The 113,337-nt window shown below is 62.1% G+C and carries 108 protein-coding genes and 4 pseudogenes (2 of these 112 only partly in view); 49 read left to right on the top strand and 63 right to left on the bottom strand.

What is annotated here, in order from left to right; all coding sequences use genetic code 11:
- The 4 genes from N2597_RS25465 to N2597_RS25450 form a co-directional block, all read left to right on the top strand.
- On the top strand, positions 1 to 800 hold the 3' portion of the coding sequence (locus N2597_RS25465) for an ABC transporter substrate-binding protein (RefSeq protein ID WP_183596056.1). Its footprint begins 514 nt before the window's first position; the window shows 800 of its 1,314 coding nt (coding positions 515-1,314); the start codon falls outside the window, past its left edge; the stop codon is at positions 798 to 800.
- A 136-nt stretch (positions 801 to 936) separates the two neighbouring features.
- Complete coding sequence (locus N2597_RS25460) at positions 937 to 1,707, top strand: L-iditol 2-dehydrogenase (protein ID WP_183596054.1); 771 nt, start codon at positions 937 to 939, stop codon at positions 1,705 to 1,707.
- Between the two features lie 31 nt (positions 1,708 to 1,738).
- Positions 1,739 to 2,749, top strand: a complete 1,011-nt coding sequence (locus N2597_RS25455) for a zinc-dependent alcohol dehydrogenase family protein (RefSeq protein WP_183596052.1) — start codon at positions 1,739 to 1,741, stop codon at positions 2,747 to 2,749.
- 105 nt (positions 2,750 to 2,854) lie between these two features.
- A complete protein-coding gene (locus N2597_RS25450; protein ID WP_040143333.1) occupies positions 2,855 to 3,868 on the top strand; it encodes a LacI family DNA-binding transcriptional regulator in 1,014 nt (337 codons plus the stop codon).
- A gap of 9 nt (positions 3,869 to 3,877) precedes the next feature.
- Here N2597_RS25450 and N2597_RS25445 read toward each other — a convergent pair whose 3' ends face one another.
- The 5 genes from N2597_RS25445 to N2597_RS25425 all read right to left on the bottom strand — a co-directional run bounded on the left by N2597_RS25445 (position 3,878) and on the right by N2597_RS25425 (position 9,659).
- Positions 3,878 to 5,767 (bottom strand): bifunctional sugar phosphate isomerase/epimerase/4-hydroxyphenylpyruvate dioxygenase family protein, encoded by a 1,890-nt coding sequence (locus N2597_RS25445; RefSeq protein ID WP_183596050.1) that lies wholly within the window; start codon positions 5,765 to 5,767, stop codon positions 3,878 to 3,880.
- Between the two features lie 23 nt (positions 5,768 to 5,790).
- The gene (locus tag N2597_RS25440; RefSeq protein WP_183596048.1) at positions 5,791 to 6,651 is read right to left on the bottom strand and encodes a shikimate dehydrogenase; all 861 of its coding nucleotides are present in this window, start codon (positions 6,649 to 6,651) and stop codon (positions 5,791 to 5,793) included.
- A 64-nt stretch (positions 6,652 to 6,715) separates the two neighbouring features.
- A complete protein-coding gene (locus N2597_RS25435) occupies positions 6,716 to 7,732 on the bottom strand; it encodes a TRAP transporter substrate-binding protein (RefSeq protein WP_096763928.1) in 1,017 nt (338 codons plus the stop codon).
- Positions 7,733 to 7,803: 71 nt separating this feature from the next.
- Positions 7,804 to 9,084 carry a TRAP transporter large permease subunit gene (locus N2597_RS25430; protein ID WP_183596046.1) on the bottom strand — a complete coding sequence of 427 codons (1,281 nt, stop codon included), beginning with the start codon at positions 9,082 to 9,084 and terminating at the stop codon, positions 7,804 to 7,806.
- An 11-nt stretch (positions 9,085 to 9,095) separates the two neighbouring features.
- Positions 9,096 to 9,659, bottom strand: a complete 564-nt coding sequence (locus tag N2597_RS25425) for a TRAP transporter small permease (RefSeq protein ID WP_183596044.1) — start codon at positions 9,657 to 9,659, stop codon at positions 9,096 to 9,098.
- A 278-nt stretch (positions 9,660 to 9,937) separates the two neighbouring features.
- On the opposite strand from N2597_RS25425, the gene N2597_RS25420 reads away from it, so the two are divergent.
- On the top strand, positions 9,938 to 10,576 hold the full coding sequence (locus N2597_RS25420) for a TetR/AcrR family transcriptional regulator (RefSeq protein ID WP_183596042.1): 639 nt from the start codon (positions 9,938 to 9,940) through the stop codon (positions 10,574 to 10,576).
- 16 nt (positions 10,577 to 10,592) lie between these two features.
- Here N2597_RS25420 and N2597_RS25415 read toward each other — a convergent pair whose 3' ends face one another.
- The 5 genes and pseudogenes from N2597_RS25415 to rapA2 all read right to left on the bottom strand — a co-directional run bounded on the left by N2597_RS25415 (position 10,593) and on the right by rapA2 (position 15,314).
- On the bottom strand, positions 10,593 to 11,615 hold the full coding sequence (locus N2597_RS25415) for a sensor histidine kinase (RefSeq protein WP_183596040.1): 1,023 nt from the start codon (positions 11,613 to 11,615) through the stop codon (positions 10,593 to 10,595).
- A pseudogene (locus N2597_RS25410) lies at positions 11,615 to 12,320 on the bottom strand (response regulator). The gene N2597_RS25415 and the pseudogene N2597_RS25410 overlap by 1 nt, the downstream one beginning before the upstream one ends.
- Positions 12,321 to 12,367: 47 nt before the next feature.
- Positions 12,368 to 13,862 (bottom strand): annotated as a pseudogene (locus tag N2597_RS25405) (DUF4153 domain-containing protein).
- 379 nt (positions 13,863 to 14,241) lie between these two features.
- On the bottom strand, positions 14,242 to 14,430 hold the full coding sequence (locus N2597_RS25400; protein ID WP_010056241.1) for a hypothetical protein: 189 nt from the start codon (positions 14,428 to 14,430) through the stop codon (positions 14,242 to 14,244).
- A gap of 167 nt (positions 14,431 to 14,597) precedes the next feature.
- A complete protein-coding gene (rapA2, locus tag N2597_RS25395; protein ID WP_010056244.1) occupies positions 14,598 to 15,314 on the bottom strand; it encodes a calcium-binding lectin RapA2 in 717 nt (238 codons plus the stop codon).
- Between the two features lie 649 nt (positions 15,315 to 15,963).
- Between rapA2 and rpsU the strand changes: the two are divergent.
- The 4 genes and pseudogenes from rpsU to N2597_RS25375 all read left to right on the top strand — a co-directional run bounded on the left by rpsU (position 15,964) and on the right by N2597_RS25375 (position 17,539).
- A pseudogene (rpsU, locus tag N2597_RS25390) lies at positions 15,964 to 16,198 on the top strand (30S ribosomal protein S21).
- A gap of 22 nt (positions 16,199 to 16,220) precedes the next feature.
- Positions 16,221 to 16,415 (top strand): hypothetical protein, encoded by a 195-nt coding sequence (locus tag N2597_RS25385; protein WP_096763918.1) that lies wholly within the window; start codon positions 16,221 to 16,223, stop codon positions 16,413 to 16,415.
- Between the two features lie 7 nt (positions 16,416 to 16,422).
- Complete coding sequence (locus tag N2597_RS25380; RefSeq protein WP_183596038.1) at positions 16,423 to 16,998, top strand: alpha-ketoglutarate-dependent dioxygenase AlkB; 576 nt, start codon at positions 16,423 to 16,425, stop codon at positions 16,996 to 16,998.
- A gap of 61 nt (positions 16,999 to 17,059) precedes the next feature.
- Entirely contained in the window at positions 17,060 to 17,539 is a 480-nt protein-coding gene (locus tag N2597_RS25375) for a pyridoxamine 5'-phosphate oxidase family protein (protein WP_183596036.1), read from the top strand.
- Between the two features lie 15 nt (positions 17,540 to 17,554).
- On the opposite strand, the gene N2597_RS25370 is transcribed toward N2597_RS25375, so the two are convergent.
- Positions 17,555 to 18,466: a LysR family transcriptional regulator gene (locus N2597_RS25370; protein WP_040143196.1), complete on the bottom strand. Its 912-nt coding sequence runs from the start codon at positions 18,464 to 18,466 to the stop codon at positions 17,555 to 17,557.
- A 97-nt stretch (positions 18,467 to 18,563) separates the two neighbouring features.
- On the opposite strand from N2597_RS25370, the gene N2597_RS25365 reads away from it, so the two are divergent.
- Entirely contained in the window at positions 18,564 to 19,439 is an 876-nt protein-coding gene (locus N2597_RS25365) for an aldo/keto reductase family oxidoreductase (protein ID WP_183596034.1), read from the top strand.
- Positions 19,440 to 19,561: 122 nt separating this feature from the next.
- On the opposite strand, the gene ppk2 is transcribed toward N2597_RS25365, so the two are convergent.
- From ppk2 to N2597_RS25330, 7 genes are all read right to left on the bottom strand, one after another.
- Positions 19,562 to 20,476: a polyphosphate kinase 2 gene (gene ppk2 / locus N2597_RS25360; RefSeq protein ID WP_106796343.1), complete on the bottom strand. Its 915-nt coding sequence runs from the start codon at positions 20,474 to 20,476 to the stop codon at positions 19,562 to 19,564.
- A gap of 108 nt (positions 20,477 to 20,584) precedes the next feature.
- The gene (locus N2597_RS25355) at positions 20,585 to 22,237 is read right to left on the bottom strand and encodes a GMC oxidoreductase (RefSeq protein WP_183596032.1); all 1,653 of its coding nucleotides are present in this window, start codon (positions 22,235 to 22,237) and stop codon (positions 20,585 to 20,587) included.
- A gap of 84 nt (positions 22,238 to 22,321) precedes the next feature.
- A complete protein-coding gene (locus N2597_RS25350) occupies positions 22,322 to 23,404 on the bottom strand; it encodes an ABC transporter ATP-binding protein (protein ID WP_183596030.1) in 1,083 nt (360 codons plus the stop codon).
- Between the two features lie 7 nt (positions 23,405 to 23,411).
- Positions 23,412 to 24,296, bottom strand: coding sequence for a carbohydrate ABC transporter permease (locus tag N2597_RS25345; protein ID WP_106796346.1), 885 nt, complete (start codon positions 24,294 to 24,296; stop codon positions 23,412 to 23,414).
- Positions 24,296 to 25,183: a carbohydrate ABC transporter permease gene (locus N2597_RS25340; protein WP_106796347.1), complete on the bottom strand. Its 888-nt coding sequence runs from the start codon at positions 25,181 to 25,183 to the stop codon at positions 24,296 to 24,298. The genes N2597_RS25345 and N2597_RS25340 overlap by 1 nt, the downstream gene beginning before the upstream one ends.
- A gap of 104 nt (positions 25,184 to 25,287) precedes the next feature.
- Positions 25,288 to 26,520: an ABC transporter substrate-binding protein gene (locus N2597_RS25335; protein ID WP_183596028.1), complete on the bottom strand. Its 1,233-nt coding sequence runs from the start codon at positions 26,518 to 26,520 to the stop codon at positions 25,288 to 25,290.
- Positions 26,521 to 26,578: 58 nt separating this feature from the next.
- Positions 26,579 to 27,532, bottom strand: coding sequence for a sugar phosphate isomerase/epimerase family protein (locus tag N2597_RS25330; protein ID WP_096763908.1), 954 nt, complete (start codon positions 27,530 to 27,532; stop codon positions 26,579 to 26,581).
- A gap of 222 nt (positions 27,533 to 27,754) precedes the next feature.
- Here N2597_RS25330 and N2597_RS25325 point away from each other — a divergent pair, with 222 nt between their 5' ends.
- The 9 genes from N2597_RS25325 (at position 27,755) to N2597_RS25285 (ending at position 35,400) form a co-directional block, all read left to right on the top strand.
- Positions 27,755 to 28,825, top strand: coding sequence for a LacI family DNA-binding transcriptional regulator (locus tag N2597_RS25325; RefSeq protein ID WP_077994378.1), 1,071 nt, complete (start codon positions 27,755 to 27,757; stop codon positions 28,823 to 28,825).
- A gap of 93 nt (positions 28,826 to 28,918) precedes the next feature.
- Positions 28,919 to 29,191, top strand: coding sequence for a CopG family ribbon-helix-helix protein (locus N2597_RS25320; protein WP_183596026.1), 273 nt, complete (start codon positions 28,919 to 28,921; stop codon positions 29,189 to 29,191).
- A gap of 212 nt (positions 29,192 to 29,403) precedes the next feature.
- On the top strand, positions 29,404 to 29,835 hold the full coding sequence (locus N2597_RS25315; RefSeq protein WP_183596024.1) for an acetyl-CoA carboxylase biotin carboxyl carrier protein: 432 nt from the start codon (positions 29,404 to 29,406) through the stop codon (positions 29,833 to 29,835).
- On the top strand, positions 29,835 to 31,229 hold the full coding sequence (accC, locus tag N2597_RS25310) for an acetyl-CoA carboxylase biotin carboxylase subunit (RefSeq protein ID WP_183596022.1): 1,395 nt from the start codon (positions 29,835 to 29,837) through the stop codon (positions 31,227 to 31,229). Before N2597_RS25315 ends, accC begins: the two co-directional genes overlap by 1 nt.
- Entirely contained in the window at positions 31,226 to 31,651 is a 426-nt protein-coding gene (locus tag N2597_RS25305) for an acetyl-CoA carboxylase biotin carboxyl carrier protein (RefSeq protein ID WP_183596020.1), read from the top strand. Before accC ends, N2597_RS25305 begins: the two co-directional genes overlap by 4 nt.
- A complete protein-coding gene (gene pxpB, locus N2597_RS25300) occupies positions 31,648 to 32,355 on the top strand; it encodes a 5-oxoprolinase subunit PxpB (RefSeq protein ID WP_183596018.1) in 708 nt (235 codons plus the stop codon). The genes N2597_RS25305 and pxpB overlap by 4 nt, the downstream gene beginning before the upstream one ends.
- Positions 32,352 to 33,347: a 5-oxoprolinase subunit C family protein gene (locus tag N2597_RS25295; protein WP_096763902.1), complete on the top strand. Its 996-nt coding sequence runs from the start codon at positions 32,352 to 32,354 to the stop codon at positions 33,345 to 33,347. Before pxpB ends, N2597_RS25295 begins: the two co-directional genes overlap by 4 nt.
- A gap of 21 nt (positions 33,348 to 33,368) precedes the next feature.
- The gene (locus tag N2597_RS25290) at positions 33,369 to 34,136 is read left to right on the top strand and encodes a 5-oxoprolinase subunit PxpA (protein WP_106796356.1); all 768 of its coding nucleotides are present in this window, start codon (positions 33,369 to 33,371) and stop codon (positions 34,134 to 34,136) included.
- A 61-nt stretch (positions 34,137 to 34,197) separates the two neighbouring features.
- A complete protein-coding gene (locus N2597_RS25285; RefSeq protein ID WP_183596016.1) occupies positions 34,198 to 35,400 on the top strand; it encodes a pyridoxal phosphate-dependent aminotransferase in 1,203 nt (400 codons plus the stop codon).
- Between the two features lie 13 nt (positions 35,401 to 35,413).
- Here the strand turns inward: N2597_RS25285 and nac are convergent, their stop codons facing one another.
- Positions 35,414 to 36,319: a nitrogen assimilation transcriptional regulator NAC gene (gene nac / locus N2597_RS25280; protein ID WP_040143173.1), complete on the bottom strand. Its 906-nt coding sequence runs from the start codon at positions 36,317 to 36,319 to the stop codon at positions 35,414 to 35,416.
- Between the two features lie 232 nt (positions 36,320 to 36,551).
- Between nac and N2597_RS25275 the strand changes: the two genes are divergently transcribed.
- From N2597_RS25275 to N2597_RS25245, 7 genes are all read left to right on the top strand, one after another.
- The gene (locus tag N2597_RS25275) at positions 36,552 to 37,325 is read left to right on the top strand and encodes an SDR family oxidoreductase (protein ID WP_106796357.1); all 774 of its coding nucleotides are present in this window, start codon (positions 36,552 to 36,554) and stop codon (positions 37,323 to 37,325) included.
- Positions 37,322 to 38,029 (top strand): amino acid ABC transporter permease, encoded by a 708-nt coding sequence (locus N2597_RS25270; protein ID WP_183596013.1) that lies wholly within the window; start codon positions 37,322 to 37,324, stop codon positions 38,027 to 38,029. The genes N2597_RS25275 and N2597_RS25270 overlap by 4 nt, the downstream gene beginning before the upstream one ends.
- Positions 38,026 to 38,784 carry an amino acid ABC transporter permease gene (locus N2597_RS25265; RefSeq protein WP_040113073.1) on the top strand — a complete coding sequence of 253 codons (759 nt, stop codon included), beginning with the start codon at positions 38,026 to 38,028 and terminating at the stop codon, positions 38,782 to 38,784. The genes N2597_RS25270 and N2597_RS25265 overlap by 4 nt, the downstream gene beginning before the upstream one ends.
- A complete protein-coding gene (locus tag N2597_RS25260) occupies positions 38,781 to 39,545 on the top strand; it encodes an amino acid ABC transporter ATP-binding protein (protein WP_040113072.1) in 765 nt (254 codons plus the stop codon). Before N2597_RS25265 ends, N2597_RS25260 begins: the two co-directional genes overlap by 4 nt.
- Before the next feature lie 31 nt (positions 39,546 to 39,576).
- Positions 39,577 to 40,413 carry an ABC transporter substrate-binding protein gene (locus tag N2597_RS25255; protein WP_183596011.1) on the top strand — a complete coding sequence of 279 codons (837 nt, stop codon included), beginning with the start codon at positions 39,577 to 39,579 and terminating at the stop codon, positions 40,411 to 40,413.
- 88 nt (positions 40,414 to 40,501) lie between these two features.
- Positions 40,502 to 41,176: a 4-carboxy-4-hydroxy-2-oxoadipate aldolase/oxaloacetate decarboxylase gene (locus tag N2597_RS25250; RefSeq protein ID WP_040113070.1), complete on the top strand. Its 675-nt coding sequence runs from the start codon at positions 40,502 to 40,504 to the stop codon at positions 41,174 to 41,176.
- Positions 41,177 to 41,266: 90 nt separating this feature from the next.
- The gene (locus N2597_RS25245) at positions 41,267 to 42,451 is read left to right on the top strand and encodes a hypothetical protein (protein ID WP_183596009.1); all 1,185 of its coding nucleotides are present in this window, start codon (positions 41,267 to 41,269) and stop codon (positions 42,449 to 42,451) included.
- Here N2597_RS25245 and N2597_RS25240 read toward each other — a convergent pair.
- From N2597_RS25240 to N2597_RS25205, 8 genes are read right to left on the bottom strand one after another with little or no spacing between them, the layout of a single operon-like run.
- Positions 42,448 to 43,461, bottom strand: coding sequence for a succinylglutamate desuccinylase/aspartoacylase family protein (locus tag N2597_RS25240; RefSeq protein WP_183596007.1), 1,014 nt, complete (start codon positions 43,459 to 43,461; stop codon positions 42,448 to 42,450). The genes N2597_RS25245 and N2597_RS25240 overlap by 4 nt on opposite strands.
- 29 nt (positions 43,462 to 43,490) lie before the next feature.
- Entirely contained in the window at positions 43,491 to 43,835 is a 345-nt protein-coding gene (locus N2597_RS25235; RefSeq protein WP_183596005.1) for a RidA family protein, read from the bottom strand.
- 34 nt (positions 43,836 to 43,869) lie between these two features.
- The gene (locus tag N2597_RS25230; protein ID WP_183596003.1) at positions 43,870 to 45,180 is read right to left on the bottom strand and encodes an alanine racemase; all 1,311 of its coding nucleotides are present in this window, start codon (positions 45,178 to 45,180) and stop codon (positions 43,870 to 43,872) included.
- The gene (locus N2597_RS25225; RefSeq protein WP_183596001.1) at positions 45,173 to 46,105 is read right to left on the bottom strand and encodes an amidohydrolase family protein; all 933 of its coding nucleotides are present in this window, start codon (positions 46,103 to 46,105) and stop codon (positions 45,173 to 45,175) included. The genes N2597_RS25230 and N2597_RS25225 overlap by 8 nt, the downstream gene beginning before the upstream one ends.
- Positions 46,102 to 47,043 (bottom strand): ABC transporter permease, encoded by a 942-nt coding sequence (locus tag N2597_RS25220; RefSeq protein WP_106796366.1) that lies wholly within the window; start codon positions 47,041 to 47,043, stop codon positions 46,102 to 46,104. The genes N2597_RS25225 and N2597_RS25220 overlap by 4 nt, the downstream gene beginning before the upstream one ends.
- Positions 47,040 to 48,002 (bottom strand): ABC transporter permease, encoded by a 963-nt coding sequence (locus tag N2597_RS25215; RefSeq protein ID WP_106796367.1) that lies wholly within the window; start codon positions 48,000 to 48,002, stop codon positions 47,040 to 47,042. Before N2597_RS25215 ends, N2597_RS25220 begins: the two co-directional genes overlap by 4 nt.
- On the bottom strand, positions 47,999 to 49,513 hold the full coding sequence (locus tag N2597_RS25210; RefSeq protein ID WP_106796368.1) for a sugar ABC transporter ATP-binding protein: 1,515 nt from the start codon (positions 49,511 to 49,513) through the stop codon (positions 47,999 to 48,001). The genes N2597_RS25215 and N2597_RS25210 overlap by 4 nt, the downstream gene beginning before the upstream one ends.
- Positions 49,514 to 49,534: 21 nt before the next feature.
- Entirely contained in the window at positions 49,535 to 50,608 is a 1,074-nt protein-coding gene (locus N2597_RS25205) for an ABC transporter substrate-binding protein (protein WP_064685157.1), read from the bottom strand.
- Positions 50,609 to 50,857: 249 nt separating this feature from the next.
- Here N2597_RS25205 and N2597_RS25200 point away from each other — a divergent pair, with 249 nt between their 5' ends.
- The 5 genes from N2597_RS25200 to N2597_RS25180 all read left to right on the top strand — a co-directional run bounded on the left by N2597_RS25200 (position 50,858) and on the right by N2597_RS25180 (position 55,989).
- Entirely contained in the window at positions 50,858 to 51,643 is a 786-nt protein-coding gene (locus N2597_RS25200) for an IclR family transcriptional regulator (RefSeq protein WP_040113061.1), read from the top strand.
- Positions 51,644 to 51,972: 329 nt separating this feature from the next.
- Entirely contained in the window at positions 51,973 to 53,325 is a 1,353-nt protein-coding gene (locus N2597_RS25195; RefSeq protein WP_183595999.1) for an LLM class flavin-dependent oxidoreductase, read from the top strand.
- A gap of 10 nt (positions 53,326 to 53,335) precedes the next feature.
- Positions 53,336 to 54,187 (top strand): ABC transporter permease, encoded by an 852-nt coding sequence (locus N2597_RS25190; RefSeq protein WP_183595996.1) that lies wholly within the window; start codon positions 53,336 to 53,338, stop codon positions 54,185 to 54,187.
- A 38-nt stretch (positions 54,188 to 54,225) separates the two neighbouring features.
- Positions 54,226 to 55,209: an ABC transporter substrate-binding protein gene (locus tag N2597_RS25185; protein WP_097664961.1), complete on the top strand. Its 984-nt coding sequence runs from the start codon at positions 54,226 to 54,228 to the stop codon at positions 55,207 to 55,209.
- 9 nt (positions 55,210 to 55,218) lie between these two features.
- The gene (locus tag N2597_RS25180; protein ID WP_086156760.1) at positions 55,219 to 55,989 is read left to right on the top strand and encodes an ABC transporter ATP-binding protein; all 771 of its coding nucleotides are present in this window, start codon (positions 55,219 to 55,221) and stop codon (positions 55,987 to 55,989) included.
- Between the two features lie 25 nt (positions 55,990 to 56,014).
- Here the strand turns inward: N2597_RS25180 and N2597_RS25175 are convergent, their stop codons facing one another.
- The 3 genes and pseudogenes from N2597_RS25175 to N2597_RS25165 all read right to left on the bottom strand — a co-directional run bounded on the left by N2597_RS25175 (position 56,015) and on the right by N2597_RS25165 (position 58,586).
- Positions 56,015 to 56,437: a type II toxin-antitoxin system VapC family toxin gene (locus tag N2597_RS25175; RefSeq protein WP_106796371.1), complete on the bottom strand. Its 423-nt coding sequence runs from the start codon at positions 56,435 to 56,437 to the stop codon at positions 56,015 to 56,017.
- Positions 56,434 to 56,700, bottom strand: a complete 267-nt coding sequence (locus tag N2597_RS25170) for a type II toxin-antitoxin system Phd/YefM family antitoxin (RefSeq protein ID WP_106796372.1) — start codon at positions 56,698 to 56,700, stop codon at positions 56,434 to 56,436. Before N2597_RS25170 ends, N2597_RS25175 begins: the two co-directional genes overlap by 4 nt.
- Before the next feature lie 75 nt (positions 56,701 to 56,775).
- Positions 56,776 to 58,586, bottom strand: a pseudogene (locus tag N2597_RS25165) (chloride channel protein).
- A 206-nt stretch (positions 58,587 to 58,792) separates the two neighbouring features.
- Between N2597_RS25165 and N2597_RS25160 the strand changes: the two are divergent.
- Positions 58,793 to 59,221: a MarR family winged helix-turn-helix transcriptional regulator gene (locus tag N2597_RS25160; protein WP_086156758.1), complete on the top strand. Its 429-nt coding sequence runs from the start codon at positions 58,793 to 58,795 to the stop codon at positions 59,219 to 59,221.
- Here N2597_RS25160 and N2597_RS25155 read toward each other — a convergent pair.
- From N2597_RS25155 to N2597_RS25120, 8 genes are all read right to left on the bottom strand, one after another.
- Positions 59,203 to 60,036 (bottom strand): ABC transporter ATP-binding protein, encoded by an 834-nt coding sequence (locus tag N2597_RS25155; protein WP_183595994.1) that lies wholly within the window; start codon positions 60,034 to 60,036, stop codon positions 59,203 to 59,205. The genes N2597_RS25160 and N2597_RS25155 overlap by 19 nt on opposite strands.
- Positions 60,033 to 61,085, bottom strand: a complete 1,053-nt coding sequence (locus tag N2597_RS25150) for a FecCD family ABC transporter permease (protein ID WP_096763875.1) — start codon at positions 61,083 to 61,085, stop codon at positions 60,033 to 60,035. Before N2597_RS25150 ends, N2597_RS25155 begins: the two co-directional genes overlap by 4 nt.
- A gap of 69 nt (positions 61,086 to 61,154) precedes the next feature.
- Positions 61,155 to 62,273: an ABC transporter substrate-binding protein gene (locus N2597_RS25145; RefSeq protein WP_183595992.1), complete on the bottom strand. Its 1,119-nt coding sequence runs from the start codon at positions 62,271 to 62,273 to the stop codon at positions 61,155 to 61,157.
- 183 nt (positions 62,274 to 62,456) lie between these two features.
- Positions 62,457 to 63,365, bottom strand: a complete 909-nt coding sequence (locus N2597_RS25140; protein ID WP_096763873.1) for a homocysteine S-methyltransferase family protein — start codon at positions 63,363 to 63,365, stop codon at positions 62,457 to 62,459.
- Positions 63,366 to 63,441: 76 nt separating this feature from the next.
- Positions 63,442 to 64,131 (bottom strand): ABC transporter permease, encoded by a 690-nt coding sequence (locus N2597_RS25135; protein ID WP_183595990.1) that lies wholly within the window; start codon positions 64,129 to 64,131, stop codon positions 63,442 to 63,444.
- A gap of 13 nt (positions 64,132 to 64,144) precedes the next feature.
- Entirely contained in the window at positions 64,145 to 64,870 is a 726-nt protein-coding gene (locus tag N2597_RS25130; protein WP_096763871.1) for an ABC transporter permease, read from the bottom strand.
- Positions 64,871 to 64,882: 12 nt separating this feature from the next.
- A complete protein-coding gene (locus N2597_RS25125; protein WP_040143114.1) occupies positions 64,883 to 65,656 on the bottom strand; it encodes a transporter substrate-binding domain-containing protein in 774 nt (257 codons plus the stop codon).
- Positions 65,657 to 65,704: 48 nt separating this feature from the next.
- Positions 65,705 to 66,484, bottom strand: a complete 780-nt coding sequence (locus N2597_RS25120) for an ABC transporter ATP-binding protein (RefSeq protein ID WP_096763869.1) — start codon at positions 66,482 to 66,484, stop codon at positions 65,705 to 65,707.
- Positions 66,485 to 66,617: 133 nt separating this feature from the next.
- Between N2597_RS25120 and N2597_RS25115 the strand changes: the two genes are divergently transcribed.
- The 5 genes from N2597_RS25115 to mctP all read left to right on the top strand — a co-directional run bounded on the left by N2597_RS25115 (position 66,618) and on the right by mctP (position 71,156).
- On the top strand, positions 66,618 to 67,106 hold the full coding sequence (locus N2597_RS25115; RefSeq protein WP_479725377.1) for an Lrp/AsnC family transcriptional regulator: 489 nt from the start codon (positions 66,618 to 66,620) through the stop codon (positions 67,104 to 67,106).
- A gap of 85 nt (positions 67,107 to 67,191) precedes the next feature.
- Complete coding sequence (mctS, locus tag N2597_RS25110) at positions 67,192 to 68,577, top strand: two-component system sensor histidine kinase MctS (protein WP_183595988.1); 1,386 nt, start codon at positions 67,192 to 67,194, stop codon at positions 68,575 to 68,577.
- Positions 68,574 to 69,245, top strand: coding sequence for a two-component system response regulator MctR (gene mctR, locus N2597_RS25105; RefSeq protein ID WP_183595986.1), 672 nt, complete (start codon positions 68,574 to 68,576; stop codon positions 69,243 to 69,245). Before mctS ends, mctR begins: the two co-directional genes overlap by 4 nt.
- A 248-nt stretch (positions 69,246 to 69,493) precedes the next feature.
- Positions 69,494 to 69,691: a DUF3311 domain-containing protein gene (locus N2597_RS25100; protein WP_007539443.1), complete on the top strand. Its 198-nt coding sequence runs from the start codon at positions 69,494 to 69,496 to the stop codon at positions 69,689 to 69,691.
- Positions 69,681 to 71,156, top strand: coding sequence for a monocarboxylate uptake permease MctP (mctP, locus tag N2597_RS25095; RefSeq protein ID WP_040113042.1), 1,476 nt, complete (start codon positions 69,681 to 69,683; stop codon positions 71,154 to 71,156). Before N2597_RS25100 ends, mctP begins: the two co-directional genes overlap by 11 nt.
- A 77-nt stretch (positions 71,157 to 71,233) precedes the next feature.
- Here the strand turns inward: mctP and N2597_RS25090 are convergent, their stop codons facing one another.
- Entirely contained in the window at positions 71,234 to 73,198 is a 1,965-nt protein-coding gene (locus N2597_RS25090) for a HAMP domain-containing methyl-accepting chemotaxis protein (RefSeq protein ID WP_183595984.1), read from the bottom strand.
- A gap of 402 nt (positions 73,199 to 73,600) precedes the next feature.
- Between N2597_RS25090 and N2597_RS25085 the strand changes: the two genes are divergently transcribed.
- The gene (locus tag N2597_RS25085; RefSeq protein WP_179363869.1) at positions 73,601 to 73,756 is read left to right on the top strand and encodes a hypothetical protein; all 156 of its coding nucleotides are present in this window, start codon (positions 73,601 to 73,603) and stop codon (positions 73,754 to 73,756) included.
- Between the two features lie 32 nt (positions 73,757 to 73,788).
- Here N2597_RS25085 and N2597_RS25080 read toward each other — a convergent pair whose 3' ends face one another.
- The 7 genes from N2597_RS25080 to N2597_RS25050 all read right to left on the bottom strand — a co-directional run bounded on the left by N2597_RS25080 (position 73,789) and on the right by N2597_RS25050 (position 80,242).
- Entirely contained in the window at positions 73,789 to 74,127 is a 339-nt protein-coding gene (locus N2597_RS25080) for a hypothetical protein (protein ID WP_009994201.1), read from the bottom strand.
- Positions 74,128 to 74,221: 94 nt separating this feature from the next.
- On the bottom strand, positions 74,222 to 75,319 hold the full coding sequence (locus N2597_RS25075; RefSeq protein WP_096763931.1) for an ABC transporter substrate-binding protein: 1,098 nt from the start codon (positions 75,317 to 75,319) through the stop codon (positions 74,222 to 74,224).
- A 50-nt stretch (positions 75,320 to 75,369) separates the two neighbouring features.
- Positions 75,370 to 76,410: an ABC transporter permease gene (locus tag N2597_RS25070; RefSeq protein WP_096769207.1), complete on the bottom strand. Its 1,041-nt coding sequence runs from the start codon at positions 76,408 to 76,410 to the stop codon at positions 75,370 to 75,372.
- 18 nt (positions 76,411 to 76,428) lie between these two features.
- A complete protein-coding gene (locus N2597_RS25065) occupies positions 76,429 to 77,925 on the bottom strand; it encodes a sugar ABC transporter ATP-binding protein (RefSeq protein WP_183595982.1) in 1,497 nt (498 codons plus the stop codon).
- A 101-nt stretch (positions 77,926 to 78,026) separates the two neighbouring features.
- The gene (locus N2597_RS25060) at positions 78,027 to 78,920 is read right to left on the bottom strand and encodes an NAD(P)-dependent oxidoreductase (RefSeq protein WP_183595980.1); all 894 of its coding nucleotides are present in this window, start codon (positions 78,918 to 78,920) and stop codon (positions 78,027 to 78,029) included.
- Entirely contained in the window at positions 78,910 to 79,464 is a 555-nt protein-coding gene (locus N2597_RS25055) for a gluconokinase (RefSeq protein ID WP_096763864.1), read from the bottom strand. The genes N2597_RS25060 and N2597_RS25055 overlap by 11 nt, the downstream gene beginning before the upstream one ends.
- A 13-nt stretch (positions 79,465 to 79,477) precedes the next feature.
- Positions 79,478 to 80,242, bottom strand: a complete 765-nt coding sequence (locus tag N2597_RS25050; protein WP_096763863.1) for an SDR family oxidoreductase — start codon at positions 80,240 to 80,242, stop codon at positions 79,478 to 79,480.
- Between the two features lie 135 nt (positions 80,243 to 80,377).
- Between N2597_RS25050 and N2597_RS25045 the strand changes: the two genes are divergently transcribed.
- Together N2597_RS25045 and N2597_RS25040 are read left to right on the top strand one after the other, a co-directional pair.
- Complete coding sequence (locus tag N2597_RS25045) at positions 80,378 to 81,319, top strand: 2-hydroxyacid dehydrogenase (RefSeq protein WP_183595978.1); 942 nt, start codon at positions 80,378 to 80,380, stop codon at positions 81,317 to 81,319.
- A gap of 10 nt (positions 81,320 to 81,329) precedes the next feature.
- The gene (locus tag N2597_RS25040; RefSeq protein ID WP_096763861.1) at positions 81,330 to 82,361 is read left to right on the top strand and encodes an L-idonate 5-dehydrogenase; all 1,032 of its coding nucleotides are present in this window, start codon (positions 81,330 to 81,332) and stop codon (positions 82,359 to 82,361) included.
- An 11-nt stretch (positions 82,362 to 82,372) separates the two neighbouring features.
- Here the strand turns inward: N2597_RS25040 and N2597_RS25035 are convergent, their stop codons facing one another.
- On the bottom strand, positions 82,373 to 83,443 hold the full coding sequence (locus N2597_RS25035; protein WP_096763860.1) for a LacI family DNA-binding transcriptional regulator: 1,071 nt from the start codon (positions 83,441 to 83,443) through the stop codon (positions 82,373 to 82,375).
- 177 nt (positions 83,444 to 83,620) lie between these two features.
- Between N2597_RS25035 and N2597_RS25030 the strand changes: the two genes are divergently transcribed.
- The 3 genes from N2597_RS25030 (at position 83,621) to N2597_RS25020 (ending at position 85,789) form a co-directional block, all read left to right on the top strand.
- Positions 83,621 to 84,547 (top strand): SMP-30/gluconolactonase/LRE family protein, encoded by a 927-nt coding sequence (locus tag N2597_RS25030; RefSeq protein WP_096763859.1) that lies wholly within the window; start codon positions 83,621 to 83,623, stop codon positions 84,545 to 84,547.
- A 187-nt stretch (positions 84,548 to 84,734) separates the two neighbouring features.
- The gene (locus N2597_RS25025; RefSeq protein ID WP_040113030.1) at positions 84,735 to 85,196 is read left to right on the top strand and encodes a mobile mystery protein A; all 462 of its coding nucleotides are present in this window, start codon (positions 84,735 to 84,737) and stop codon (positions 85,194 to 85,196) included.
- A complete protein-coding gene (locus N2597_RS25020) occupies positions 85,193 to 85,789 on the top strand; it encodes a mobile mystery protein B (protein ID WP_040143095.1) in 597 nt (198 codons plus the stop codon). Before N2597_RS25025 ends, N2597_RS25020 begins: the two co-directional genes overlap by 4 nt.
- A gap of 101 nt (positions 85,790 to 85,890) precedes the next feature.
- Here the strand turns inward: N2597_RS25020 and N2597_RS25015 are convergent, their stop codons facing one another.
- The gene (locus tag N2597_RS25015; protein WP_040143093.1) at positions 85,891 to 87,978 is read right to left on the bottom strand and encodes a vWA domain-containing protein; all 2,088 of its coding nucleotides are present in this window, start codon (positions 87,976 to 87,978) and stop codon (positions 85,891 to 85,893) included.
- Entirely contained in the window at positions 87,975 to 88,499 is a 525-nt protein-coding gene (locus N2597_RS25010) for an RNA polymerase sigma factor (RefSeq protein WP_009985105.1), read from the bottom strand. The genes N2597_RS25015 and N2597_RS25010 overlap by 4 nt, the downstream gene beginning before the upstream one ends.
- Positions 88,500 to 88,735: 236 nt before the next feature.
- Between N2597_RS25010 and N2597_RS25005 the strand changes: the two genes are divergently transcribed.
- The gene (locus N2597_RS25005) at positions 88,736 to 89,647 is read left to right on the top strand and encodes an alpha/beta hydrolase (protein WP_040143091.1); all 912 of its coding nucleotides are present in this window, start codon (positions 88,736 to 88,738) and stop codon (positions 89,645 to 89,647) included.
- 3 nt (positions 89,648 to 89,650) lie between these two features.
- Here N2597_RS25005 and N2597_RS25000 read toward each other — a convergent pair whose 3' ends face one another.
- The gene (locus N2597_RS25000) at positions 89,651 to 91,654 is read right to left on the bottom strand and encodes a CocE/NonD family hydrolase (RefSeq protein ID WP_183595976.1); all 2,004 of its coding nucleotides are present in this window, start codon (positions 91,652 to 91,654) and stop codon (positions 89,651 to 89,653) included.
- Between the two features lie 21 nt (positions 91,655 to 91,675).
- A complete protein-coding gene (locus N2597_RS24995; protein ID WP_040113025.1) occupies positions 91,676 to 93,256 on the bottom strand; it encodes an ABC transporter substrate-binding protein in 1,581 nt (526 codons plus the stop codon).
- Positions 93,257 to 93,376: 120 nt separating this feature from the next.
- On the opposite strand from N2597_RS24995, the gene N2597_RS24990 reads away from it, so the two are divergent.
- Positions 93,377 to 94,162, top strand: a complete 786-nt coding sequence (locus N2597_RS24990; RefSeq protein ID WP_040113024.1) for a helix-turn-helix domain-containing protein — start codon at positions 93,377 to 93,379, stop codon at positions 94,160 to 94,162.
- 58 nt (positions 94,163 to 94,220) lie between these two features.
- Here N2597_RS24990 and N2597_RS24985 read toward each other — a convergent pair whose 3' ends face one another.
- The 9 genes from N2597_RS24985 to bcoG all read right to left on the bottom strand — a co-directional run bounded on the left by N2597_RS24985 (position 94,221) and on the right by bcoG (position 105,899).
- On the bottom strand, positions 94,221 to 95,852 hold the full coding sequence (locus tag N2597_RS24985; protein WP_040143085.1) for an ABC transporter ATP-binding protein: 1,632 nt from the start codon (positions 95,850 to 95,852) through the stop codon (positions 94,221 to 94,223).
- Complete coding sequence (locus N2597_RS24980; protein WP_040113022.1) at positions 95,845 to 96,672, bottom strand: ABC transporter permease; 828 nt, start codon at positions 96,670 to 96,672, stop codon at positions 95,845 to 95,847. The genes N2597_RS24985 and N2597_RS24980 overlap by 8 nt, the downstream gene beginning before the upstream one ends.
- Positions 96,669 to 97,676 (bottom strand): ABC transporter permease, encoded by a 1,008-nt coding sequence (locus N2597_RS24975; protein WP_040113021.1) that lies wholly within the window; start codon positions 97,674 to 97,676, stop codon positions 96,669 to 96,671. Before N2597_RS24975 ends, N2597_RS24980 begins: the two co-directional genes overlap by 4 nt.
- Before the next feature lie 97 nt (positions 97,677 to 97,773).
- The gene (locus N2597_RS24970) at positions 97,774 to 99,363 is read right to left on the bottom strand and encodes an ABC transporter substrate-binding protein (protein WP_040113020.1); all 1,590 of its coding nucleotides are present in this window, start codon (positions 99,361 to 99,363) and stop codon (positions 97,774 to 97,776) included.
- A 116-nt stretch (positions 99,364 to 99,479) separates the two neighbouring features.
- Positions 99,480 to 100,262 (bottom strand): carnitinyl-CoA dehydratase, encoded by a 783-nt coding sequence (locus tag N2597_RS24965; RefSeq protein ID WP_009993198.1) that lies wholly within the window; start codon positions 100,260 to 100,262, stop codon positions 99,480 to 99,482.
- A 6-nt stretch (positions 100,263 to 100,268) separates the two neighbouring features.
- Entirely contained in the window at positions 100,269 to 102,323 is a 2,055-nt protein-coding gene (locus tag N2597_RS24960) for an acetate--CoA ligase family protein (protein WP_040113019.1), read from the bottom strand.
- A gap of 4 nt (positions 102,324 to 102,327) precedes the next feature.
- Positions 102,328 to 103,488, bottom strand: coding sequence for an acyl-CoA dehydrogenase family protein (locus tag N2597_RS24955; protein ID WP_009993195.1), 1,161 nt, complete (start codon positions 103,486 to 103,488; stop codon positions 102,328 to 102,330).
- A 10-nt stretch (positions 103,489 to 103,498) separates the two neighbouring features.
- Positions 103,499 to 104,989 carry a carnitine 3-dehydrogenase gene (locus N2597_RS24950; RefSeq protein WP_040113018.1) on the bottom strand — a complete coding sequence of 497 codons (1,491 nt, stop codon included), beginning with the start codon at positions 104,987 to 104,989 and terminating at the stop codon, positions 103,499 to 103,501.
- A gap of 7 nt (positions 104,990 to 104,996) precedes the next feature.
- Positions 104,997 to 105,899, bottom strand: a complete 903-nt coding sequence (bcoG, locus tag N2597_RS24945; RefSeq protein ID WP_009993062.1) for a 3-dehydrocarnitine:acetyl-CoA trimethylamine transferase BcoG — start codon at positions 105,897 to 105,899, stop codon at positions 104,997 to 104,999.
- Positions 105,900 to 105,996: 97 nt separating this feature from the next.
- Here bcoG and N2597_RS24940 point away from each other — a divergent pair, with 97 nt between their 5' ends.
- On the top strand, positions 105,997 to 106,995 hold the full coding sequence (locus N2597_RS24940) for a GlxA family transcriptional regulator (protein WP_040113017.1): 999 nt from the start codon (positions 105,997 to 105,999) through the stop codon (positions 106,993 to 106,995).
- On the opposite strand, the gene N2597_RS24935 is transcribed toward N2597_RS24940, so the two are convergent.
- Complete coding sequence (locus tag N2597_RS24935; RefSeq protein ID WP_040113016.1) at positions 106,970 to 107,845, bottom strand: LysR substrate-binding domain-containing protein; 876 nt, start codon at positions 107,843 to 107,845, stop codon at positions 106,970 to 106,972. The genes N2597_RS24940 and N2597_RS24935 overlap by 26 nt on opposite strands.
- A gap of 111 nt (positions 107,846 to 107,956) precedes the next feature.
- Between N2597_RS24935 and N2597_RS24930 the strand changes: the two genes are divergently transcribed.
- A complete protein-coding gene (locus N2597_RS24930) occupies positions 107,957 to 108,862 on the top strand; it encodes a DMT family transporter (protein WP_183595974.1) in 906 nt (301 codons plus the stop codon).
- A 169-nt stretch (positions 108,863 to 109,031) separates the two neighbouring features.
- On the opposite strand, the gene N2597_RS24925 is transcribed toward N2597_RS24930, so the two are convergent.
- A complete protein-coding gene (locus tag N2597_RS24925; RefSeq protein ID WP_040113014.1) occupies positions 109,032 to 109,466 on the bottom strand; it encodes a hypothetical protein in 435 nt (144 codons plus the stop codon).
- Between the two features lie 619 nt (positions 109,467 to 110,085).
- Between N2597_RS24925 and fdhA the strand changes: the two genes are divergently transcribed.
- A complete protein-coding gene (fdhA, locus tag N2597_RS24920) occupies positions 110,086 to 111,276 on the top strand; it encodes a formaldehyde dehydrogenase, glutathione-independent (protein WP_004674667.1) in 1,191 nt (396 codons plus the stop codon).
- A 175-nt stretch (positions 111,277 to 111,451) separates the two neighbouring features.
- Here fdhA and N2597_RS24915 read toward each other — a convergent pair whose 3' ends face one another.
- Positions 111,452 to 112,258, bottom strand: a complete 807-nt coding sequence (locus N2597_RS24915) for an ABC transporter substrate-binding protein (RefSeq protein ID WP_040113013.1) — start codon at positions 112,256 to 112,258, stop codon at positions 111,452 to 111,454.
- A 124-nt stretch (positions 112,259 to 112,382) separates the two neighbouring features.
- Between N2597_RS24915 and N2597_RS24910 the strand changes: the two genes are divergently transcribed.
- A protein-coding gene (locus N2597_RS24910; RefSeq protein ID WP_040143074.1) for a putative bifunctional diguanylate cyclase/phosphodiesterase crosses the window boundary here: on the top strand, positions 112,383 to 113,337 show its 5' portion. It continues 1,412 nt past the right edge of the window; 955 of the gene's 2,367 nt are visible here — the first part of the coding sequence; its start codon is at positions 112,383 to 112,385; its stop codon lies off the right edge, out of view.

Raw genomic sequence — 113,337 nt, 5'->3', positions numbered from 1 at the left:
ACAAATCGAAGGAACAATACGGCCTTTGCCTGCGCGGCAAGCCCGGCTGGGGCGAGAACATGGCGTTTCTCGGAACCATGATCAACGCCTATGGCGGACGCTGGTTCGACATGGACTGGAAGCCGCAAATCAATTCGGAGCCGTGGAAGAAGGCAATTACAGACTACGTCGACCTGATGACCAAATACGGCCCTCCCGGCGTGACCGCCAACGGCTTCAACGAAAACCAGGCGCTATTTTCGACCGGCCACTGCGCAATGTGGATCGATGCCACGTCGGCTGCCGGCCGTGTCTACGATCCGAAGCAGAGCAAGGTCGCCGACAAGATCGCTTTCACGCGCGCGCCTATCGCCGTCACTGCGAATGGATCGAGCTGGTCATGGTCCTGGAACCTGGCGATCCCGGCTACCTCGACCAAGCTCGATGCGGCCAAATCGTTCCTGAGATGGGCGACGTCCAAGGACTACGTCAAGAAGGTTGGTGAGACGGAGGGCTGGGTCGCGGTGCCGCCCGGCACCAGAAAATCGACCTACGCCCTGCCGGAATATCAGAAGGCGGCTCCCTTTGCCGACACCGTGCTGAAGGCGATCCTCTCGGCCGATCCGTCCAAGCCGACCAAGGATCCCGTCCCTTATACCGGTGTGCAGTTCGTCGCCATTCCCGAGTTCCAGGGCATCGGCACACTGGTCGGCCAGCAGATCGCCGCCGCGCTGTCCGGACAGCAATCGGTCGATGCCGCTCTCGACAATGCCCAGAAACAGGTCGAACGCGACATGAAGAAGGCCGGCTACCCGAAGTGAACCTTCCATCCTGGCGGCTTGCCGCGAGTTCCTCCCGGAAAGGTCCCGGCAGCACGACTGCCGGGACCTTCTGGTCAGGCGGGTTAGCCATCACATGGGATTACCGGCGTCTGCGCCGGCTGAACTGGAGAACCACATGAGACTGAAAGACAAGGTGGCCCTCATCACCGGCGGCGCGCGCGGCATCGGCCTCGGCTTTGCCGAGGCCTTCGTCGGGGAAGGCGCCAAGGTTGTCATCGCCGATATCGACATCGAACGGGCAACGAAATCCGCCGCCGCGATCGGCCCTGCGGCCAAGGCGATGAAGCTCGACGTCACGGATCTGCCGGCCATCGACACTCTCGTTGCAGAGATCGACAAGGAGTTCGGCGGCATCGACATCCTCGTCAACAACGCCGCCATTTTCGACATGGCTCCGGTCAACGAAATAACCGAGGCCAGCTACGACAAGGTCTTCTCGATCAACCTGAAGGGGCCGCTCTTCATGATGAAGGCGGTCTCGAACGTCATGATCAAGCGGCGCAGGGGCGGCAAGATTATCAATATGGCCAGCCAGGCCGGGCGGCGCGGCGAGGCGCTTGTGCTTTTATACTGCGCTTCCAAGGCGGCGATCATCTCGGCGACACAGTCGGCAGCACTGGCCCTCGTCAAACACGGCATCAACGTCAATGCCATCGCGCCGGGCGTCGTCGACGGCGAGCATTGGGATGTCGTCGATGCGCATTTTGCCAAATGGGAGGGGCTGAAGCCCGGCGAGAAGAAGGCCGCCGTCGCCAAATCCGTTCCGATCGGCCGCTTCGCCACACCCGATGACATCAAGGGCCTCGCTGTCTTCCTCGCCTCATCGGACAGCGACTATATCCTTGCCCAGACCTACAATGTCGATGGCGGCAACTGGATGAGCTGATCGCCCTTGCGCAAGAAGTCCGGAGTCTGAAATGGAAGCCATCTGCTATACCGAAAAGGGCATCGCGGTCACAAAGGCGCTGCCGCTACCGGAACTGCGGCCCGGCCATGCGCTGGTGCGCGTGCGCGCTGCCGGTCTTTGCCACACCGATATCGACGTCCTCCACGGCCGTTACGGCGAGGGCCGCTTTCCGCTGGTCCCCTGTCATGAATATGCCGGTGTGATCGAGGCCGTGGCCGGCGATGTCTCCAGCCTTGCCGTCGGCGCCCGCGTCGTCGTCGATCCCAATCTTCCCTGTGGGCAGTGCCGGGCCTGCCGCAAGGGATTGACCAACCTCTGCCGCGATCTGAAGGCCTATGGTGTGACGGAGGACGGCGGTTTTGCCGAATACAGCCTGGTCAGAACCGACCACTTGCATCAGATCGGCAATCTCGACTTCAATCTCGCCGCGCTCGCCGAGCCGCTCGCCTGCGTTTTGAACGGCCTTGGCAGCGCCGGCCTGCGGGCCGGTGCGGCGGGAACCGAAACGGCGCTGGTCTTCGGCGCCGGACCGATCGGGCTGCTGCTGGCGCTTTCCCTGAAGGCCGAAGGCGTTTCGTCGGTGACGGTTGCCGATATCAACGAGGGCCGCCTGGCCTTTGCCGAACGGCTGGGACTGGAGACGGCCGTCTCCGGCTCCGAAGCACTCGTCGGCCGCCGCCGCAGCTTTGATTTCGTTGCCGATGCAACCGGCGTTGCCCGCGTCGTCGAAGGCATGATCGACTTCGCCACCGATGGCGGCACGGTTCTCGTCTTCGGCGTCTGCTCCCCCGATCAGCGCATTTCCATTGCGCCGTTCGAAATCTTCCGGCGGCAGATCCGCTTCGCCGGCTCTCATTCGCTGAACCGCAACATTCCCCAGGCGCTCGACCTTCTCAGGAGGGATACTGGCGCCATGGCGCAGCTGGTGTCCCACCGGCTGCCGCTTGGCGAAGTGCTTCCCTTCATCACCAAAAAGTCCGCCGATCCGGCAACGATGAAGGTGCAGTTCTCCATAGACTAGGTTCGGGTGATCGACAGCGCCGCTTTTCGTCCGGCGATGAGTCATCTAGAAACCGTCGGAGACGCCGCGTCAGGAGATCAGATGGTGGGAAAGACGATCAAAACCATGGAGGACTTTTCGGAGTTCGTCGGCCTGTCGCGTCCCACCGTCTCGAAATATTTCAGCGATCCGATGTCGGTGCGCCAGAAGACGCGGGAGACGATCGAGCAGGCGCTGAAGAAATCGGGTTTCCGGCCGAATATCTTCGCCGTCAACCTCAACCGGCGGCGCAGCAACATTCTCGGCGTCATCATCCCCAATTCCACCGATCCTTTCTATATGGCGCTCACCCGCCGCATCGAGATGATCGCCAACGAGACCGGCTTCCTCGCCTTCGTACTATCGTCAGACGGCAAGGCCGAAATGGAGGACCGGGCGATCAAGACGCTGAAATCGATGAATGTCGCCGGGGCGATCATCGCGCCGCTTGGCGTGGAATCTCACCACGCCACGCTCGACGAGCTCGGCCGCAGCGTTCCACTTATCTATGTCGACTCGCCGCTCGACGAGACATCCTCCTTCGTCGGCACCAACAACCGCCAGAGCTTCAACCTGATCGTCGACTATCTTTGCCGGTCGGGCGAACCGCCCTGCTATTTCGGCATGCCGCATGTCAACACCAATGCGCTGACGCGGCAGACGGCCTATCTGGAGGCGATGGAACAGTTCAAGATGGCGCCGAGCATCGTCGAGCTTACAGACAGCAAGAGCTGGGACTTCGAGCGCTTCGGCTTCGAGGAAGCGACCCGCATCCTGACGTCGGGCCAGGGTTTTCCCAAGCGCACCGTGCTCTGCGCCAACGACCGCGTCGCCTTCGGCGTCATCGCCGCCGCATTCCAGCTCGGCCTCAAGGTCGGCCATGGCGCCAATTACGACTTGCGGGTCGCCGGACATGACGATCACCCGCTGTCGCGATACGCCTGCCCGCCGATCACGACGGTGGCGCAGAATTATAACGAGATCGGGCGGCTTGCGATCGAAATGCTGCTCGGCAGGCTCGACGAGGGCGAGGGTCTTGCCACCACGCCGGCGGCCCGCATTCTTCTCAATGCCGAGCTCATGCTGCGGACCTCGGCGTGACGTGGCGCCTCAGGCGCGAGGCAGTCCCGGCGGCCGCAAATGTTTCCGCAGTGCGGCAATCCTGAAGATGGCGTTCGCGGCGCCATAACCGCGGTAACCGCGCCGCTCGACGATCTCGAAGAACAGTCCCTCGCCATAGGTCGGGCTGTAGAGTTGGAAATATTCACCGGCCTCGTCGCGGTCATAGAGGATGTTGTTGGCCTTGAGGCGTTCGGCGAATTCGGCATCGAGGCCGAAGCGGACTTCGAGATCGTCATAATAGTTCGGCGAGATCGAAAGCGAGACGAAGCCGTTGGCGGCAAGGGCGGCGGCGGTCGCGAAGATGTCGTCGGTCCTGAAGGCGAGATGCTGGATGCCGGAGCCGAAGGTCTCGGCGATGAAGCGGCCGGCGAGCGTGTTGCGGTTTTCCGCCCCGTTCATGGTGATGCGCAGCGAGCCTTCTACATTCTCCACCACCTGGCTACGGACGATGCCGGAGGGATCGACGATATCGACCATCGGCGTCTTCTCGGCCTCGACGAGCGAGGTGTAGAAGAGCAGCCAGGTCAGCAGTTCCTCGTACTTCATCGTCTGCGCCATATGGTCGATCGATTGCAGCCCGGCCGGCTGCAGCGCGGCATCGTCGTCGATCGCATCGAATTCGATCTCCCAGATGCGGGCAAGCTCGCTCTGTCGGTCGAGGAAATAGAGGACACCGCCACCAACGCCACGCACCGCCGGCATCTCGATCTCGCCGGCATCGAGCGCTTGCTCGAAGCGTTCGGCCCCGAGTGCGACGGCGCGCTGCAGCGCCGCCTTGGCATCGTCGACCATCAGGCCGGCGGCATAGGCCGAGGTGCCGTGCACGGCATAGGAGGCGCTGGCAAAACCCTTGCGTTCGGTGTTGACGACGAGATTGATCGCGCCCTGGCGAAAGACTGTCACCCGCTTGCTCTTATGCCTGGCCGCCTTGCGGAAGCCGAGGCTTGCAAACAGCGCCTCGAGCGCCGCCGCCTCGTCCTCGTCGGCGGTGAACTCGATGAAGGCGATGCCCTCGACCTTGGCGCGCGGCGGCATCACCGGCACCGGCAGGGCGCTCTCCGGCTGCTGGCGCTTCACCTGATCGCTGAGATAGATCAGCGAGCGGCGGCCATCGACCGCGATCGCATTGGCAGATCCGCCGCGAAACTGGTCGTTGAAGATCTCCAGCGACAGATAGCCGTCATAACCGGTGGCGGCGACCGCCTTCATGAAGTCGAGCACCGGCAGGTCGCCTTCACCGGGCATGTTGCGGAAGTGCCGGCTCCAGTAGAGCAGATCCATGTCGATCAGCGGCGCATCGGCGAGCTGGATGATGAAGATCTTCTCCTTCGGGATCGAGCGGATCGAATTGACGTCGATCTTGCGCGACAGCGTATGAAAGCTGTCGAGGATCAGGCCGATATTCGGATGATCGGCCCGCCGGACGATCTCCCAGGCGTCGCGGTGATCGTTGATGTGGCGGCCCCAGGCAAGTGCCTCGTAGCCGACGCGCAGGCCGCGCCTGGCGGCGCGCTCGCCGAGTTCGTGAAAATCCGCCGCCGCCCGGTCGAGGCCACCGAGTGCGGCCGGCGAGACGTTCGAACAGACCAGCACCAGGTCGGTGCCCATCTCCTGCATGAGGTCGAACTTGCGCTCCGCCCGGTCGAAGGTGCGGCTGCGCAGCGGCTCCGGCATGCCTTCGAAGTCGCGGAACGGCTGAAACAGCGTGATCTCCATGCCGAGATCGCGCACCATGCGGCCGACCTCCTTCGGGCTCTCGTCGAAGATCAGGAAATCATTCTCGAAAATCTCCACCCCGTCGAAACCGGCCTTGGCGATCGCCTCCAGCTTGTCGCTGAGGTCGCCGCTCAGCGAAACGGTCGCTATCGATGTCTTCATCGGCGTGGTCCTTCCGATACGCGTTAGGTCGTCATCGTCTTGAAATGCGTAAGCATACGGCCGGCATCGGGCTCCCTGCCGGTGATCAGCCGAAAGGCGCCAACCGCCTGGAAGACTGCCATGCCGCCGCCGTCGAGCGTCCGGCAGCCGCGCTGCCTCGCCTGCCGCAAAAGTTCGGTCTCAAGGGGGAAGTAGACGATCTCTGCAACCCAGTGCCCTGGTTCGAGGAGTTCGGGCGGAAGCGGCATGCCGGGATATTTGGCCATGCCGGTCGGTGTCGCATGGATCAGGCCGGATGCGCCATTCATCGGTGCTTCCAGATCATTTCCCGCGGCGACCGAGGCGCCGGGAAAGAGCGCGGACATCGTTTCGGCCAGATAGACGGCGCGCTCGTGCTCGCGATCGAAGACGGTCAGCCGCTTAAGGCCGAGCGTCAGGATCGCATAGGCGGTTGCCACGCCGGCCCCGCCTGCGCCAAGCTGTACGGCGGAAGAAAGGTCTGCCTGCGGCATCCCGCGCCGGAAACTCTCGGCAAAGCCCCACCAGTCGGTGTTGTGGCCAAAGCGCCGGCCGTCCTTCAGGACGACGGTGTTGACGGCGCCGAGCGCCCGGGCCTCAGGCGACAAGTCGTCGAGCAGGGGAATGACGAGCTGCTTGCAGGGATGAGTGATATTGAGACCGGCAAGTCCACGCGCTTCGGCATCGCCGATCAAACGCGCAAGATCGGCCGGCGACGCATTCAGCTTGACGAGATCGATCAGCTCATAATCGTAGTTCAGCCCCTGAGCCGCACCTTCCTTCATATGCATGGCAGGCGTCAGCGAGGCCTGGATGCCGGAGCCTATCAGCCCGGCCTTCAACGGTTTCAGGAGTGTCTCGGCCATGCGCCAGTTCCTGTCTTGCTCGTGATGGGGAAGGCCCGCGGGGTCGCCCGCGGGCCCGATCTGCTTACTTGCCGCGAACCGTGTCGAGCTCCTTGAAGAGCTGCGTGACGGTATCGGCGCCGATCTGAGCCGCGAACTTGTCAACCAATGGCTTGACGGCATCGCGCAGCTTCTGCGTTTCTTCGGGGCTGAGTTCGGCGACTTCCATGCCGGTCTTCTTGATTTCGTCGATCGCCTTGGCGTCGAGCTCCCTGGAAACTTTGCGCTGATAGTCGCGGGCTTCGGTCGCAGCCGCCTCGAAGACCGCCTTTTCCTCGTCGTTCAGGCCGTCCCAGAACTTTTTGCTGATGAGCACGATCTGCGGATTGTACTGGTGACGGGTCACCGTCATGTACTTCTGCACTTCGAAGAACTTGGCGTTGATGATGTTGGCAGCCGGATTCTCCTGGCCGTCGACGGTGCCTGTTTCGAGCGCGGTATAGAGTTCCGTATAGGGCAGCGGCACCGCATTGGCGCCCAGGCTATTGAAGAGCTCGATCGGGATCGGTGACTGGATGGTGCGGATCTTCAGACCTTTGATGTCCTCGAGCTTGGTGACCGCATGACGGTTGTTGGTGAGGTTGCGGAAGCCGAGCTCCCAATAGGCGAGGCCGACGAGGCCGGTGTCGGGCAGGAGTTTCATCAGGCTGGTGCCGAACGCGCCGTCCATCACCTTGTCCGCCTCTTCGCCGCTGTTGAAGAGGAAGGGCAGGTCGACGGCGCCGAACTGCTTGACGTTGCTTGCGAGAATGCCGGCGTTGAGCACCGTCATCTCGATGACGCCGCCCTGCAGGGCCGACACCGTCTGAACGTCGCCGCCGAGTACGCCGCCCGGAAACAGCTTGACCTCGATCTTGCCGCCGCTCTTTTCCTTCACCAGCTCGGCGAACTTCTCCATGCCCATGACCTGGGGATGGCCCTTATTGTTGGCGGCAGCGAATTTGAGGCTGTGTTCGCGGATTTCAGCCATTGCTGGGCCGCTTGCCAAGAGGGCAATTGGCAGGGCCAGTCCCAGCGCCAGTTTCGTCAATCTATTCAGCATGTTTTCCTCCCAGGATAGAGCCGGCATCTCCCTCCGGCTGCGTTGAAATTCCATCGCCGTCATCGGCGACATCAGTGTCCGAACCAGGCGACCGGAGCGGTCACCAGCGCAGGGAAAAGGACGAGCAGAAGCAGAACGATCAGCTCGGCGATCATGAAGGGAATGACGCCCTTCATCAGATCCTCCATCGAAAGCTTCGAAACGCCGCAAATGACGTTGAGCACCGTGCCGACCGGCGGCGTGATCAGCCCGATCGAATTGTTGATGATGAACAGCACGCCGAAATAGACCGGGTCGATGCCCGCCTGCTTGATGATCGGCATCAGCACCGGCGTCATCACCAGAATCGTCGGCGTCATGTCCATGGCGGTGCCGACGACGACGATGAGCACCATGATGGCAAGCAGCAGCAGCGTCTGATTGTCCATCAGCGGCTCGACGAGGCTTGCAAGCTCGCCCGGCACATCGGCGACGGTGATCAGCCAGGCCGAGACGGCGGCGCAGGCCACCAGGAACATCACCACCGAGGTGATCTTCGCGGCAGCGACGAAGACCTCGAACAGCCGCGACGGCGGCAGCTCGCGATAGACGACCATCGACACGAACAGAGAATAGACCGCCGCGACGACACCGGCTTCGGTCGGGGTGAACACGCCGAATTTCAGGCCGACGATGATGATGACGGGAAGCATCAGCGCCCAGATACTTTCGACGAAGGCCTTGATCCGCACGGCGCCGCTCTGTTTCGGCGGCAGGGCGAATTGTTCCTTGCGGGCTACGATCAGCCAGGTGATGCAAAGGGCAACCGCGATCAGCAGGCCGGGGACAATGCCGGCCAGGAACAGCTTGGTGATCGAAACTCCGCCTATGACGCCATAGAGGATGAAGCCGATCGATGGCGGGATGATCGGGCCGATGATCGAGGCCGAGGCGAGCAGGCCGCCGGCGCGAGCCGGATCATGGCCCGATTTCAACATCATCGGGAAGAGCAGGGCGCCAAGGGCAGCGGCATCGGCGACGGCCGATCCCGAAAGGCTGGATAATACGCAGGCCGCGAAGATCGCGACGAAGCCGAGGCCGCCTCTGATATGGCCGACCATGGCCATGGCGAGATTGACGATACGGCGCGAAAGGCCGCCGGTATTCATCACCTCGCCGGCGAGAAGGAAGAATGGCACGGCCATCAGCGGGAAGCTGTCGGCGCCGTTCAGCACGTTCTGCGCGACGATCTGCGCATCGAACATGCCGAGATACATCATCAGCGCTACGCCTGTTATGATGAGGGCAAAGGCGATCGGCACGCCGAGCGCCATGGGGCCGAGAAGTGCGCCGAGGAAAATGGTGACGGTCATGAACGGCCTCCTCAGTGCTTCGGCTTCAGCACGGGAAAAGCCGTGTGGGCGGGATCTTCGAGCGCAGCCTCTTCCTCGCTGTCGCGCACGAGCGCCGCCGTCGTCACATCGATGCGGTCGGTGACGATCGCGAAGGCATCCCACAGAAGGATGAGAAAGGCCGGCACACCGAAGGCAAGTCCGGCGCCGTAAAAGACACCCATCGAAATACCGGTTGCCGGCGCCGACACATGAAGATTGATCAGCGTCTGGGTCCAGCTGCCGCTGATCATCAGCCACGTGGCGGCGAGCATCATGCCATAGCCGAGAAGCACGGCGAGTTTGGCGACAGGCTTCGGTAGGCGCGTGATCAGGGAATCGACGCCAAGATGGGCGTGCTCGCGCATCGTGACGACGGCGCCGAGGAAGGTCAGCCATACGAAAAAGATGCGCGAGAGTTCCTCCGAAGAGGTGATGCCCTGGTTGAAGGCATAACGGAGGACGACATTGCCGAAAACCAGCACGACCATAGCTGCCAGCAGGAGCGCGATCGCCACCTTCAGCGCGAAGAAATAGAAATCGATGATACGGATCATTCGCTCCTCCCAAGCGTGGCCTTGGCCTACCGGCCAACCGTCGTCAGACCCGCATGGCGCGTCGTGACCAAGATATCGCCGTCGCGACCAATTCCTCCACTGGTCGCCTCTTCAAAATGTACTAACTAGTTCGTATGTCAAGCGGCATCTATTGAAACATGTCGTCAACGTGAATAAGACTGATGGGCATCGGAAACAGAAAACGCATGCTTAACCGAAGCCGAAGACCGAATTTCGAGTGCTAAAACAAGAGATTAGAAAGTGCGGTAGCGAGGTCCATGGCGGAACGGGGCGAAAACGGCCGGAAGAATGATCCGGAGCAGACGAAGGAAGACATCCTCCTCGTCGCAACTCATGAATTCTCGACCCATGGCCTCGCCGGCGCCCGCGTCGACTCGATTGCCGAGAAGACGCGCACCTCGAAACGAATGATTTATTATTATTTCGGCAGCAAGGAGGGGCTCTATCTTGCCGTCCTGGAGCAGTCCTATCGCAAGATTCGCTCGCTGGAATCCGATCTGCATCTGTCCAACCTCGAGCCGGAAGAGGCGTTGCGGACGCTGATCTCGACGACCTTCGATCATGATGAGGCCAATCCAGATTTCGTTCGCCTGGTCAGCATCGAGAACATCCATCACGCCGCGCATATGCTTCGCTCGGAGGCGATCCGCGATCTCAACGTTTCGGTTATCGAAACCATCGCCGGCATATTGGAGCGCGGCTTCGACCAGGGCATCTTCCGGCGCAAGGCCGACCCGATCGACATCCATATGATGATCAGCGCCTTCTGCTTCTTCCGCGTTTCCAACCGTTATACGTTCGGCACGATCTTCAGGCGCAATCTCTCGGACGGCGATACCATCGAACGCCATCGCGGCATGATTGCCGACGCTGTCGTCAGCTATCTGAAAAGCTGAGGGCAGGAAGTTCACCTCAACTGCGCGGCGATGGCGCGGGCAGCGTGATTTCGAACTCGGCGCCGGCGCCAACCGTCGGCCGAAGGTGGATCGTGCCACCATGGGAACTCAGCATCGCGCGGATGATGCCGAGGCCCATGCCTGTGCCGCCCCGTTCCCGGCGGGTCGAGAAGAACGGTTGAAAGATGCGTTCGCGATTTGCCTCGGAAATACCGCTGCCGTCGTCACGGACGAGAAAGACGACTTTGCGGTCGTCGGCCGATATGACGAATTCCAACAGCGTGGCGCCGTGCTGCAAAGCGTTTTCGGCAAGGTTGGCAAAGACGATGACGGCTGCTTCGTGCGGGAGCGCGATCGATGTTTCCGCATCTCCGACAGCCGAAACATCAAGGGCGGGGAAACGCGCGCGCAGTGAAGTTATGATGCTGGCGACACTGCTTCGGCCCTCGCTCACAGGCGTTTCCGCCTGCGCCAGCTCCCGCAGCCGCTGCAGTAACGCGTCGAGCCGGACCGCGTCCGCGACGATATTGTCGAGAAAATGCAAGCGCTGTGCTTTCGTCATTGGCTTCTCGGCATCGTCATCGCGCAGAAGTTCCGCCGCGCCCCGGATAGCCGTCAGCGGCGATTTCAGCTCGTGGGAGACATGCGCGGCAAAGGAGCGGACATAATCCGTGCGGTCGACGAGTTTCCCGGCAAGATCGAGGAAGCTTTGCGAAAGCACCGCGATTTCCCGCGTTCCATAGCTGTCGAGCGGACGGATTGCCGCCTTGCCGCCGCGAGCGATCTCTTCCGTGCGGGCGATCAGGGCGTCGATAGGCCCGGTGATGGTGCGCGTCAGCACATAGGCAATGGCGAGCGTCAGTATCGCGACAATGGCAAGCGCCCCGATTTCCGCCGGCGCCATGCGATTGGAACTCGCCTCCAAGGCGCGAAACCAGACGACAATCAGGATCGGCAGTGCCATGACGGCGAGCAGCACGGCATAGACGATCAGCGCCAGCCCCGGCCGCCATTTCACCGCTACTTTCAGCGCCGGCATCAGGCCTTCCTCCCGATTTCACCGCTAAGCTTGAAGCCGATGCCGTGAACCGTCGCGATGATCCCGGCGCCGCCGACCGCGGTGAATTTGGCTCTGATGTTGCGGATATGGCTGTCGATCGTCCGGTCGGCGACGTAGGTGCCAGCGCCATAGGTCGCTTCCATCAATTGTTCGCGGCTGAAGACCATACCGGGACGCGACAGCAATGCTTCCAGGATTGCGAATTCCAGCGCCGTCATCCCGCGGGCGCTGTCGCCGAACATGACCGTCCGGCCGTGGCGATCCAGACTGATCTCGCCGGCGACAAGGGCGGCATGACGTCTGTCGGGCGCCGCCCCGTTGCCGCTTCGCTTCAATATCGCCTTGACCCTCGCGATGAGTTCGCGGGGGCTGAAAGGCTTGGTGACGTAGTCGTCGCCACCGATTTCGAGCCCCAAGATTCTGTCGATTTCCTCGTCGCGGGCAGACAGAAACAGGATCGGCAATCCCGATGTCTTGCGGATCTGGCGGCAGACCTCCAGACCATCCATATCCGGCATGCCGATATCCAAGAATGATCAGATCGATATTGCCGCGGCGGAAGGCCGCCATCGCCTCGGTACCGGTGCGAACGGCCGTCGATGTCAGACCAGCGCGCTCGAGAGCAAAACAGATCACATCACGAATGTGCGGTTCATCATCGACGACGAGAATGCGGGGTGCCATTACCGATCCTGTGTTGGTTTGTCGTGCCTGTTGTCGTCGTTCTCGCCCTATCTTGCAATGGTCGCAGAAGACAGGAGATAGCTCTCCAGCCGTGCGGATCGGAAGGTCCAGTTCCGCCAGCCACGACGGCGCATCTGAAAATTCCTGGAGAGATAGTAGCGAAGCGTCACCGCTTCGCTCTTCTTGTCGATCAGGTGGTCCGGCAGCATCTGGATATAGCGATCAAGCGCCGGAATGACGGATGGGCCGAGCGAGGAGAGATAGTCGAGATCGAGCGGCGGGCCTTCCTGGCTGATCTCTTGGCTGTGGGCGACATTGAAGCGGGCGATAAAAGCCGGAAAATCGATGAAGGAACTGATGTAGAGAACCAGAAGGAGGGAGGCGAGGTTCGCGGCGATCAGCCATGCGTTGGAACGGTTGAACAAAATGCGCAGCAGGATCAGGACAAGACCGATGGCGACGATGCCCATCCAGAGACCGGCGGCGACACGCAGCTCCGTCAGCGAATAGACCTCGACGTAAAGCCCGAGCCGCAGCATCGAGGACAGGCAGAGCAGCACATTCTGACCGATCCAGGCATGGACGAGGCCGCGGATCAGCGCACTATGATCGCCGGGGCCGCCGCGCCGCATGGCGATGAGAACGAAACCGGCGGCGAGAAGCGCCGTGGCAATCAGCGGATAGGCGCCGCGATGCGCATATTCGGCGTGGCTCATGTGCTCGGGCAGATCTGCGCCGCCCCAGAGATAGACGAGATCGAGAAGCGTCTGCACGGCAAAAATCGCGTTGAACAAGACGAGCGATCGCAACAACGAAGCATGGCCAAGAAGCGCATTCCTGGCGGGCACGATCATGAACGATCTGCCGGCTTGCGATCTTGCAGCGCGACGCTTCAGGCGCGGCCGCAACATCGCCCAGACCACGATAGCGGTCATGATCCAGAAGCCGATCCGCCAAAGATCGAGGAACTGCAGCAAAACGGCAAAATCGATGCTGCGCAGGGCGATCTCGATCCGGATTGGCCGCAGCAAAGAGGGATATGAAGATCGCTGCGAAAATGAGCGGCATGACCCAGAGGCCGACGCCCTGTCGGACCACAGCAAAAGAAAATCGTTTGGCCGGAGTCGCAAGATATTTCCGGATACTCTCGCCAAGCCGCAAGGGAATAACGACGGCGAAGCGGAAAAACACCAGGGGCAGGCCGGTGAGGCGGCGAGGCATCAGCCTGGCGCTGACGAGAGCAACCGACATCAGTGCGCCCAAACAAAGGACAAGGCCGGTGAACGAGGGCGCTTCCACAAGGGGCGCCGACGCTAGGACCGAAAAACCGAGCAGGGAAGCCACCATCGAAAACTGCGGTCTCCTCCTGGCCGAAAACAGAATGCCGGCGTAGACGGCGAGCGCAAAAAGGAAGAGGTTTATCCCGAGTTCCTGGGCAAAGATCAGAAAATCCGCAAGTGCCACCAGCGCAAGCAGCGCCAAGGTCCGGCCGCTGCCGCGTTTGATCGTCATCAGCTCTGTCAAAATATCGGCTGTATCCATTGCTGCTCCTCTTGCAAATGCCTCGTTGCGATCACGATGACCCTGGTGTCCGAACCCGTCGCGGCAGGGGTGTCTTGAGAGGCTTCCCTCAGCCACCATCCGTCATTGCGGAGGCGATCAGGCAAAGCGGAGGGGGCGGGGCGGGGCGGGCTAACGTTCTTACTCATGGCGGGAAGATGCCGCGCCGGATTGCAGATTTTGTGCAGAAAGCGAGGAGCAATTCAGGAAATCGCCCCAAAGCGCCGCGCGTCTGTTCAGACGCGCAGGCGACACCGCAACATTAGGCAGTCGCCGGCGAAGGCAGGCTCAGATCCTAACTCGGGCATATGTTGGAGCCGTTCTTCTTCCGCAAAGAAGAGCGAGGGAAGAATAAAGGACTTTATCTGAATCGCTGTGCACGTCTGGCATTGTGCAGCAGTTCGCAGGCCGTCGCGAACGGCCCGAAAAGCTTCAGCAGCGACGCTTGTTCCTCGGCATCGATATGGTGACGAGCGCAAAATTCCGTGACGGACCAGACTTTCGTCAGATCGTCCGTTTCGATTTGCCTGGGTTCGATGTGTTCGGTCAACGGCGTGTCCTCCGAACAACAAGACTACGCGCCTGAGGATTTTATAAGAACTAGCTAAAAAGGATTACGAGCAACTATATCCAGAAAGTATCTATCAAGAAAGCAGATGCGAAAACGCCCGCCGATCGCGCGGCGGGCGTCTTGTCTCACTGATCTATTGCTTCGGATCAAACACCGACGCCATCCGGATGAGCGTCCGTGCCGACGATGTTGAGCGTTACCTTGGCAGTGTCCGTATTGCCTTCGCCGTCGGAGATCTTGTAATAGCGGAGAACTTCCGTGTAGGTCACGCCTGCATCCAGATCGGCGTTCAGGTCGTAGGTGAACGTGCCATCCGACTTGACATGGAACGTGCCATACGTGCCGGCAACGTCGGTTACGGCGTCGGCAGCGGCGTCAACCTTGGTGCTCAGGAACTGGCGCAGGAACATCTTGCCGTTGTCGCCGGCAATGTCGTTGTCCAGAACGTTGCCGCCAATGGGCTGGCCTTCGGTGAAGTTGTAGGTGTCATCGACAGCGACCGGCTTGATCTGGGTCACGCCCTGGATGTTCAGGGTGAACAGGCCCATATCGGTGTGACCGGCGCCGTCGGAGATTTTGTAGGAAACCTTTTCTACCAGCGTCTCACCGTTGGCGAAACCGATCTTGGCAGCATCGCTCAGCACATAGGTGTAGCTGCCGTCGGCCTTGACGAAGAACGTGCCGTAGTCGCCCTGGATTTCGGTGATCTGACCGGCCCGCTTGGCGCCGACCGTCTGCTGGTCGAAGGCGCGCAGGAACAGGTTGCCGTTGTCGGAGGAATCGTTGGACAGAAGATTTCCGGAAATTACGTCGGTTTCTGCAAAAGTTGCACTATCATCAGTTGCGTGAATCAGGGAAGCCATTAGTTTCTCCTAAAATTGTTTTTCAGTGGGTCATTTTGACCTTTGCGAGCGGCTTCTTTAACAACTTATTAATCATGCAAGTCAATGGGGTATTTAACGCAAGGTTAACATTCATCCATAACGTGCATGGACACTTAAGAAGCGACCAATACGTTACCTCCTTCAATCAAATTTGAAGCAATTTGGACCAATTTACACCCGGTAAACTTGAAAGAACCTCCCTCGTGACTATGCTGCGGCGGCGCTCTTCTGTCGCTGCTTCTATGCCGGCTGCACACCATTGCAATCCGTGACGCCGGCACCTACCTTGTGGCCGCAGTCGATCTGACCGGACACCCAAGCGGTGCCGACACGTGAATGAACGCAATAGGATCGGCGGCATGCGCCATCCGGGCGGGCCATGGGCAATCCCAGCAGCAAGCTGATTTAGCCGGCAGCCGTCAGAGGATTTCTTTGAACCACGACATGGCGACTGCGGTTGCGGTCGTTGATCGGCCGGCGCAGGGGTCGCGATCCTGTCCCAAACTGCTGGAGCGTGAAGGGATTTCCCTTCTTAGCCGCCATGAATGCAGGCCTGATTGCCTGATAAACGCGGCTGACGGAGGAGCGGCCTGCCATCCAGACAAGGAGCCAGACAAGGAGAATGCGAATGCAGGTACTCGTCAGAGACAACAACATCGATCAAGCCCTGAGGGCGTTGAAAAAGAAAATGCAGCGCGAAGGGCTGTTCCCGCGAAATGAAGGAACGGCGCGCCTATGAGAAGCCGTCCGAACGCCGCGTCAGAGAAAAAGCCCAGGCGATCAGCCGGCAGCGCAAGGCCGCACGCAAGAAGATGCAGCGCGAAGGATTGCTGGCCGGGCGTAAGCAGACGGCAGCGCGTTAATAGCTTTCCGAAAGGATAGACAATGGACGAATTGAATAGTCTTGTCGTTTCAGAAGAACGCCTCGAGGATTGCCGTGATGTGATCGAGCCGGATCTGCAGGACCTGATCCAGCGTGCGCTGACATCGGGCTTTTCACGGGAGGAAATCCTGATAGCCGTCAGTGAACTGGTCGCAGAAGACTTCGCAACGGTCACGGAAACTCCAAGCGTGCATTGAGGAACGAATGGTGACGGGGCAGGAGGATCTCTTTGGACAGGCCGGCGACCGCTTTCCGGAGGGATTCCGATATTCGCCGGATGTCGTTCCCCCGGATCTGCAGCGCTCCGTTCTCGAAGCGGTACCCGCCCTGCCGTTCAAAGCCTTCGACTTCCATGGGTTCGAAGGCAAGCGCAGGACGGTTTCCTTCGGCTGGAAATATGACTTCGACAGTCAGAGCATCAGGAAAATAGAGCCGATACCGTCATTGCTGCTACCCATTCGTGAGATCGCGGCAGGTTTCGCAGGAATAGAGGCGGAGGCGCTCGAGCATGCTCTCGTGACCGAATACGCACCCGGGGCTCCGATCGGCTGGCACAGGGACAAATTGGTGTTCGGCCGTGTCATTGGCATTTCCCTGCTTTCGTCCTGCACCTTCAGGCTGAGACGTCGGAATGGCGACAAATGGCAAAGGCAATCGCTGGTGCTTGATCCCGGCTCAGCCTATCTTCTGGCCGGCGCGTCAAGAAAGCTCTGGGAACATTCCATCCCGCCCGTCGACCGTCTGCGCTATTCGGCTACCTTCCGGGAGTTGGCTCGGTAAGTCGCGGGAACATCGACGTCAGCAGATGGTTACTCCGTCTTTTGCACAGATGGAGATAATAATGGTCGAGCATGACGATGTGACGCGCGTGTGGGAGTTGATCGACAGGATCGGCTTCTGCATGCTGACGACCCGCAACGGCGACGACCTGCGCGCCCGACCGATGTCAGCCTATAGCGCACAGCTTGAGAATGCGCTCTATTTTCTAACCGATCTCGCCAGCCACAAGGACGATGAGATCGCCCGCTGGCCCAACGTGTGCCTCGCCTTCGCCGACAGCAAGGGACAGAAATATGTCTCCGTATCGGGAACGGCCGAGGTACAGAACGATCGCGAGAAGATCCGGGAATTATGGGCGACGCCGGCAAAGGCATGGTGGGACAACCCTGACGACCCTTCCATCCGTGTTCTGAAGATTACCCCGTCTTCGGCCGAATATTGGGACAGCCCGGGCACGATTATCAGCTACATCAAAATGGCGGCCGCAGCGGTCTCCAACAGCAAACCGGACATGGGCGACAATGCCGAGGTCAAGTTCTAACGCCGGCAACTTCGTTCAAGCCGGGTTAGCTGACGCCTTGACGAAATCGATGAAGGCGCGGAGCGGTGCAGGCACCAGGCGCCGTCCGGGATAATAGAGAAACGGCCCCGAAAAGCGCTGCCACCAGGGTTCGAGAATGGGCTCGAGAACACCACTGTCAAAATACGGGCGCAGCCAGTCTTCGAAAATGCTGATCACGCCCGTGCCCGCTATGGCGGCGTCGACAGACAGATCGGTCGCCCCGCCGACTTTGACGATCAGTGGTCCTGATGGTTCGACCCGCACCACTTCGCCGTCCCGCTCATATTCCCAGGGCGTCGTCAGCGCACCGCTGTCAAAACGGCCCAGCAGGCAGGCATGATCGAGAAGTTCGCTCGGATGTTGCGGCCGGCCATGACGGTCGAGATAGTCGGGGGATGCGGCAGTGGCAAAGCGCTGCTGGCGCGGCCCGATCGGAATCGCGATCATATCCTGCTCCAGCCGCTCGTCATAGCGGATGCCGGCATCGCATCCGGCAGCAAGCACGTCGACGAAGCTCTCCTCGGCGACGATCTCGAGGCGAATATCGGGATAGGCGGCGAGGAATGGCGGAACGATGGCTGGCAGCACCAGCCGCGCCGCACTGACCGGCACATTGAGCCGCAGCGAACCGGCCGGCCTGTCGCGAAATCGGTTGACTACATCGAGCGCGGCCTCCACCTCCGTCAAAGCAGGGCCAAGCCGTTCCAGCAGGCCTTTGCCCGCTTCGGTTGGAACGACGCTTCGCGTGGTGCGGTTGAGCAGTCTGACCCCGAGCTCAGCTTCGAGGCGACGCACCGCCTCGCTCAAGAAGGAGGCGCTGCTGCCGCTGGCCCGCGCCGCCTCGCGAAAACCTCCGGCTCGCGCCACGGCGACAAAGGCATTGAGATCGTTTAAATCTGCTTTCACTGTTCGCCACTCCGCACGGCTCGTACGGATTGTACCCGGTTTTCACACGATCCGCCAAGGCGTAGTCTTGGCGGCATCTCTTGAAAGGAGTGAGATCATGTCCATTATCGATCAGGCCGGCAGCTTCAATCTCGGCGACCGCAACGTCAAGCGACTTGGCTATGGCGCCATGCAGCTCGCCGGGCCAGGCGTGTTCGGCCCGCCCAGGGATCATGGCGCTGCGCTTGCGGTGCTGCGCGAGGCGGTCGCCAGCGGTGTGAACCACATCGACACCAGCGATTTCTACGGTCCGCACGTCACCAACCAGATCATCCGCGAAGCCCTCCACCCCAATCGCGATGATCTCGTCATCGTCACCAAGATCGGCGCCAGGCGCGGCACGGACAGATCCTGGATTCCGGCTTTCTCGCGCCATGAGCTGACGCAGGCAGTGCACGACAATCTTCGCAACCTCGGTCTTGACGTGCTTGACGTCGTCAACCTCAGGATCATGTTCGACGTGCATGGCCCGGCCGAAGGGTCGATAGAAGCGCCGCTGACGGTGCTTGCCGATCTCCAACGACAAGGCTTGGTTCGCCACGTGGGCTTAAGCAATGCCACATCGAAGCAGATCGCCGAAGGGCGCGGAATCACCGAGATCGTCTGCGTGCAGAATCAGTACAATCTGGCACATCGGGCAGACGATCGCCTGATCGACGAACTCGCCCGCGAGGGCACCGCCTATGTGCCCTTCTTCCCGCTCGGGGGCTTTACGCCGCTGCAGTCCTCGGCGCTCTCCAATGTCGCCGCACGCCTCGATGCGACACCCATGCAGGTGGCACTCGCCTGGCTGCTGCGTCGCGCGCCCAACATCCTGCTGATCCCCGGCACCTCCTCCGTCGGCCATCTTAGGGAGAACCTCGCGGCCGCCGGGCTCGTGCTGCCGGATGAAGCCATCGAGGAATTGAACCGGATGGCCGATATCGCTGCCTGACGGCATGTGAAGCGTGCCGGCGGCCGGCACACGTGCTGCGCTTGGCCTATTATAACAGGAAATCCAGGGCCATCGGGTCCCTGGACTTTCTGCTGCGTCAGCCGACCTGTCGCGCCATGCCTTCAATAGCGCTCCGGCACTTGCATTTCAGGCGGAACAGGCGCCCTGTTGTAATCGGCATGGCGGATGCGATCCGGCAACTCGATTTCCGGTTTAGGAACATCCTCGTAAGGGATCTGGTCGAGAAGATGGGCGATGCAGTTCAGTCGGGCCCGTTTTTTGTCTACGGCCTGCACCACCCACCAAGGCGCTTCCTTGGTGTGCGTGCGCGCCAGCATTTCTTCCTTGGCCTTGGTATATTCCTCCCAATGGACACGGCTTTCCATATCCATCGGTGAAAGCTTCCACTGCTTCAGCGGATCGTGGATGCGCATCTTGAAGCGGAATTCCTGCTCCTCGTCGGTGATCGAGAACCAGTATTTGATCAGCACGATGCCGGAGCGGACCAGCATTCGTTCGAATTCCGGCACCGAGCGGAAGAACTCCTCGAGTTCATCGGGGGTGCAGAACCCCATCACCCGCTCGACGCCGGCACGGTTGTACCAGCTGCGGTCGAAGAGCACGATCTCGCCGGCTGTGGGAAGGTGCGGAACGTAACGCTGAAAATACCATTGATGGCGCTCCCGCTCGGTCGGGGCCGGCAGTGCGACGGTGCGGCAGACGCGCGGATTGAGTCTCTGGGTGACGCGCTTGATCGCGCCGCCCTTGCCGGCTGAATCCCTGCCCTCGAACAGCACCACCACTTTCAGTTTCTTGTGCTGGACCCAATCCTGGAGCCGCACCAGCTCGTGCTGCAGCCGGAAGAGTTCGCGGAAATAGATCTTTCGCTCGAGCGTCTGCTCGGCCGGTTCTGACATTCCCTCGGCGACTAGATCGTCCAGCCGGTCCTCCTCCATCTGCATTTCCAGCTCCTCATCGAAGCTGTCGGCGATTTCGGCCTTCATCCGGTTGAGCTGGTCCTGATGTGATTGAGACATGGGGTTTCCTTCCTGCTTTTGTTGACAGGAGCATGTCAGTGCGAAGCTTATATGACGACCACTGATCGAACTGAAACGGTTACCCGCGTCTGTCGTTCCAAGCGCCCCTTACAACTGCCCCGCCCGATACCGGTCGACAAGGTTGCGGCAGGCACGGAGTGTCAGGGCCATGACGGTGAGCGTCGTGCCGGCGATGCCGCTGCCGGGGAAGGCGCTGGCGTCGGTAACAATGAGGTTCGGCGTATCCCAGACCTGGTTGTAGGGGTTAAGCACCGACGCCTCCGGGCTTTCGCCCATGCGCGCACCACCGGTTTCATGGATCGCCGCGCCCATGCACATCGTCTTGCGGAACCATGTACGGAACATGAAGCGGCTGAAGGCATCGGCATCGGGGAAGGCACCCTTGCCCATCTCCCTAAGGCCGGTCGGAGAGCCGATGAATTCGAGCGCGCCGCCGACTTCGCTCACCATGGCGATCAGCGTCTCCTCCTGCCGGCGAAGCAGCGCCTGCTCCTCCGCCTGCATGACGCAGCGAATATGCGGCACGGGAATGTTCCAGGCGTCCTTGCGCCTGACATCCAGGGTGATGCGATTGTCGGCATAGGGCAGCATGCGGCCGAAGCCGAAGAAGGCGAGACGCGCATCGGTGTCGCCGGAAACAGGTGCCCGGCCGACGCTGCCCTGGTAATCGAAATCGCCGCGGGCGGCATCGCCCTCGCCGAAGCGGGGGATGAAGATCCCGCCCGACGGGTTGTAGAACGGGTCGGCCGGAGCGGATTCGTCCGACGCCCAGCCCTTCGCCTTCGAAAAGGACCCGAAGGCGAGGCAGGGCAGTTGATCCATGAAATAGCGGCCGAGCGCGCCAGAGCTGTTGCCGAGCCCGTCAGGATGGCGGGCCGACGCGGAATTCAAGAGCAGCCGCACGCTCTCGATCGGCGAGGCCGACAGCACCACCGTCGCGGCGCGGGCGGTCGATATCTCCCCCGTATTGCGATCGATGAATTCCGCGCCGGTGGCGCGGCCGGTGGTCTCGTCGGTGGTGATGCGGCGAACGACGGCGTCGTAGCGGATCGTCAGCCGGCCAGTGGCCCTGGCGTCCCTGAGCGGGCGCGGCATGCGTTCGGCATCCGGCGCAATGTAGCGCCAGGAGACGACTCGCCTCTCCGGCCAGCGGCTTTCAACCGCTTGCTTGAAGATCTGTTCGGCGGGCGTCAGGCTTGCCGGTTTTGCGTAGATGCCGTCCGGCAGGGTGGGCACATCGTCCTTGTTGCCGTAGAGCCCGAGATAGGTCTCCACTTCGTCGTAGAAGGGCATGAGCTCGTCATAGGAGACCGGCCAATCGACGCCCTTTCCAGAGCGCGACCGGATCTTGAAATCGTCATCCGTCCACCGCAGCAGCACGCGGCCGAAACTGTGCAGACGCCCGCCGCCCTGGCGGCCGCGGATCCAGAGAAAGGGCTCGCCCTTCGGCGTCGTATAGGGGTTCTTGCGGTCGTTGACGAAGAAGTGGCTGAAGCGCTCGGTGAAAAAGGCCGCGCGCGCCTGGATCGGTTGGCCCTTGATCGTGGCGCGGGCACGCTCCCAGATATTGATGCTGCTCGCCGGCGCCTTCTTGCGCGCCGGGTCGAAATCCGCAGGCCCGACGGCGGGGCCGGCTTCGAGCAACAGCACCGACAGTCCTTGCGCCGTCAGTTCTTTGACCGCGACGGAACCCGCCGCGCCGGAGCCGATCACCAGCGCATCATAGACGATCTCAGACATGTCTTTCCAATTCCTGTCCTGAAGCGATTGCTCAAAAGGGCGCAGAGCGCTTCGGCAATTGCGAGAAAACAAAGGGACGGCCCATCAGAGCCGCGATCCGTCGGCGCCGAAGAGCGACGCCTTGGCGATATCGAGCCCGGGAGCCACGGCGTCGCCTGGCTGCAGGGTGACGTCACCGATCAGCCTGAGGGAGAGGCTTTGATCGGCCCAATCGAACCAGACGACCGCATCGGATCCCATCGGCTCGACGACGGAAACGCGGCCGGGAATGGTGGGCAGGCCGGCTGCCGGCCCGTCGAGCACGAGATGCTCAGGGCGAAAGCCGAGCGTTGCCGGTCCTTCCGCCACAGCTGCTTGAAAGGAATAGCCGGAGAGATCGACGGCGAGCCCCTTGCTCCGAAAGACCGGCGCGCTGTCGCCGCACTCGATCCGGCCCTCGACGAAGTTCATCGCCGGCGCGCCGATGAAACCGGCGACGAAGAGGTTGGCCGGGCGGCGATAGATATCAGCCGGCGAGGCAAGCTGCTGGATGACGCCGTCGCGCATGATGGCGATGCGGTCGGCAAGGGTCAGGGCCTCGACCTGATCATGGGTCACGTAGATCATCGTGTTGCCGAGGCGCTGATGCAGCTTCTTGATCTCGACCCGCAATTCGTTGCGCAGCTTGGTGTCGAGGTTCGAAAGCGGTTCATCGAAAAGGAAGACATCCACTTCGCGCACGAGCGCCCGGCCGATGGCGACGCGCTGGCGTTGGCCGCCGGAAAGCTCGGCCGGCCGCCGGTCGAGCAGCGTGTCGAGGTGAAGGAGAGCGGCGGTGCGGGCGACACGGGCCTCGATCTCGGCCTTCGGCAGACCGGCGACGCGAAGGCCGAAAGACAGGTTCTTGCGGACCGACATACGCGGGTAGAGCGCGTAGGACTGGAACACCATGCCGATGCCGCGGTCCTTCGGCTCCTCCCAGCTGACGTTCTTGCCCGAGATCCAGATCTCGCCGGCAGCGATGTCCTGCAGCCCGGCAATGGCGTTCAGCAGCGTGGACTTGCCGCAGCCGGAAGGGCCGAGCAGCACCAGGAATTCCTGAGGGGCAATATCGATCGACATTTTCTCGATCACCGTATGGTGGCCATAGGCGATCTTAAGATCCTTGACGGAGACGGCGGATTGCATGGAAGCGTTACCCCTTGACTGCGCCGGCGGCGATGCCGCGCACGAACCAGCGGCCGGACAGGAAATAAATGGCAAGCGGAACGATGGCGGTCAGGATCGTCGCCGCCATGTTCACATTGTAGGTGCGCTCGCCCATTGTCGTGTTGACGATATTGTTGAGCTGGACGGTCATCGGCAGATTGTCGCGCCCGGCGAAGACGAGACCGAGCAGGAAGTCGTTCCAGATGCCGGTGAACTGCAGCATCGAGACCACGACGATCATCGGCACGGCGATCGGCAGCATGATCTCGAAAAAGATGCGCCAGAAACCGGCGCCGTCGACGCGCGCCGCCTTGCAGAGCTCCTCCGGCACGCTGACGAAATAGTTGCGGAAAAGCAGCGTCACCAGCGGCAGGCCGAAGATGACATGGACGAGAATGATGCCGGCGAGCGAATTGTAGAGGCCGATACTCGCCATGGCGCGGACCATTGGATAGAGGAAGATCTGGTAGGGGATGAGACCGCCGGCCATCAGCAGGCCGAAGAGCAGATTTGCCCCGCGCGGCCGCCAGAGCGACAGCGCATAGCCGTTGACGGCGCCGATGAAAACCGAGAGCGCGACCGCGGGAAGGGTGATTGCCACCGAATTCCAGAAGCCGCTGCGAATGCCGACGCAGACGGTTCCCATGCAGGCGCCCGACCAGGCGGTCGCCCAGGCGGAGACATCGATCCTGGCCGGCAGAGCGAAGATCTGCCCGAGCCGGATCTCGTCCATGGATTTCAGCGAGGTGGCGACCATTGTGTAGAGCGGCAGAAGGAAGAAAAGTGCTGCCACGACCAGGAAGGCATAAAGGCCGATGCGCCCGGCGGTGAGCCGTGCCGGCTTCGGGCCGTTCGGATGAGGACCGGCCATCAGGCGGCTCCCTTCACTCTTGCGCGCATGTGCATCACATAGCGGAAAGGGGCGACCGCGATGATGACGCCGAGCACAAGCACCGTCGCGCCGGCTGTGGCAAGCCCGAGATTCTGGCGCCCGAACAGATTGTCCATGATGAATTTCGCCGGCACCTCAGTCGCATTGCCGGGGCCGCCATTGGTCATGGCGACGACGATGTCGTAGGTCTTGATCACGCCCATGGCGAGCAGCATGCCGGCCGCCGCCAGCGCCGGCCCGAGCTGTGGCAGGATGATCGAGACGTAGATCCGCCAGACCGGAATGCCGTCGATGCGCGCCGCCTTCCATTGTTCGGCCTCGATGCCGCGCATGCCGGCAAGCGCAATGACCATGACCAGTCCCGCGCCCTGCCAGATGCCGGCGAGTACCAGCGCGTAGATCGCCATGTCGCGATTGACCACCCAGTCGAGAACGAAGCTTTCCCAGCCGAGCGACCGCACGCTCGCCTGGATGCCGAGCGTCGGATTGAGCATCCATTGCCAGATCAGCCCGGTCACCACGAAGGACATGGCGTAGGGATAGAGAAATATGGTCCTGAAGGCGCTTTCGAAGCGGATCTTGCGGTCCAGCGCCGCAGCCAGCAGAAAGCCGAGCAGCAGGCAGCCGGCGACGTAGAGGATGCCGAAGGTCAGCACGTTCTGCAGCGATGCGAGCCATTTGGCGGAAGAGAAGAGTTTCGAATATTGCGCAAGGCCGACATAGGTCGAGGACGGAAAAAGCGTCGAATTGGTGAAGGATAGCCTGATCGACCAGGCCATGGTGCCGATGAAGACCACGACTGCGACGAACCATGTCGGCAGCAGCGCGATGGTCGCGGAGAGATTGGGCTTGCGTTTGATGGACATCGGCCAGCTCGTTGACGGATGAAAAGCAGGGCTCGCGCCGCTGCGCGAAGGCAGCGGCCGGGCAGCCGCGGCGTCGGGATCGGGCCGACGCCACGCGCGCTATCCTACTCGAAGATGGCGAAGAAGTTTTCAGCCGCAGCGGCTGCGTCATTCGAGCCGCCGCTCCAGTATTCGTCGACGTAGTCGTCGAGCGCGCCGACCTGCTGGGGCGTCAGCACAATTGCCTGGTCGGGCACGATCGCGCCCGAAGCCATCAGCTCCGCACCCTTCTGGGCACAGACATCGAGCTTCGACTTGTCGACGTCGGTGCGCATCGGCACGGAGCCCTTTTTCAGCGCGAACTCGACCTGAACGGCCGGGTCCATGACGACCTCGGCGAGCAGTTTCTGCGCCTTGTCGGTGTCCGCATTGCCGGTCTTCGGGAACCACAGGGAGTCGGCGATGTAGACCATGCCCTTCGATTCCGGCGCGATCATGCAGCCATAATCCTTGCCAGGCTCCTTGCCGGCGACGGTGAATTCGCCCTTGGCCCAGTCGCCCATGAACTGCACGCCGGCCTTGGCGGTGATCAGCATGGCTGTCGCATCGTTCCAATTGCGACCGGCAGCACCGGCATCGACATATGCGCGCAGCTTGCCGAGGATTTCCAGGGTCTTCTTCACGCCCTCGACCGATGCCTCGCTTTTGTCCTTGTCGACATAAATCTTCAGGAAGCCGTCGATCCCGACCTGCGAAAGCAGGATCATGTTGAAGACCTTGGTCTGCTGCCACGGCTGCCCGCCCCAGGCGACCGGAATAATGCCGGCAGCCTTCAGCTTGTCGAGGTCAGTGAAGAATTCTTCCCAGCTCTTGGGCTCCTCGGCGATGCCGGCCTTGTCGAAGGCTTCCTTGGAATAGAAGACCCAGCTTTCGCCATGGGCCCCGGTCGGCGCGAGATAGACCTTGCCGTCATAGGAAATGAGATCGGTGATCGATTTCGGCAGGACGTCGGCCCATTTGCCGGCGGCAGCGACGTCGTCGATCGGGTTGAACAGGCCTTGGCCGACGAAATCCGCAGCCGCAAGGCCGATGACGCCCTGTTTGGCGCCCGGCGCGTCGCCGGCGACGATCCGGTTCTGGAATGCCGCATCGGCCGCGCCGAAACCGGCGATGGACGAATCCTTCCAGACGCCGCCGCGCTTTTCGAATTCGCCTCTGATGACATTGAGGGCCGCTGCTTCGCCGCCCGACGTCCAGGACGACATGATCTCGATCGTCGGCTTGTCCTCGGCCTGTGCCGAAGCGCAGAGGCCGGCAACTGCCACGCCGGCAAGAAAAAGCTTCATCATGGTCTTCATAGTTCCACCTCTTGAAAATGCCCTCTTTGCGGGGCGTTCGTCGTTTTCGGAATGATTGTCAGCGATAGATCGGCAGGAGCGCCTGCCGGACGAGCATCAGCCCATTGGCGATGTCGCGGACGGGATCCGGCGCGGCATCGAGTTCGAGGATCGCCCAGCCTTCATAGGCGCGGTCGCGCAACAGCCGGATCCAGGCTGGCCAGTCGACCCGCCCGAGGCCGAAACCGCAGAAATAGGGGCGGTGGCGATCGTGAATGTGCTTGTCGATCAGGGTGTCGGCGGGCATTGGGCCGATCGCATCCTTCCAATGAGCGATGATCATCCGCTCATGATGACGATCGACGAGCTGGACGGGATCGGAGCCTGCAACGATGATATGGGCCGTGTCCGGGCACATATGCACATAAGCGGGGTCGGTCAGAAGCATCATCAGATCGACGTCGCGCGCGCCGGCAAAAATCGAATGGGCCTCGGTATGCAGCGCCAGCCGCACGCCCCTGGCATAGAGGGTCGCGCCGAGACTGTTCAGAAAGTCGGCAATCGCCTTTGCGCGGTCGAAATTATAAAACTGCACCGGCTGGGCGCCAAGCGTCTGGCGAAGCGGGGCGCCGATCACCATGATCTCGCTGCCGCAGGCTTTGAGGAAGTCGGCATAGCGCTCCGCCTTGTCGATCAGCGCACGCTGGGCCTCGGGGTCGGTGAAATCGCCCGCCGCCTCCAGTTCCGCGAAGAAGCCGCTGCAGAGCGTCAGGCCGCGCTTCGCCAGTTCGGTCGCGAAGGCGTCGACGGAGCCATAGGTCTTGATCGCATCCTGCCAGTTGAAGGGCGAGAAGGTCAGCTCGACGCCGGTGACGCCGGAGGCCTGGACGCTGTCGAGGATCTTGTCCCAGAAGGCGCGCGGTTCGGCGCGCGCATAGGCGACGATCGCATCATCGCTATCGACGCCCCAGAAGCCAGGATGAAAGAACGTCACGAGATCGACGCCGAAGCGCAGCCGGTCGGCAGTAGCCATATCTATCCCATTTCTCGAGGCACGACTTTCCGGAGTGCGGAACAGCAGTTCCGCATCTCATAAGCCATGGTTTTTCAACGCATTAAGAAATGGCAATCGTTTGCCATTGGGAGATGATAGCCAAGCTGGTTTTTTTGGCAAGCGATTTTTGGCAAACGTTTGCTATAAGCCACCGCCTATCTTAGAGTTGCAGATCGAAGCATCCCGGAGAGAGAAATAAACGTGAATAAAAACAAGGATGTAGTTGGAGAGGAGCAGTCAACGGCATTGATGGCCGATGTGGCGCGACTCGCCGGTGTTGCGATATCGACGGTCAGCCGCGCGCTCGCCAACCCCGGACGGGTCAACGAGAAGACACGTGTCAGGATCAATGCGGCGGCCAAACAACTCGGCTATACGCCCAATGCGATGGCGCGTGGTCTCAGGGTCGGCAGATCCAATACGATCATGATCATCCTGCCCGGATCACCCTATTATGGCGCTTCGCAGATCATTCCGCAGGTCCTGCAGAGCATCAACAAATCCCTGATCCAGCGGGGGTATAATTTGATGATCGCCAATCTTGACCGCGAGGCGATCTCCGAACGGCACATCCTCGATCTTGCCTTCGGCGGAACGGTTCGGGGAGCCATCATCTTCTCATCGAAACTTCCGGAAGTCGACGGGCGTTCGCCCGCGGATTCGGGGCTGCCGATCGTCTCGATGCTGTTCGACATGAGCGATGCAGGATTGCCGAGCGTCGTGACCAATGACCGGGAGGCGATACGGGACGCGACGACGGAATTGCTCCGTTCCGGTCATCGGCGCTTCCTCTATATCGCCGGCCCCGCAGGCAACTATCACGACGTCGAGCGTTACGGTGGCGTGCTCGAGGCGCTGCGGGCAGGGGGGCTTTCCGAGGAAGCCGTGTCGAGATCCGGCGGCGATCTGGAATATCAGCATGGCTTCGAGATCGGTATCCGCGCGGTCGATGATTTCATGAAGCTCGCGGCAAGGCCGACAGCCGTCATCGCGACGAGCGACGACATGGCGATCTCATTCATGAGCCGCATTCAGCGCGCCGGCTTGAGCGTTCCCGACGACCTCTCCATTGTCTCCTTCGACGGCTCTCCCGTCTGCGAATTCTGCTCGCCGCCGCTCTCGACGATCGAGCAGCCGGTGGAGGAGATGGGGCGCGCTGCCGTAGAACTTCTGCTTAACGCCCTCGGGCAGACGCAAAATGCGGTTGCGATGCGCACCGTCATCCGCAGCAAACTTATCCTGCGGGAGAGCATCGCCGCTCCGAAGGCTTAACAATGCCGGAACTGCTTTATTGAATTCATTCACGACAAATACAGCGAGGACGCCTAAATTAGCGTCAGGTATTTCCTCTGCTAAGGAGAGCTGATGGCATCGCCATTCAAACTCGATGATGAGCTGAACGGCCGCGTCCAACAACTGGCCGAGGTCCGCCGCCGTTCGTCCCACTGGATCATGCGTGAAGCCATCGCGCAATATGTCGAGCGCGAGGAGAAGCGCGAGGCGCGGCGGCAGGAGACGCTTGACGCCTGGAATGAATTTGAAGCGACGGGATTGCACGTCACCGGCGTCGAGGTCGGAAAGTGGCTTTCGACCTGGGGAACTGACGACGAGTTGTTCGCCCCGGAATGCCACAAGTAATCTTCTCCCCGGCCGCAATCCGCGGCCTCGAGTGCTCTGGGAGTTCCTACGCCTAGGCGGACAGGCGAAACCTTTCTAGGCGTGCGCCGATTGCACTCCATCAAAACTTCGTCTGACCCCATCAGTCGGCGCATCGTGCTACGAAATCACAACACCGGGCGACATGCAGTTCAGGCTTGCGCGCGGTGGAATTTGAAATTCCGAGCACGCACATGGACCTCTCGAAGATCAAGACGCTGATCGACTTTGTCGGACGATCGAACATTACCGAGCTGACCGTGACGGAAAAGGACGTGACGGTGCGGATTTTCCGCTCGTCGCCGGCAGAGGCAGGCGTTGCCGAGCCCCCGCAAAAGCCGGAATCGAAGATTAGCCTTGCCTCTGATGCGCCTTCAAGCGCCGAGAAAAGCTCTTATGCGGTGAAGGCGCCTGTCTTTGGCGTCCTGCACCGGGCGCCGGCGCCCGGCGAGCCGCCATTCGTTGCGATCGGCGACGCGGTGGAGGAGGGGCAGACCCTTTTCATCATCGAGGCGATGAAGGTCTTCAATACGATCGCCGCGCCGCGATCCGGGTGCATCACGCACCTGACCGATATCGACAATGGCGAGGTCGAGACCGGCGACCTGCTGGCGGAGATCGCCTGATGCCGGCAACATCTGAACAATCCGCTGCTTCAGGACGCCGTTTCGACACCGTCCTCATCGCTAATCGCGGCGAGATCGCCGCCCGGATAGAGCGCGCCTGCCGCGAACTCGGACTGAAGACGGTCGCCATCTGCTCCGAGGCGGACCGGCAAGCGCCTTATATCAAGACCGCAGACCATTTTCTCTGCATCGGCCCTTCGGCTGCCGGCAGGAGCTATCTCAATCAGGATGCCATTCTTCTCGCCGCACGCCTGACCGGCGCCGGCGCCATCCATCCCGGTTATGGTTTTCTGTCGGAAAACGCCGCCTTCGCCGACGCCGTCGAAAAGGCCGGGCTGACCTTCATCGGGCCGACGGCATCATCGATCGCAACCATGGGCGACAAGATCGCGGCGAAGCGGGCGATGATGGCGGCCGGCGTCCCCTGCGTTCCCGGTCCCGACAGCGCGCTGCCCGACGACCCGGCCGCAATCGAGCGCATCGCGCTGGAGATCGGCTATCCCGTCATCGTCAAGGCGTCAGGAGGCGGCGGCGGACGCGGCATGCGCGTCGTGCCGAAGGCCGATCAGCTGCATGAAGCGATCGCGCTGACGCGGGAAGAGGCGCGCAAGGCCTTCGGCTCGCCCGCGCTCTACATGGAAAAGTTCCTCCAGCATCCGCGCCACATCGAGATCCAGGTTCTTTGCGACGATCACGGCAATGCCGTGTGGCTGGGGCACCGCGACTGCTCGATGCAGCGCCGCCATCAGAAGGTCGTGGAGGAAGCACCGGCGCCGGGAATCGCGCCCGATATCATCCAGCCGGTCGGCATGGCTTGCGTGCAGGCCTGCCGCCAGATCGGCTACCGCGGCGTCGGCACCTTCGAATTCCTCTATGAGGACGGCGCTTTCTATTTCATCGAAATGAACACGCGGCTTCAGGTCGAACATCCCGTCACCGAGGTGACGAGCGGGGTCGATATTGTCCAGGCGCAGATAAAGGCGGCACAGGGCGAGGTTCTGGATCTTGCCCAGCGCAATGTCACCTGCGAGGGCCACTCTTTCGAATGCCGCATCAATGCCGAGGATCCCGACACTTTCCTGCCCTCGGCAGGCGTCATCACCCGTTTCGCTTTGCCGCAGGGGCCGGGCATCCGGGTCGATACGCATATCCATCCCGGCTACAGGGTCTCGCCCTATTACGACTCGCTGATCGCCAAGCTGATCGTCCACGCACCGACGCGGGCAAAAGCGATGGCCAGAATGTGCGAGGCGCTTGCCGGCACCGAGATCGAGGGCATCGCCACCAATATCCCTTTCCTGCGCGCGCTGTTCGAGGACCACGCATTCGCGCGCGGTGAGACCGATATCCACTATCTCGAGCACTGGCTGAAGCTGCGGAGGACCGCGGCATGAGCGCCATCGACTTCAGCGATCCCGCAACCATTGCATTCCTCACCGATGCGCTGACGGCCGCCGGCGTGAGGGGCCTCGAAATCTCCCGGCCGGACGGGCAGCTTCGCATCGTCCTTTTAGGAGAGGGCGGCGCCCGGATCAGCGCGCAGGTAGCCCCACGCCGCGCCTCGGACTCCGCACCTGTCGTCGTGACGGCGCCGCTGGCCGGGCATTTCTGCGCCGAACATCCTGCCGCCGCCGTCACGCCCCAAACTTTGCCCCGCTCCGTATCCGACGCCGATGTCCTCGGCTTCATCAGGGTAGGGCACCTGCTGCTTCCCCTTCGCGCCGGCCGTTCCGGTGTCTTGACCAGGCTGCTCGCCGAGCCCAGCGCCCTGGTCGGCTTCGGTGACCCTCTGTTCGAAATCGAGCTGCCATCATGATCGCCACGACGAACAGACATGCATCGCAACGCGAAATCGTTCCGGCCACCCAAAGCCGGGCGCGGGTTTCCTCGATCGGGGCCAGATCCTTCCTGCTCGAGGCGCCAGGCGACTTCGATCTTGCCGCGCAGCGACGGATCTGGGCCCTGTCCCGGACCGTCAAAGGCTGGGCGGATCTTGCCGAGGATATTCCCGGCATGACCAACCTGCTGGTGATCTTCAAGGAGACGCCCGAGGACCCCGATGCCGCGGTCGCCCGGCTGCTGGAGGCATGGGAGAATGCGCAGAGCATCGATCTCAACGGCAAGACCATCGAAATTCCCGTCCAGTACGGCGGCGAACATGCGAGTGATCTTCCCGCTCTTTGCGATCTCTCGGGCTTAAGCGACCGCGAGGTCGTCCGCATCCATCATGAAGCGACCTACCGTGTCTTCGCCTTGGGCAGCGCGCCCGGCTTCGGCTATCTGCATGGCCTCGATCCGCGTATCTACATGCCGCGAAAGACCGTGCCGTCGCTGAAGATGTCGAAAGGCTGCGTGACGATCGGCGGCATGCAGACCGGCGTCGCCATGCTGACCGGCCCCAATGGCTGGAATTCTATCGGCTTTGCGACGCTTGAGATGTTCGACCCGACCGCGCCGACCCCTGCCATGATGGCGCCCGGAGATACGGTGCGGTTCCTGCCGGCAAGGATCGAGCTATGATCGAGATCTTGGAAACCGGGCCCTTCAACACGGTGCAGGATCTGGGACGCCCCGGCTATCGCGACATCGGCGTGTCGGCGAGCGGCGCGATGGATCCGCTTGCGGTCAGGATCGGTAATATTCTCGTCGGCAATGACGAGAATGCTGCGGTGATCGAGGTCCAGACCTTCCCGTTCAGCCTGCGTTTCGAGCGGCGCACCGTCTTTGCCGTGACCGGTGCCGACGGCAATCCTCACCTTGATGGATCGGAACTCATTGCCTGGTGCGCCTATGTGGCAGAGCCCGGACAGGCTCTCGAACTGAAGCAGCCCCCGCGGCTGGCGCGCGCCTATATTTCGGTCGGCGGCGGGCTGGATATTCCAGTTGTCATGGGGTCGCGCAGCACGTCGCTGCGCGGCGGCTTCGGCGGCAATGCCGGCCGGCCGCTGGTGAAAGGCGATCGGATCGCGGTCGGCGAGGACGCGGAGATTGCCATGCTGCCGGCCACGGGCCTCGCCGTCGTCGAGCCGGCCGTGGCACTGCGCGACGTCTTCCCGGCGCCCGTCGACGACACCTTGCCGATCCGTGCCCTGCCTGCCGGCGAGCACGATCTTTTCGCCGGCGACGGCGAAGCCTTCTGGGGCCAGACCTGGCGGATTTCCTCGCGCAGCGACCGCACGGGCTACCGTCTGTCCGGCGAGCCGATCACGCCGACCGCCTCCATCGAGATGCGCTCCCACGGCGTCGTGCCCGGCGTCATCCAAGTTCCGCCCGGCGGCGAACCCATCGTGCAGATGAGCGATGCGAATACCGCCGGCGGCTATCCGAAGGTCGCCGGCGTGATCGAATGCGACCTCTGGCGGCTCGGGCAGGCCCGCATCGGCGCCCGCCTGAAATTCATCCGGTCGACGCATGCGGAGGCGCGCGCAGTCGAACAGGCCGTCTCCCGCTATGTCGAGGATGTCAGGCTGACATCCGGGATGGTCAAGCGCGCCCTGAAGGCGATGGCCTAAGGGAAGCGAAAGGAGGAACTGATGAAGATCGATCTGAATTCCGACATGGGCGAGGGATTTGGTCCCTACCGGCTGTGCGACGACGAAGCGATGATGAAAATCGTCTCCTCGGCCAACATCGCCTGCGGTTTCCACGGCGGCGACCCCGATACGATGGGGCGGATGGTGCGGCTGGCAAAACAGAATGGCGTCGGCATCGGCGCCCATCCCGGCTTGCCCGACCGGCTGGGCTTCGGCCGGCGCGAGATGCCTTTTCAGGCGGACGAGCTTCGTCAACAGATGCTCTACCAGCTCGGCGCGCTGATGGCGATCGCCAAAGCCGAGCGGGTCGCCGTCTCCCATATCAGTTTCCACGCCGCCATGGGCAGTATGGTCAACCGCGACCCTGTCCTTTCCGACCTGATGATGGATGCGATCGCCACCGTCGACGCCAATCTCGTCGTCTTCGTCACATCAGGCAGCGAGATCGAGCGAGCCGCCAAACGCGCGAGCCTGAAGACGCTGGCGCTTTTCCTCGCGGACCGGGCCTATGACGCCGGCGGCAGGCTTGTCACGCGCGGGCTGCCCGGGGCAGTCATCAAGGACGAAGCGGCGGTACGCGCCCGTGTGCGAAAATTCCTCCTCGACGGCAGCATCGAGACCATCGACGGCGGCGTGATCACCATGCCGGCGCGCTCCATCCTCGTCCACAGCGACACGCCGGGCGCCCTCGAGCTTGCCGGCATCGTGCGCCGTGAAATCGAAGCCACCGGTGCCACCCTCGCACCTGCCGCCGAACTCGCCGACTGACGCAATTCCGATCGCCTGCGGGCGGTCTCTCGTTTCAATCCCTCATCGAAGGACCATGCCGATGTCCGTGATCGCCGACCGTCTGAAAAACGTCTCCATTTCAGCATCCGCCGCCATGACCCAGCGCGCCCGGGAATTGGCCGCCAAAGGAATCAAGGTCGTCAGCCTCTCTTCCGGCGAGCCGGATTTCCCCACCCCGGCGCATGCAATCGAAGCGGCCCATGCGGCAGCCCTTGCCGGCGATACGAAATATCCGCCGATGGACGGCACGCCGGCGCTGAAGGCCGCCATCATCAGGAAATTCAAGCGTGACAACAATCTCGACTACGATGCCAGCCAGATCGTCGTCTCGGGCGGCGGCAAGCAGGTGATCTTCAACGCCATGCTGGCGACCTGCAATCCGGGCGACGAGGTCGTCATTCCCACACCCTCCTGGGTCAGCTATGCCGATATCGTCAAATTTGCCGGCGGTGTGCCGGTCGCCGTTCCCTGCCATGAGCAGGCAGGCTTCAAGCTGCGCCCGGAGGACCTTGAAGCGGCGATCACGCCGCGGACCAAATGGCTCTTCCTGAATTTCCCGAACAATCCGACCGGCGCCGCCTGCTCCCGGGCGGAGATGGCCGCCATCGCCGAGGTCATGCTGCGCCATCCCAATGTCTGGATCATGACCGACGACATCTATGAGCACCTGGTCTATGACGACTTCCAGTTCTGCACGATCGCGGAGGTCGAGCCGAGGCTTTACGATCGCGTCCTGACGATGAACGGCGTCTCCAAGGCTTATGCGATGACCGGCTGGCGGCTCGGTTTTTGCGCCGGACCGAAAGAGCTGATCTCCGCCGTCAGCAACGTCAACGGCCAGAATGGCGGCGGCATCGCCACACTCACCCAGGCGGCCGCAACCGCAGCGCTGGACGGGTCGCAGGATCTGCTGAAGGAACGGGCCGCGATCTACAAGACGCGACGCGACTTCGTTCTCGACAAATTATCCGAGGTGGAAGGGTTGCGCTGCCACCGGCCCGAAGGCGCCTTCTACATCTATCCCAACATATCAGGGCTGATCGGCAAGACCAGCAAGGGCGGGCGGAAGATCGAGACCGACGTCGATTTCGTCATGGCGCTCGTCGAGGAGCATCACGTCGCGACCGTGCAGGGTGCTGCTTACGGAATGAGCCCCTTCTTTCGCATTTCCTACGCGACAAGCATGGAAAAACTCGGCGAAGGCTGCGCGCGGATCGCCCAGTTCTGTAAGGATATGCGCTGACCGGCGCGCCCTCTCAGGCTTTCAGCCGCGCCGTCAACTCGAGAAGGATATCCCGGACGGCAAGGGCCGGTTCCGACAAGGGATTCTGATCGGAAACGCAAAGCGACAGGGTTTCTTCGATCCGCGGCGAAACGAGCCGGCAGATCAGCGGCTCGCTCGATTCCGAGACGATGCGATCGGCAATCGCCTTCGGCATGATCGTCGCGCCGAGGCCGCTGCCGACCGCGCGGGCGAGCGTTCGGACGATCTCAACTTCCGCCACGACCTTCAAATTGGTGCGCGTGCGGGTGAAAGCGGTATCGACCGCGCGACGGACGAAATTATAGGCCGGTGGCAGGAGCAGCGGTATGCCGTCGAGAGCGTTGACCGCAACGGGTTTCGTATCCGCTTCGATGGCAAAGTCGCGATGGGCGACCAGGAAAAACTCTTCGCTGAGGATCGGTTCGAACCGCACGCCCTTGATCGGCCCGGTTCCATGCAGAAGCGCCATTTCCAGCCGGCCGTTCATGATCATCTGGCTATAGGTCTGGCCGACGCTTTCTGTCAGGTGCAGCAGAATGCCGGGATGCCGTTTCCGCGTTTCCGCCAGCAGATCGACGGAGAGCGTCGCCGCGCTGCTGAACGGCACAAGGCCGACCGAGACGCGCCCGGCAAGCGAATTGCCGGCGGCGGAAGCATCGGCCTGTGCCTGCTCCATCTGCCGAAGGATGATCTGGGCATGGCGATATACCGCGTGTCCGGCATCGGTCATGCTGACGCCCTGCTGGCTGCGGATCAGCAGCTTGTGGCCGAAATGCTCTTCAAGTGCTGCAAGCTGCTGGCTGAGCGCCGGCTGGGCGATGTGCAAAAGATCCGCCGCTCGTGTGATGCTGCCGCTATCGACGATCACGATGAAGGATTTGAGGCGTCTGATGTCCATGGGGATCGGGGTACCATTCTGATCTGCGGATGGCATGTTTGCAGAGGCGCATTGCTTTTGCAACGCGATGCGGTCCGAGGCAAGGCCGAGAGAGAGTACCGGCATCGCCGCATTCTCTTCTTCGGCAGACCGCACCTGCTCCATAACCGTTGCTTATTGCTCCAGAGATAATCGGTCTTAGGCAAGGGGTTAAAGCTTCGCTACTGTCTTAATCAACCACAAGGGAACGACAATGCCATTCTCCGACTACAAGACCGCACTGGTGACCGGCGCATCCTCCGGGATCGGCGCAGCCGTGGTTGAGCGGCTTCGCCGGGAGAAGATCGAAGTCCATGCCGTTGCCCGCAGTGCCCAGGCGCTGCAGCAGCTGGCCGAGCGTACGGGCTGCATTGCCCACGCCATCGATGTGACCGACCGGCCGGCGATTGCCGAGCTCGCGGGCCAAGTGGAATTCGACATTCTCGTCAACAATGCCGGCGTCGACCGGCCGAAGAAGTTCCTGGAAGCCGATGAGGGCGATATCGATCTCATCGTCGACGTCAATCTGAGGGCGGTTCTGCATATCTGCCGCCTCGTCGTGCCGGGCATGGTGGCGCGAGACCGCGGCCACGTGATCAACATCTCGTCGATCGCCGGCGCCTATAATTTCGGCGGCAACTCGTCCTATCACGCCACCAAGGCGGGGGTGAGCATGCTGTCCAACCAGCTGCGCATCGACGCTTTCGGCAAGCGGGTGCGGGTCACGGAAATCTGCCCCGGCCGGGTCGCCACCGATATCTTCCATCACGTTCACGGCGATGATCCCAGCATCCGCGAGCGGTTCATCGACGGGTTCGAACTGCCGCAGGCAACCGATATCGCCGACGCCATTGCCTTTGCTATCGCCGCCCCTGTCGCCGTCAATATCGGACATATGGAGATCACCCCGACGCTGCAGGTCATGGGCGGTCTGCAGACGGCGAAGCCGCAGCCGAAGACGGATCCATCAGGGGAGCCAACTCCGTGAGCGGTTTCGACCTTTCAGCGATCCTCGGAAATCCTGAATATGCGGCGATGCTGCTGCATGGCATCCAGATGACCTTCATCATCTATGCCGGGTCCTGGACGCTGGCGATGGCGCTCGCACTGCTGTTGCTCGGTATACGCCTGTCGCCTTTTCGCTTCGGCGATCCGTTGGTCGCCGCTTACGTTTCCTATCACAGGAACGTCCCGACGCTGGTGCAGCTGATGCTGTGGTATTTCGGGATTTTCACCCTGATGCCGAACGGTGTTGCGACATGGCTCGCCAGCCACAATGCCGAGGCGATCTTCGCGGTGATCGGGCTCGGGCTCTGCCAGGCGGCCTATTTCAGTGAGGATCTTCGCTCGGGCGTACGTTCGGTCAGCGACGGCCAGATGCAGGCCGCTCGTGCCCTCGGCCACGGTTATGTCTCGGCGATGCGCTTCGTCATCATGCCGCAGGGCGTGCGCAACGCGCTGCCGCCGCTTATCAATCACAGCGTCTCCCTGTTCAAGAACAGCAGTCTCGCCGTCGTCATCGGCGCGTCGGAGCTGACACATGCCGTCAAGGAAGTCGAAAACCTGAGCTTCCGCACCTTCGAAATCTACCTGATCGGCACGGTTCTCTACCTCTTCTTCTCGCTCGTGATCATGAGCATCGGCGCCTATCTGTCGATGCGCGCAGATCCCGCCTGGAGGGCGCGCGCATGATCCAGGACATGATCGCCATCGTCCGCGACTACTGGCTGCTGCTCCTGATCGGCCAATATCCGAACGGACCGCTCGGCGGGCTCGCCAATACGCTGATCCTGTCGGCGCTGAGCATCGCTCTCGCCTTTCCGATTAGCATCCTGTTTGCAATGGCGCGGCTTTCCAAGTCGCCGCTGCTGCGCTGGCCGGTCACGGCACTTGTCTATTTCACCAGGGGCGTGCCGCTCTTGATGCTCATTTTGTGGAGCTATTTCCTGGTTCCGCTGCTGACCGGCGCAGACGTGCCGAGCTTCGTCACCATGCTGACGACGCTCGTGGTCTATCAGAGCGCCTTCCTCAGCGAAGTCGTCCGAGCCGGCATCGTCGCCCTCGGGCCCGGCCAGATGGATGCGGCGCGCGCGCTCGGCCACGGCTATATGGGCGCGATGCGCTACATCATCCTGCCGCAGGCGCTCTACAACATGATCCCGAGCATCATCTCCACCTTCGTCTCGACGATCAAGGACACGACGCTCGGCTATGTGATCAACGTGCCTGATCTGACCTTTGCGGCAAGCCAGGTCAACAACCAGCTGCTGACGCAACCCTTCCAGGTCTTCCTCATCCTGGCGATCGTCTACTTCATCATCTGCTGGACGCTGACCTACTTCGCCAATCGCCTCGAGCGGCGCATCACGCGGCGGCGTGCGGGACTTCTCAACGTCCCCGCCGCTGCCCTGGCCGCACCGTCGAAAATCGTATCGGAGCAGCTATGACCATGTCCGTTTCAACGCAGGAATCGCAGACGATCCGGCTGTCCCAGGTCTGCAAGAGCTACGGCGACTACCCGGTCCTGAAGGATATCGACGCGCAAGTCGCGCGCGGCGAGGTCGTGGTCATCTGCGGACCCTCCGGTTCGGGAAAATCGACGTTGATCCGCACGATCAATCGCCTCGAGGAGATCAATAGCGGATCGATCACGCTCGAAGGGCAAAACATTCATGCCTCGATGCGGGCAAGGGAACTCAACGCGATGCGCAGCCGGATTGGCTTCGTATTCCAGAACTTCAACCTGTTTCCGCATCTTTCGGTCGCCGAAAACGTCTCGATGTCGCCGATCCGGGTGAAGGGTGTGGCGCCCGAGATCGCGCATGAAAAGGCCCTCAAGCTCCTCGATCGGGTCGGCCTTGCCGACAAGGCCCGCGCCTATCCGGGTCAGCTGTCGGGCGGCCAGCAGCAGCGGGTGGCGATCGCCCGCGCGCTTGCCATGGAGCCGCCGGTGATGCTGTTCGACGAACCGACGAGCGCGCTCGATCCCGAGATGGTCGGCGAAGTGCTCGCCGTCATGAAGAGCCTGGCCGCCGAAGGCATGACCATGCTCTGCGTTACCCACGAAATGGGCTTTGCACGCGAGGTCGCGGACCGGATCTGGTTCATCGATGCCGGCCAGATCATCGAAACGGCGACCCCAAAGGAATTCTTCAGCAATCCGCGCCATCCCCGGGCTCAGCGTTTCCTCGCTGATCTCAGGCACTGATACCAACGACCAAAAACAAAGGAGAACAGCAATGAACTGGAAATACCTAAGCCTCACCGTCGCATTTGCCGGCATCGCGGCCGCCATGCCGGCAAAGGCCGATCAGCTCGACACCATTATGTCGGCCAAAACCTTGCGCTGCGCGACGTTCGCCGACGTTCCGCCATTTGCCTCGCCGGATCCGAAGACCCGTGAGATGGCCGGTTTCGACGTCGACCTCTGCGGCGCTATCGCCAAGGAATTGGGCGTCAAGGCTGAAATCAAGCCGGTCTCGGTCGAGGCGCGCGTACCCGAGGTCAAGCTCGGCCGCGTCGATATTACCGTCGCCAACCTTGCCTATACGCTGAGCCGCGCCGAACAGATCCAGTTCAGCGATCCCTATTATCTCGCCAAGGAAATGCTGATCGTGCCGGCCGACGATGCCGGCAAGACGAAGGCCGATTATGCCGGCCAACGCATCGCCTCGACCAAGGGCTCGACATCGGAGATGTCGATCAAGCTCAACAAATCCGACCCGCTGACCTTCCAGGATACCGCCTCGGCCTATCTCGCCGTCCAGCAGGGCAAAGCGCGCGGCATGGTCGCCAACACCATGACGACGACCAAGTTCGTCAATGAATCGAAGAGCAAGGGCAAGGAAATGCGGATGATCGAGGAGCCGATGCTCTACCAGCCGATCGGCATCGGCATGGCCAAGGATCAGCCGAAGCTGACGGCCAAGATCAACGAAATCCTGCACAAGCTCGACGAATCTGGCGAGATCAACAAGATCTGGGACAAGTGGCTCGGCCCGAACACCGAGTACAAGATGACCCGCACCGATAAGGTCGTGCCGCTCGCGCAGCTGAAATTCGACCCGATCCCGTAGACCGACCGGTCTCGGAACCTCCCGAAGACATTCAACCGAGATAAGACGGCGGGATTTGCCCGCCGTCTACCAACGATGTGAGGCACCCATGATTCATATAAAAGACATCGCTGAACGGCCCAGCAAAGCTGACATCGAGGCCGTTTCGAAATTTTCGCCGGCGACCATCCACGAAGCCCAGGGGCGCCGCGGCGCGCTCTCCTCCCGCCTCAAGCCGGTCGACTACCGCATGAAACTCTGCGGCCCGGCCTTCACGGTCAAATGCGCGCCGCGCGACAACATCATGCTGCAGCTCGCCATCAACTATGCCAAGCCCGGCGATATCATCGTCGTGTCGGCGGGCGAGTACGAGGAGGCCGGATCCTTCGGCGATGTGCTTGCCAATGCCTGCCTTGCCAAGGGCATCGGCGGTCTCGTCACCGACACCGGCGTGCGCGACACGCTGCAGTTGCGAGAACTCGGTTTCCCCGTCTTCTCGCTCAGCGTCTGCATCAAGGGCACGGTGAAGGAAACCATTGCGGCGGTGAACGATCCGATCATCGTCGGCGGCGAAACCATCAACCCCGGCGACATCATCGTCGGAGATGCCGACGGCCTGGTGGTCGTGCGCAGGCAGGAAGCGCAGGAAGCAGCGAGGCTTTCGCAGGCTCGCGAGGATGCCGAAGCCGGCTATATCGCCGCCTACAAGCAGGGGAAATCGGTCATCGAGGTCAGCAATCTGGCGCCAGTGCTGAAAGCCAAGGGCCTCGTCGTCGATATTTGACAAGGGAGCGGGCCTGAGCGCGCACAGCCACTCTGGACACTATCCCGGACGCATGTTCTATAAAGCGGACAGATATGAGCGGAGCGCGCCATGCATCTTTCCATGTGGACCTACCCGTGGGATATCCAGGACCAGGGGCTCGAAGCGATTGCCGCCGAGTTTCGCAACCGGGCGGGCCTCAATACGATCAGCATGGCGACCTCCTATCATGCCGGCCGCTTTCTCCAGCCGCGCAGCCCGCAGCAGAAGGCCTATTTTCCGGAGGACGGAACGGTCTACTTCCGGCCGGACGAACGCCTGTGGCAGGACAAGGTGATCCGGCCGCTGATGGCGGGGAATGTCACCGAGCGCGGCGACATGCTGGAGGCGCTGACCAGGGAGCGTGAAGCGACCGGTCTCGCTGTCTCCTGCTGGACGGTCTGCCTTCACAACAGCCGCCTCGGCATGCTGCATCCCGATCACGTGACGCGGAACGCCTTCGGCAATCCCAACTATTATAATCTCTGCCCCTCCAGCCCGGCGGCGCGCGCCTATGCCGTCACCCTTGTCCGCGACATCACCACCAACTATCGGCCGGATATGGTCGAGCTCGAAAGCCCGAACTTCATGGGCTTCGCGCATGAATACCATCACGAGAAAGACGGCGTCGGCCTCAATGCCGAAGACGATTTCCTGCTGTCGCTCTGCTTCTGCGATCATTGCACGGCGCGCGCGGCAAAGGCCGGTGTACCGGTCGAAGGCGCACGCCGATCGGTGGCGCGCTTCATCGCCGAATTCTGCGAACGTGATATCCCGGAACGGCAGTTCCCGGATTTTCCGGCGGCCGGCATCAATGCCTTCCTCGATCATCCGGATCTGCACGCCTATCTCGCCTGGCGCAGCGAACCGGTGACCAGCCTCATCGGCGAGATCAAGGCGGCGGCCGATCCGGCGAGCCGGATCGTGCTGATCGACCTCAAGCACGGCTGGCTCGGCGGCGTCGATCTCTCAGCTGTTGGCAGGCTCTGCGACGGGGCGATCCTCTGCTGCTACGACATTACGCCGGATGCCGTCGGTGATGTCATCCGCACCGGCCGGGCGGCGATCGGGCCGGAGAAATTCCTCGGCGTCGGCTTGCGTGTCTTCTATCCCGAGGTCGGTGAAGCCGCGATACTGGCGGCCCGCGCCAAGGCCGCCGCCGATGCCGGGGCCGACGGCGTGAACTTCTACAATTACGGCCTGATCCCGGCAAAACGTCTCGACTGGGTCAGGGCGGCGGTCGACGGGATCAGCTAAGCGGCAATCGGTTCGGCGACCTGGATCAGGCAATCGCCGGCCTGACTGTCGCAATGCAGCCGGTGGGAAATGACGATGCCGTCCTCGGCAAAGCGCAGCTCTTCCTCCGGCTGCTCCAGGCGTTCCAGATCGTGATACCATCCGGCCAGATCGCCGGCCGAAACGATCGCGCCAAGGACTGCGGCCGGCTCGAACCAGCCTCTGCGGTCGGCATAGATGCCCTGGCTGTGCCGCGACAGCGACAGGAGTTGCAGCGGCCCCGGCTCGGCGAGCGGTGCGCGGGAGAGGACCGGACGCCCGATAATACCGAGTGTCACCAGCAGCCGGTCGATCGCTGCCGCCGTGAAGGCCATCGTCGCGGGCGTCACGGTTCCGCCGCCGCCGAACTCGCCGGAAAGACCAATGATGCCGGCCCTTGCCGCAGCTCCCATCGATGTCGGCGCCGCCCGCCCATTATCGGCGATGAAGGCATGCGATGCGCCCATCGCCCGCATAAGCGCGACGGACCGCTGGAAGCGGGTGGCGTCGGCCTGCCGCTCGATCAACGTGCAAGGCAGGTGTGCCATCGACGTGCCGCCCGAATGCAGGTCGAAGACGACGTCATGGCGCGGGAAGAGTTCGTGTTCTAGGAAATGCGCCAGGCGCGCTGTCGGGACCCCCGTGGGATCGCCGGGAAAGGCCCGGTTGAGGTTGCCGCCGTCGAAGGGCGAGCAGCGTTTGGCCGCCATAACCGCCGGCAGGTTCGCCATCGGCAGGATGGTGACGGCGCCACTTATGTCAGCGACGTCAAGCAGGCGCATCAGCCGTCCGAGCTGCAGTTCGCCCTCATATTCGTCGCCGTGGTTGCCGGCCATCAGCAGCAAAGATGGCCCTTGGCCATTTCTGAGGCGAAGGATCGGAATGCGGATCTGATAATAGGGCGAACGGTCGATCGAATAGGGAATGGCGAGATGGCCGGCTTGGCGGCCCTCACGCAAAAAGTCGATCGGATTGACGAGGCCGCTATGCATGGTCCCTCCAGTGCGGGCGGTCGCCGCAGTTACAGCGCCGCCACCGCAGTCATTTCGACGCGCAGGTCCGGGTCGGCCAGGCGGGCTTCGGTGCAGGCGCGGGCCGGCGGGTTTTCGACGTCGATCCAGCCGTCATAGACGCCGTTCATCGCCTCGAAATCGGTAATCGCCGGCAGGAAGACGTTGACGGCGAGGAGACGCGAGCGATCGGTCCCGGCTTCCTGCAAAAGGGCGTCGATCTTGCCGAGCACATCGCGGGTCTGCTCCTCGATATCGGCCTTGCGGTTTTCCGCAACCTGACCGGCAATATAGACGAGACCGCCGTAGCTGACGGCCTGGCTCATACGCGAGCCCTTCTGATAACGCTGGATCATGCAGCTTTTCCTTTTCTTGGTTTAACGAGGGAGTTCAGCCGAAGCTGGTCAGATAGGCTGCCGTCACCGAATGATCCGGATCGAGGCCATAAAGGATCGCATGCCGGTCAAGGCAGGTGCAGGGATGTGAGATGCCGAACTCGATGACATCGCCCACGGCGACGTCGCTGTCATCGGCAAGCGCCATGAAGGCGTGCTGATCATTGAGGCGGAAAACCCTGGCGCCTTCGAGATCGGCGAAGCGCGTGCCATTGCGATAACGCGCCAAGGGCCGCGGCAGGCCCTGGTCCATCGCCACATCGCGCATGCCCATACCTGAGATCGCAAGCCCTGGCTCCGGCCGCGACAGGACCTCGGCCCAGATCCTGAGCGCCGGACGGAAACCTGCCGCCGCGGAAACGATTTCGCCGCCGATGCGAAAGCCGCCGCGCGCATCGAGACCGGCAAGGCCACGTTCATAGACGCCATGATCGTGAAAGAAGATCGCGCCGCTGCGCAGCACCAGTCGGCAGGCGGGATCGGCTGCGACAACCGCTGAAAGCCGCGCAACCACGATATCGAAAAACACCGAACCGCCTGATGTGACGAGGAGCGGCCGTTCGCTGCCGATACGGGCGCGGATCTTCGGCAGGAAATCTGATGTCATCGCCATCAGCGCGTCGATGCGAAGCATCGTCTCTTCCGGATCGGCGGTCGCCGCCGCGCCCTCATAGGCGGCGATGCCGCTCAGCCGGAAGGCCGGCGTCTCCACGGCAAGGATCGCATCGAGAATCGCCGCGCCAGCATCAGCGCTGCGAAGGCCGGCGCGGCCGGCGCCGAATTCCACCATCAGGCCGAGCGGTGGCAGATCTCCACGTTCCAGCCAGGCGGAGGCAAGCGCCTCGACCAGCGCTGTCGAATCGACGAAGACGTGAACTTCCGCATCGGAATAGTCCGAAAGCAGCGCCGCCAGCCGGCGGGCGGCGGCGGCCCCGCCGATCTCATTGGCAAGGATCAGGCGGCGCTGCCCCGCCCTAAGCAGCACGGCGGCCTGGCGAATGTCGGCGACGGTCGTACCCCACGCGCCGGCCGAAAGAAGCATGTCCGCCAGCGCTGTCGACATCGGTGTTTTGGCATGCGGAGCAATGTCGGCGCTATTGCCCTTCACATAGGCCATCATCAGCTCGACATTCCCGGCGAAGGCCCGCCGGTCGAGGGAGAGCAGCGGCAGCGCCATCCTGCCGTCATATGGTTTCCACCCCTGCTGTCCGATCGCAACAGGCGAAAGAGGCGGATGGCCCGGGGGAAAGCCGCGCGTCCGCTCGTCGATCAGGATGTTTTCGTTCGCGGCATGAAGGTCAGACATGGGAGCCTCTCCCGATCTCGGCCGGATCGGCCAAACCAAGGCGATAGGTTTCGTTGGCGGTGGCAAAGAACAAAGCGCGCTGCTCGTCGAGGGAGAGCTCGGCGGCGACCGTGCGGAACACCTGATAGACCTCGTCGAAAGAAGCATGCAGGCCGGCGACCGGAAAATCGCTCGCAAACATCGCACGTTCAGGGCCGAAACAATCGAGGCAATGTGCAATCACCGGCCGCAGGCTTTCAAGCGTCCACGCATGGTCATAGGCGACGAGGTCGGAGATCTTCAGGCGCAAATTCGGCTCGCCGCCGAGCGCCCGCAGGCCGCGGCGCCAGAGCGCCATGCCGTCCTCCGTCCGGTCGATGGGGCTGCCGCCGTGGTTGAGGACGAAAAGCGTTTGCGGAAAGGCCCGCACCAGGTCGAGCGCCTCGGCCATCTGCCAGGGATAGAGCATCAGGTCGAAGACCAGCCCGAGCCGCGTGGCATGGGCAAGCCCAGCGCGCCAGGCGGGATCGCCCATGCGATCCGGACGCGATGCAAAACGCTTCGCCGCATCGGGATGCCAGCTCAGAATATCGCGGATGCCGACGACGTTGGGGTTTGCCGCTTCCGCCTCGAGCAGGCGCGGGGCATCCGGGCCGTCGAGGGGAACGCCGGCGATATAACGGTGGGCCACGCCGGAGCTGCGGTCGAGGCCATCCAGCCAGCGGCTCTCTTCCAGCGGGTAGGCAGCCGACCAGCCGGCCTCCACATGCACCGTCGCAATGACGTTCTGTTGCGCGGCATCGGCGCGATAATCGTCAATGCCGTAGTCGCGCAGGATCGGCGCGAGACCAGCCGGCGCGTTCTGAAGCCAGGGATGGCGCTGCAGGCTGAGGTCCCAGAGGTGGTGGTGTGGGTCGATCACCGGCCCGCCGTAGCGCTCCGTCATCTGCGCGCCTCGCGGCCGGACACCAGCAGCAGGGCGAGGATCAGCGTGCCGAACATGATCGAGCGCCAGCCGGGCGAAGCGTTGACGACGGTGATCAGCGCCGTCGTGGTGACGAGCAGGATCGCCCCCGGGATAGTGCCGGCATAGGTGCCGCGGCCGCCGAGAATCGACGTGCCGCCGAGCACGACGGCGGCAATCGACGTCAGCAGATAGGGATCGCCGATGCCGACATAACCTTGCCGGTTCATGCCGAGCACCAGAATGCCGGCAAGCCCGGCGAAGAAACCGGACAGGGTATGGACGATGAGCGTATTGCGGGTGACGCTGATTCCTGAAAGCCGGGCGGCGAGCGGGTTTACCCCGAGCGCCAGGAACCGGGCGCCGATCGGCATGCGGTGGACAAGCAGCAGGACGACGATCGAGACGGCGAGCCAAAGCAGAATGCCCGAGGGAATGCCGAACGGCCGCGCCTGGCCGAGCAGAATGACCGCCGGGTTGGTGACGGTGACGGCGCTGCCGCCGGCGACGATGACGAGCAGACCCTGCAGGAAAGTCGCCATGGCAAGCGTCATGATGATCGGCGGCACGCGAAGATAAGCCGCTCCCGCTCCGTTCATCAGGCCGATGACCGTGGCGATGGCAAGGGCTACGGCGATACCGGCAAGGCCAGTCGGATCCCAGGCAGGCGAGATCAGCGGCAGCAGGATAGCCGTGACTGTGATAACAGCGCCGACCGAAAGATCGATGCCGCCCATCAGGATGACGAGCGTCTGACCGGCCGCGACGATGCCGATCACCGCGGCGAGTTCAAGGAGGTACCGCAGGTGGCCATAGGCGCCGAAACCGCGCAATGTGAAGCTTGCAACGATCCAGACGAGGGCGACCAGAAGGAAGGTCAGCAGCGGCGGATTGCGAAACGCGGATCGGATGATGTTCATCGCCTTGCCCTCCAAACCCCAAGAAGCTCCGGAACGGCGACCGCGCCGACGATGATCAAGCCTTGCGCGACATATTGGGCGACCGGCGGGAAGCCCATGAAGAACATCACGTTGATCATCACCGAGAGCAGCAGGCTGCCGCAGATCGCGCCACGCATCGTGCCCTTGCCGCCGAGGAAGCCGACGCCGCCGAGCACGGCGGCGGCGATCGAGTTCAGCGTGAAGGGCGTGCCGATGACGGGATCGCCCGAGCCGGTCTGTGCGGCGACAAAGAGGCCGGTCAGCGCCGCAAGCAGACCGGAGAGTGCGAAGGCTGTGACCTTCACCCGCTCGACCGGGACACCGGAGCGAAATGCGCCGACCGGGTTGTCGCCGGCCGCATAGATGCCGAGGCCGAGCGGCGTGGCGAGAAAGGCTTTCCAAAGCACCAGGATCACCACCAGCAGCAGGAAGGCGACGGGCGTGTGGCCGGCAAGCACCGTCGACAGCCAGTCGGGAATGAAGCCGCCCGGCCGCGGCAGCAGGATGAGCGCGACGCCGCTGATGATGAAGGAGCCGGCCAGCGTGACGATGATCGCCGGCAGCCTCAGATACGTGACGATGGCGCCGATGACGGCGCCGATCGAAAGGCCGGCGAGCGCGACCGCGACAATGCCGCCCGGCACGCCGAGCACCCCTTGCATCGTCGTCGCCGCGATCACCGCGCCGAGGCTGACCAGCGGGCCGATCGCCAGCGTGATGCCGCCGTTCAGCATGAGCAGCGCCTGTGCCATGGTGACGAGGGCGAGCGGGAACCAGTTTTGCGTGAACTTGGAAAATCCGCCGATGGTCAGGATGCCGGGAAAGAGCACCGCGTAGAGGATGAGAAAGCCGGCGACGACCAGATAGAGGCCGGCAAGGCCGCGGTTGCGGCGGAGCTGGATCGAACCGTAGAGCCGGGATGACGAAATCGTGCTCATGCCGCCTCTCCCCGCGGCGTAGCCGCAATACCCATGGCCGCACCGACGATCGCGCCTTCGCTGATCGCATCCTGCGATAGTGTTGCCGCGACGCGGCCCTCGCGCAGAACCACGACGCGGTCGCAGAGATGGACGAGTTCCGGCGTATCCGAACTGACGAGAATGACGAGCCGCCCCTCGGCGGCGAAGGCGCGCAGCATCAGGTAGATTTCCCGCTTGGTCTCGATGTCGACACCGCGGGTCGGATCGTTGAGAAGCAAAATGGAGGGATCGAGCGGCAGCCATTTGGCAAGCGCCACCTTCTGCTGGTTGCCGCCGGAGAGCGCCTGCACCGGGCGGGTCGTATCGCCCTTGATCGTCAGCCGGCGGGCGAGATTGGCGACCAGGCCGCTTTCCGCCGTCAGGTCGCGCAGCCCCTTGCGGGCGAGCCGTCCGAGCGAGGGCAGGATGAGATTGGCGGCAATGGAATGCGGCAGCACCAGTCCCTCATGTTTGCGGTCGGCCGGCACATAGACGATGCCCGCCGCATTCGCCGCACCAACATCGGCGGGCAGGCCGGGCTTACCTGATACTTCCGCCCGGGCGGCAGACGCGGGAATCGCGCCATAGAGGCCGAGCAGCAGGTCTTCCTGCCCTTGTCCCACCAGCCCGCCGATGCCGACGATCTCGCCGGCGCGGGCGGAGAAAGCGACATCACGCACCATGCCGGCCGAAAAACCTTCGACGCTGATGCACATCGCACCGGGTGCCGCGGCCGGGCGCGGCGGGAACAGGTCGCCGGTCTCGCGGCCGACCATCAGGCGCACCAGACCCTCGCCGTCGATGCCGGACAGCGATTGATCCGCCGTGACGACGCCATCCTTCAGCACGGTGACATGCGAGCAGAGTGCCTGCACCTCGTTGAGGCGGTGGGAGATATAAAGAAGCGCCGTGCCGCGCGCGCTCAGAGTCTCGATCAGCCGGGCCAGGATGCCGGCTTCGTGCGCCGAGAGCGACGAGGTCGGCTCGTCCAGGATCAGCACGCGCGGCTTGCGGAACAGCGCCTTGGCGATTTCCACCATCTGGCGGCGGCCGAGGGCGAGATCGGCGACCGGCATGTCGAGCGGCTCGGTAAGTCCGACCATGTCGCAGACCTCTCGTACGCCGCGATGCAGCGCTCGATAGTCGATGAGGCCGAACCGGCGCGGAAAGGCGCCGGTCCCGATGTTTTCGGCAATCGACAGGCTGGCCGTCAGGCTCAGCTCCTGTTGAACCACGGCGATGCCGGCGGCGCGCGCCGCCGCCGGGCTGAAACGCCCGACAGGCCTGCCGTCGATGAGGATGGCGCTGCTGTCCGGCTGGAGGGCGCCGGACAGCAGATTGATCAACGTCGACTTGCCGGCGCCGTTTTCGCCGAGCAGGGCGTGAACCCTGCCCGGCAGAAGAGCGATATCAACGCCCTTCAGGACCGGATTGCCGAAAAATCCCTTGAACACCTGCCGGGCTTCCAGCAGGGGCCTTTTTTCCGTCATGACGGCATCCCTCAATCCGGATTACTTGGTGGCAAGCAGCTTGTCGAACAGCGCCTTGTCGTAATCCGAGTAGATATAGCCGTCAGCCGGGAACTTGTCGGCCCGGGCGAGGTAGCTGCCGATGGTGCTGTCGTCGATGACGGGCAGCGGCACCTTGACGAAGGAGGGCACGTCCTTGCCTTGCAGCGCCTGCACGGCGGTATAGACGGAAAGCGCACCGAGCCAGTTCGGCTGCATCGTCGCCCAGCCCTTCAGGCCCTTCTCCTTCCAGAGTTCCAGGAACTGCCGGGCATTTTCGCCTGTCGTCGGTACCTGGTCGCGGCCCTGGCGCTCGAAGGCAAGGACGGACCCGGCCGACAGCGCGCCGCCGAGCGACAGCACGCCGTCGATTTCGGGATTGGCAAACAGCAGGCTGGTCATCGCTTCCTGTGCCGGCGCGACGTTATATTCGGTGTTGGTCTCGGTGATCACCTGCAGACCCGGATTGGCATCGAGCACCGGCTGGGCGCCCTTGCGGCGGTCGTCGCTGACCGAAATGCCGGCCGGGCCGTTCATGATGATGATCTTGCCCTTGCCGCCGAGCTGGCTGACCATCCATTTGGCCGCGGTCGCGCCCCATTCGTTGGAATCGGTGTTGATCTTCGCCGTCACCTTGTCGGTGTTCACAAGGCTGTCGAAATTGACGACGGCGATACCCTTGTCGCAGGCATCGGAAATGACGCGATCGAGCGCGTTGGAGGAGCCGGCGATGACGACGATGGCGTCGATATTCGCGTCGATCATCGACTGGATATGCTGGATCTGCGTCTGGGCGTTGCCCTGCGCGTCGGTGATCATCAGGTCCTTGACGAGACCCGCCTTTTTCAGCTCCTCCACTTCGGCCGTGATGGTGCCTTCGGTCTGCTTCATCCAGGTCGGCACCGAATAGATGTTCGCCCAGCCGATCGTGTAGGGCGCCTTCCTGTCTCCCTTGATGCAATTGGCGGCGGCTGAGGCCGTGCCGGCCGAAAAGGCAAGCAGGGTGGCTGCGGCGGCAGCGCCGGCGAGAAGGCGGCGGCGCAGTGAAACGGAAATGCTTTCTTCAAAATTCTTCATGTCGATCCCCTTTTTGCGGCAGCGCTGGCGGCTTGCCATTTGTAATTGTCCGCTATATTGTACATATGATCTTTATACCGGACGAGCCGATCTTATGCCGATTTTTTTACCCCGCAAGAGGGGGTGCGAAGATTCATTTGCGAAGCATGACGCGATCGATTGACAGTCGCGGCAGACGGCTTGAAAAGCTTGGCCGGACAAGAACAGAGCCCGACAAGCACGGGGCCCAAGAAGAACGGATTGACAGTGATGGATGCAGTTCAGGACGAAGCAGCCGGCAAGCGCGCCCGAGGGCTCGACCGCGCCTTCGAGATCCTCGATTTCCTGCGCCAGAAGCGGCAGGCCTTGAAGCCGAATGAAATCGCCGCGCAGATCGGTGCGCCGCGCTCATCGGTGTACGAACTCGTCAACCTGCTGCTGAGCAATGGCATTCTCGAATTCACCGGCGGCGAGGGGCGCGTCTATCTCGGCCGCAAGCTTTATTTCCTCGGCGCCGCCTATGAGAACCATTTCGATTTTACCCGCGAATGCGAGGCGACGCTGGAACGGCTTGCCGACGAGACACGGGAGACGGCGCAGTTCTGCATGCTGGATGGCAACAGATACACAGTCGTACGCATGCGCGAAGGCGCGCGGCCCTTCCGCATTTCGACCGATGTCGGCCAATCGGTGCCGATTCCGTGGACGGCGTCGGGCCGCCTGCTGGTTGCGCATCTGTCGGATCAGGACATCCTGAATTTCATTCCGCCGCAGGATTTCCGCCTGCCGGGCGGCGAATGGCTCGAGCCTCAGACCTTCATCGCCGAGGTGCGCCAGGCCGAGCGTGAAGGTCTCTTTACCTTCAACAGCATCGTCGACAGTTTCACTCATTGTTTTGCCGTGCCGGTGCGCGGCGAGGAAGGCCATGCCGCAGCAACGCTCTGCCTCGTCACGCCCCGCGACGACGGCATCGCCAACCGGGACCGCTATCTCGACTGCCTGAAGAAGGCCGCCGCCGGCCTGGAACATGCCCCGGCCCGGCCAAGACGGGGCTGACGCCTTGCATATCAAGGCATATCTGCCGGCACGGACATTCGTCGACAAGCCGGTGCGTCCGCAGGCGTTCAGCGACAGCCGCTAAAACGCCGCCCACCCGCCTGACACAGCCACGCAGCGACCGAGCGCAAGACGCCATCTTGCGGGGGCGCCGATCTCCGATTTCCAGATTCACACCGTTCTCGCAAAACTATTCACTCTTCTCCCGCAATTTGGAAATGAAGTTTCTCTATAAAATCTATGGAGAACGTACTCTAACGTCCTGATAGCCAAACTGACCTTGGCCCCGAAACGACGGAGCCGTTGGCGGCAAACGGAGAGGACGCGAAATGACACGGAAAATCAGGCTTGGAGCATTTCTTCCTGGCGGCGGACAGCATGTTGCATCCTGGCGCCACCCCGACCAGCCGGCCGATGGCGCCACCAGTTTCGAATTTCACAAAAAGCTCGCTTTGACAGCCGAGCGCGGCCTCTTCGATGCCTATTTCCTGGCAGACGGACTGGCGGTCGGTTTCGGCGGCGCGCGTGAAGGCGGCAACGCCCGCGTGGCCGGCTTTGAACCTGTCACATTGTTCTCCGCGCTCGCACCCCTGACCACACATCTCGGCTTCATCGCGACGTCGTCGACCACCTACGAGGAGCCTTATACCACTGCCCGGAAATTTGCTTCGCTCGACCTGATCTCGGACGGCCGCGCCGGCTGGAACGTCGTCACCACGACAGGCGACCTCACGGCGCAGAACTTCAACCGCGACACCCAGCTTCCGCATGCCGAGCGCTATCGCCGCGCCGCCGAGCACGTCGACGTCGTCCGCAAACTCTGGGAAAGCTTCGAGGACGACGCCTTCATCCGCGACAAGGAGACCGGCGTCTTCTTCGACCCGGCGAAGCTGCACGATACCGACCATCGCGGCGAACATTTCAGCGTGCGCGGCCCGCTCAACGTGTCGCGCTCGCCGCAGGGCCATCCCGTCATCGTGCAGGCCGGGCAGTCCGAAGACGGGCGTGGGCTTGCCGCAGCAACGGCCGAGGTGATCTTCACCGCCCATCAGCACATCGAAACCGCCCAGGAATTCTACCGGGATATCAAGGCACGTGCCCGCGGCCTCGGCCGCAACCCCGATCACATCCTGGTCATGCCCGGCGTTTCCGCCTTCGTCGGCAGAACCGAAGCCGAAGCGCGGGAGAAGTACGACCGTCTGACGTCGCTCATCGTCGAAGAGGACGGGATCGGCCTCCTCAACGGCCTGACCGGCGGCACGCTCGACCTGCACGGCTACGACCTCGACGGGCCGCTGCCGCCGGCGCCGCCGACCGAGGGCATGAAGAGCCGCCAGGCGCTCATCCGCCAGATCGCCGACGAAAACAATTTCACCATCCGCCAGCTCTATCAGTGGATCGCATCGGCCCGCGGTCACTACACCATCGTCGGCACGGCCGAACAGATCGCCGACACGCTGCAGCAATGGTTCGAGAACGAAGCCGCCGACGGCTTCAACATTCTGCCGCCCTGGCTGCCGACCGCGCTCGACGACTTCGTCGATCTCGTCATCCCGGAATTGCAGCGCCGCGGCCTGTTCCGCACGGCCTATGAGGGCAAGACGCTCCGGGAAAATCTCGGTCTGCCTTTCCCGGCCAATCGATGGGCTGCCGGACGTGCAGCTCTCCAAGCAGCAGAGTGAGGAGCGATACATGGCTTATGAAATCAACCAGACCCTCCCGAGAAGCCTCGGTCGCCTGAAGAGCGGCGAAAGCAATAGGCCCACTTTCGCGTCGCATGTGCGCGGTGTGCTCGCATCGCTTTTGCCGCGCTACGGTCTGCTCATCGCCTTCCTCCTGCTCTGGCAGCTGTCGAGCACCAGGGGCTGGATTAATCCGGCCATCTTCCCGCCTTTGAACGTGATCCTGTCGGCTCTCTGGACCAACCTCGCCAATGGCGCGCTGCTCGATGATATCGCCGTCAGCCTGCAGCGATCGGGAACGGCTTTCGCCTTTGCCGTCGTGGTCGGCATTCCGCTCGGCCTGTTCATGGGCCAGTTTCGGGCGGTCGAACAGGCGCTCGATCCGATCCTGCAGCTCTTCCGCCAGACCTCGGCGCTGGCGCTCTATCCGGTCTTCATCCTGCTGCTCGGCCTCGGCGAAACGTCGAAGATCTTCGTGATCTTCTGGGCGACGCTGTTTCCGGTGCTGCTCGCCACGATCGGCGGCGTCAAGGAGGTGGACAGGAAGCTTATCGAGATGGCGCGGACCTATGGCGCCGGACCGCTGACGATCTTCCGCCGCGTCATCCTGCCGGCCTCGGTGCCTGCGATCTTCGTCGGGCTGCGCCTCTCGGCGACGACGGCGCTTTTGCTACTGATCGCCGCCGAGATGATCGGCGCCAATAAGGGCATCGGCTTCCAGGTGATGAACGCCCAGTACAATTTCCAGATCCCGCTGATGTTTGCGGCGATCCTCCTGCTCGCCTTCCTCGGCCTTGCCGTCAATGCCCTGCTCGTCCTCCTGCAGCGCCGCCTCTGCCGCTGGTCGCAGCCGAACGCCTGATTTCTTCCTCCGATTTTTCTTTTCCGAAAGGACTTTCCATGACGTTCCATCCCCGCAACCTTCTCCTGCCGGCCGTGATCGCTCTCGGTCTTGCCACGCCGGCCGCTGCCGCCGACGCAGTGAAGCTGCGCTACCTCGCGAGCCAAGGCGGCCTTGCCGCCCATGAACTTGCCGACGCGCTCGGCTATTTCAAAGACACCGGCATCACGTTTGAGAATGTCGGCTATGCCCAGGGCGGCCCGGCCTCTCTCATCGCTCTTGCATCCGGGGACGTGGAGATCGGCAGCGCCGCCACCTCCGCCGTGCTGAATTCGATCATCGGCGGCAATGATTTCGTCGCCGCCTATCCGTCGAACGGCATCAATGACGAAGTGCAGTCGACCTTCTACGTGCTGGAAGACAGCCCGATCAAAAGCATCAAGGACATTGCCGGCAAGAGCATCGCCGTCAACACGCTCGGCGCCCATCTCGATTACACCATCCGCGAAGCCCTGCATTCCGTTGGCCTGCCGAGTGATTCCGCCAACCAGGTCGTCGTTCCTGGGCCGCAGCTCGAGCAGGTGCTGCGCTCCAAGCAGGTCGATATTGCCGCCTTCGGCTATTGGCAGACGACCTTCGAGGGTGCGGCGCTGAAGAACGGCGGCCTGCGCGCGGTCTTCGACGATACCGACGTGCTCGGCGACATCGCCGGCGGCTTCGTGGTCCTGCGCCGTGATTTCATTCAGCAGCATCCCGAGGCTGCGAAGATCTTCGTCGAGCAATCGGCCCGTGCCCTCGATTATGCCCGCGAACATCCCGAGGAGACCAAGAAGATCCTGGCCAAGGCACTCAGCGAGCGGGGCGAGAACCCTGATATCGCGCAGTATTTCCGGGGCTACGGCGTGCGCGCCGGCGGCCTGCCAGTCGAGCGCGACATCCAGTTCTGGATCGACGTCCTGGTTCGCGAAGGCAAGCTGAAGCAGGGCCAGCTCGCGGCCAAGGACATCATCTTCACCGCCGACGCCAAGCCGGCAAGCAACTGAGGAACTGCAATGAGCCTCGCCCAGGACATTCGCCGCGGAGAGGTGACGATCCGTCACCTCTCAAAATCCTACAAGCTGAACGGCAGCCATCTGCAGGTTCTGAAAGATATCAACCTCCACATCCGCTCCGGTGAAAGCCTCGCCATCGTCGGCGCCAGCGGATCGGGCAAGACGACCTTGCTCCGGGTTCTGGCCGGTCTCGAAGAGTCCGATACCGGTGAGGTAATCGTCGACGGCAAGACAATCCGCGGCGTCGGCGCGGAACGCGCCGTCATCTTCCAGGAGCCGCGCCTTCTTCCCTGGCTCGACGTCCTCGGCAACGTCGCCTTCGGGCTGGAAACGAGAGGTCTCACCCGCGAGCAGGCGAGGGCGCGTGCGCGCCATTACGTCAAGCTCGTCGGCCTGCAGCAATTCGAGGCGGCCTATCCAAGGCAACTGTCCGGCGGCATGGCACAGCGCGTCGGCATCGCCCGGGCGCTTGCCGTCCAGCCGGAAATCCTGCTGCTCGACGAACCGCTCGGCGCGCTCGATGCGATGACCAAGATCGGCATGCAGCAGGAGCTCGCCCGCATCTGGCGCGATGAGGATGTGACGACCATTCTCGTCACGCACGATCTCGAGGAGGCGATCTATCTCGCCGACCGGATTCTGATCCTGCCTCGGGAAAAGGGAGGCGAGCCGCGCCTGATCGACATCGATCTACCGCGACCCCGCGACCGCAGCGCCCCGGAATTCGTCCGGCACCGCGAGGAGTTGCTCAACCTGTTCGGGCTGCATTGAAGGCTGCGCCGCAGCCTTCGCGGGGCTATGCGATCCAGGGATCGATGAGTTCGATCCCGAACCCCTCGAAATCCCTGGTGTTGCGCGTGGCGAGAGTGAGATCGTGAGCAACCGCGGTTGCAGCGATCAGTCCATCTATCGACGACAGGCCGCGGCCGTTCCGCTTCGCGGGCCCCATAAGGTCACCCCAGGCTAAGGCAACCGGCTCGTCCATCGGAATGATGCGGCCCTCGAAGCGTTGCGGCAGGTCCCGGGCAAGCCATTCGGCCAGCGCGTCGCGTTTCCGTCCGCTGTCCATCAGGGCAACACCGCGCCGGATCTCCGCGACAGACACGATGCTGATGAAGGAGCGATCCTCATCCAGCTTATCCAGCCAAGCCAAGACGCGCATGTCGGGGTTCGGCTTCGTCACCTCCAACAGCACGTTGGTGTCCAGCAGAAGCCTCACAGTTCGGGATCACGCGGTTCGTCGCGTTTATGCTCGAGATCCAGATCGGCGCCACGCAGCGGCGAACTCATCAGGAATTCGGCAAGCGTACCCTTGCGCGCAGTCTTGCGCTGCCACTCCTCGGCGGAGACGACGACGACGCTCGGCTTGCCGTTCCGGGTAATCGTTTGCGGCGCGGATTGCGCGCGTTCGATAACCTCGGAAAGCTTTGCCTTTGCGCTGGCGACGGTCCAGCTTTCATTGCCTTGCCGTGACGGCCGCATTGCTCAACTCTATGACCAGAATGACCATAGTGACTATATAAGCCCAGGCCGGAGGAGTGGCAAGCGGCGTAGCTATCACGGTTTGCGTCTCGCTCCTGCGGTCAGATAGGGCCGCCGGTCCAGTTCCGCGGATCTCAACGAACTGCGTAGCCGCAGAAGATCCTTGCGGGCGATCAGGCCGCACAGCCTGCCTGAGGCCGGATCGACGATCGGGATACGGCCATTGTCCGTCGACAGCATCAGGTCTGCAATGAAGGCGACGGTATCATCAGGATGTCCGACGGGGACGGAATTATCCGTTACGGTTTCGCCAAGCGTCTGGGCCGCGAGGTCGGGCTTGCCCTGCCAGAGCAGGGCATCGGCTCGCGAGACGATGCCGGCGAGCTTGCCCGCAGCATCGACCAGCGGATAGATCCGGTGCGTCTTCTGCTGCGAGGCGAAGAAATCGCAGGCTTCTCCGACCGTCATGGTAACGGGAAGCGTATCGACCTCGGTGATCATGATTTCCCTTGCCCGGGAAAGCTCGAACGGATCGACGCCGTATTCGCGGGTGATGTGCTGCCCGCGGCGCGCGATCTTCTCGGTGAGGATCGAGCGGCGCAGCAGCAGCACCGTGACGGCATAGGCGACCACGGTTGCGGCGAGCAGGGGAACGAGCGTGCTGACGTCGCCGGTGATCTCCATCGCGAAGAAGGTTCCCGTCAGCGGCGCGCGCATTGTTCCGCCCATCATCGCCGCCATGCCGAGCAGTGCAAAGAAGCCGGGATCATTGCCAGGCATAATCAGCCCGACCAGCATCCGAGCGCGCCGCCGAAGATGAGAAGGGGGGCGAGCACGCCGCCTGAGGTTCCCGACGAGAGGGCAAACAGCCAGATGACGGTTTTCACCACGAGGATCGACATGACTGCCGGCGCGAGCAGCCGGTTGTTGAGCAGGCCATCGATAATGTCGTAACCGACGCCCATGGCCTGCGGCTCGATCAGGCCGCCGAGACCGATGACGAGACCGCCGAGCATCGGCCACCACATCCAGTGGATCGGCAGCGCCTCGAACAGATCCTCGATCTTATAGAGCAGCGTCGTCAACAACCCCGATTGCAGCCCCGATATGATGCCCAGCGCCGCACAGGCGAAAATCCCCCACCACGGCAAATCAACCTGAAAATGGGTCGGGAACAGCGGGCCTGTGCCGAAGAGCAGCGGGCGCCAGCAGATCGACACACCGGCGGCAACGGCGACGGGAATGAAGCTGCGCGGTTTCCATTCGAACAACAGCAGTTCGACCGCCAGCATGACCGCGGCGATCGGCGAGCCGAAGATCGCCGTCATGCCGGCGGCGGCACCCGCGACGAGCAGCGTCTTGCGCTCCGCCGCACTCATGTGAAAGAACTGGGCAAAGAGCGAGCCGATCGCCCCACCGGTCATGATGATCGGCCCCTCGGCGCCGAACGGGCCGCCGGTTCCGATCGAGATTGCCGAGGACAGCGGCTTCAGGACCGCGACCTTCGGCGACATCCGGCTGCCGCCGATCAGGATGGCTTCGATCGCCTCGGGAATGCCGTGGCCGCGGATTTTTTCTGACCCGAAGCGGGCCATCAGGCCGATGACCAGCCCGCCGAGCGGCGGCACCAGCACCATCCACAGAGACCGCGGCACTGATGCCAGAGAGTTAGGCTGAATGCCGATCTGCCCGAACCAGATGACATTCGTCACCAGCGCGATCAGGCTGACGAGACACCAGGCCGCAAACGCACCTGATGTCCCAATAATGATGGACATTCCGATCAGCAGGAGCACCCGCCTGTCGGTGGTGAAATCGCCGGCCTCGCGCCGGGAAAGACCGCCGGTAAAATCATGCGGGCGGTTGCTTGGTTGCTGCTGCGCCATGGAAGCCTCTGGTACGCGGAAATGGGTCTGCTCATGTGGCGTCATTATATCGTGATACGATATAAATCAATGGACGAAAGCGAGAAGACGAAAATCTGTCGGAAGATGCCTCACTTGACCGGCTGGCGGCCGTGCATCTATTCGAGATCGGCAATAGCGCACGCATGGATCGCCTCCTGCGAACCAAGCGGCAGAGGAGAATGACTGTGAAGAAAATCCCGCCGCCGCTGAGACCGGAGGATTACGAGGCGCTCGCCGATCTCAGATTTGCGCTTCGCCAGTTCATGGACTTCAGCGCTTCGGCCGCTCAGTCGGAGGGATTGCCCGTGCAGCAGCATCAGGCGCTCCTGGCGATCAAGGGACAACGCGGCGGCGAAGCCATGACCATCGGCATGCTGGCCGAGCGGCTGATCATCGCGCCCCATACGGCGACCGAACTCGTCGGACGGCTGTCGGACGCAGGGCTGGTCGAGCGCCATGCCGATCCTACTGACAGGCGTCGCCAGACGATCCTTCTGACAGAGAAGGCGGATGAGCTTCTGATGAGGCTGAGCGCCGTCCATCTTTCAGAAATCAGGGTGATGGCGCCGAAGCTGATCGAGCTTCTGCTCGAGCTTCAGAAGACGGCAAAATGAACCGCCGCCTTGCTCGGCAGCTCACCCTCGGCGTTTTCGGCGACCAGCGGCTGAATGACGGGCTGACCGCGCCGATCGCGCAATACCTCGACATCTACACCGTAAGTATGCGCGATGAGCGACGGCGTGACGATCGATTGCGGATGACCGCTCGCCTTCATCGTTCCCTCAGCGATCACCAGCAGATTGTCGGCATATTGGCAGGCCAGATTGAGATCGTGCAGCACGACCATGGTGACCCAGCCATTGGCGCGCGTTTCCCGGCGCACCAGATCGAGCAGCGCGATCTGATGCTTCAGATCGAGCGCGCTGACGGGCTCGTCCAGCAGCATGACTTTCGGCGCGCGCATCAGCACCTGCGAAAACAGCGCCATCTGCCTTTGTCCGCCGCTGAGCGACGCGATGTCGCGGCCGGCAAGATGGGCGATGCCGGCCTGCGAAAGCCGCGTCATCGCCATGTCGAGCGTCTCGTCATCGATGTGCAGCGACAGCCGGCCAAGCCGCCCGAGCACCACGACTTCGAGAACGGTGAGCGCAATATCGGCGGCGGTGTCCTGCGGCATATAGGCGAAGCTTTCGCGCCAGGACTTCAGCGTCCGCGCGCTCGTGCGTCCGGCGGAGAGGCTGTTGCCGCCAAGCGTGAGCCTGCCCTCGGCGAGCGGCAAGTCGCCGAAGAGCGCCCGCAGAAGCGTGGTCTTGCCTGTGCCGTTGGGGCCGATGACAGCGTGGATCTTGCCGGCCTCCAGGCTGGTATCGATACCGGAGACAATCCTTTGCCCGCCGCGTTCGATGGCGATGTTTTCAAGGCGGATCATGCGCCAGATCTCTTCGGCGCGAAGATCAACCACAGCAGGAACGGTACGCCGACAATGGCGGTGACGATGCCGACGGGAAACAGCGCGCCGGGGATGATCGACTTCGACACGACGGAGGCGGCCGACAGCATCAGCGCGCCGCTGACGACGGACATCGGCAGGAAGAAGCGCTGATCCTCGCCGACCGTCATGCGGGCGATGTGCGGGGCAACGAGGCCGATGAAGCCGATGACGCCGACGAAACTCGTGGCGGTCGCCGTCATCACCGCGACGATGACGAGGACTTTCATGCGCAAGAGCCGGACGTTGACGCCGAGGCTTGCGGCCCGCATCTCCCCCATGCGCAAGGCCGCGAGTTTCCAGGAATCCGCCATCAGCATAGCGCAACAGACGAGGGTGACAGCCGCGGTCAGGCCAAGCGTCGGCCAGGTCGCTTTGGTCAGGCTGCCGAACAGCCAGAACAATATCTGCTGCGACAGCTCCGGCGAGGACAGAAATTGGATGAGCGACAGCAGCGACTGGAACAAGAACAGCAGAGCGATGCCGCCGAGAATGATGGTTTCCGCCGTCATGCGGCGCATCGATGCCAGCGTGAAGAGAAAGAGCGCCGCCAACATGGAAAAGACGAAAGCGCCGAGCGGCACGGCGATCATCGCATCGAGGCCGAAATCGCCGAGCGCCAACACCAGCGCCGCCCCGAACCCCGCCGCAGCCGCCATGCCGAGGGTATAGGGGCTTGCCATCGGATTGTTGAGAAGCGTCTGCATCTGCGCGCCTCCGGCCCCGAGTGCTGCGCCGACGGCAAGCGCCATCAGCGCCATGGGCAGGCGCAGGCCGCGAACGATGGCGTCAGTCATGGCCGCGCGCTCGCCGAGACCTGTGAGCGAACGCACCACTTCCACTGGCGACAGCAGCGACGGGCCTGTCGCGATATCGAGAACGAGGCAAACCACCATCAGAGCCACGAAAATCAGAAGACTGCGCCAGCGCCTGCGTTCGCGCAGGCGGTGCGCGCCGATCGCTTCGGCATTGCGGGCGGTCACTGTCATCCAAACACCCATTTCAACGGAAAACGAGCGCCATGGAACATGGCGCTCGCAAAGAAGGACCGACCAGGATCAACCCTTGACGGCGATGGCGAAAGTGCCTTCGGGAACCACCGGCAGATACTTCTTGTAATAGCCGAGGTAGTTGGCAACCGGATCGACATCCTTGAACTGCTCGGGATAGAGCTGCTTGGCGATGTATTGCACCATCGCAAAATCAGAGATCGTGCGGGAGGCGCCTTGATAGACGCCGAAGAGATGGGCGTCCTTGACGGCGGGCAGTTCGCTCCAGCCCTGGCGGGTTTCGAAAGCCTTGAGCTTTTCGCGGGCTTCGTCGGCCTTGACACCCTGTCCCATCGGGAGAGCGGTCTCGCTCTTGTTGTTCTCGCGGCCGGAAATGAAGATGGCATCCGGCTTGGACGCCAGCACCTGCTCCGGATTGATCGGACCCCACCACTCCACGAAGGGCGCTGCAATATTGTCGCCGCCGGCGGCCGTCGACATGGCGCCCCACATGTTCTTGCCGTAGGTGAAGGAATATTCCGCCGGTCCCTTGTTGCCGAATTCGACATAGACCTTCGGCTTCGGCTTGCCCGACGCGGCGACGCGGACGGCGATGTCCTTCAGCGCGCCGGCGTAGAAATCGGCGATTTCCTTGCCGCGTGCATCCTGGCCGGTCAGCTGCCCGAACAGCACGGTCGAGGCGACATGGCGCTCGATGGTCTGAGCGTTGTAATCGACGACGACGACCGGAGTGCCTTGCTCTTCCAAGCGATGGGCGTCCTGGCCGAGCGCCTGATACTGCCAGTCGGCAAGGATGACCAGGTCGGGATTGAGGCTCAGCACTTTCTCGATGGAAAAGGTCTGCGCTTCCACTTCGCCGACATCGGCGATGTCGCCGAGCGAGGGGCGGTGGGCAAGGTGCATCTTCCAGTTCGCGGGAACCCAGCCCTCCCATGCCTCGCGTGAAATCCCGACGACGGAAACATAGGCCTTCTCGCCGCCGACGGCCATGTAATCTTCGAAATAGAAGCCGAGAACGACGCGCTTGGCCGGAAGGTCGACCTTCACCTGGCGGCCGATCACATCGGTGATCGTTTTCTGCTCTGCCATGGCAGAGGACGCGGAGAAAACAGCGGAAATAGAAATAAACGAGGCAGCCAGCCAGCCGGCCACGGATCTAAAATTCATGACAACCTTCCAACAGTTAAATACGAGGCCGGGTTATAAAAGATGATCAAACAAATCAAGTTATTTATCGACAGGCTCTCTCACCGGCAAAGCCTAGGTTTCGGCGGTAGGAATAACGGCGCACCTCATCCCGATCGATCGGAGACAGCGGACGCATGACGACCGCCGCCACTCTCTGCGGCTTCAGCGCAAAAGCGTCTTGCCGAGGCGATGGATATGGGCAGCACCGATGCCGCAGCAGCCGCCGATAATCGTCGCGCCGGCTTCGGCCCAGGAGCAGGCAAAACGCGAATAGACATCGCCGTTCAGATCGTCGCGGGTCTCGTGCAGGCCTTCATTGGCGGCCGATGCGCCCTGTTCGCCTTCGAAGGCATTGGCATAGACGCCGATTTCGATCGGGGCGTCCGCCTTGCGGAACACCCGCGCTGCCGTCTCCACAGCTGCCCGCATGACCTCGGGCTTGCTGCAGTTGAACAGGAAGGCCTCTGCACCCGATGACACCGCCCAGGACGCCGCCGCCTCGACGCTTTCGCCGGAACGAAGCTTCGGCTCGCCGCTTTTGATATCCGCTTCATCATCCGCCAGCGTGAAGGAAATCCAGAAGGGTTTGCCCGATGCCGCCACCGCCTCGCGGACGGCCTCGCCCTCGGCGATCAGACTCAGCGTCTCGCCGAGCCATATGTCGACGAAGGGGGCGAGGTTTTCGACCAGCACCTTGAGGTAATCCTGCACCCGCGCAGGCTGAAAATTCCGCGGCTCGTAAGAGCCGAAGATCGGCGGCAGCGAACCGGCGACCAGCACCTTGCGACCAGTAACGGAATCGGCCGCCTCGCGCGCTAAGCGACCGGCAAGACGGATCAGCGCTGCACCCTCCTTCCGAAACCGGTCCTCGCCGATATGGAAGGGCACCAGCGCATAGCTGTTGGTCGTGACGACCTCAGAGCCGGCATCGATGAACTCCTTATGCACCTCGCGAACGATATCCGGCGAATTGATCAGCGCCAGCGCCGACCATTCGGGCTGCTTCAATTCGGCGCCGAGCCGCAACAGCTCGCGGCTCATGCCGCCATCGAGGATTCGTATCGTGCTCATGAAGAGATCTCCATTCAGGCTGTCGCGCCGTTGCCGGCGGCGGGCTTTAAAAACAAAGTGAGAAACGTCCGTCCGCCTAACGCCGCACCGGCACCTGCGCTTCGAGACCTCGAAAGACGCGGGCGATGACAGCGGTCAGGGCCAGATAGAAGAGGGTGACGACAAGCAGCGGCTCATAGACCAGCAGCGTGTCCTGGCGAACCTTGTTGGCCACGGCATAGAGATCCATCACCGTAACCGTGAAGGCAAGCGGCGTCGCCTTCAGCTGCATGACGATCTCTCCGGCGATCGTCGGCAGCGCAATGCGGATGGCGCGCGGCAGCCAGATGCGGCGGGTCAGTTTCCAGGGCGACAGGCCGAAGGCTCGCCCGGCTTCGAGCTCACCCTTGGGAACGGCAAGCAGCGCGCCGCGCAGCACCTCTGCCTCGTAAGCCGCATAATTCAGCGTGAAGCTGACCGCGGCGAAGAAGAAGCCTTCGCGCAGGATCGGCCAGAACAGGGTCTGGCGTATGCCGGGGACCATCGGCAGCAGCGAGCCGACGCCGTAATAGAGAAGCCACAGCTGGATCAGCAGCGGCGTGCCACGGAAAAAGGTGCAGTAGCCGCGGGCAAGCAGCCGCGTCAGCCTGCCGCCGCTGACCTGCGCGAAGGCCAGACCGATGGCGATGATGAAACCGAACACCACTGAGATGACCAGCAGCGCCACGGTCTGCCAGGCGCCGGTCAGAAGCAGCGGCCAATAGGAAGAGATCCAGGTGAAACTCATGGGCGCGGCTTCCTCAGGCGAGACGCGGCTGTCCGCGCCGCACCCGTCCTTCGATCAGCTTGAAAGCGACGTTGGAAACGAGGGTGATGGCGAGGTAGAGAAGGGCGGAAGCGAGGAAAAACACGAAGTAGTGTTTGGTGCTCGCCCCGGCGAGGCGGGTGGCGAGCGCCAGTTCCTGGTAGCCGACGACCGCCACCAGCGCGCTGTCCTTGGTGACCGACATCCACAGATTGGCCATCCCCGGCAGCGCGTTCGGCAACAGCGCCGGCAGCAAGACGCGGCGAAATCGCAGCGCCGGCCCCATGCCGAAAGCTTTGGCGGCTTCGATCTGGCCGGCGGGAATGGAAAGGATCGCGCCGCGCAGCACTTCCGTCATATAGGCGCCCTGCACGAAGCCGAGCACGGCGACGGCCGCGACAAAACCGTTCACTTCGATCGGCGGCAGTTCCAACGCCGCCAGCAGCCGGTTGAGGCCGTCGGTGCCGGCATAATAGAGCCCGACGATCAGGATCAGCTCGGGAACAGCGCGAATGACAGTGGTGTAGAGATCGAGCACCAGGCGGAGCGCGCGATTGCCCGAGAGCTTTCCAAACGCGCCGCCGGTGCCGAGCAAAATTCCGACTGCGAAGGCGCAAGCCGAGATGGCGACCGTGGAGACCGCGCCTGCCAAAAGAACGCCGCCCCATCCCGGAGGATAGGGAGACAGCAGATCCAGAATGCCTTGTTGCGCGGTCGCCATTTTTTGCAGTGCTTACTTCGCGCCGTAGATGTCGAAATCGAAGTATTTCTTGGTGATGGCGTCATACTGGCCGTTGGCGCGAACCGCAGCGATTGCCGCATTCAGCTTGGCTTTCAGCTCCGTATCTTCCTTGCGCAACCCGCCCGAAACGCCGGCTCCGAGAATTTCCTTGTCGTCGGCGACATCTCCCATCTTGGCGCAGCAATCCTTGCCGCCGTCGCTCTTCAGGAAGGCGTCGAGCGCCAAGGAATCGCCGAAGACGTAGTCGATACGGCCGGAGGCGAGATCCTGGAAAGCCTCGTCGAGCGTCTGATAGGTCTTTTCGTCGGCAGCCTCGGCAAAGTATTTCTTGTAATATTCGGACTGGATCGTCGACACCTGGATGCCGATGGTCTTGCCCTTCACATCCTCGGCAGTGGCGCCCGGCTTCTGGTCCTTGGGACCGATCAGCGTGCTCGGGGTGTTGTAGTACTTGTCGGTGAAGTCGATCACCTTCGAGCGTTCCGCCGTGTTCGACATCGATGACCAGATCACGTCGAATTTCTTGCTCTCAAGAGCCGGAATGAGACCATCCCAGGAAATGTCGACGATTGAGCACTTCTCCTTCATCTCCGCACAAACGGCGTTCATCAGGTCGATTTCCCAGCCGTGCCACTCACCCGAGGCGTCCTTGGCGAAGAACGGCGGATAGGATTCATTCATGACGCCAAAGCGGACTTCGGCCTGTGCGGCAACCGCAGAAAGCGCAAGTGCCGCGCCGGCAAAAAGCGTGGGGAGCAGTTTCATTCGCAGGTATCTCCTGGTTCGTGTGTTGTCGATGATGGCTGATGTGGATCAATGGGCGCTGAGACGGGTGAATTCCCGGCAGCGGGCGCTGACCGGCGCCCCGAAAACTTGCTCCGGCGACCCTTCCTCCTCGATCCGTCCTTGATGCAGGAAGAGGACGCGGCTCGAAACATCCCGGGCGAAACGCATTTCATGCGTGACGATCAGCATGGTTCGGCCTTCTTCGGCGAGATCGCGGATGACCTTGAGGACCTCACCGACCAGCTCCGGATCGAGCGCCGATGTCGGCTCGTCGAAAAGCATGACGGCGGGATCGACGCAGAGCGCCCGCGCAATTGCCGCGCGCTGCTGCTGGCCACCGGAGAGGAACGCGGGATAGGCGTCGCGCTTGTCGAAGAGCCCGACCTTGTGGAGCAGAGATTCCGCCTTTTCGATCGCCTCGCGCTTTGAAATGCCCATGACATGCACCGGCGCCTCGATGACGTTTTCCAGCACGGTGCGATGCGCCCAGAGATTGAAACTCTGGAAGACCATGCCGAGCCCCGTCCGCAGCCGTTCAATCTGCCGCCAGCTCTGCGGCTGCAGCCGCCCGCCGCGGCCGGCCTTCAGCGCGACTTCCTCGCCGTTGACGGCGATGCGGCCGCGATCCGGCGTTTCCAGGAAATTGATGCATCGGAGAAACGTGCTCTTGCCGGAGCCGGACGAACCGATGATCGAAATTACGTCCGACCTGTGGGCCTCAGTCGAGATACCTTTCAGAACCTGTTGTGAGCCGAAGCTTTTGTGAAGATCTTCGACGCGAAGAGCAGGAAAGGGTTGATCCGACATGCATGGTTCCGGCTGAATTCAATCTGCGAAGGATAATGATAAAAGAACGCGGTTTTTTCGCGCAATTTCCATCTCTTTTGCATATTATGAGCAAAATAATGTTTTCAACGCTGCGAATGTGGCGCAACGCTTGCTGTGGCAAGGATCGGACTGGACCATGGAGCAACTGGATCGTTTTGACCGCGACATTCTCGATATCGTTCAGCGCGATTGCCAGTTGAAAGCTGAAACCATCGCCGAACGGGTCGGACTGTCGGTCTCCGCCGTGCAGCGGCGGTTGAAGCGGCTGCGCGAGGAGGGGATCATCAAGGCGGAGGTGGCCGTACTGGATCGCAAGGCGACGGCGACATCGATGGTCTTCATCGTCGGCATGGAGATCGAGCGCGACAATTACGACGCGCTGGCGAAATTCCGCCTTTGGGCGGAGAAGCAGGATCATATTCAGCAAGTCTATTACGTCACAGGCGCCGTCGATCTGATCGCGATCGTCACTGCCCGCGATGTTGAGCATTATGACGACATTGCCGCCCTGATCATGGCTGACAATCCGCAGATCCGCCGCATGCACACCAATGTCGTGCTGCGCGACGTCAAGCTCGGCCTGTTCGTGCCAGTGGGATAGCGCTTGCCGGCCACACCGACAAGCCGCTGGACTCGCATTCGGCAAAGCGCATAATTCCGGCGCGCATCCCGGGGAGGACCGATCGTTGACGTTACGACACCAGATCATCGCATTGGCGATCGTCCCCCTCGTCATCTCGATCCTCGCGATCACCACCTTCATCACCTGGCAATCGGCAAATCTCGCCAAGAACAGCATCGAGACGTTCGAGCAGAACATGCTGAAGACGAGGGAAGCCGAGATCCTCAATCTGACCAATCTTGCCCTATCGGCCATCCAGACGATCTACGACAAGGCCGGCCCCGACGACGAAGCCGCCAAACAGCAGGTGGCTAGTATTCTGACCTCGCTCGACTATGGCAAAGACGGCTATTTCTTCGTCTACGATTATGACGGCAATAATATCGTTCATCCGCGCCAGAGCTTCCGGCATGGACAAAACTGGCTCGACCTGACGGATCCCGATGGCGACAAGGTGATTGCCGAGCTGATCGCCACCGCAAAGGCGGGCGGCGGCCTGCACCAGTACAAATGGCAGAAACCTTCCACCGGACAGATCGCCGACAAGCTCTCCTTCGTCGTCAGTCTCGACAAATGGCACTGGGTGGTGGGAACCGGCGTTTATCTGGACGACGTCTTCGCCCAAAGTGCGGCCGCCAACAAGGTGATGCGCGCCAATATCAGACGGACCTTCGTCATCGTCGCGCTGATCGCCGTGCCCGCAGTGCTCGTCGTTTTCACCACCTGCATGCTGCTGACCTTCCACGAACGCCGCATGGCCGACAGCCGGCTCAAGGAGCTGACGCAGCGGGTCATCGACACCCAGGAAGAGGAGCGCACCCGGCTGGCGCGCGAGCTGCATGACGGCATCTCCCAAAATCTTCTCGGCGTGCGCTATGCGATGGATCTCGCCGGCCGCAAGGTCAGGACCAATGTCGACGAGGCGGCACTGACCATCGAGCGCGGCGTCGAGGCGCTGAACGGCGCCATCAAGGAAATCCGGCTGCTCTCGCATGATCTGCGCCCGCGCGTGCTCGACGATCTCGGCCTGACGGCGGCGCTGGAGGCACTGTGTCATCACTTTGCCGAACGGACGGGGATCGAGACGACGATCGACGCCTCGGGCTTTGCCGGCATGCTGAAGGCGGAAGCCAGCACCGCCCTTTATCGCGTCGCCCAGGAAGCCTTCAACAATGTCGAACGGCATTCGGGCGCCTCGAAGCTTTCGGTCAAGCTCTGGAGCGACGGCGGCCGCGCCCGAATGACCATCTCCGACAACGGCACCGGCTTCGATGGCGCTAGGGATGGCACGTCCGGCGGCTCGGGCCTCGGCCTGCGCAACATGCAGGAGCGGATGGCGCACTTCCGGGGCCTGCTTCTCATCAACAGCAGCGAGGCCGGCACGACGCTGACGGCGATGATGCCGAGATCGGCCAATCTTGCCCCTGGCAAGCAGGCGCAAGCCGCATGACGGAACGCCCGAAAATCAAGGTACTCCTGATCGACAACCATCCGCTGGTGCTGGACGGATTGAAAGCCGTGCTCGAGACATTCGATCATATCGAGGTCGCCGGCACCGCCGGGCTAGCGCAAGCCGGGCTCGATATCGCCCGGCAGATCCAGCCGCAGGTGGTGCTGATGGACATCAACATGCCGAAGCTCAGCGGCATCGATGCGATCGAACTGTTCAGGAGCGAACTTCCGCAGACCCGCGTCGTGATGCTCTCCATGCATGACAGCCGCGAGTATATCTCCTCTTCGGTCATGCGCGGCGCCGCCGGTTATGTTCTGAAAGACGTCTCCACAGAGGAGATCGTCGCGGCGATCGAAACCGTCTCGGATGGCGGCACCTATTTCTCCTCCGGCGTCTTCGACGCGCTGATGGGGGAACGGGCGGAGGAGGGGAGCGACCCCTTGACGCCGCGCGAACGCGATATCCTCGGGCTGATCGTTGCCGGCCGGAGCAACCGCGAGATCGCCGAAGTGCTCGGGATAAGCTCTGCCACGGCGGAAACCCATCGCAAGAACCTCAAAAAGAAACTTGGCATCGCCACCACCGCAGGCCTGATCCGCTACGCGCTCGATCACGGCATCGCCTCGAAAATCGACCCGAATTCGCGCCTACCCACTTCTGGGTAGAGCCCGGTATTTCGGCTCTGCGCCCATCTTGTGAGGATAAAACCGACGCCCTAGGACTCCATTCGCGGCTTGCCAAGCGCCAAGCCGTTGGGAGGAATTCACATGCGTTACATCAGCTTCCGATCCGCCGGAAAAGCTCGAGCGACCCGAACCGGGCCTGCTGCCGCCGCCGGCTGACAGACCTGCCTTCCACGCCGACAACTGGAACATGGCGACCGCCGACCGCGGCGCCTGAAAGGTACTCCGACATGGAAAAACCACGTAGCAAGGCAGCGCTATGGCTGCTGATCATTCCGTACATAGGTCTGCTCTGGCCGCCGTTCTACAATCTTCGCGAGCCGTCGCTTTTCGGCTTCCCCTTCTTCTACTGGTATCAGCTTCTCTGGGTGCCGATCACGGCGACGCTGACCTGGATCGCCTATCGGAGCGTTCGCCATGACGACTGACATCAACGGCACGGCGCTCGCCGTCTTCATCTTCTTCTTCGCCCTCGTCACCGTCATGGGTTTCGTCGCCAGCCGCTGGCGCAAGCCCGAGACGCTCGCCCATATCGATGAATGGGGCCTCGGCGGACGCAACTTCGGCACCTGGATCACCTGGTTCCTCGTCGGCGGCGATTTCTATACCGCCTATACAGTCATCGCCGTCCCGGCGCTTGTCTATACCGTCGGCGCCTACGGTTTCTTCGCGCTGCCCTATACGATCGTCGTCTATCCCTTCGTGTTCATGGTCATGCCGATCCTGTGGAAACGCGCCAAGGATTTCGGCTATGTGACAGCGGCCGACGTCGTTCACGGCCAATATGGATCGCGCGGTCTCGAGCTCGCCGTCGCGGCGACGGGCGTCATCGCCACCATGCCTTACATTGCCCTCCAGCTCGTCGGCATGACGGCGGTCTTGAAGGCGCTCGGACTGCACGGCGAGCTGCCGCTGGCGATCGCCTTCATCGTGCTGGCGCTCTACACCTATTCGGCGGGCCTGCGCGCGCCGGCTCTGATCGCCTTCGTCAAGGACATCATGATTTATATTGTGGTGATCGCAGCGGTCGCGCTGATCCCGTCGAAGCTCGGCGGCTACGCCAATGTCTTCGCATCGGCTGACGCGGCCTTCCAGGCCAAGGGTTCCGGCAACCTGCTGCTCGGCGGCAATCAGTATGTCGCCTATGCCACGCTCGCTTTCGGTTCGGCGCTGGCGGCCTTCATGTATCCGCATACGCTGACCGGCATCTTTGCCTCCAACAGCGGCAAGACGATCCGCAAGAATGCGATCATGCTGCCCGCCTATACGCTGCTGCTGGGACTTCTGGCGCTGCTCGGCTATATGGGCCATGCCGCCAACCTGAAGCTCGACAGTGCCAATGACGTCGTTCCGACCCTGTTCAAGACGCTGTTTTCGGGCTGGTTCTCGGGCTTCGCCTTTGCGGCGATCGCGATCGGGGCACTGGTGCCGGCGGCGGTGATGAGCATCGGCGCCGCCAACCTCTTCACCCGCAATTTCTGGAAGGCCTATGTCGACCCCAAGGTCAGCGATGCGGGCGAAGCCAAGGTCGCGAAGGTGACGTCGCTGGTGGTGAAGGTAGGCGCGTTGCTCGTCATCATCTTCCTGCCGACGCAGTTCGCACTCGACCTGCAGCTGCTCGGCGGCATCTGGATCCTGCAGACGCTGCCGGCTCTTGTCTTCGGTCTCTATACCAACTGGTTCCGCGCACCCGGTCTGCTTGCCGGCTGGTTCGTCGGCTTCTGCGGCGGCACCTACCTCGTCTGGGATGCCGGCTGGAAGCCGCTGCATATGATCAGCCTCGGCGGTGAACCCTTCACCGTCTATACCGGCCTGCTGGCGCTGGCGGCAAACATCGCCGTTGCGGTCGTGGTCAACGCCCTGCTTCCGGCCAAGGTCCCGGCCCGGGCGTAAGATAAAAACACGAAGGGCAGCAAACGCTGCCCTTCGTCGCTTACCTTTTCAGCGGAGGCTGAAGAGAGATCTGACGATTAAAACTCTTCCCAATCGCCGGCCAATGCTGCGTTCCCCTGGGTTGCACTCCCCTGGAACGACCTGCTGACCTTGGCAATCATCTGGCGCGCTGGCGAAACCACGGGCTGAGCATGCGCCGGAGCCGGCTGCGACATGCGCCTCGATGCCACCGCTCCCCCAATGTTGAACTGACCCAGGAGCTGAAACAGTGCGTCGGCTTCCTTGGCGAGTTTGTGAGCGGCGGCTGTGGCTTCCTCGACCATCGCGGCGTTCTGCTGCGTGCCCTGATCCATCCTGTTGACGGCGGTATTGATTTCCTTCAGCCCCGTCGCCTGCTCCTGCGAGGCGCCGACAATGGCCCCGACATTGCCGTCGACCTGCTGCACCTGTACCGCAATCTCCTGCAGGGCCTTTCCGGTTTCGCCAACCAGGGCGACGCCGTTTTTGACATGGCCGTTCGAAGCGTTGATCAGCTCCTTGATTTCCTTTGCCGCCTTGGCGGAACGCTGCGCCAGTTCGCGCACTTCCTGGGCAACAACGGCAAAGCCCTTGCCTGCTTCACCGGCGCGGGCCGCTTCGACGCCGGCGTTCAGCGCCAGCAGGTTGGTCTGGAAGGCGATTTCGTCGATGACGCCGATGATGCTGCCAATCTCGGTGGCGGAGGATTCGATCTTGCCCATAGCATCGACTGCGTCGCGCACGACACCGCCCGAGCGTTCCGCATTGTCTTTCGTCTTGCGGACGAGCTGGCCTGCCTCCTGAGCCCTGTTGCTGGAGTCGGCGACGGTGGTGGTGATCTCTTCCAGGGCAGCGGCGGTCTCCTCGACGGAGGCGGCCTGCTGCTCGGTCCGCTTGGCGAGATCGTCCGAAGCGGAGCGGATCTCCTGTGCGCCGGCCGCGATGGCGCTGGCGTTCTCGGCAACCTTCTGCATGGCGGCACGGAGCTTTTCGACCGCGGAATTGAAGTCGGCTCTGAGTTTTTCCAGAGACGGGATGAACGGTGTGCCGATCTGCTGCGTGAGGTCGCCATTGGCCAGTGCCTGCAATGCACTGCCAAGCTGGCCAACGGCCCGGTCCGTCTGCTCGGCAAGGGTGCGGCGCTCGTCGGCATCCTGTTCGAGCCGGTGACGTTCCGCGACGGCCCGCCTGGCTTCCGCATCGGCTTCCCGCTCCGCCTTTGCCGAAATGGCGTCGCGCAATCCCGCCACGGCGCGGGCAAGCTTGCCGATCTCGTCGCCGCGCGCTTCGAGGCGACGATCGCCATCGAGATTGCCGTCCGCCATCGCCTTCAGCGAAAGCTGCAGTTTTGCCAGCGGGCCGACGATCGTACGTGCGGTAATGACCGCGGCGAGGACGGAAAGAAGAGCCGCGATGCCCAGCGCCGTCAGGACGATCGGCTTGAAGCCGCTGGCCGTGCTGCGGACGTCTCCACCGATCGATTTGTTCAGTGCTTCCTGGTAGTCGATGAATTTGTTGATGGCGCCGAGCCAGGCATCGAAGGCCGGCCGCGCCTGTTCGAGCAGGATCTTGCGGGCAGCCTCGCCGTCACCCTTTCCCTGCAGCGCGCTGATCTGGGCGACCAGGGGATTGGTTTTCGCCTGGATGTCGGCGATCTCCTTCAGGATGGACTTCTCCTGGTCCGTCGCACCCGCCGGAGATGCGACCATATCGGCCATGCGCTTTTCGTTCTCGGCATAAGAAGCCGCGAGCTTTTCGATCAGTGCCTCGGCCGCCTTGCGCTCATCGGCAGAGGTCACCAGGGTCACGTCGCGAATGGCAATCGCCCGGTCGTGCACGCTGCCGCGATAGTTGATGGCGAACCGCTGTTTGACGCTGTTAACGTCGTTGATCGTTTCGAGATTGCTGTTGATCTCCGCGACCTTGACCGCCGAATAAATGCTCAGGCCGGCCATCAGCAAGATCAGGAAGCTGAAGCCAAGGGCGAGACGCACCGCGACCCCGAAATTCTGAATGCTCTTCATTGCCACTCTCCGTCGTATGGGAGGTTTGTCACAGGTGTCTTGCCCCAGGATCGTTCGCCGCATCTCGTTCAAATGTGGGACCCCGTTGTCCCGAGCAGAGCCAACGCATCGAAATGCGAGGCGCCTGCGTCGTGGTAACAACTTCGATGTGATACGAGATTCGGATCCCGGCCCGCCGTCATGGCGTAGGTGACGATCTCTGGGAACGCCGCTCCGATACCTTAGAAATAAGGTGATATATTTTAGAGAGTGTAAACGACGCCGAGAGGGGTCACTCTGCTGCGCTTTTTGTATATTTCTTCTGTATTTCTGCGCAAAACGTCTGATTTTCGTACGCGAAAGTATATTTCAAGTTGCTACATAGAAAGACGCTTTATCAACTGTTGCAGAAAAGAGTGCCGAATGTTTGCGGAAGCGCGTGCCGATGTGATCGCGAATTATCTTCTGGCGGATTGGTCTTTGACCGACAAGCTGGAGGCAGCACTGCATATCGCTAACGCCAACCTCTACGTCGCCAAGAATGCCGGCCGCCACCGCTGCGTGGCGACGGCGGCGTAACGCCTGGTGCTCGCCGGCTGCTCCGCCTGATGTCAGGCGATCTGCGGCGGGTATTCGCTGGCCGAAAATACGTGATGGTGCACCTTGCCCGTGAAGAGCTTCAGCAGCTCCCCCGTCACCTCGCGGCTCTCCGAGCGCACATTGGAGCGCAGCGCCATATCGACCGCCTCCATGTCGGGATAACGAATGGCGAGCGCCATGGCATAGACCGGAGCACCCTCGTCGCGCTCCACCCCGTCCAGCACCCGTATTTCCTCCGCACCCGGAAATTGCGTCCAGAGAGGAACGAGCTGCTGTCTCACAAAGTCGCGGAATTCCTCTTCCCGACCGGGATGGATTTCGCCCTCAAACAAAGCGTAACGAATGATCATAGGTTCTCTCTTCCAAAACTCGCAGGAGCTGGATCGTTAGTGATGTGATGTCAGGGATCAGGGCGTACCGGTTGATACGCCCTGCTTGAAAGGCCTATTTGCCCCAGATCTTCTTGTATTGATCGCGATAGCCGTTATCGGGATCGAAGCTGTTCTTCGGTCCGCCGTCGAATTCGACATTCTCACTGGTCACCACGTGCAACGGCGAGACATAGCCCGACCACGGAGCACCGGCGAAGGCGCGGTTCAATTCATCGACGAGCTGCCAGCCCTGCAAATTGAGCGGCTCGGCCACCGTGACGGCCTGGTACTGCTTGGCACGGATACGCTGATAGGCGCTCTCCGAGCCGTCACCGGCCGCGACATTCACCGGCTTGCCGTCGCCGGCAATGCCGGCCGAGGCAAGCGACGGGCCCATGAAGTCGTAGTAGAGGTCGTTGATCGCCAGCGAATGCGTCCACTTGGCGCCGTACTTCTGCAGCAGCGAGGTGGTCAGCTGCGGCATGCGCTGGGAGGTTTCGGCGATCGGCGTGTCGACATATTCGAGCACGGTGCCACCGAGATCTTCGATCTCCTTCTTCATGCGGTCGGCCTTGGCAATCGCGATCGCATAGGTGGAGTCGGTGAAGATGATGACGCCCGGCTTGCCGCCGGCATCGGCGAAGGCCCAATCGGCCGCAGACTTCGAGACTTCCATCGCGTCGGTGGTCACATTGGCGAATACGCCGACCTCAGGAACCGGGCCGACCGCCGAAGCGGCGTGCCAGGAAACCATCGGAATGCCGGCGGCCTTCGCCGCTTCCATCGCAGGCTTCTGCTCGACGGCGTCGAAGCCGTTGATGATGATGCCATCGGGCTTCAGCGCCATGGCCTGGCCGAAAGCCGCTGTGCGTCCGCCGATCGAACCGGCGCCGTCCAGCGCCTTCACCGTCCAGCCCAATGCGCCTGCCGCTTCCTGAACGCCGTTGACGACGCCGAGGATGCCGCCGTTCTTCATATCGGCAGCAAGAATGACGATGTTCTTGCCGGTGGCGCCCTTCGGGCCGCTCGTCGGGCCATCCCAGGCGCTCACCTTGGACGCATATTTCTCGACCACGGCCTTGGCGTCAGCCATCGAATCCGCCATCGCCGGCACGCTCAGCATAAGGGCGACGGTTGCGACCGTTGCCTGCATTAAAGTCCTGCGCTTCATGTTCACTCCTCCATTTTGTTTGTTCTGGAATGCCGGATGAGCCGGCATCTTCATTTGGATGCGGGTGTGATCCTCCTCACAGCTCCGCGCTTGCGCTGGGCATAACCTGCTATGCCGATGGCAATCAGCAGGGTCACGCCGTTGAACAGCGGTTCGACGAAGAACGACCCGCCGAATTGCTGAATTCCCGAAATGCCGACCGCCAGGATGATGACGCCGATCAGGGTCCCCCAGACGTTCACCCGTCCCGGCTTGATCGTCGTTGACCCGAGGAAGGCGCCGACAAGCGCCGGCAGCAGATATTCGAGGCCGACGCTCGCCTGGCCGATGCGCAGCTTCGAGGCGAGAAGGACGCCGGTCAACGCCGCCAGCAGGCCCGAGGTGACGAAGGCGCCGATCACGAATTTGCGGACGGGAATGCCATTGAGGGCCGCAGCCTTGGGATTGGCGCCGATGGCATAGAGATAACGGCCGATCGGCAGGTATTCGAGGACGATCCACATGCAGATCGCGATCAGCAGCACATAGAAGCCGGTGATTGGCAGGCCGAAGAGCATGGTGCCGTTCAGCGCATAAAAACCGTCCGGCAGGACACCGACCACCTGCCGGCCGCCGGTGTGCCAGAGGGCAAGCGCGTAAAGAACCGTTCCGGTGCCGAGCGTGGCGATGAAGCTGTCGATCTTGGCGACTTCGACGAGCAGACCGTTGATGAAGCCTGTGAGGACGCCGAGCGCGAGAACGATGACGACCGCGACCGGCCAGGGCAGGCCGTAGGCGGTCTGCAGGCTGATGGCGAGAATATGCCAGAGCACGATGCCGTAGCCGACGGTCAGATCGATGCGGCCCGATGCCATCGGGATCATTGCGGCCAGCGACAGAAGCGCGATGATCGCCTTGTCGGAGACGATCGAGCGGACGTTCAGCACGGTCGGGAACGTATCGGGCAGGAGGATCGAGAAGAGCACGATCAGGCCGGCGGTCAGGATGACCAGACCGTAAACCGGGATCAGGCGTCCGATCTTCTGGCCGGTGGACAGGCCGGCCATTTCGCTCTTGGTCGGCTCCAGCGCGGTGGATTCTATGGATTGCATGGCTGTTCTCCCGATGGCTCAAGCCGCTTCCGACGCGGAGGCGGCGGTGATGACCGCCTCCGTCGTCAGGGCGCTTCCGCTCAGTTCGCTGACAATTTTGCCGCGCGAGAAAACCAGCGCGCGGTGGCAGATATGGGCGATTTCCTCGAAATCCGTCGAGACTACGACGACCGCGAGACCGGCTTCCAGCGCCTGGGTGATCAGGCGGTAGATTTCGGCGCGCGCGCCGATGTCGACGCCGGCGGTCGGGTCTTCGGCGACCAGCAGCTTGCGGCCGGTCGCCAGCCAGCGGCCGACGACCACCTTCTGCTGGTTGCCGCCGGACAGCGCCTCCACCGGCAGATCCGGATCGTTCGGTCTGAGGTTTACGGAATGCCCGATCGCATGGGCAAGATCGGCTTCGCCACGCGGCGACAGTACGGAGAAAATCCCGCGGCCGACGGCGCCCGGATTGAGATAGGTATTTTCCCGAATGGACAGCGATAGTGCGACGGATTCCTCCGTCCGGTCGCGGGCAATCAGCCCGATGCCCGAGGCCATGGCCTGCCGCGGGCTGGAAAGATCCGGCGCCTCGCCATGCAGCAGAACCGAGCCGTTGAAGGGCTCGCAGCCGAACAGCGCCCGGCCGATCCTTTCCTGGCCGGCGCCACGCAATCCGACCAGTCCAAGCAGCTCACCCTCGCGGATATCGAAGGATATCGGGCTCGTGCCGGCACAGACGACGTCGCGAACCTCGACGATCGCCTTGCCGGGCTTGATCTCGGTCTTGGAAAAGAGGCTGTCGCCGCTGCGGCCGATGATCATCGTCACCAGTTCGTCCGGGGTGGTCTCGCTGACCGGCTTCTGCCCGACCATGCATCCGTCGCGCAGCACGGCGACGCGATCGGCGATTCGGAAGATCTCGTCGAGCCTGTGGGAGACATAGATCATGCCGACGCCGCGCTCTTTCAGGGGGCGGATGGCGTTGAACAGCCGATCGACTTCATCGGCGGGCAGGCTCGCCGTCGGCTCGTCGAGCACCAGAACGTCGGCTTCGACGGCAAGCGCGCGGGCAATGGCGACGAGCGATTTTTCGGTGCGCGACAGGGCCGAGACCCGCGTCGTCGGATCGAAGTCGCAGCCGACGAGCTTCAGCGCTTCCTTGGACCGCGCCTGCGTCCTGTTCCAATCGATGAGACCGCTTCGCATCGAGAAGCCTTGCGACAGACCCATATTCTCGCCGACCGTCATCCACTCGATCAGACCGAGATCCTGATGGATGAAGGCGACCGGCTGCCGTTCGTTCGGTTTCGGCGGGCAATGATGGTAGCTCTGGCCGCGAAAGAGGATGTCGCCATGATCCGGCTTGTAGATGCCGGCAAGCGTCTTAATCAGCGTCGATTTGCCGGCGCCGTTTTCGCCCAGCAGTGCAAGGATCTCGCCCTCGCGCAGATCGATCGACACGTCACGCAGCGCCTGCGTGCCGCCGAAGCTCTTGGTGATCGATTGGAACTCCAGCAGTCTCTTGGCTTCCACTGTGGCTCCTCCCAAAGCTGCAGCTGTTATAAACAGATGTTATCGATAACATTCATCAGTAGTCAAGCGGAAAGTGACAATTCCCACCCCGCAAGATGAGGTCAGCCGGCGCGAAATCCGTCGAGGAGATGCATCATCTCGGCGGAGTCCTTCGGCCCAAGCCCGGCGGCGCACAGCAGGCGGTGAATCTCCACCACCGCACCCGTCATCGGCAGCGGCGTCTTGGTCTTCAGCGCAAAAGCCTGAAGCGAGTCCAGGTCCTTCAGCATATTGTCGATCCGGCCCGTCGGCGAGAAATCCCGGGCGGCGAATTTTGCCATGAATTCCTGCAATATCCGGCTGTCCGCTCTGCCGCCGGCAAGGGCAGCCGGAATGGCTGAGGGATCGACGCCGCCGGCTTCGGCGAGCTTGACGGCTTCGGCGACTGCCTGAAACAGCACGGCGCAGAACAGCTGATTGATCAGCTTGGTGGTCTGCCCGGCGCCGGAGGCGCCCATCAGCGTATAATTAGCGGCAAGATGCCGCATCACCACGCGCGCCCGCTCGAAATCCTCGGGGCTGCCGCCGGCCATGATCGTCAATTTGCCGCCGAGCGCGCCGGGCACGCCGCCCGAAAGCGGGCAATCCACCCATGCCATGCCGGTTTCCGCACGCAGCCGCTTCGCCATATCTGCCGTTTCGGCGGGGTCGATGGAGGACATGTCGATCAGCAGCTTGTCGGCGCTGGCCGCCGCCGCAACCCCCTTCTCGCCGAAAACGACGGCGCGGACGATGCTGGCGTGATTGAGACTGAGCACGCAGAATTGCGAGGCGGAGACCGCCTCCTCCACGGAAGCAGCTGCGCGAGCCCCCTTGGCTTCCAGCGCCGCAACCTTTTCGGCATCAAGATCGAAGACCGTTACTTTGTGCCCGGTCTCAATCAAGCGCGTGATAATCGCCGTGCCCATGATGCCGGCACCGATGACTGCGATGTCTGCTCTATAATCATCCTGCATGAAACCCTCCCTTGACGGCCGCGCCTCTCAGCTCCTCACAAGCCAGCGCCACCATATCATCCAAAGCCATATCGATCGTCACAGTGACCACACCGGCTTCACCGGTGGGCGGTTCCAGCGTCTGCAACTGGCTATCGAGCAGCGACGCCGGCATGAAATGGCCCTGACGGGCCTGCATCCGCGACAGCAGCAGATCGCGCGACCCCTCCAGGAAAACAAAGGCCAGGCGCCCGCCTGCCGCCTGCCTCAACCTGTCCCGATAGCTTCTCTTCAGCGCCGAACACGAGATCACCAATCCTTGCGACGCGTCTTGCGCGGCCTTTATTTCCACGCCGATCCGGTCGAGCCACGGCAGGCGGTCATCATCGGTGAGCGGTATGCCCTTCGCCATCTTCTCGACATTGCGAGCCGGGTGGAGCTGGTCGCCCTCCACAAACCGCATGCCGTTTCGAGCGGCGATGCCCTCGCCGACCGAGGATTTGCCGCAACCGCTGACACCCATGACCACGACGGCCGGAGGCAGCGCTTCTTTCTCGAGCTCCATCGTCGCGTCTCTGTCAGAGGCAGGTGGTGATGCCGCCATCGACATAAAGCGTGTGGCCGTTGATGAAAGACGAGCCTCGGCCTGAGAGGAAAACGGCGGCACCGACCAGTTCCTCGACATTGCCCCAGCGACCGGCCGGCGTCCGCTTCTCGAGCCAGGACGAGAATTCGGGATTGTCGACAAGCGCCTGGTTGAGCGGCGTCTTGAAGTAACCCGGCGCAATCGCATTGATCTGCAGGCCGTGCTTGGCCCAGTCGGCGCACATGCCGCGCGTCAGGTTGCGCACGGCGCCCTTGGTCGCCGTATAAGGGGCGATGCCGGGACGGGCCAGTTCGCTCTGAACCGAGGCGATGTTGATGATCTTGCCCTGACCGCGAGCGATCATGGCTTTGGCGGCCGCCTGGCCGACGTAAAACACGCTCGAAATATTGGTGGTCAGCAAAAGCTCCCATTTGTCCGCCGGAAAATCCTCCAGAGGTGTGCGAAACTGCATGCCGGCATTGTTGATCAGGATGTCGAGCGGGCCGATATCGGCCTCGATCGCATCGATGCCCGCTTTGGCGGCGTCTTTGCTGGTCACATCGAAGATGGCCGCATGGGCAGACAGGCCTTGAGCCTTGAGGCTCTCTATGGCCCGTTTGACGCTTTCGGGCGTGCGGCCGTTGATGACGACCTCGGCGCCATGCTGCGCCAGGCCCTCGGCCAGCGCATAACCGATCCCCTGGCTCGAGCCGGTGATCAGGGCAAGCCGTCCGGTTAGATCAAACAGGTTCTTCATGCAAGTAACTCCTCCGGTGTCGCTGCGAATGACGGCTTATACCGCCACTTCAGGTGAAACTCACTTGACATCGCTTTTCCGGATTATATGTTATCGATAACATAATCAACTGTCAAAATGCGGGACGGAGACGGAATGCCTGAGGTAGAGATCTTGATGACCGGAGCCTATCCGGAATGGGATATGGTCGATCTGGAGGCGAAGTATCGCGTTCACCGTCTGTGGGAAGCGACAGACCGGCAGGAACTGATCACAAGGGTCGGCAAGGATATTCGCGCCATCGCGACGCGCGGTGAACTCGGCGCCTCCGCCGAGCTGATGAAGCAATTGCCGAAGCTGGAGATCGTCTCCTGCTACGGCGTCGGCACCGACGCTATCGACTTGTCCTATGCCCGCGCCAACGGCCTTCGCGTCACCAATACCCCCGATGTGCTGACCGAGGACGTGGCCGACATCGCCATCGGCCTGCTGCTTGCGACGGCCCGGCAGATTCCGCAGGCCGATGGTTTCGTCCGCGCCGGCCAGTGGGGCAATGTCGCCATGCCGCTGGTAACGCGGGTCTCCGGCAAGAAGGTCGGGCTCGCCGGCATGGGGCGGATCGGCAAAGCAATCGCCAGGCGGGCTGACGCTTTCGGCTGCGACATCGCCTATTTTGCCCGCAATGAGCACAAGGATGTCGCCTATGCCTACCAGCCGGACCTGGTGGCGCTTGCCGATTGGGCCGATTTCCTGATCGTCATCGTCCCCGGCGGACAGGCGACGATGAAGATCATCAATGCCGAAGTGCTGAAAGCGCTCGGTCCCAACGGCATGCTGATCAATGTTTCGCGCGGGACCACCGTCGATGAAGAGGCGCTGATCGCGGCCCTGCAGAACGGCACCATTCAGGCTGCCGGCCTCGACGTCTTCCTCAACGAACCGAAGATCGATGCGCGTTTCCTGACGCTTCAAAACGTGGTGTTGCAGCCCCATCATGGCTCCGGTACCGTCGAAACCCGCAAGGCCATGGGTCAACTGGTCAGAGACAATCTCGCCGCGCATTTTGCCGGCAACCCGGTTCCAACTCCCGTCGTGTGAGGGTTTCGCTATGAAAGCCATCGTCATTCATGCCGCCAAGGATCTCAGGATCGAGGAGCGCCAACCGGAGGTTGCCGGAGAGGGGCAGGTTGAGATTGCGATCGAAGCCGGCGGCATCTGCGGCTCCGACCTGCATTATTACAATCATGGCGGCTTCGGCACCGTGCGCCTGCGCGAGCCGATGATCCTCGGCCATGAGATCGCCGGCACGGTCAAAGCGCTGGGTGCCGGCGTGAGCGATCTTGTCGTCGGAGACCGTGTTGCGGTGTCTCCGAGCCGGCCGTGCAATCATTGCCAATATTGCCTGAAGGGACAGCAGAACCACTGCCTCAACATGCGCTTTTACGGCAGCGCCATGCCGATGCCGCATATTCAGGGCGGCTTTCGCCAGCGGCTGGTGGCGGAGCGCTGGCAATGCCACAAGGTCGCCGACGGCATCTCCATTCACGAAGCGGCCTTCGCCGAACCCTTCGCCGTGACGCTGCATGCCGCCAGCCGCGCCGGATCACTGCTGGGTAAACGGGTGCTCGTCACCGGCTGCGGCCCGATCGGCATGCTGGCGATCGTTGCTGCGCGCGTTCTCGGCGCCCGCGAAATCGTCGCGACCGATGTGACCGACAGCGTTCTGGCGATCGCCCGCACCAGCGGTGCGGATCGAACGATCAATGTCGCGACGCATGCCGCCGACCTCGCCGCCTACGGCGCCGACAAGGGATATTTCGACGTCATGTTCGAAGCATCGGGCAATGAGCGGGCGGTGCGCGCCGGTCTGGAAGTGCTGAAGCCCCGTGCCGTTCTCGTGCAACTCGGCCTTGGCGGCGATGTCTCCATCCCGCAGAACATGATCGTCGCCAAGGAAATCGAGATGCGCGGAACATTCCGCTTTCACGAGGAATTTGCGCTTGCCGTCGAGCTGATCAACGCGCGACGCGTCGATCTGAAGCCGCTGCTGACAGGTGTCTTTAAGATCGATGAGGCCGTCGCCGCCTTTGAATTGGCAAGCGACCGCAGCAAGTCGATGAAAGTCCAGATCGCCTTCTGACAAGGCACGGATTACCGGGCGCTTCGATCTGTGCTCTCGCGCAACACGACCCTATAGCCGGTCAGTATGATCTCGTCGCCGGTCGCCTCGCCGCCCGCCTGCAGGGCATCGAGCAGGCGGACGGCGGCCTGACGGCCGATGCCGTAACAGTCGACATTGATCGTGGTGATGCTGGGATGACAGATCGACGAGATCTCGTAGTCGCCGAAACCGGCAATGGCGATATCTTCAGGCACGCGCATTCCCCTGCGCTTGCATTCCATGATCGCACCGAAGGCTGAAAGGTCGGAGACGCAGAGAACGACTTCCGTGTCCGGCCAGCGCTCCAGGAGGCTCATCACCGCCTGGCCGCCCTGTTCCATGGTGATTGGCGGCACGCCGAAGGAAATCGCCCTGCCCGGTCCCAATCCCAGTTCGTCGACGGTCTTTAAAAACCCGCTTCGGCGCTGGCTGCCGCGCGTATCGCGCGCCGTCGTTCCCCCGATATAGCCGAACCGCCGATAGCCTTGGCTTGCAAGCGTCCGGACCAGCAGCGACATCGCCTCGCTATTGGAAAAGCCGACGACATGATTGATCGGCTCTTCTGGAATTTCCCAGGTTTCAACCACCGGAATGCCAGCCTTATCAAGCATGCGCCGCGCCCGGTCGGTATGCGAGCCGCCTGTCAGGATGATACCCTCGGGGCGCCGGCGCAGCATCGCTTCGATCAGCTTCTCCTCTTTCTCGGCGGCATAGTCGGTGTAGCCGAGCAAAAGCTGAAGGCCGGTATTCTCCAACGCATCGGTGATTCCGCGGGCGGTGTCGGAGAAGTTCGAATTGTTGATGGAGGGCACGAGCGCCGCGATGAAGCCGCTGCGGCGCGAGGAAAGGCTGCCGGCCGAGAGATCGATGACGTAACCGAGCGCATCGACCGCTTCCATGATGCGCTTCCGCGTCTCTTCGGAAACGCTTGCATCCTGGCGAAAGGCGCGCGAAACGGTCATGGCCGATACACCGACATATTTGGCGACTTCGGCCATTGTCAGCTTCTGGGCGTCTCCTCCCTTAGGACGTTTGTCTTTTGGCTCATCCTCGTTTTTCACTAGCCCCGCCCTTAAACAGCTTCCGAGTTGGCAACTGAGGATACGATAAAGTTATCGCTATCATCGCACAATGGATATTATTGCTGGAGTGCCGCGTTTCACAGTCCACTGCTCTGTACGTAGGACACAAAGCAGGACAAAATGGTATCGATAACAATTTTTGCGAGGAGAGGCGTCATGTTCGGGGAAATCGAGGGTACGGGGTTCGAGGTGCTCGACCCGCGCTTTGAAAACTGCTTCGTCGGCCATGCGCGCGTCGAGCGGCTTTGGACGGGCGGCCGCTGGCTGGAGGGGCCGGCCTGGTTTGCCGCCGGGCGCTACCTGATCTTCTCCGATATCCCCAACAACCGCCTCATGCGCTACGACGATACAAGCGGGCAGACATCTGTCTTCCGCTCGCCCAGCAACAACTCCAACGGCAACACGGTCGACAATCAGGGCCGGCTGATCACCTGCGAGCATCTGACGCGCCGCGTCACGCGAACCGATTTCGACGGCGGGATTACCGTGCTGGCCAATCGGATTGCCGGCAAACGGCTTAACTCGCCCAACGACGTCACAGTCAAATCCGATGGCACCGTCTGGTTCACCGACCCGAGCTACGGCATCCTCCACGACTATGAGGGCGACTACGGCGAAGAGGAAATTGGCGGATGCCACGTCTACCGGCATGATCCGGCAACAGGCGCAACCGATCGGATGACTTCGGATTTCATCAAGCCGAACGGGCTGGCGTTCTCGCCTGACGAAACGGTGCTTTATGTCGCCGATACCGGCGGGACGCACCTATCCGGCGGTCCGCGCCATATCAGAAAGCTTGCTGTATCGGGTGATGGAAAGCTCACCGATCTCGGTATTTTCGCCGAATGCACCGCGGGATTTTTCGATGGTTTCCGCGTCGACCGGAAGGGAAGGATATGGACGAGCGCCGACGACGGTGTGCACTGCTATGATCCAGATGGCACGCTGATCGGCAAGATCCATATTCCCGAGATCGTCTCCAATGTCGCTTTCGGCGGCGAGAAACGAAACCGCCTCTTCATCACCGCAACCACGTCGCTCTACGCCGTGTATCTCACGGCCAACGGGTCAAGACTGGGATAGCGCGCGCATCGTCCCGTTCTTGAGTGGGGCTTGACAACGGAATCAGCCCACGGCTCTGATAAATGCACATCCTTACTCATGCTATAAGCTGATTCCTACGCATTGCTTATCAGCCTGTAAACTGATATTTACCTGCGTTAAATCAGCCTGTGATATGATTTTGTTGTCAGGGCAAGAGGTGTGAGTGATGAAGGGCGAGGTGCGAAAACGAGCGCGAAAACGGCTTGATGAACGTCTTAGAGCGCTACAGCCTGCGGAAAACTTCAGAGCGCCCCCCAAAGGTTGGGTTCGCGCATTGCGCGACGCACTCGGCATGACCGGAGCCCAACTCGGCTCCCGGATGGGGATCCGGCCGCAGACAGTGGAAACGATCGAGAAGTCGGAGGCATCAGGAACGATCCAGCTTGGCACCTTGCGCCGCGCAGCCGAGGCGCTCGACTGCACCCTCGTTTACGCACTGGTCCCGAATACGTCACTCGAGATTTCGCTCAATGAACGGGCGAGAAAGATCGCGTTGCGCGAACTTCAGCGGGTCGCGCATACGATGCGCCTGGAGGCGCAGGGAACCAATGACGCCGATCTTGAGTCCCGTATCCAGGCCTACATCCGTGACCAGCTTTCCGAGCGCGATCTCTGGTCAGAGAAATGACCGACCTCTTCCAGGAACCCGAGGACGCAACACCGCTTGAACCGCAGGAACGCGAGGGCCTGCTTCAGAGCTGGATCACGCATCGAAACGACCTCAACGAGGCCGAACAGGAAAACATCGTCAAGGGCGCAGCCTGGGTCCGCGGACGACGTCACATGTCGGTCGACAGGATGCTGACGGAAGACTTCATGCGCACATTGCACCGACGCATGTTCGGCGAGGTTTGGCAATGGGCAGGTCGCTTCCGGGCGACGGAGCGTAACATTGGTATTCAGGCTTACCGCATCCCGGTCGAGCTCGCGGCTTTGCTTGCCGACGTGCGATACTGGATCGAGCATGAGACCTTCGCGACGGACGAGATCGCAATCCGTTTCCACCATCGTCTGGTCGCCATCCACCCGTTCCCAAACGGCAACGGGCGTCATGCGCGGCTGGCAGCCGATCTTCTCGTGGAAAGACTGGACGAAGAGCCCTTCAGTTGGGGGAGCGGGCGCCTCGGCGACATGGGCGAGCTGCGCAGGCGCTATGTCGCGGCGCTTCAGGCCGCCGACAATCACGATATCGGTCCCCTTCTCGAATTTGCCCGCAGCTGAACGCAAAGCTCCTCGTCCCACTGAAAATCCAGCTTAATCTTCAAACGCCCAGCAGCAGAGTCCGCCTTACCAGGCGGCCTCCGCGTGCGGTACTTTTCTCCTCATCGCTGGCTGAGCCCGTCAGCCAACCGGATGAGCCCGAGGAAATCGGTTCTGTAGCCGAAGGCATCCGTTCCCCGTGATGCCGCAGCGAGATCGGCAATCGCCTGATAGGAATAAGCATCGAGGGCGCTGGTGCGGCTCAATTTCTGGCCGAAGGCGGCGACGGCCACCGAGAAGCGAACGTCCTGCGGCGCGGCGTCGATGGTGGCGACCGTGTTGCCGTCACCGACCGGCGTGGTGATCAGGGCGCTCTTGTCCTCGCCCGGCCGCTTGTAGCGCATCTTGAGGAAGGCAAGCTCGCCCTGATGCGCGCTGCTTGGCGTCTCGGCCGATGCCTTATCGGCGGCGCCATAACGCAGGTCGTCATTCATGACCGCGGGACTTCCCTTGGGCGTAATCTCATAGATCGCCGTGACGCTGTGGCCGGAGCCGATATCGCCGGCATCGACGCGGTCATTGTTGAAATCCTCGCGTTTGAGGGCGCGTGTCTCGTAGCCGATCAGCCGGTATTCGGCGATCCGTTCCGGGTTGAACTCGACCTGGAACTTGACGTCCTTGGCGATCGGAAACAGCGTCGATCCGGCCTCGTCGACCAGCGTCTTCTGCGCTTCCGCGAGCGTGTCGATATAGGCGGCGCTGCCATTGCCGTTCTGGGCCAGCGTCTGCATCAGGGAATCGTTGAGATTGCCGCGACCGAAGCCGAGAACGGTGAGGAAGATCCCCTCCTTGCGCTTCTCCTCGATGATGCGTTTCAGATCCTCGTCGCTCGACGGGCCGACATTAAAATCGCCGTCCGTCGCCAGCATCACCCGATTGACGCCGTCCTTGACGAAAGCCTTTTGGGCAAGATCGTAGGCCGCCTCGATGCCCTCGGCACCGCCAGTCGAGCCTCCAGCCTCCAGCCTGTCGATCGCCGAGAGAATCTTCGACTTCTCGGACACCCGGGTCGGCTCGAGCACCGTGCCGGCATTGCCGGCATAGGTGACGATGGCGACGGTATCGTCGGCCTTCAGCCTGTTGACCAGCAGGCGGAAGGAACTTTTCAGCAGCGGCAGCTTGTCAGGCTCGTCCATCGAACCAGAAACATCGATCAGGAAGACCAGATTGGCATGCGGTGCAGTCGCCGGCGCGATGTCGTAGCCCTTGATCGCCACATGCATCAGTTCCGTGTCGTGGTTCCACGGTGTCGGCATCACGGTCACGGTCGCCTTGAATGGCTGCTCGGCATTTTCAGGCCTCGGCCAGTCATAGGGGAAATAATTGATCATCTCCTCGACGCGAACGGATTGCGGATCGGGCATTGCCCCGCCGGTGAGCGACCGGCGGACGAAGGAATAGGAGGCGCTGTCGACATCGGCGGAGAAGGTCGAGACCGGATCGGTCGCGACACTCTTGATCGGATTTGCCGCAGCATTGGCAAAGCGCTCGCGACTGGAATCGACTTGAACCTGCATACGGCTTTCCGTCGGCGGAGCAGGCGAGGGGGCGACGGCCATCGGCTCCGCCAGCTGCTGCTGGGGAGCAGCGGCAGTTGGTGCAACAGAGCGTTTGGCCCCTTCCGACATTGTACCACCCGGCCTATTTAAGAGGGCGGAGATTTCGTCGGAATTGAGATCAGATTTCCGCGCCGCGACCGCCTGCTCCTTGTCCTGCAAGGCTTGAGCGCTGTCGGCCGCCGCGGATTGAGGCAGCCGGTTCTCTTCGGTCACCGCTTCGGAAAGCGCGGGCGCGGCCGGCCGGCCAGTCGGTATCGGCATTTCCTTTTTCGAAACAGTGCCGGCGATCCTTTCCTGGTCGATAATCGGTTGGTTGCGGCTCAGCTCGAGGGTGAGATAGCCGGCGGCGGGAATGACGAGCAGCGTCGCAAGGGCTGAACCGGCGAGGAATTTCTTGTTCACGGCAGGGCTCCATATCAGGTTGATGATGGAGCTTGGACGCCAACCTTTCGCGTTTCCTTGGGCTGCCGCTGCATTATTTTCTGCGCTGTCGAAGGCCTGCATCGCCGCCGCAAGGGCGCGTGCACGCGCCTGCGGATCGGCTGCCGGCGGTGTCAGGCGGGAGAGCTTTTCGAGTTCCTTGTCCATCATACCTCTTCCTTGCCGAGCATGGCCTTCAGCCTCTTGCGCGCCTCGTGCACCTGCCAGGACACGGTCGTTTCCGAGCAGCCCATGACATCGGCGGCCGCCGAATGGCTGAGGCCTTCGCCATAGACGAGCAGCACGGCGTCGCATTGCCGTTCCGGCAAAGCGCGCACGGCCGCCCATAATGCGCTCGACAGCTCGTCGTCGTTTCCGCCCGGCGCATCCTGCTGCGGTTCGGCAGCGTAAGCGCGGAATGTCTGCTCTTCCCGCGCAAGTCTGCGTCTATGGTCGCGGGCGGCGTTGAGCGTCAGCGTGTAGAGCCATGTCCTGAAGCGGCTGGCGCCGCGAAAGCCGCGGATGGCCGCGCCGAGCTTGACGCAGACCTCCTGGGCGATATCGTCAGCGTCGGTGGAACTGCCCGACCATCGCCATGCCGTCGCGTGAACGAAATCATAATGGCGCGAGACCAGTTGCCCGAAGGCCTCCCGGTCACCTCCCTGCGCTCGTTCTATGAGCTCCGCATCCAATGCGCACCTACCCCCAAGCTATCAAGCAAGATGCTATTTCGGGATTGAGACGTTTCTCCGATAGCTTTCCTTGGGTCCACGCCAAAAAAATTTTGCGAATTTTGAATGGGCTCGAAATAATCGAGCGCCGCGACATAAACGGGTCGCTGCCGGACAGATCGGTTCCATCGCAAAGGCGCAAGATGACGGAAGAGTCGGCCAGGGACATGGCATGTTCCAAATCGAAAGGACCCTCAATGTCCGCTCCAACGCCTGTCCCCACCGAAAAGGGCATCCTGCAATTTCTCGCAATTTGCGATGCTTTTTATCCGCCGGATGCGATCGAGGCGTCGATCGAACAGCAGCGGCATTGGTACGATGCTCTTTGCGCGCGCTTCGACCGACCGCTCCCCCCGGATATGATCTTTGCGGACGGTATGGTTCAGCGCATCCCGATCCGGCGCTACCGACCGCGCAAAATCGTCACGCGCACCATTCTGCTCTATCTTCATGGCGGCGGTTTTGTGGTCGGTTCGCTTGAGAGCCATCATGCCATTTGCGCCGAGATCGCCGATTTCGCCGGCGCGGAACTCGTCTCGGTCGATTATCGGCTCGCGCCCGAATATCGCTGGCCGGCGCAGACGGATGACGGTTTTGCCGTGCTGAAACATCTGCTTTCCGCCGGGAGCAAGGTCGTGCTGATCGGCGACAGCGCCGGCGGCAATCTTGCGGCCGGCCTTGCCTTGCGCGCACGCAATGAGGAGCTATCAGGCGTCGTCGGCCAGGTGCTGATCTACCCGGCGCTCGGCGGCGATCTTGCCGCGGGTTCCTATGTCGAAATGGCTGCGGCGCCCGGCCTGACCACGGCGGATGTCACCTATTATCGCACGATCCTGCAGGCGCCTGGCAACAACGAGATCGCCGAGCCGCTGCAGGCGCCGTCGCTTGCCGGGCTGCCGCCGGCCTTCATCACGGTCGCGCATTTCGATCCGCTGCGCGACGACGGCCGGCAATATGCCGCCCGGCTGGCTGCCGAGGGCATCGTGGTCTCATTCCGGGAGGAGCCGCAGATGGTGCATGCCTGGCTGCGCGCCCGCCACATGAGCGATGGCGCCAAGGACGGCTTTCGCGCGATCTGCGAGGCCGTCCGGCATTTTGCGACCGCCTGACGATCACATCAGGTCGCGGGCGATCTTCTTTTCCGCGAAGACCTTTTCGAAGATCTGCACGTCATCCTCGAATGCCGTGACGATGGCGCTTATGATCCAATCGGTCGCCGTGCAGGCAATCCGCGCAGTTGCGACGGTGCGGACGAACCAGCCGGCGCGCCGCATGTCGCAGGTCCAGGTCGAAATCCCTGTCATCGACAGCGGATCATTGGGTGAGATCGACCAGACTTCCTCCCGCAACTGCCGGGTCGACAGGCCGGTCTCAGGATGTTCGTAGAGCCCCGTATCCTCATGAATGCGATATTTCGTGCGGTTGGACGAAAGGTCACGGACGACCTGTCGTTTGGTCGCGGCGGCGGCATGCTCGATATATTTCGGTAAAGGATCGGGATTGGCCGGTTCGTCGATTTCAATGCTCCTGTGTTCGCCAAGCATCGGCAGCCCAAGACCAAGCGAGGCAATATCGATATCGAACCCTTCGTGTTCCGGCGGCGGCAGGATCATCGGCCAATAGGCGGTGGAAAGCGAAAGGCGGATGCGATGGCCCTTGCGGAAGCGATAACCGCAGGCATCGAGCACAAGCCGGAGCGACACCGTCTCGCCCGCGGTCAGTGGTTTCGGATCAGCGTTGCCGTCGCGATGGGTGAGGTTGACGACGCTGAAGGCGACCCGCGTCGCCGTGCCGTCAGGATGAACATCGACGAGCCGGGCGCAGAGATTTCCGCTCGTTGCCCGGGATCGCAGCGCAAGCGTCAGCACCGGCCGGCCGAGATAGTCGTGATCCCGCGCCAGCGGCATCGTATCGAAGACCAGCGAGCCGGCGTCGTCAGTGCGTTGATCGATCGCCATTTCGGCGTCGGGCTTGAGGGTGAAATATTCACCGGATGCCGTGCCGGTATCGAGGGGAGAACTCAGATAGACCGGATGCTCCGGCGCATGCGGGATCGGCATGCCCTCCGTCAGCCTGCCGAATTGCTCGACATAGAAGCATTGCATCTTCGGCGGCGACCAGCTGTCCTTAGCCACCCAGAAACCAGGATCGCTGTCACGCCGCGGCGCCGGGCGGACGGCATCGAGAATATAGGCGCGGGCCGGCGGCAGCCTGTCGATGCCGTTATCTTCGCCACGCAGCCATCTGTTCCACCAGGCGATCGCTTCGGCATGGAAATTGGCGCGCGGCTTCGGCCAGGCGAAATGCGGATATTTGTGCACCCAGGGGCCGATCAGCGCCTTCGCCTTCTCGCCCAGACCCTCGACCGCCATCAGCGGGGTATTGCGATAGCCGTCGGCCCAGCCGGCAATCACGAGCGCCGGGATTTCGACGCTCGAAAAGTCCTCTGAGATCGAGCCGTGACGCCAGAAATCATCGCGCCGCTGATGGGTCAGCCACTCCTCCATGAAAAAGGGTTCGCCTGCCAGGCGCTCAAGCCACATCTCCTTCCAGCGCTCGCCGACAAGTGCCGGATCGGGAGGACGTGACTGGTAGCCAAGCATCGTCGCCGCCCATGAGAGCTGGGCGGAGAGATGGCAGCCGTTCTTATAGTGGATATCGTCATTGTAGCGGTCGACGGTCGAGGCGATCGAGATGACGGCTTTGAGCGCCGGTGGGCGCAGGGCTGCGACCTGCAGGCTGTTGAAGCCGCCCCAGGAGATACCCATCATGCCGACCGCGCCGTTCGACCACGGCTGCGCCGCAATCCAGGCGATCAGCTCGCAGGCATCGGCAAGCTCACGCTCGGTATATTCGCCGTCGATGACGTCGTCGGATTCCCCCGAACCGCGGATATCGACGCGCACCCCGGCAATGCCGGCGGCGGCGAAGACCGGATAGGTCGACTCGTCCCGGGGGCTGGTCCCGTCCCGCTTGCGGTAGGGCAGGAACTCGAAGACCGACGGCACGGGATCGTTCTCCGCGCCCTCGGGCATCCAGATGCGCGCCGCAAGCCGCGTTCCATCCTTCAAGGTGATCCACTGATTTTCGATGGTTGTGAAGCTGCGGTCTGACATTGTCATATATCCAGAAGAGCTTTAGGCATTAAGCCACACGCGGCTGCCGATGTAGCCGTTGGACATATCGTTGCCGATATCGTCGACATATCCCTTCAGCATTTTCGAAGAGGCCATGATGTAGTCGTTGAAGACGGGCAGGATCAGACCGCCATCGTCTCGCACCATCAGGGCCAATTGCCGATAAAGCACCTTGCGCTTGGCCTCATCGAGTTCTGACCTTGCTTGCAGAACCAATTTGTCGAAGTCAGGGCGCTTGAAACGCGTGTCGTTCCATTCTGCAGTCGACAGGTAAGAGGTGGAATACCGCGAATCCTGGGTCGGACGACCGCCCCAGAACGAGGCGCAGAAGGGCTGCTTGTTCCAGACATTGGTCCAGTAGCCGTCTTCCGGTTCGCGCTTGACGTCGATCGTGATGCCGGCCTTGCGCGCGCTTTGCTGGAACAGGATCGCCGCATCCACAGCGCCCGGAAAGGCTGCGTCTGACGTGAGCAGCTGAATGGAGCGGTCGAGACCCGCTTTCTTGAAGTGGAAGGCGGCCTTGTCTGGATCATAAGGGCGCTGCTCGATATCGGTCGGGGCGAGAGCGTAGTTGGAATTGACCGGATAGTCGTTGCCGAGCGCTCCGTAGCCGCCCAGAACCTTCTCGAGGATCGCCTGACGATCGATGGCATATTTCAGCGCAAGCCGAAGATCGGTGTTGTCGAAGGGAGCCATGTCGCAATGCATTAGGAAACAATAGAAGCCCTTGCCTGCATTCCGGAGGATTTCGACGGTCGGTGCTCGCTGCAGCATCGGGACTGTCTTGGGATCGACATTGTTGACGAAATGGACTTGGCCGGAGGCAAGTGCGGCAACGCGGGCGGTGTTGTCGTTGATGACGAGGATCTCGACACTGTCGACAAAGCCGCGGTCGGAGCGCCAATCCTTCGAGTTTTTTTCGAAGGTTGCGTGAACGCCCGGTTCGAAGCTTTTCAGAATGTAAGGACCTGTACCGATGGCCGCCTCAGGCTTGTCGAGGCCGCCCTTCGGTTGGATTATCAGGTGATAGTCGGTCAAAAGCAAAGGCAGGTCCGCATTGCCTTCCGAAAGTGTGAGGACAAGGTCGCCCGCTTTTTCGTCGATACCGGTGATCGAGGCCATGAGCCCCAGCGCGCCCGACTGCGAAATCTTGTCCGCATGTCGCTTCAATGTCGCGACGATGTCCGCGACGGTCATCTTGCTGCCGTCGTGAAACTGCACGTCGTTCCTGATTTTGAAAGTCCAGACGGATGCGTCCGCCGAAGGCGTCCAGGAAGTCGCCAGTGACGGCAAGGGCGTACCGGTCTTAGGGTCGGATTCGACGAGTGTGTCGCCCCAGAGACGGCCAATTACGAACAACACGGAGGCGCTATAGGTCGCGGGGTCGAGCGCATCACTGGTGGCGCCGCCCTTGAGACCGAGTTTCAGATGACCACCGCGCTTCGCTTCCTGCGCGCGGGCATCGCGCGGCATCAGGAGGCCGGAGGTGAGGGCTGACAAAGCACCCAGCGCGACGGCACCGCCAACGAAGTCACGGCGGCCGATACTCAGAGGCAAAGTTTGATCCTTTTCACGTGTCATTTCAGTTCCCTTTTCAACGTTATTGGAAGGGAACGTAGAGATCAGGCTGCTTCACGCAATTTCGCGACTTGACACATCTTTGAGCGAGTTTACGCTACTATCATTAAGACGGAACCGCCGATGCCTCACCTAGTCGAGAACCTCAAGATCGCCTGTGCCACGCAGCGTTCCATTTCGCATCTTTGCCGCGTGATCGACATCAACCGGCAGCAATTCAATCGATATATCAACGGCCAGACGAGGCCGTCTGCCCATAATCTCGCGCGCATAGCCAAGTATTTCGATCTCGATGCAGCCGACTTTGGTCTCGCTCCCAGGCTCTTTCGCGAGCGGCTTCGCAAACCGAGTCTAGACCTCAATCAAAGTTCGGAACTATTAAAGGCGTTCCCGGGCGATCTGGCCGCGCTCCGGCGCCATATCGGCTATTTCCAGACCTATCATCGCTCGCCGTCCTGGCCGGGAATGGTTGTCTGTTCGTGCAGCCGCTTTGTGGAGAAGGGTGGGCTTGTGCATGTCAAATCAATGGAGCGTCTGCGGGACGCTGGAAACGGCATCCAGCAGTTTTCGAAATATGTCGGCCTTGCGGCCTTCTATCGAAACCGGATCTTCATTACGGAGCGAGTCGTCGGCCCGAATCCGGTACTGTCACAGACGATTCTCCTGCCATTCGATGAGTACCAGCGCTTCTATCTGCGCGGGACGACAATGGGAGTTTCGTGGCGACGGGAAAATCTCCCGTATGCGTCGCGGATGATCTGGCGGCATGTCGGCGCCGAGCCCAACCTGCGCGAGCTTCTGTCGCGTTGCGGACCACTGCCGCTGTCTTCACGCCAGCTGCCACCGACGGTGCGCTCGTTCCTCGCAGATCCATCCGCGGAAGTGTATGCGGTGCCAGCAGAGTATTGAAGACACCGATTTCAACGAAGCCATCATATTCGGATGAGTGCCGGAAGATTTCGAGCCTTCAATTCCCGGCGCTTGCCATCTTTCGCGTCGTCAGCACCCGCTCCAGCCAGCCGATCTCCATCTCGGGTACGGATTTCAGCAACAGGTCGGTGTAGTCGTCGAAGGGCGGCGACAGCGCCGTCGATTTCGGCCCGAACCGCACCAGCCTGCCGCGATGCATCACCGCCACGCTGTCGGCGATCGCCCGGACGATCGCAATGTCATGGGTGATGAAGACATAGGATAGCTGTTCTTCCTGCTGCAGGCGCAGCAGCAGCTTGAGGATGCCCTCCGCCACCAGCGGATCGAGCGCCGACGTCGGCTCGTCGCAAAGGACGAGTTCGGGTTTGGCAGCAAGGGCTCTGGCGATTGCCACACGCTGCTTCTGGCCGCCGGACAGTTCGGCCGGGTAACGATCGATGAAGCCGTTGCCCATTTCGATCTGGTCGAGCAGTTCCTTCACCCGTGCGGTTTTCGCCCCACCCCTCAGGCCGTAATAGAAGGTCAGCGGCCGGCCGATAATGTCGCGCACCGTCTGCCGCGGGTTCATCGCCGTATCGGCCATCTGATAGATCAGCTGGATGCGTCTGAGGTCGTCGTTCGGCCGGCTCTTGAGACCGGGCATCAGCGGCTTGCCGGCAAAGACGACGCGCCCGCTGCTCGGCGGCAAGAGACCGGTAATGACGCGTGCCAAGGTCGACTTACCGGAACCGGATTCGCCGACGACGGCAAGCGTCTGCCCCTTCGGCACATGCAGCGAGACATCGTGCAGCACCTTGAAGCCGTTCGAATATTCGGCGCTGACATTCTCCACTTTGAGAAGGGCCGTGGACTGATCGGCGGCTTCCTCGCGATAGGCCTGCCTGACATTGACGAGCGCCCGGGTATAGTCCTGTCGCGGCGCTTCGATGATCTGCTGAACGCTGCCATATTCGACCTGCTTGCCATGGCGCAGGACCATGATGTCGTCGGAAATCTGGGCAACGACGGCAAGATCGTGGGTAATGTAGAGGGCGGCCGTATGGGTCTCCTCGATCGCATGCTTGATCGCTGCCAGCACGTCGATTTGCGTGGTCACGTCAAGTGCCGTGGTCGGCTCGTCGAAGACGATGAGTTCAGGATTCGAGCAGAGCGCCATTGCCGTCATCGCGCGCTGCAGCTGACCGCCGGAGACCTGGTGGGCGAAGCGTTCGCCGAAAGTCTCAGGATTGGGCAGGCCGAGGACACGGAAGAGATAAAGCGCACGTTTGCGCGCCTCCTCCCTGCTCATCAATCCATGCTTGACGGATGCTTCGATCACCTGATCGCCAAGCCTATGCGCCGGATTGAAGGCGGCGGCAGCCGATTGCGCGACGTAGCAGACCCGTGCGCCGCGGATTTTCCGGATGCCGTTTTTGCCGAGCGCCAGAATATCGGTGCCGGCGAGCAGCACCTCGCCGCCGGTGATTTCGGCGCCGCCGCGGCCGTAGGCAAGCGCCGAGAGGCCGATCGTCGACTTGCCCGCGCCCGACTCTCCGATCAGGCCGAGAACCTTGCCCTTCTGCAGGTCGAAAGAAACGCCGTCGACGATCGTTACCCGCTTAGGCGCTTCACCGGGCGGGTAGCTCGTCGCTTCGATTTTGAGATTGCGAACGGAAAGAAGCTCAGGCATCGCCTCGCCCTCCCTTGAGGCTGGATGTGCGTTTCAGGAGCCAGTCGACGACGAGGTTGACGCAGATGGCAAGCGTCGCGATCGCCGTGCCCGGCACCAGTGCTGCCGAAATACCGAAGATGATGCCGTCCTTATTGTCCTTGACCATGCCGCCCCAGTCGGCCGCCGGCGGCTGAATGCCGAGGCCGAGGAAGGACAGCGTCGAGAGGAAGAGGATCGAGAAGGCGAAGCGCAGTCCGAACTCGGCCAGCAGCGGCGACAGCGTGTTCGGCAGGATCTCGCGAAAGATGATCCAGAGCTTGCCTTCGCCGCGCAGCTTGGCCGCCTCGACGAATTCCATCACTGCAACATCGAGCGCTACAGCGCGGCCGAGGCGGTAGACACGGGTGGAATCGAGGATCGCCATGACGAGGATCAGTACGACGAGGTTTTGCGGCAGCACCGCCAGCACCACCAGCGCGAAGATCAGCGTCGGGATCGACATCATCAAATCATTGAAACGCGAAAATACCGTGTCGATGATGCCGCGGGAGACGGCCGCGGTGAAGCTCAGAATGACGCCGAGCGAGAAGGAGATGATAGTGGCGGCGGAGGCGACCAGGAGCGTCGTGCGCGCTCCATAGATCAGCCGCGAGAGGATGTCGCGGCCGAGATTATCGAGTCCGAAGATGTATTTATCGTCAGGCAGCTGCCAGACGTCACCGACGACCTGGGTCTCCCCGTAAGGCGCGATCCAGGGCGCGAAGACAGCGAAGATGAAGGCGATGGCGATGCCTGCCATGCCGATCCAGGCGGTGATGGGAATGTCTCTTGCTCTCATCGCGGATGCCTCAGCCGGGGATTGGCAATGATCGCAAGAATGTCGGCGATCATATTGAGGAAAATGTAGACGGCCGCGAAGATCAGGCCGCAGGCCTGCACCACCGGCATGTCGCGCACCGTGACCGCGTCGACCATATATTGCCCCATGCCGGGATAGACGAAGACCACTTCGACGACGACGACGCCGACCACGAGATAGGCGAGATTCAATGCGACGACATTGATGATCGGCGCCAGCGCGTTGGGGGCGGCGTGCTTGACGATCGCGCGGAAGGCGCTGAGACCTTTAAGCTCGGCGGTCTCCATATAGGCCGACGACATCACCGAGAGGATCGCAGCCCGCGTCATGCGCATCATATGAGCCAGTACGACAAGCACCAGGGTAGCGGTCGGCAGCGCGATCGCCTTCAGCCGCTCGGCGAAGCCCATGCTGTCATAGACGGTCGCCGGAAAGGTCGCCATGCCGAACTTCACGGCGAAGAAGAGGATCAGCAGGTAGCCGATGAAGAATTCCGGCAGCGAGATCGCCGCAAGCGAGATCACGTTGATGATCTTATCCGGCATGCGGTTGCGGAAATGCACCGAGAACATGCCGAGACCGACAGCGAGCGGCACCGAAATCACCGCCGCAAACCCCGCCAGGAAGAGCGAATTGCCGAGACGTTTGCCGATCTGTTCGCTCACCGAATTTTTGCTGGCCCAGGAGGTGCCGAAGTCACCCTGGACGGCATTGCCGAGCCATTCGACGTAACGGGTCGTCACCGGGCGGTCCAGTCCGAGATCCTGGCGGATATTGGCAACCGCCTGCGGCGTTGCCGACTGACCGAGATAGGTGGTGGCAAAATCGCCAGGCAGGGCTTCGAGCCCGCCGAAGATCAGGATGGAGACGGCAAAAAGTAGAATAATGCTGAGCACGAAGCGCTCGAGGATGAGGGCAAGCAACGGAAAACGCTGCCGGAGCCTCAGGCCCGGCAAGATATTGCTTGGGGCAGGGTTGGTCATGGCAAATGCCTTTGGCTAAAACGTCGGGAGGACCGCGGGTTTTCTTCCCACGGTCCCAGCTTCGTCGGAGATCGGAGGGGCGCTGCGCCCCTTGCCATCAGGCGTCCAGCCAGACGCGGGTTGCGACGTAACCGTTCGACATGTCGTTGCCGATATCGTGGACATAGCCCTTCACCTGCTTGGTCGAGGCGTTCACGAAGTCGTTGAACATCGGCAGGATCACGCCGCCTTCATCGCGCACCATCATTGCCATGGTACGATACATGTCCTTGCGCTTGGCTTCATCAAGCTCGGAGCGGGCCTGCAACAGCAGCTTGTCGAAGTCAGGACGCTTGAACTTGGTGTCGTTCCAGTCCGCCGTTGAGAGATAGGCGGTGGAATACATCTGGTCCTGCGTCGGACGGCCACCCCAATAGGAGGTCGAGAAGGGCTGGACGTTCCAGACATTGGTCCAGTAGCCGTCGCCCGGTTCGCGCTTGACCTCGATCTCGATGCCGGCCTTCTTGCAGCTTTCCTGATAGAGGACGGCCGCATCGACGCCGCCGGGAAAGGCGACTTCGGAGGTGCGCAGCAGCACCGAGCCGCTATGGCCGGACTTCTTGTAGTGGAAGGCTGCCTTGTCGGGATCGTAGACGCGTTGCTCGATGCCCTCGGGGAACAGCGCATAGGTGGAGTTGATCGGGAAGTCGTTGCCGACCTTGCCGTAGCCGCCGAGGATCTTCTCCACCATGGTCTCGCGGTCCATGGCGTATTTGAGCGCCAGGCGCAGATCGTTGTTGTCGAACGGCGCCTTGTCGCAATGCATGATGAAGACGTAATGGCCGCGGCCGGCAGTCGAGAGGATCTCGACGTTGGGGGCGCGTTTCAGGAGGTTGACGGTCTTCGGATCGACGCGGTTGATGTAGTGCACCTGGCCGGACGACAGTGCGGCGATACGGGCGGTGGCGTCGTTCATGCCGATGATCTCGATCGAGTCGACGTAGCCGCGGTCGCTGCGCCAGTCGTCCTTGTTCTTTTCGAATGTCGCCCGGACGCCGGGCTCGAAGCTCGTCATCTTGTAGGGGCCGGTGCCGATCGAGGCCAGCGGATCGTCGACGCCGCCATTCGGCTGGATGACCAGATGGTAGTCCGACAGCAGCAGCGGCATGTCGGCATTGCCTTCGCTGAGCGTCAGCACAAGGTTGCCGCCGTCTGCCTTGATCTCTTTGATCGAACCGAGCACGCCGAGCGCGCCGGATTCCGACTTCGCATCGGTGTGACGCTTCAGGGTCGCAACGACGTCGTCGATCGTCAGTTCCTTGCCATCGTGGAACTTGACGCCCTTGCGTATCTTGAATGTCCAGGTCACGGCATCCTTAGAGGGCTCCCAGGATTCGGCAAGTGCGGGCACGGCGGCACCCGTCAGCGGATCGGATTCGACCAGCATGTCGCCCCAGCAGCGGCCGATGCAGAACATGACCTGCGACAGGAACTTCGCCGGATCCTTGGAATCGGTGGCGGCCCCGCCTTCGAGGCCGAGCTTCAAGTGGCCGCCGCGCTTCGGTTCGGCGGCTTCGGCGCTTTCGGTGAAGAGCTTGTCGGCGACGGCAAGGGTGATGCCGGCCGCCATGGCGCGTCCCATGAATTCTCGGCGGCTCAATCCGCCTGCAGTGACGCGGCTTGTGAGATATTTGCTATAGTCGTTCATTCCCCTGTTCCTTCTTTGTGGTGCGTTGACAGAACTTCCGGGCAGGTCCGCAGGCGGTTTCCTCTCCACCTCCGTGCCCGCATCATGCGGGAAAATGCTGCGGTTGCCGCCGCCTCTTACTTTCCTTTCCAAATAGGGCTTCGCTTCTCGGCAAAGGCCCGCGCGCCTTCCAATTGATCTTCGCTCGAATAGAGCCTGTCGACCGTCGCAAACTGCCGCTTGGTGATCTTGTTCATGGCAGTCTGGAACGTCGAACCCTCCGCTTCGCGTACGATTTCCTTGATGGCCGCATAGACGAGGGGCGGCCCGCTTGCGAGCAGGCGGGCGAGCTCCCAGGCTCTCTCCATCAGCCGTTCGGCCGGTAGAACCTCGTTGACGAAGCCCCAGCGATGCGCCTCGTGCACGTCGAGCCAACGCCCGGTCAAAAGCATGTCCATGGCAATATGGTAGGGGATGCGCTTCGGCAGCTTGATCGAGGCCGCATCGGCAACGGTGCCCGAACGGATTTCCGGCAGGGCAAAACTCGCATGTTCGGCGGCGATGATCAGATCGGCCGAAAGCGCTATCTCCAGTCCGCCGCCGCAACAGATACCGTTGACAGCTGCGATGACGGGCTTGTTCAAGTCGCGCAGCTCCTGCAATCCGCCGAAGCCGCCCACACCGTAATCGCCGTCGACCGCATCGCCTGATGCAGCAGCCTTCAGATCCCATCCGGCGCAGAAGAATTTTTCGCCGGCGCCCGTGACGATGGCGGCGCGCAACTCAGGATCGTCGCGAAAATCCCGGAAGATCAATCCCATGGCACGGCTGGTCGCAAGGTCGATGGCGTTCGCCTTCGGCCGGTCGATGACGACTTCCAACACGCCGCCGTCACGTCGTGTGCCAATATGGTCGCTCAAACCGTGCTACCTCCTTCGCCGTATGAGAGCATCAACAGCAGCAACACCCAGCCCTTCGGGAAGAACCATCAAGGGATTAAGGTCCAGTTCCTCCAGGCGCACCGCATTCGTTACGACATATTCTGCCGTAGCTGCGACAGCAGCGACGGTGGCTTCGAGATCGCCCCTTGGCCGGCCGCGATAGCCATGAATCAATCTCGCAATCTTGAGACGCGAAATCGCAGCATAGATCTCGGTTTTCGTCGTCGGAAGCGGCAGTATGACGGAATCTTCGAGCAATTCGACGAAAATTCCGCCCGCTCCCAATGTCAGCGACAATCCGAAGACGGGATCGCGGGTGGCGCCGACGATGAGTTCCGCGACCGGAGGATCGACCATCTTCTCGACGAGATAACCGGCATCGCAGGCCATGGCCGCTGCCGCATCCGACACCGCCTGCGAATTCCTGAGGTTGAGCGCGACAGCCCCTGCCTCGGTCTTGTGCGCTATGCCGAGCCCCTTCAGAACGACGGGGAAGCCGAGCCGTTCGGCCTGCTCGGCGGCTTCGCGGGGAGAAAAAGCCTGCAGCCCCCAGGGAACAGGGAGGCCGCAGGCGGCAAGCTCGGCCTTCGCCTCGCTCTCCGTCAGCGTCTCGATTTCGCCGGCTGTGGGGGCGACGTCGAGCAGCGGCAGGGGAGGCGGGCTATTCCAAGCTTGGCCAATTCCGGCGGCGACTTCCGCCGCAGCGATGGTTTCATCGATACCGGAGAAAGCGACGATGCCATTGGTCATCAGTCGATCGGCGATCGGCTCCGGCATATTCTCGGGCAGGGTCGCGAGAAGACCGGCCAGCGCGCCGGTGGCGAAAGCCGCCGCGATGACCGCATCCGCCGTCGTCGCCCATTCGGACGCATCGCAGCGGTCGCCCCGCGGGAAATCGAGGACGACGAGATTGAGGGCATAACCGCCTGCGAACATGGCACTGAAGGCTTCTGTCTGGCGGTTGAAATCGCCCCACACGAAGGTGTGGTAGTCAAGCGGATTGGAGAGCGTCACCATCTCGCCGAGAACCCGCCGCAGACGCGGCAATTGCTGCGGCTGCAAGGCCGGGAATTCGACATCGCGGCCGACGGCGGCATCCGCCATCAGCGAAGCCTCGCCGCCGGAGCAACTCATGGACGAGATCGAATGGCCGGGGAGAGGACCGGCGACATGCAGCAGCTTCAGGGTTTCGAGCAGCGCCGGCAGGCTGTGGACACGACCGATACCGAGACGGGCGAGCACGGCGTCGGCTACCGCATCGCTGCCAGCAAGCGAGGCGGTGTGCGATACCGCCGCATGTCTTGCCTGCTCGGACCTGCCGACCTTGAGCACGACGACCGGCTTCTTCAACCGGCGGGCAATGGTGGCCAGGCGTTCGAGGCCGGAGGGATCGCCGAAACCTTCGACGTGCAGGCCGACCGCCGTGACCCGCGGATCGTCCATGAGCGCGCAGGCGACATCCGCAAGCGATGTCTGTGCCTGGTTGCCTGCCGTAACCACATAGGCGATCGGCAGCCCGCGGGTCTGCATGGTCAGGTTGATCGCGATATTGGAAGACTGGGTGAGGATCGCCACACCGCATTCGATACGCTTCATGCCGTGCTGGTCGGGCCAGAGAAGCGCGCCATCGAGGCCGTTGATGAACCCGTAGCAGTTCGGCCCGAGGATCGGCATGTCGCCGGCCGCCGCTACAAGAGCCTGCTGCAGTTCGGCGCCATCGGCAAGCTCCGCCGTCGCCTCGCTGAAGCCCGATGCGTAACAAACCGCGCCGCCGGCGCCGGCGCGTGAAAGGCCGCGAACGATGTCGACGGTAAGGGTTCGGTTGACGCCGACGAAGGCCGCGTCCGGTGCGCCGGGCAGATGGGAGAGCGAGCGATAGCAGGGCCGCCCGAGCACCTCGTCTAATTTGGGATGAACAGGCCAGATCTCGCCGGCAAAACCCATGCGGTCGCACTGCTCGATCACCCGGCGCGCCTCGCGGCCGCCGAAGACGGCGATCGTTTGCGGTCTGACCAGGCGGTCGAGCGGGCTGGATGTCATCGGCTCATGCTCCCAAGGGCCGGAGCAGGTCGCGGCTGATGATATGCCGCTGAATTTCCGAGGTGCCGTCCCAGATGCGCTCCACACGCGCATCGCGCCAGAAGCGTGCAAGCGGCAGGTCGTCCATCAGACCCATGCCGCCATAGATCTGGATTGCCTCGTCGGTCACGCGGGCCAGCATTTCGGAGGCATAGAGTTTGGCCGAGGCAATTTGCCGGTCTGCGGAAAGGCCGGTGTCGAGCCGCCAGGCGGCTGCAAGCGTCAGCCAGTCGGCTGCGTCGATCTCGGTGATCATGTCGGCGAGCTTGAAAGAGACGCCCTGATTGGCGCCGATCGGCCGGCCGAACTGCTTGCGTTCGGCGGCATAGGGCAGGGCCATCTCGAAGACACGGCGTGCCCGGCCGACGCAGGTGGCGGCAACCGTCAATCGCGTGCCGTAGAGCCACTGATTGGCGATATCGAAGCCGCGATGCACCTCGCCCAGCACCTGGGCTTCGGGAATCCGGCAATCGGTAAAGCTGAGGGTACTATTGTGATAGCCGCGATGCGAAACGGAGTCATAGCCTTTTAGGATCTCGAACCCCGGCGTGCCGCGATCGACGAGAAAGGCCGTGATCTTCTTCTTGATGCCTTTCGGCGTTTCCTCCTCGCCGGTGGCAGCAAAGACGATGACGAAATCGGCGACATCCGCGTGCGAGATGAAATGTTTCGTGCCATTGATGACGAAATCGGCGCCGTCGCGGCGGGCGGCGCATTTCATGCCGCGCATATCGGAACCGGCATCCGGCTCGGTAATGGCAAGCGCGTCGATCTTCTCGCCGCGCACCGCCGGCAGGAGATAGCGTTCGCGCTGCTCGCCCTCGCAGGCCATCAGGATGCCGGAGGGACGGCCGAAGAAGACCGTCAGACCCAGCGAGCCGCGCCCGAGTTCGCGCTCGACCAGCGTAAAGGTGACATGGTCGAGGCCGGCGCCGCCGACCTCCTCCGGGAAATTGCAGGCGTAGAAGCCGAGATCGATGCATTTACGCTGAATCTCGCGCCCGAGTTCCGGCGGGACGAAGCCGGTCCGCTCGACCTCGTTCTCATGCGGATAGATCTCGGTTTCGACGAAAGCGCGGACCGTCTCGACGATCATTTCCTGTTCTGCACTGAGACCGAAATCCATGCCGATCCTCCTACCGCCTCTGGCCGACGTGACGCCCGGCGCCTTCGGGCAGCGCCAGTTCCGCATGGGCCGCGGCAATCGCATTCACCCTGTCGAGCACGGCGGCGGGCGCCGCCACTGCCTTGCCCTCCTTGCTGTCGACATGCAGCAGCATCTGCTCGGCGGTTGCGATGAGCTCGCCCGTCGCCGTGTCGCGCAATGTGTGGAAGACATGCAGCCGCTTCTCGTCGGCGGTCAGGATCTGGCAGGCCGAATGGATCGCCTGGCCGAGCTTCGCCTCGCCGAGATGGCGGATATGGCTTTCCACCGTGTAATAGCTGTGCCCCGCCTCGACATAGGCAAGGTCGACCCCAACGAGACGCAGCAGCGCATCGGACGTATCGCCGAAGACCTGGAGATAGCGGTGCTCGGTCATATGGCCGTTATAGTCGACCCAGGCAGGGCTCACCTTGGTTTCGATAAGCCGCAGCGGCTTCGAAGGATCGGCGGGCATGGTCTCGCCTCCCCCTCGCGCCCACAGCGACTGCTCGAAACCCTTCAACAGCTTGCCGGCGCCCCAGCCCTTGCCGCCGTCGCCGCCCTTCAGCGCCTGCAGGATGCCGACGAGATTTTCGTCGCGGATTCGCTCAAGCTGGCGGATGGAAAGGCCGGACGCCTGTTCGTCGGATTGTCGGCCGATCTTTTCGATAAGCGCATCGTCAAGATCGACGACGTCGGTGAGCTTGGTCCAGGGCCAGGCGAGGCAGGGGCCGAACTGGGCGAGGAAATGGCGCATGCCGGCCTCGCCGCCGGCGATGCGGTAGGTCTGGAACAGGCCCATCTGCGCCCAACGCAAGCCGAAGGAATAGCGGATGACGTCGTCGAGCGTCTCGACGGTGCAGATGTCGTCGTGGATGAGCCATAAGGCCTCGCGCCAGAGCGCTTCGAGCAGCCGGTCACCGACGAAGGCCTCGATCTCCTTGGCGATGTGGACGCCCTTCATGCCGATCGGCGGCAGTCTTTCCATCGCCGCCCGGATGGTCGCTGCCGAGGTCTTCTCGCCGCCGACAATTTCGACGAGCGGCAGCAGATAGACCGGATTATAGGGGTGGCCGACGAAGAGGCGTTCGGGATGCGTCATGTCGCGCTGCAGATCGGTCGGCAGCAGGCCCGAGGTAGAAGAGCCGATCAGGGCATCCGGGCGCGCGGCCGCATCGATCTCGATCAGCACGCCACGCTTGAGATCAAGCCTTTCGGGCACGCTTTCCTGGATCCAGTCGGCGTCGGCAACGGCTTCCGCCAGCGTCTGGCAGAAGCGGAGCCTGCCGCGCGGCGGCAGTGGCGCGCCGGTCAGCATGGCATAGGCTTTTTCGGCATTGGCGATGACTTCGCCGACAATGCGGCCTGCTTCCGGATGCGGGTCGAACACATCGACGTCGATGCCGGCGAGCAGGAAACGGGCAATCCATCCGCCGCCGATGACGCCGCCGCCGATACAGGCCGCCTTGCTGATCTTGGTCATGATATCCTCAGCGTTTCGTCAGCTTCAGCTTCTTGCGCACATCTTCCGGTCCGATGATCCGCGCTCCCATGCCTTCCACCACCTGCACCGCCTTTTCGACGAGCTGGGCATTGGTGGCGAGCTGGCCCTTGCCGATGAAGAGATTGTCTTCCAGGCCGACGCGCACGTTGCCGCCGGCGAGGACCGCTGCCGCCGGAAAGGCCATGGCGTTGCGGCCGATCGAAAAGGCCGAGAAGGTCCAACTCTGCGGCACGTTATTGACCATCGCCATGAAAGTGTTGAGATCGTCGGGCGCGCCCCATGGAATGCCCATGCAGAGCTGAATCAGTACCGGGTCTTCGATCAGGCCTTCCTCGGCGAGCTGCTTGGCGAACCAGAGATGACCGGTGTCGAAGGCCTCGATCTCCGGCCGCACGCCGAGATCCGTCATCTTCTTCGCCATCGCCCGCAGCATGGCCGGCGTGTTGGTCATGACATAGTCACCGAGGTTGAAGTTCATCGTGCCGCAGTCGAGCGTGCAGATCTCCGGCAGGCATTCGGCAACATGGCTGACGCGCTCACTGGCGCCCGCCATGTCGGTGCCTTTCTGATTGAGGGGGAGGGGGCTTTCGACATCCCCGAAGATCAGGTCCCCGCCCATGCCGGCGGTGAGATTGAGGACAACGTCGATGTCAGCCGAGCGGATGCGCTCGGTGACCTCCCTGTAGAGATCGTTGCGGCGGCTGGCGGCCCCCGTTTCCGGATCGCGGACATGGCAGTGAACAACAGCCGCCCCAGCCTTGGCGGCGTCGATCGCGGAATCCGCGATCTGCTTGGGAGTGATGGGAACGTGGCTGGACCTGGAAACCGTATCGCCGGCACCGGTGACAGCGCAGGTGATGAAAACATCGCGGTTCATCGCTAATGGCATATTCTTGTTCTCCCCGTCTTGACTGGCATTACGCGGCAGGTTGGCCGAGGATGCTTTGCATTTTCGGTACTATCCGATACATTATCGGAAACAGGAGATGGCTTTGCTGCAGCGATCGAAGCAACGGCTCGATATCGACCTTCTCGTCCTCCCGGATACGAACCTGATCTTGATTGCATCCGTCATCGAGCCGCTGCGCGGTGCCAACCGCATCGCCGGCAGCGAGCTCTATCGCTGGCGGCTTCTGACGCCGGACGGAGCACCGGTGCCGACCACCAGCAATATCGCCGTGCCTGCCCAGGGAAGCTTCCGGGCGTCGACTGAGGACGCACCGCTTTTCGTGCTGGCCAGCTACGACTGGCGCCGCAGCGCGACGCCGGCGCTGAAAATGCAGCTGTCGCGGGCCGCCCGCTACCGCACGGTGATTGCCGGCGTCGAGTCCGGCACATGGCTGCTGGCCGAAGCAAGCCTGCTCGACGGCCTGTCGGCGACCGTGCACTGGGAGGACTACGAAGATTTCGCGCTGGCCTATCCCGAGGTCAGGGCCGTCAAGGATCGTTTCGTCATCGACGGCAAGCGGCTGACGACCTCAGGGTCGCTGCCGACCGTCGACCTGATGCTCGAAGTGATCCGGCAGCGGCAGGGTTATTCGCTGGCGCTCGAAGTCAGCCGGCTGTTCCGTTACGAGCAGCCTTCCTTCCATATCGACGAACCGCTTTCCGCAGCCTCGGCGGGACTGCGCCTGCATGACCCCCGGGTGACGCAGGCGGTGCATCTGATGGAAGAGCATATCGAGCAGCCGCTGGTTTTGGCCCGGCTCGCCCGCAGGGTGGGCGTCAGCGTCCGGCATCTGCAGGATCTTTTCCAGCGGAGCATCGGCGCACCGCCGCATGTGCATTATCTCGCGCTGCGTCTGAACACGGCGCGCCGCAAGGTGATCGAGACGACGGCCTCCTTCGCCGACATTGCGGCGGCGACCGGCTTCAATTCGGCCTCGGCCTTTGCGAGGAGCTACCGGGCGAGTTTTTCCGAGAGCCCGTCGGAGACGCGGCGCCGCTTGCGCCGTCGCATCACGCCATCGCAGGCGTCGCCATAGGCTGAAAAGCGTCCCGCACCATCTCGGCGAGTTCCCGAACGGCTTCGCTGGAACGATAGGTGCTCCGGCGCAGCACCACTTTTGAGGAATCGACCGGCGGAAAACCGTCTTCGGCGGTCAGTTCCCGGCAGCCGGGCGGGATGCTGCTGCGGGAAAGCGTCGTGACGGCAAGGCCGGCGGTCAGGGCATTCTTCAGCCCCGAGCCCGTATCGGCGATAAAGGCAATGCGGTAATTGCGGCCGATCTGCTCCAGCGACCGAAGCGCAAAATCGCGTGACCAAGTGGAGTTGCGATAAGTCGCAATGGGAAGGGGATCGAGATCGTGCAGCCGATGGACCATCGATGTGACCCAGACGGTCGGATCGACGCAGAGGACCTCGCCCTTGTTCTGATCGCTCCAGTCAAAAACGACGGCAAGATCGAGTTCGTCCCGTTCCAGGGCGGCAAGGTTGCGGACCGTGTAATCGCAGGAGACGGTTACTTCGACCGCTGGGTGGCGCACCGCAAAAGCCGCGAGCGCCGCCGGCAGCACCGTCTGGCTGTATTCCTCGGGAATTCCAATGCGCACCGGCCCGTCCAGAGGCTTGCTGCGGATCGTCGCTGCGGCCTCGTTCAGGAGATCGATGACCCTGCGGGCATAGGGCACGAGCTGAATGCCCTGGCGCGTGAGCAGCACGCCGCGGGCGCCGCGCTCAAAAAGGTTTTCGCCAATCGCCGCCTCGAGCCTCTTGATCTGGGTGCTGACGGCAGATTGCGTCCGCCCGATGCGCTGGGCGGCCGCCGAAAAGTTCGACGTCTCCGCGACAACCAGGAAGGTTCTGAGAAGGTCGCTTTCGATCGGCTCTTGCATCGGTAGCCATAGAAAAAACTGATGATAGCTATTACTACTATCCGTTTGTCTAATGTCAATTCCTGGCGCAGAAATGAGCGGCGTTCGACTTCCTTCTTTGAGAATCTCTGCGTGACTATTGAAAATCCGACCACGCGCCTCGCAGGCAGCGAGCACGAGAAGGGTGTGCTTCTCATCGTTGCCGCGACGCTTGCCTGGAGCGCGAGCGGCGTTTACTCGCGACTCCTCACGACCGACGTATGGACGGCGATCGCCTGGCGGTCGCTGTTCGGAGGCCTGTTCCTGCTGATCCCCTGCCTTTTCCTCGAAGGGGGCATCTCGCGGCGGCAATGGCGTTCCGTCTTCCATCCGTCCGGTCTTGCGATGATCGCATGCCAGACCTTCAGTCAGGGATGCTTCATCGGGGCGCTCTACATGACCACCGTCGCCAATGTGACGATGATCTATGCGACGACGCCCTTCATCGCGGCTCTGTTCGGCTGGCTCATCCTCAAGGAGAGGGTCGCTAGGCGGACGCTGATCGCCGGCGCCGTATCCCTCTTCGGCGTCGGCGTCATCGTCGCCTCGTCGATTGGCGGCGGCACCGGCTGGGGCGACCTCTTGGCGCTCGGCATGACCGCGTCCTTCGCGCTCGTTATCATCATTCCGCGCATCGATCCCGGCGTGCCGAGCCTGCCGCCGACCGTCGTCAGCGCCTTCCTGACCCTCGCCATCTTCGCGCCGTTCGGTTCGGTCGGCTCGCTCGACCTGCACAACTGGATCGTCCTTGCCGCCTTCGGCGCCACCAATTTCTCGCTGGCGCTGGTGCTCTTTCTCGCCGGGGCAAAGCGGATGCCGCCGGCGGAAGCCGCGCTGATCGGCACGATGGAAATCGTGCTGACGCCCTTCTGGGTCTGGCTGCTGTTTTCAGAACAGCCACCCGTCGCCACTTATTTCGGCGGCGCGATCATCCTCGGCGCTCTGTTCTGGCATACCGCGGTCGACTTCAACCGAGGCCGGCGGTCTTACGCCGGCTAGGGCAACCCCGCAGAAGCGCGTAGCGGTTTTGCCGGGAAAAGCGCGAAGCCTTATCCTCCGGTCTACCGGACAACCGTTTTGCGCGGATCCTGTTCGCCTTGCCGAGGCGCGTGACCTGCCGGCAGCCGTGACGGGCCGCGAACGCCAGCCTTACAGCGTCATGGCTTTTTTAGCCGAAGAACGCACGAAGCTGAGCGAAAAACCCGCTTGGTCTCGGATCTGCGATCCTGCGCACGCGGCGAGCGACTGCTGCCGCGCTGACACTTTCGCCAAAATGACAGAAGCAGACAAGCTCGTGCAACTGTTCGTCGCCGAGTTCGAAGAACCGTTTGGCTTCTCCATAGCTGTCATTTTCCATTCCGGCCGCCCGCAGAATGGGATCAGCGAACGCAACGGAGATCGGGGTGTCGTCACCCCGCAGGGCAAGCCGATCTGCGATCGGCTGATACTCTGTCTCGTGAAGCGTCCTCAAAAACGGTTTGGGGCTGCGTTCGAGACATTCGGCCCAGCGTTCAATGCGTTCGCGCCGCGTCAGTTCAAGGGGCTTTATGCTCGTGCTGATTTTCGCAACTGTTTTCAGCTGCTCCAGTGCATGCTGTTCCATTCCGGCCTCCTATCTTCGGAAAAATAGACGGTCCGCTCCCAAAAACAGCGTGGCTCAGGACGCAGCCGATGTCCAATCACGATTGGAAACGGCATCTGCCGCTGGCCGAACAGATATGATCATCGGAGACTGAAGACGACGACTTTGCCGATTGTCGTCTTGAGGGGCACCCGTGTCGTTTTTCCGGGCTCTGTTTTTCGTCAGGCATGGTTTTCTTGTCACGTTCACGGCGCTGCCGCGCAAGCGAGCGACATGAAGTATGGCAGACAGGCCGCCGGCGCGCTGCCACGGTGGTAGAAGGACTGAAATCCTCTGGGATCACCGGATCGTTATCCGGAAGATATCCAGATGGATCGAAAGGAGGTTCTGTAGCCTAAACCAGCTCTTTTCGCAGCAGATCTACGGATTGCGGCGGGCGATGACGAGAGCGGCACGACAAGGCAAGCCCTATCGTACTCACTCTCTCCTCGATCCAGTCTGTCCCCGCCTATCTGCGAAATTCGAACACCGCCGGTTGCGGCGAGTGAATGCCGGACTGCAGAGGAGGCAGGCCGGAGGAAAGCATTGCCATCGGCTGCATCGGCTGCAGATCGAGGCATTCAACAAATGGGAGGAATCCATGAGCAAGAATAGAGGCGTCGTTTATTTAAGGCCGGGCAAGGTCGAAGTTCGCGACATCGACGACCCGAAGCTGGAAGCGCCCGACGGCCGCCGCATCGAACACGGCGTCATTCTGAAAGTGATCTCGACCAACATCTGCGGCTCCGACCAGCACATGGTCCGCGGTCGCACGACGGCGATGCCTGGCCTGGTCCTCGGTCACGAAATCACCGGCGAGATCATCGAGAAGGGGATCGACGTCGAGATGCTCGACATCGGCGATATCGTCTCGGTGCCGTTCAATGTCGCCTGCGGCCGTTGCCGCTGCTGCAAGTCCCAGGATACCGGCGTCTGCCTGACGGTCAACCCGGCCCGCGCCGGTGGTGCTTACGGCTATGTCGACATGGGTGGCTGGATCGGTGGACAGGCACGCTATGTCACCATCCCCTACGCCGATTTCAACCTGCTGAAAATACCGGATCGCGACAAGGCAATGGCGAAGATCCGCGATCTCACCATGCTCTCCGATATTCTGCCGACCGGCTTCCATGGCGCCGTGCGCGCCGGCGTCGGCGTCGGCTCGACGGTCTACATCGCCGGCGCCGGCCCTGTCGGCCTTGCAGCGGCTGCTTCCGCCCGTATCCTCGGCGCTGCGGTCGTCATGATCGGTGATTTCAACAAGGACCGCCTGGCACATGCGGCCAAGGTTGGCTTCGAACCGATCGACCTTTCCAAGAGCGACCGTCTAGGCGACATGATCGCTGAGGTCGTCGGCAGCAACGAGGTGGACAGCGCCATCGACGCCGTCGGCTTCGAGGCCCGCGGCCATTCGGGCGGCGAACAGCCGGCGATCGTGCTCAACCAGATGATGGAGATCACCCGCGCCGCAGGCTCGATCGGCATTCCCGGCCTCTACGTCACCGAGGATCCTGGCGCCGTCGACAATGCCGCCAAACACGGCAACCTTTCGCTTCGCTTCGGCCTCGGCTGGGCCAAGGCGCAGTCCTTCCACACCGGCCAGACGCCGGTGCTCAAATACAATCGCCAGCTCATGCAAGCGATCCTCCACGACCGCCTGCCGATCGCCGACATCGTCAACGCCAAGGTCATCCCGCTCGACGAAGCCGTCCAGGGATATGAGAGCTTCGACCATGGCGCGGCGACGAAGTTTGTTCTCGACCCGCACGGAGAGGTCGCGAAAGCCGCCTGACGATAAAGCATATCGCGCAAAAGCGTGCAGCGGGCGCGCTTTTGCTCCTTGTTCTTATGTATGTCGTTGTCCCGGAACCGCTGCACACTTCCGGGCGACATGCATCAGGCACCAAAACGGAGATGGCCGGGAAGAACCGGCCATCTCGCATCAATCACGTAAATTCTGTAGCCTTCTACTCGATGCTGAACGGGAAATATTTGGCATTGATCATGTCATAAGTCCCGTCTTCCTTGATCGCCTTCAACGCCTCGTTCAGGCGTGCAAGACGCTCCTTGTCGTCCAGACGCACCGCAATCCCGGCACCTTCACCAAAATAAGTGACGTCGACCAGATCCGGCCCCTTGAATGCGCAGCAGGTTCCCGCCTTCGTATTGGCGATCCAGTCGTAAATGGCGAGCTTATCCTCAAGGATAATGTCGACGCGCCCGTCCGACAGGCCTTTGTACAATTCTGGAGACGACCGGAATACCGTCTTCTTCATGTCGGGATAGAAATGGTTGGCGTAAGATTCCTGCGCCGTCGAAGAGGTCACCCCGAGTTTTTTACCACTGAGGGCGGCGGGGCTGACGTCGCTGATCGGCGAATCCTTCCGAGCGATGAACACTGACGGACTGTTGTAGTATTTCTCGGTGAAAGCGACTTTCTGGCGCCGCTCCAGGCTCATCGACATCGATGAGATGATCGCGTCGTATTTTCCTGCAATAAGATCGGGGATCATGTCGTCCCACTTCTCGATGATGAATTGGCATTCGAATTTGCCGGTCTCGCAGAGGGCATTGGCAATATCGATGTCGAAACCCTGAAGTTTGTTGTTCGCGTCGAGATAGTTGAAGGGCGGAAACGCACCTTCGACGGCGACTCTCATCGGCATTGGCTCTTGCGCGGCCACCGGCAGCGGCGAGACCGCAGCCAAAACGACAGCCACCCCGCCCACCATCAGCGCTCCGCGCAATAAAGTCTGTATGGATATTCGCAACATCGCCGGAACCCCCTGGGCGTGATCGATTTCGCCCCATAGTGCGCCGCAGCCTTTAATTCTACGTGAACGCTTATTTGTTAGCGTTGACGAATGCGCCCGTATCGTGGTGTCCAGGGGTCCAGGCTTGCACATCGTTGTTCCTTCCAGCTCCAACACGTTTCAGAAGTCCTGGATCGCCTCGGGAAGAATTCTCTTTCTGATCGCCATCAGCGGGCTCGGAGCGATTGGACTCGTCGTGCTATCGGCGCTCTGGGCGGGAACCGAAAGCGACGCTGCGGCCCTTGATCGCCAGCGTCAGCTGGTGAATGCCCGCCTGCGCGAACAGGTCGATCAGGTCGCCCATGTCATCGGTCAGTTCGGCAACGGCTATCTCGCCCGCGTTTATCCCGCGTCCCGGTCGGCAGGGGTTTCCTCCAGCCTCGATACGGTTCTGACCGGGGCGGCCGGCAGCGCAATCAGCGAAACCGCAATGTCCGCCTTCGGATACGATCAGGCCTTTGTCGTCGACGAGAAGGCTCAGCTCAGCATGCTGACCGACGCGAAAACCGAAAAACGCTATCGGTGGATGAAACCTCTCTTTTTGCCGCTCCTTAAAGACAGCCGTCTTACGGCAAGCCAAAGCCCGACTTTCAGCGACCGAATGCCATCCTCGCTGGAAAGCCGTCGGGCGAGCGCGGTTCGCCCCAACCATGCGCTCGCCAATCTGATGCGGCTGGAGGGCCGGCCGACGATCGTTGGCATCGTCGCCATCAACGAAGCGCCCCAGGGCCAGCCGCAGCCGATGCGGCAATTCCTGATCGTCGTGCGGTTTCTCGATGGTGCGGCCCTCGACGAACTGAGCCGGCAACAGGGCCTCAACGGAGCCCGCTTTGCCCGCACGGCCGATCCCGACGAAAATGAGGTCGCGTTCCAAATCGACGCGACGGCAAATGGTGAACCGATCGGCTTCATCGTGTGGCGACCCGATCTTCCAGGTTCACGGGTGATCGGCCGATTGATGCCGGCGCTTTCGATTGCCGCCCTGGTGATCGCCGTGCTGCTTTCGGTGCTGCTGGTACGGCTGCGGAGCAGTCTCGGCG

The organism is Rhizobium sophoriradicis (assembly GCF_025200795.1).
Taxonomy (GTDB): domain Bacteria; phylum Pseudomonadota; class Alphaproteobacteria; order Rhizobiales; family Rhizobiaceae; genus Rhizobium; species Rhizobium sophoriradicis.
Note: the sequence above shows the minus strand (reverse complement) of the source record. Positions and strands in the feature narration are given on the sequence as shown.

Bases quoted from the DNA above. Each gene is read 5' to 3' on its own strand.
- N2597_RS25220 (WP_106796366.1), bottom strand. From the start codon at position 47,043: ATGAACATCATCCGATCCGCGTTTCGCAATCCGCCGCTGCTGACCTTC.
- N2597_RS25275 (WP_106796357.1), top strand. From the start codon at position 36,552: ATGCCATTCTCCGACTACAAGACCGCACTGGTGACCGGCGCATCCTCC.
- N2597_RS25460 (WP_183596054.1), top strand. From the start codon at position 937: ATGAGACTGAAAGACAAGGTGGCCCTCATCACCGGCGGCGCGCGCGGC.
- N2597_RS25420 (WP_183596042.1), top strand. From the start codon at position 9,938: ATGGCGGAACGGGGCGAAAACGGCCGGAAGAATGATCCGGAGCAGACG.
- N2597_RS25335 (WP_183596028.1), bottom strand. From the start codon at position 26,520: ATGAAGACCATGATGAAGCTTTTTCTTGCCGGCGTGGCAGTTGCCGGC.
- N2597_RS25415 (WP_183596040.1), bottom strand. From the start codon at position 11,615: ATGCCGGCGCTGAAAGTAGCGGTGAAATGGCGGCCGGGGCTGGCGCTG.
- N2597_RS25385 (WP_096763918.1), top strand. From the start codon at position 16,221: ATGGACGAATTGAATAGTCTTGTCGTTTCAGAAGAACGCCTCGAGGAT.
- N2597_RS24935 (WP_040113016.1), bottom strand. From the start codon at position 107,845: ATGCAAGAGCCGATCGAAAGCGACCTTCTCAGAACCTTCCTGGTTGTC.
- N2597_RS25060 (WP_183595980.1), bottom strand. From the start codon at position 78,920: ATGCAGGATGATTATAGAGCAGACATCGCAGTCATCGGTGCCGGCATC.
- N2597_RS25045 (WP_183595978.1), top strand. From the start codon at position 80,378: ATGCCTGAGGTAGAGATCTTGATGACCGGAGCCTATCCGGAATGGGAT.
- N2597_RS25170 (WP_106796372.1), bottom strand. From the start codon at position 56,700: ATGCGGCCGTCACGGCAAGGCAATGAAAGCTGGACCGTCGCCAGCGCA.
- N2597_RS25440 (WP_183596048.1), bottom strand. From the start codon at position 6,651: ATGGCCGAGACACTCCTGAAACCGTTGAAGGCCGGGCTGATAGGCTCC.
- N2597_RS25200 (WP_040113061.1), top strand. From the start codon at position 50,858: ATGGATGCAGTTCAGGACGAAGCAGCCGGCAAGCGCGCCCGAGGGCTC.
- N2597_RS25205 (WP_064685157.1), bottom strand. From the start codon at position 50,608: ATGAAGAATTTTGAAGAAAGCATTTCCGTTTCACTGCGCCGCCGCCTT.
- mctP (WP_040113042.1), top strand. From the start codon at position 69,681: ATGACGACTGACATCAACGGCACGGCGCTCGCCGTCTTCATCTTCTTC.
- N2597_RS25100 (WP_007539443.1), top strand. From the start codon at position 69,494: ATGGAAAAACCACGTAGCAAGGCAGCGCTATGGCTGCTGATCATTCCG.
- N2597_RS25225 (WP_183596001.1), bottom strand. From the start codon at position 46,105: ATGACGGAGCGCTACGGCGGGCCGGTGATCGACCCACACCACCACCTC.
- mctR (WP_183595986.1), top strand. From the start codon at position 68,574: ATGACGGAACGCCCGAAAATCAAGGTACTCCTGATCGACAACCATCCG.
- N2597_RS25195 (WP_183595999.1), top strand. From the start codon at position 51,973: ATGACACGGAAAATCAGGCTTGGAGCATTTCTTCCTGGCGGCGGACAG.
- N2597_RS24985 (WP_040143085.1), bottom strand. From the start codon at position 95,852: ATGCCTGAGCTTCTTTCCGTTCGCAATCTCAAAATCGAAGCGACGAGC.
- N2597_RS25085 (WP_179363869.1), top strand. From the start codon at position 73,601: ATGTTTGCGGAAGCGCGTGCCGATGTGATCGCGAATTATCTTCTGGCG.
- N2597_RS25055 (WP_096763864.1), bottom strand. From the start codon at position 79,464: ATGGAGCTCGAGAAAGAAGCGCTGCCTCCGGCCGTCGTGGTCATGGGT.
- N2597_RS25090 (WP_183595984.1), bottom strand. From the start codon at position 73,198: ATGAAGAGCATTCAGAATTTCGGGGTCGCGGTGCGTCTCGCCCTTGGC.
- N2597_RS24915 (WP_040113013.1), bottom strand. From the start codon at position 112,258: ATGTTGCGAATATCCATACAGACTTTATTGCGCGGAGCGCTGATGGTG.
- ppk2 (WP_106796343.1), bottom strand. From the start codon at position 20,476: ATGTCTCAATCACATCAGGACCAGCTCAACCGGATGAAGGCCGAAATC.
- N2597_RS25135 (WP_183595990.1), bottom strand. From the start codon at position 64,131: ATGAGTTTCACCTGGATCTCTTCCTATTGGCCGCTGCTTCTGACCGGC.
- N2597_RS25425 (WP_183596044.1), bottom strand. From the start codon at position 9,659: ATGATCCGTATCATCGATTTCTATTTCTTCGCGCTGAAGGTGGCGATC.
- N2597_RS25380 (WP_183596038.1), top strand. From the start codon at position 16,423: ATGGTGACGGGGCAGGAGGATCTCTTTGGACAGGCCGGCGACCGCTTT.
- N2597_RS25245 (WP_183596009.1), top strand. From the start codon at position 41,267: ATGCATCTTTCCATGTGGACCTACCCGTGGGATATCCAGGACCAGGGG.
- N2597_RS25290 (WP_106796356.1), top strand. From the start codon at position 33,369: ATGAAGATCGATCTGAATTCCGACATGGGCGAGGGATTTGGTCCCTAC.
- N2597_RS25365 (WP_183596034.1), top strand. From the start codon at position 18,564: ATGTCCATTATCGATCAGGCCGGCAGCTTCAATCTCGGCGACCGCAAC.
- N2597_RS25305 (WP_183596020.1), top strand. From the start codon at position 31,226: ATGAGCGCCATCGACTTCAGCGATCCCGCAACCATTGCATTCCTCACC.
- N2597_RS25155 (WP_183595994.1), bottom strand. From the start codon at position 60,036: ATGATCCGCCTTGAAAACATCGCCATCGAACGCGGCGGGCAAAGGATT.
- N2597_RS25125 (WP_040143114.1), bottom strand. From the start codon at position 65,656: ATGAAACTGCTCCCCACGCTTTTTGCCGGCGCGGCACTTGCGCTTTCT.
- N2597_RS24960 (WP_040113019.1), bottom strand. From the start codon at position 102,323: ATGACATCCAGCCCGCTCGACCGCCTGGTCAGACCGCAAACGATCGCC.
- N2597_RS25375 (WP_183596036.1), top strand. From the start codon at position 17,060: ATGGTCGAGCATGACGATGTGACGCGCGTGTGGGAGTTGATCGACAGG.
- N2597_RS24925 (WP_040113014.1), bottom strand. From the start codon at position 109,466: ATGGAACAGCATGCACTGGAGCAGCTGAAAACAGTTGCGAAAATCAGC.
- nac (WP_040143173.1), bottom strand. From the start codon at position 36,319: ATGGACATCAGACGCCTCAAATCCTTCATCGTGATCGTCGATAGCGGC.
- N2597_RS25130 (WP_096763871.1), bottom strand. From the start codon at position 64,870: ATGGCGACCGCGCAACAAGGCATTCTGGATCTGCTGTCTCCCTATCCT.
- N2597_RS24975 (WP_040113021.1), bottom strand. From the start codon at position 97,676: ATGACCAACCCTGCCCCAAGCAATATCTTGCCGGGCCTGAGGCTCCGG.
- N2597_RS25345 (WP_106796346.1), bottom strand. From the start codon at position 24,296: ATGGCCGGTCCTCATCCGAACGGCCCGAAGCCGGCACGGCTCACCGCC.
- N2597_RS25050 (WP_096763863.1), bottom strand. From the start codon at position 80,242: ATGAAGAACCTGTTTGATCTAACCGGACGGCTTGCCCTGATCACCGGC.
- N2597_RS25005 (WP_040143091.1), top strand. From the start codon at position 88,736: ATGTCCGCTCCAACGCCTGTCCCCACCGAAAAGGGCATCCTGCAATTT.
- N2597_RS25250 (WP_040113070.1), top strand. From the start codon at position 40,502: ATGATTCATATAAAAGACATCGCTGAACGGCCCAGCAAAGCTGACATC.
- bcoG (WP_009993062.1), bottom strand. From the start codon at position 105,899: ATGCCATTAGCGATGAACCGCGATGTTTTCATCACCTGCGCTGTCACC.
- N2597_RS25070 (WP_096769207.1), bottom strand. From the start codon at position 76,410: ATGCAATCCATAGAATCCACCGCGCTGGAGCCGACCAAGAGCGAAATG.
- N2597_RS25350 (WP_183596030.1), bottom strand. From the start codon at position 23,404: ATGCAATCCGCCGTCTCCGTCAAGGATCTTAAGATCGCCTATGGCCAC.
- N2597_RS25315 (WP_183596024.1), top strand. From the start codon at position 29,404: ATGGACCTCTCGAAGATCAAGACGCTGATCGACTTTGTCGGACGATCG.
- N2597_RS25255 (WP_183596011.1), top strand. From the start codon at position 39,577: ATGAACTGGAAATACCTAAGCCTCACCGTCGCATTTGCCGGCATCGCG.
- N2597_RS25265 (WP_040113073.1), top strand. From the start codon at position 38,026: ATGATCCAGGACATGATCGCCATCGTCCGCGACTACTGGCTGCTGCTC.
- N2597_RS25080 (WP_009994201.1), bottom strand. From the start codon at position 74,127: ATGATCATTCGTTACGCTTTGTTTGAGGGCGAAATCCATCCCGGTCGG.
- N2597_RS24970 (WP_040113020.1), bottom strand. From the start codon at position 99,363: ATGAACGACTATAGCAAATATCTCACAAGCCGCGTCACTGCAGGCGGA.
- N2597_RS25075 (WP_096763931.1), bottom strand. From the start codon at position 75,319: ATGAAGCGCAGGACTTTAATGCAGGCAACGGTCGCAACCGTCGCCCTT.
- N2597_RS25235 (WP_183596005.1), bottom strand. From the start codon at position 43,835: ATGATCCAGCGTTATCAGAAGGGCTCGCGTATGAGCCAGGCCGTCAGC.
- N2597_RS25445 (WP_183596050.1), bottom strand. From the start codon at position 5,767: ATGAAGACATCGATAGCGACCGTTTCGCTGAGCGGCGACCTCAGCGAC.
- N2597_RS25020 (WP_040143095.1), top strand. From the start codon at position 85,193: ATGACCGACCTCTTCCAGGAACCCGAGGACGCAACACCGCTTGAACCG.
- N2597_RS25030 (WP_096763859.1), top strand. From the start codon at position 83,621: ATGTTCGGGGAAATCGAGGGTACGGGGTTCGAGGTGCTCGACCCGCGC.
- N2597_RS25430 (WP_183596046.1), bottom strand. From the start codon at position 9,084: ATGACCGTCACCATTTTCCTCGGCGCACTTCTCGGCCCCATGGCGCTC.
- N2597_RS25355 (WP_183596032.1), bottom strand. From the start codon at position 22,237: ATGTCTGAGATCGTCTATGATGCGCTGGTGATCGGCTCCGGCGCGGCG.
- N2597_RS25240 (WP_183596007.1), bottom strand. From the start codon at position 43,461: ATGCATAGCGGCCTCGTCAATCCGATCGACTTTTTGCGTGAGGGCCGC.
- N2597_RS25450 (WP_040143333.1), top strand. From the start codon at position 2,855: ATGGAGGACTTTTCGGAGTTCGTCGGCCTGTCGCGTCCCACCGTCTCG.
- N2597_RS25150 (WP_096763875.1), bottom strand. From the start codon at position 61,085: ATGACAGTGACCGCCCGCAATGCCGAAGCGATCGGCGCGCACCGCCTG.
- N2597_RS25185 (WP_097664961.1), top strand. From the start codon at position 54,226: ATGACGTTCCATCCCCGCAACCTTCTCCTGCCGGCCGTGATCGCTCTC.
- N2597_RS25295 (WP_096763902.1), top strand. From the start codon at position 32,352: ATGATCGAGATCTTGGAAACCGGGCCCTTCAACACGGTGCAGGATCTG.
- N2597_RS25435 (WP_096763928.1), bottom strand. From the start codon at position 7,732: ATGCTGAATAGATTGACGAAACTGGCGCTGGGACTGGCCCTGCCAATT.
- N2597_RS25230 (WP_183596003.1), bottom strand. From the start codon at position 45,180: ATGTCTGACCTTCATGCCGCGAACGAAAACATCCTGATCGACGAGCGG.
- N2597_RS25210 (WP_106796368.1), bottom strand. From the start codon at position 49,513: ATGACGGAAAAAAGGCCCCTGCTGGAAGCCCGGCAGGTGTTCAAGGGA.
- N2597_RS25025 (WP_040113030.1), top strand. From the start codon at position 84,735: ATGAAGGGCGAGGTGCGAAAACGAGCGCGAAAACGGCTTGATGAACGT.
- N2597_RS24955 (WP_009993195.1), bottom strand. From the start codon at position 103,488: ATGGATTTCGGTCTCAGTGCAGAACAGGAAATGATCGTCGAGACGGTC.
- N2597_RS25285 (WP_183596016.1), top strand. From the start codon at position 34,198: ATGTCCGTGATCGCCGACCGTCTGAAAAACGTCTCCATTTCAGCATCC.
- N2597_RS24995 (WP_040113025.1), bottom strand. From the start codon at position 93,256: ATGACACGTGAAAAGGATCAAACTTTGCCTCTGAGTATCGGCCGCCGT.
- N2597_RS25040 (WP_096763861.1), top strand. From the start codon at position 81,330: ATGAAAGCCATCGTCATTCATGCCGCCAAGGATCTCAGGATCGAGGAG.
- N2597_RS25215 (WP_106796367.1), bottom strand. From the start codon at position 48,002: ATGAGCACGATTTCGTCATCCCGGCTCTACGGTTCGATCCAGCTCCGC.
- N2597_RS25340 (WP_106796347.1), bottom strand. From the start codon at position 25,183: ATGTCCATCAAACGCAAGCCCAATCTCTCCGCGACCATCGCGCTGCTG.
- N2597_RS25120 (WP_096763869.1), bottom strand. From the start codon at position 66,484: ATGTCGGATCAACCCTTTCCTGCTCTTCGCGTCGAAGATCTTCACAAA.
- rapA2 (WP_010056244.1), bottom strand. From the start codon at position 15,314: ATGGCTTCCCTGATTCACGCAACTGATGATAGTGCAACTTTTGCAGAA.
- N2597_RS25140 (WP_096763873.1), bottom strand. From the start codon at position 63,365: ATGAGCACGATACGAATCCTCGATGGCGGCATGAGCCGCGAGCTGTTG.
- N2597_RS25455 (WP_183596052.1), top strand. From the start codon at position 1,739: ATGGAAGCCATCTGCTATACCGAAAAGGGCATCGCGGTCACAAAGGCG.
- N2597_RS25320 (WP_183596026.1), top strand. From the start codon at position 28,919: ATGGCATCGCCATTCAAACTCGATGATGAGCTGAACGGCCGCGTCCAA.
- N2597_RS24990 (WP_040113024.1), top strand. From the start codon at position 93,377: ATGCCTCACCTAGTCGAGAACCTCAAGATCGCCTGTGCCACGCAGCGT.
- accC (WP_183596022.1), top strand. From the start codon at position 29,835: ATGCCGGCAACATCTGAACAATCCGCTGCTTCAGGACGCCGTTTCGAC.
- N2597_RS25145 (WP_183595992.1), bottom strand. From the start codon at position 62,273: ATGAATTTTAGATCCGTGGCCGGCTGGCTGGCTGCCTCGTTTATTTCT.
- N2597_RS25180 (WP_086156760.1), top strand. From the start codon at position 55,219: ATGAGCCTCGCCCAGGACATTCGCCGCGGAGAGGTGACGATCCGTCAC.
- N2597_RS25330 (WP_096763908.1), bottom strand. From the start codon at position 27,532: ATGGCTACTGCCGACCGGCTGCGCTTCGGCGTCGATCTCGTGACGTTC.
- N2597_RS25015 (WP_040143093.1), bottom strand. From the start codon at position 87,978: ATGATGGACAAGGAACTCGAAAAGCTCTCCCGCCTGACACCGCCGGCA.
- N2597_RS25000 (WP_183595976.1), bottom strand. From the start codon at position 91,654: ATGTCAGACCGCAGCTTCACAACCATCGAAAATCAGTGGATCACCTTG.
- N2597_RS25260 (WP_040113072.1), top strand. From the start codon at position 38,781: ATGACCATGTCCGTTTCAACGCAGGAATCGCAGACGATCCGGCTGTCC.
- N2597_RS24980 (WP_040113022.1), bottom strand. From the start codon at position 96,672: ATGAGAGCAAGAGACATTCCCATCACCGCCTGGATCGGCATGGCAGGC.
- fdhA (WP_004674667.1), top strand. From the start codon at position 110,086: ATGAGCAAGAATAGAGGCGTCGTTTATTTAAGGCCGGGCAAGGTCGAA.
- N2597_RS25190 (WP_183595996.1), top strand. From the start codon at position 53,336: ATGGCTTATGAAATCAACCAGACCCTCCCGAGAAGCCTCGGTCGCCTG.
- N2597_RS24940 (WP_040113017.1), top strand. From the start codon at position 105,997: ATGGCTTTGCTGCAGCGATCGAAGCAACGGCTCGATATCGACCTTCTC.
- pxpB (WP_183596018.1), top strand. From the start codon at position 31,648: ATGATCGCCACGACGAACAGACATGCATCGCAACGCGAAATCGTTCCG.
- N2597_RS24950 (WP_040113018.1), bottom strand. From the start codon at position 104,989: ATGACCAAGATCAGCAAGGCGGCCTGTATCGGCGGCGGCGTCATCGGC.